101 protein-coding genes and 10 pseudogenes (2 of these 111 cut by a window edge) are annotated in these 112378 nt (G+C 71.3%); 59 read left to right on the forward strand and 52 right to left on the reverse strand.

Features of this window, described 5'->3' with window-relative positions; all coding sequences use genetic code 11:
* Both ACIP84_RS14640 and ACIP84_RS14645 read right to left on the reverse strand, forming a co-directional pair.
* Positions 1 to 684, reverse strand: the 5' portion of a protein-coding gene (locus tag ACIP84_RS14640; protein WP_401798357.1) for an ABC transporter permease. Its footprint begins 273 nt before the window's first position; only the first 684 of its 957 coding nucleotides appear in the window; the start codon lies at positions 682 to 684; its stop codon lies off the left edge, out of view.
* 32 nt (positions 685 to 716) lie between these two features.
* Positions 717 to 2459, reverse strand: coding sequence for an ABC transporter substrate-binding protein (locus ACIP84_RS14645; protein WP_401798098.1), 1743 nt, complete (start codon positions 2457 to 2459; stop codon positions 717 to 719).
* Between the two features lie 214 nt (positions 2460 to 2673).
* On the opposite strand from ACIP84_RS14645, the gene ACIP84_RS14650 reads away from it, so the two are divergent.
* From ACIP84_RS14650 to ACIP84_RS14690, 9 genes are all read left to right on the forward strand, one after another.
* Positions 2674 to 3831, forward strand: coding sequence for an NAD(P)/FAD-dependent oxidoreductase (locus ACIP84_RS14650; protein ID WP_401798099.1), 1158 nt, complete (start codon positions 2674 to 2676; stop codon positions 3829 to 3831).
* Positions 3832 to 3863: 32 nt separating this feature from the next.
* Positions 3864 to 4178: a (2Fe-2S)-binding protein gene (locus tag ACIP84_RS14655; RefSeq protein WP_401798100.1), complete on the forward strand. Its 315-nt coding sequence runs from the start codon at positions 3864 to 3866 to the stop codon at positions 4176 to 4178.
* Entirely contained in the window at positions 4159 to 5673 is a 1515-nt protein-coding gene (locus ACIP84_RS14660; RefSeq protein ID WP_401798101.1) for an NAD(P)/FAD-dependent oxidoreductase, read from the forward strand. Before ACIP84_RS14655 ends, ACIP84_RS14660 begins: the two co-directional genes overlap by 20 nt.
* A 57-nt stretch (positions 5674 to 5730) precedes the next feature.
* Entirely contained in the window at positions 5731 to 6639 is a 909-nt protein-coding gene (locus tag ACIP84_RS14665; RefSeq protein ID WP_401798102.1) for a dihydrodipicolinate synthase family protein, read from the forward strand.
* Positions 6640 to 6750: 111 nt separating this feature from the next.
* Positions 6751 to 7755: a proline racemase family protein gene (locus tag ACIP84_RS14670; protein ID WP_401798103.1), complete on the forward strand. Its 1005-nt coding sequence runs from the start codon at positions 6751 to 6753 to the stop codon at positions 7753 to 7755.
* Positions 7752 to 9137, forward strand: a complete 1386-nt coding sequence (locus ACIP84_RS14675) for an aldehyde dehydrogenase family protein (protein ID WP_401798104.1) — start codon at positions 7752 to 7754, stop codon at positions 9135 to 9137. Before ACIP84_RS14670 ends, ACIP84_RS14675 begins: the two co-directional genes overlap by 4 nt.
* 47 nt (positions 9138 to 9184) lie before the next feature.
* The gene (locus tag ACIP84_RS14680) at positions 9185 to 9868 is read left to right on the forward strand and encodes a GntR family transcriptional regulator (RefSeq protein WP_401798105.1); all 684 of its coding nucleotides are present in this window, start codon (positions 9185 to 9187) and stop codon (positions 9866 to 9868) included.
* Positions 9869 to 10643: 775 nt separating this feature from the next.
* Positions 10644 to 15431 carry a ricin-type beta-trefoil lectin domain protein gene (locus ACIP84_RS14685; protein WP_401798358.1) on the forward strand — a complete coding sequence of 1596 codons (4788 nt, stop codon included), beginning with the start codon at positions 10644 to 10646 and terminating at the stop codon, positions 15429 to 15431.
* A complete protein-coding gene (locus ACIP84_RS14690; RefSeq protein ID WP_401798106.1) occupies positions 15428 to 16747 on the forward strand; it encodes a hypothetical protein in 1320 nt (439 codons plus the stop codon). Before ACIP84_RS14685 ends, ACIP84_RS14690 begins: the two co-directional genes overlap by 4 nt.
* Positions 16748 to 16884: 137 nt before the next feature.
* On the opposite strand, the gene ACIP84_RS14695 is transcribed toward ACIP84_RS14690, so the two are convergent.
* The 9 genes and pseudogenes from ACIP84_RS14695 to ACIP84_RS14735 all read right to left on the reverse strand — a co-directional run bounded on the left by ACIP84_RS14695 (position 16885) and on the right by ACIP84_RS14735 (position 26174).
* Positions 16885 to 17133: a hypothetical protein gene (locus tag ACIP84_RS14695; protein WP_401798377.1), complete on the reverse strand. Its 249-nt coding sequence runs from the start codon at positions 17131 to 17133 to the stop codon at positions 16885 to 16887.
* Positions 17134 to 17144: 11 nt separating this feature from the next.
* Positions 17145 to 17800 (reverse strand): annotated as a pseudogene (locus ACIP84_RS14700) (IS5 family transposase); the annotation flags it as partial.
* A 112-nt stretch (positions 17801 to 17912) separates the two neighbouring features.
* Entirely contained in the window at positions 17913 to 18941 is a 1029-nt protein-coding gene (locus ACIP84_RS14705) for a LacI family DNA-binding transcriptional regulator (RefSeq protein ID WP_401798107.1), read from the reverse strand.
* 67 nt (positions 18942 to 19008) lie between these two features.
* Positions 19009 to 20958 (reverse strand): glycoside hydrolase family 36 protein, encoded by a 1950-nt coding sequence (locus tag ACIP84_RS14710; protein WP_401798108.1) that lies wholly within the window; start codon positions 20956 to 20958, stop codon positions 19009 to 19011.
* A 5-nt stretch (positions 20959 to 20963) separates the two neighbouring features.
* Positions 20964 to 21779, reverse strand: coding sequence for a carbohydrate ABC transporter permease (locus ACIP84_RS14715; RefSeq protein WP_401798109.1), 816 nt, complete (start codon positions 21777 to 21779; stop codon positions 20964 to 20966).
* Positions 21776 to 22777 carry a carbohydrate ABC transporter permease gene (locus ACIP84_RS14720; RefSeq protein ID WP_401798110.1) on the reverse strand — a complete coding sequence of 334 codons (1002 nt, stop codon included), beginning with the start codon at positions 22775 to 22777 and terminating at the stop codon, positions 21776 to 21778. The genes ACIP84_RS14715 and ACIP84_RS14720 overlap by 4 nt, the downstream gene beginning before the upstream one ends.
* A gap of 2 nt (positions 22778 to 22779) precedes the next feature.
* Positions 22780 to 24114, reverse strand: a complete 1335-nt coding sequence (locus ACIP84_RS14725) for an extracellular solute-binding protein (protein ID WP_401798111.1) — start codon at positions 24112 to 24114, stop codon at positions 22780 to 22782.
* Complete coding sequence (locus tag ACIP84_RS14730) at positions 24099 to 25265, reverse strand: aminotransferase class V-fold PLP-dependent enzyme (protein WP_401798112.1); 1167 nt, start codon at positions 25263 to 25265, stop codon at positions 24099 to 24101. Before ACIP84_RS14730 ends, ACIP84_RS14725 begins: the two co-directional genes overlap by 16 nt.
* A 252-nt stretch (positions 25266 to 25517) precedes the next feature.
* The gene (locus ACIP84_RS14735) at positions 25518 to 26174 is read right to left on the reverse strand and encodes a TetR/AcrR family transcriptional regulator (protein WP_401798113.1); all 657 of its coding nucleotides are present in this window, start codon (positions 26172 to 26174) and stop codon (positions 25518 to 25520) included.
* A gap of 53 nt (positions 26175 to 26227) precedes the next feature.
* Between ACIP84_RS14735 and ACIP84_RS14740 the strand changes: the two genes are divergently transcribed.
* Positions 26228 to 27205 carry a GNAT family N-acetyltransferase gene (locus ACIP84_RS14740; protein ID WP_401798114.1) on the forward strand — a complete coding sequence of 326 codons (978 nt, stop codon included), beginning with the start codon at positions 26228 to 26230 and terminating at the stop codon, positions 27203 to 27205.
* 103 nt (positions 27206 to 27308) lie between these two features.
* Here the strand turns inward: ACIP84_RS14740 and ACIP84_RS14745 are convergent, their stop codons facing one another.
* Positions 27309 to 27698, reverse strand: a complete 390-nt coding sequence (locus tag ACIP84_RS14745) for a VOC family protein (RefSeq protein WP_401798115.1) — start codon at positions 27696 to 27698, stop codon at positions 27309 to 27311.
* A gap of 201 nt (positions 27699 to 27899) precedes the next feature.
* Here ACIP84_RS14745 and ACIP84_RS14750 point away from each other — a divergent pair, with 201 nt between their 5' ends.
* The 4 genes and pseudogenes from ACIP84_RS14750 to ACIP84_RS14765 form a co-directional block, all read left to right on the forward strand.
* Positions 27900 to 28391, forward strand: coding sequence for a DUF2975 domain-containing protein (locus ACIP84_RS14750; protein WP_355963353.1), 492 nt, complete (start codon positions 27900 to 27902; stop codon positions 28389 to 28391).
* On the forward strand, positions 28391 to 28624 hold the full coding sequence (locus ACIP84_RS14755) for a helix-turn-helix domain-containing protein (RefSeq protein ID WP_401798116.1): 234 nt from the start codon (positions 28391 to 28393) through the stop codon (positions 28622 to 28624). Before ACIP84_RS14750 ends, ACIP84_RS14755 begins: the two co-directional genes overlap by 1 nt.
* Positions 28625 to 29158: 534 nt before the next feature.
* Positions 29159 to 30202, forward strand: coding sequence for a PP2C family protein-serine/threonine phosphatase (locus ACIP84_RS14760; RefSeq protein WP_355963356.1), 1044 nt, complete (start codon positions 29159 to 29161; stop codon positions 30200 to 30202).
* A gap of 128 nt (positions 30203 to 30330) precedes the next feature.
* Positions 30331 to 30770 (forward strand): annotated as a pseudogene (locus tag ACIP84_RS14765) (lipase); the annotation flags it as partial.
* Between the two features lie 78 nt (positions 30771 to 30848).
* Here the strand turns inward: ACIP84_RS14765 and ACIP84_RS14770 are convergent.
* The 4 genes from ACIP84_RS14770 to ACIP84_RS14785 all read right to left on the reverse strand — a co-directional run bounded on the left by ACIP84_RS14770 (position 30849) and on the right by ACIP84_RS14785 (position 37099).
* The gene (locus tag ACIP84_RS14770) at positions 30849 to 32099 is read right to left on the reverse strand and encodes a homoserine O-acetyltransferase (RefSeq protein WP_401798359.1); all 1251 of its coding nucleotides are present in this window, start codon (positions 32097 to 32099) and stop codon (positions 30849 to 30851) included.
* On the reverse strand, positions 32096 to 33457 hold the full coding sequence (locus tag ACIP84_RS14775; protein WP_401798117.1) for a bifunctional o-acetylhomoserine/o-acetylserine sulfhydrylase: 1362 nt from the start codon (positions 33455 to 33457) through the stop codon (positions 32096 to 32098). Before ACIP84_RS14775 ends, ACIP84_RS14770 begins: the two co-directional genes overlap by 4 nt.
* 522 nt (positions 33458 to 33979) lie before the next feature.
* Positions 33980 to 35443, reverse strand: coding sequence for a hypothetical protein (locus ACIP84_RS14780; protein WP_401798118.1), 1464 nt, complete (start codon positions 35441 to 35443; stop codon positions 33980 to 33982).
* Between the two features lie 528 nt (positions 35444 to 35971).
* Positions 35972 to 37099: an NADH:flavin oxidoreductase gene (locus ACIP84_RS14785; RefSeq protein ID WP_401798119.1), complete on the reverse strand. Its 1128-nt coding sequence runs from the start codon at positions 37097 to 37099 to the stop codon at positions 35972 to 35974.
* A gap of 117 nt (positions 37100 to 37216) precedes the next feature.
* Between ACIP84_RS14785 and ACIP84_RS14790 the strand changes: the two genes are divergently transcribed.
* The gene (locus ACIP84_RS14790; protein ID WP_355963364.1) at positions 37217 to 37651 is read left to right on the forward strand and encodes a MarR family transcriptional regulator; all 435 of its coding nucleotides are present in this window, start codon (positions 37217 to 37219) and stop codon (positions 37649 to 37651) included.
* Between the two features lie 274 nt (positions 37652 to 37925).
* Positions 37926 to 39425: a DHA2 family efflux MFS transporter permease subunit gene (locus ACIP84_RS14795; protein ID WP_401798120.1), complete on the forward strand. Its 1500-nt coding sequence runs from the start codon at positions 37926 to 37928 to the stop codon at positions 39423 to 39425.
* A 229-nt stretch (positions 39426 to 39654) separates the two neighbouring features.
* Here ACIP84_RS14795 and ACIP84_RS14800 read toward each other — a convergent pair whose 3' ends face one another.
* The 3 genes from ACIP84_RS14800 to ACIP84_RS14810 all read right to left on the reverse strand — a co-directional run bounded on the left by ACIP84_RS14800 (position 39655) and on the right by ACIP84_RS14810 (position 41285).
* Positions 39655 to 40083: an STAS domain-containing protein gene (locus ACIP84_RS14800; RefSeq protein WP_401798121.1), complete on the reverse strand. Its 429-nt coding sequence runs from the start codon at positions 40081 to 40083 to the stop codon at positions 39655 to 39657.
* A 272-nt stretch (positions 40084 to 40355) separates the two neighbouring features.
* The gene (locus ACIP84_RS14805; protein ID WP_401798122.1) at positions 40356 to 40796 is read right to left on the reverse strand and encodes a VOC family protein; all 441 of its coding nucleotides are present in this window, start codon (positions 40794 to 40796) and stop codon (positions 40356 to 40358) included.
* Between the two features lie 231 nt (positions 40797 to 41027).
* Positions 41028 to 41285, reverse strand: a complete 258-nt coding sequence (locus ACIP84_RS14810) for a WhiB family transcriptional regulator (protein WP_401798123.1) — start codon at positions 41283 to 41285, stop codon at positions 41028 to 41030.
* Positions 41286 to 41484: 199 nt separating this feature from the next.
* Between ACIP84_RS14810 and ACIP84_RS14815 the strand changes: the two genes are divergently transcribed.
* The 8 genes from ACIP84_RS14815 to ACIP84_RS14850 all read left to right on the forward strand — a co-directional run bounded on the left by ACIP84_RS14815 (position 41485) and on the right by ACIP84_RS14850 (position 48680).
* On the forward strand, positions 41485 to 42294 hold the full coding sequence (locus ACIP84_RS14815) for a DUF1206 domain-containing protein (protein WP_401798124.1): 810 nt from the start codon (positions 41485 to 41487) through the stop codon (positions 42292 to 42294).
* A gap of 211 nt (positions 42295 to 42505) precedes the next feature.
* The gene (locus tag ACIP84_RS14820; RefSeq protein WP_401798360.1) at positions 42506 to 43171 is read left to right on the forward strand and encodes a HemK2/MTQ2 family protein methyltransferase; all 666 of its coding nucleotides are present in this window, start codon (positions 42506 to 42508) and stop codon (positions 43169 to 43171) included.
* Positions 43161 to 43490 carry a CDGSH iron-sulfur domain-containing protein gene (locus ACIP84_RS14825; protein ID WP_401798125.1) on the forward strand — a complete coding sequence of 110 codons (330 nt, stop codon included), beginning with the start codon at positions 43161 to 43163 and terminating at the stop codon, positions 43488 to 43490. Before ACIP84_RS14820 ends, ACIP84_RS14825 begins: the two co-directional genes overlap by 11 nt.
* Positions 43487 to 44557, forward strand: coding sequence for an iron-containing redox enzyme family protein (locus ACIP84_RS14830; protein ID WP_401798126.1), 1071 nt, complete (start codon positions 43487 to 43489; stop codon positions 44555 to 44557). Before ACIP84_RS14825 ends, ACIP84_RS14830 begins: the two co-directional genes overlap by 4 nt.
* Positions 44558 to 44622: 65 nt before the next feature.
* Entirely contained in the window at positions 44623 to 45990 is a 1368-nt protein-coding gene (locus tag ACIP84_RS14835; RefSeq protein WP_401798127.1) for a mycothione reductase, read from the forward strand.
* Positions 45991 to 46058: 68 nt separating this feature from the next.
* On the forward strand, positions 46059 to 46547 hold the full coding sequence (locus ACIP84_RS14840) for a flavin reductase family protein (RefSeq protein ID WP_401798128.1): 489 nt from the start codon (positions 46059 to 46061) through the stop codon (positions 46545 to 46547).
* 158 nt (positions 46548 to 46705) lie between these two features.
* Positions 46706 to 47671 carry an LLM class F420-dependent oxidoreductase gene (locus ACIP84_RS14845; RefSeq protein ID WP_401798129.1) on the forward strand — a complete coding sequence of 322 codons (966 nt, stop codon included), beginning with the start codon at positions 46706 to 46708 and terminating at the stop codon, positions 47669 to 47671.
* Positions 47672 to 47840: 169 nt separating this feature from the next.
* Complete coding sequence (locus ACIP84_RS14850) at positions 47841 to 48680, forward strand: class II glutamine amidotransferase (RefSeq protein WP_355963391.1); 840 nt, start codon at positions 47841 to 47843, stop codon at positions 48678 to 48680.
* A gap of 371 nt (positions 48681 to 49051) precedes the next feature.
* Here the strand turns inward: ACIP84_RS14850 and ACIP84_RS14855 are convergent, their stop codons facing one another.
* Positions 49052 to 49198 carry a hypothetical protein gene (locus ACIP84_RS14855; protein WP_355963394.1) on the reverse strand — a complete coding sequence of 49 codons (147 nt, stop codon included), beginning with the start codon at positions 49196 to 49198 and terminating at the stop codon, positions 49052 to 49054.
* A 49-nt stretch (positions 49199 to 49247) separates the two neighbouring features.
* Positions 49248 to 49607 (reverse strand): PRC-barrel domain containing protein, encoded by a 360-nt coding sequence (locus ACIP84_RS14860; protein ID WP_401798130.1) that lies wholly within the window; start codon positions 49605 to 49607, stop codon positions 49248 to 49250.
* 191 nt (positions 49608 to 49798) lie between these two features.
* On the opposite strand from ACIP84_RS14860, the gene ACIP84_RS14865 reads away from it, so the two are divergent.
* From ACIP84_RS14865 to ACIP84_RS14900, 8 genes are all read left to right on the forward strand, one after another.
* Positions 49799 to 50020 carry a DUF6458 family protein gene (locus tag ACIP84_RS14865; RefSeq protein ID WP_355963397.1) on the forward strand — a complete coding sequence of 74 codons (222 nt, stop codon included), beginning with the start codon at positions 49799 to 49801 and terminating at the stop codon, positions 50018 to 50020.
* A gap of 61 nt (positions 50021 to 50081) precedes the next feature.
* A complete protein-coding gene (locus ACIP84_RS14870; RefSeq protein ID WP_355963399.1) occupies positions 50082 to 50456 on the forward strand; it encodes a PRC-barrel domain containing protein in 375 nt (124 codons plus the stop codon).
* Positions 50457 to 50556: 100 nt separating this feature from the next.
* On the forward strand, positions 50557 to 50943 hold the full coding sequence (locus tag ACIP84_RS14875; RefSeq protein WP_401798131.1) for a hypothetical protein: 387 nt from the start codon (positions 50557 to 50559) through the stop codon (positions 50941 to 50943).
* A gap of 90 nt (positions 50944 to 51033) precedes the next feature.
* Positions 51034 to 51174 (forward strand): hydrophobic protein, encoded by a 141-nt coding sequence (locus ACIP84_RS14880; protein ID WP_401798361.1) that lies wholly within the window; start codon positions 51034 to 51036, stop codon positions 51172 to 51174.
* A gap of 344 nt (positions 51175 to 51518) precedes the next feature.
* Positions 51519 to 55553 (forward strand): HAMP domain-containing protein, encoded by a 4035-nt coding sequence (locus ACIP84_RS14885; protein WP_401798132.1) that lies wholly within the window; start codon positions 51519 to 51521, stop codon positions 55551 to 55553.
* Between the two features lie 321 nt (positions 55554 to 55874).
* The gene (locus ACIP84_RS14890) at positions 55875 to 58220 is read left to right on the forward strand and encodes a SpoIIE family protein phosphatase (protein WP_401798133.1); all 2346 of its coding nucleotides are present in this window, start codon (positions 55875 to 55877) and stop codon (positions 58218 to 58220) included.
* A gap of 185 nt (positions 58221 to 58405) precedes the next feature.
* Positions 58406 to 58774 (forward strand): STAS domain-containing protein, encoded by a 369-nt coding sequence (locus ACIP84_RS14895; protein WP_355963410.1) that lies wholly within the window; start codon positions 58406 to 58408, stop codon positions 58772 to 58774.
* 61 nt (positions 58775 to 58835) lie between these two features.
* Positions 58836 to 60011: a PP2C family protein-serine/threonine phosphatase gene (locus ACIP84_RS14900; RefSeq protein ID WP_401798134.1), complete on the forward strand. Its 1176-nt coding sequence runs from the start codon at positions 58836 to 58838 to the stop codon at positions 60009 to 60011.
* Between the two features lie 116 nt (positions 60012 to 60127).
* On the opposite strand, the gene ACIP84_RS14905 is transcribed toward ACIP84_RS14900, so the two are convergent.
* Complete coding sequence (locus ACIP84_RS14905) at positions 60128 to 60640, reverse strand: MarR family transcriptional regulator (protein ID WP_355963415.1); 513 nt, start codon at positions 60638 to 60640, stop codon at positions 60128 to 60130.
* A gap of 543 nt (positions 60641 to 61183) precedes the next feature.
* Between ACIP84_RS14905 and ACIP84_RS14910 the strand changes: the two genes are divergently transcribed.
* Both ACIP84_RS14910 and ACIP84_RS14915 read left to right on the forward strand, forming a co-directional pair.
* On the forward strand, positions 61184 to 61669 hold the full coding sequence (locus tag ACIP84_RS14910; RefSeq protein ID WP_401798135.1) for an ATP-binding protein: 486 nt from the start codon (positions 61184 to 61186) through the stop codon (positions 61667 to 61669).
* 235 nt (positions 61670 to 61904) lie between these two features.
* A complete protein-coding gene (locus ACIP84_RS14915; RefSeq protein ID WP_355963420.1) occupies positions 61905 to 62330 on the forward strand; it encodes an SsgA family sporulation/cell division regulator in 426 nt (141 codons plus the stop codon).
* A 51-nt stretch (positions 62331 to 62381) separates the two neighbouring features.
* Here the strand turns inward: ACIP84_RS14915 and ACIP84_RS14920 are convergent, their stop codons facing one another.
* On the reverse strand, positions 62382 to 62804 hold the full coding sequence (locus tag ACIP84_RS14920; RefSeq protein ID WP_355963422.1) for an ATP-binding protein: 423 nt from the start codon (positions 62802 to 62804) through the stop codon (positions 62382 to 62384).
* A 302-nt stretch (positions 62805 to 63106) separates the two neighbouring features.
* On the opposite strand from ACIP84_RS14920, the gene ACIP84_RS14925 reads away from it, so the two are divergent.
* A complete protein-coding gene (locus ACIP84_RS14925; protein WP_401798362.1) occupies positions 63107 to 63943 on the forward strand; it encodes an RNA polymerase sigma factor SigF in 837 nt (278 codons plus the stop codon).
* A 276-nt stretch (positions 63944 to 64219) separates the two neighbouring features.
* Here ACIP84_RS14925 and ACIP84_RS14930 read toward each other — a convergent pair whose 3' ends face one another.
* The 3 genes and pseudogenes from ACIP84_RS14930 to ACIP84_RS14940 all read right to left on the reverse strand — a co-directional run.
* Positions 64220 to 65950: a thiamine pyrophosphate-dependent enzyme gene (locus ACIP84_RS14930; protein ID WP_401798136.1), complete on the reverse strand. Its 1731-nt coding sequence runs from the start codon at positions 65948 to 65950 to the stop codon at positions 64220 to 64222.
* 32 nt (positions 65951 to 65982) lie between these two features.
* Positions 65983 to 67575 (reverse strand): FMN-binding glutamate synthase family protein, encoded by a 1593-nt coding sequence (locus ACIP84_RS14935; RefSeq protein ID WP_401798137.1) that lies wholly within the window; start codon positions 67573 to 67575, stop codon positions 65983 to 65985.
* A 141-nt stretch (positions 67576 to 67716) separates the two neighbouring features.
* Positions 67717 to 67884: pseudogene (locus ACIP84_RS14940) on the reverse strand (MerR family transcriptional regulator); the annotation flags it as partial.
* Between the two features lie 30 nt (positions 67885 to 67914).
* On the opposite strand from ACIP84_RS14940, the pseudogene ACIP84_RS14945 reads away from it, so the two are divergent.
* The 3 genes and pseudogenes from ACIP84_RS14945 to ACIP84_RS14955 form a co-directional block, all read left to right on the forward strand.
* A pseudogene (locus ACIP84_RS14945) lies at positions 67915 to 68157 on the forward strand (oxidoreductase); the annotation flags it as partial.
* A gap of 303 nt (positions 68158 to 68460) precedes the next feature.
* Positions 68461 to 68832, forward strand: a complete 372-nt coding sequence (locus tag ACIP84_RS14950; protein WP_401798138.1) for a hypothetical protein — start codon at positions 68461 to 68463, stop codon at positions 68830 to 68832.
* A gap of 351 nt (positions 68833 to 69183) precedes the next feature.
* Positions 69184 to 69450 carry a hypothetical protein gene (locus ACIP84_RS14955; RefSeq protein WP_401798139.1) on the forward strand — a complete coding sequence of 89 codons (267 nt, stop codon included), beginning with the start codon at positions 69184 to 69186 and terminating at the stop codon, positions 69448 to 69450.
* An 84-nt stretch (positions 69451 to 69534) separates the two neighbouring features.
* On the opposite strand, the gene ACIP84_RS14960 is transcribed toward ACIP84_RS14955, so the two are convergent.
* Positions 69535 to 70374, reverse strand: coding sequence for a LysR family transcriptional regulator (locus ACIP84_RS14960; protein ID WP_401798140.1), 840 nt, complete (start codon positions 70372 to 70374; stop codon positions 69535 to 69537).
* A gap of 105 nt (positions 70375 to 70479) precedes the next feature.
* Between ACIP84_RS14960 and ACIP84_RS14965 the strand changes: the two genes are divergently transcribed.
* Positions 70480 to 71205 carry an SDR family NAD(P)-dependent oxidoreductase gene (locus ACIP84_RS14965; RefSeq protein WP_401798141.1) on the forward strand — a complete coding sequence of 242 codons (726 nt, stop codon included), beginning with the start codon at positions 70480 to 70482 and terminating at the stop codon, positions 71203 to 71205.
* 185 nt (positions 71206 to 71390) lie between these two features.
* Here the strand turns inward: ACIP84_RS14965 and ACIP84_RS14970 are convergent, their stop codons facing one another.
* The 3 genes from ACIP84_RS14970 to ACIP84_RS14980 form a co-directional block, all read right to left on the reverse strand.
* A complete protein-coding gene (locus ACIP84_RS14970; protein ID WP_355963441.1) occupies positions 71391 to 72200 on the reverse strand; it encodes a polysaccharide deacetylase family protein in 810 nt (269 codons plus the stop codon).
* Between the two features lie 162 nt (positions 72201 to 72362).
* Complete coding sequence (locus ACIP84_RS14975) at positions 72363 to 73211, reverse strand: pyridoxamine 5'-phosphate oxidase family protein (RefSeq protein ID WP_355963443.1); 849 nt, start codon at positions 73209 to 73211, stop codon at positions 72363 to 72365.
* Positions 73208 to 74557: a globin domain-containing protein gene (locus ACIP84_RS14980; protein WP_401798142.1), complete on the reverse strand. Its 1350-nt coding sequence runs from the start codon at positions 74555 to 74557 to the stop codon at positions 73208 to 73210. Before ACIP84_RS14980 ends, ACIP84_RS14975 begins: the two co-directional genes overlap by 4 nt.
* Before the next feature lie 443 nt (positions 74558 to 75000).
* On the opposite strand from ACIP84_RS14980, the gene ACIP84_RS14985 reads away from it, so the two are divergent.
* On the forward strand, positions 75001 to 75585 hold the full coding sequence (locus ACIP84_RS14985; RefSeq protein ID WP_355963447.1) for a DinB family protein: 585 nt from the start codon (positions 75001 to 75003) through the stop codon (positions 75583 to 75585).
* 78 nt (positions 75586 to 75663) lie between these two features.
* Here the strand turns inward: ACIP84_RS14985 and ACIP84_RS14990 are convergent.
* The 3 genes and pseudogenes from ACIP84_RS14990 to ACIP84_RS15000 all read right to left on the reverse strand — a co-directional run.
* Positions 75664 to 75759 (reverse strand): annotated as a pseudogene (locus tag ACIP84_RS14990) (2'-phosphotransferase); the annotation flags it as partial.
* 400 nt (positions 75760 to 76159) lie between these two features.
* Positions 76160 to 78865: a class III lanthionine synthetase LanKC gene (lanKC, locus tag ACIP84_RS14995; RefSeq protein WP_401798143.1), complete on the reverse strand. Its 2706-nt coding sequence runs from the start codon at positions 78863 to 78865 to the stop codon at positions 76160 to 76162.
* A gap of 599 nt (positions 78866 to 79464) precedes the next feature.
* Positions 79465 to 80238, reverse strand: a complete 774-nt coding sequence (locus ACIP84_RS15000; RefSeq protein ID WP_401798144.1) for a glycosyltransferase family 2 protein — start codon at positions 80236 to 80238, stop codon at positions 79465 to 79467.
* A gap of 913 nt (positions 80239 to 81151) precedes the next feature.
* Here ACIP84_RS15000 and ACIP84_RS15005 point away from each other — a divergent pair.
* Complete coding sequence (locus ACIP84_RS15005) at positions 81152 to 82210, forward strand: phosphotransferase (RefSeq protein ID WP_401798145.1); 1059 nt, start codon at positions 81152 to 81154, stop codon at positions 82208 to 82210.
* A gap of 77 nt (positions 82211 to 82287) precedes the next feature.
* Here the strand turns inward: ACIP84_RS15005 and ACIP84_RS15010 are convergent, their stop codons facing one another.
* Entirely contained in the window at positions 82288 to 83013 is a 726-nt protein-coding gene (locus ACIP84_RS15010) for an IS5 family transposase (protein WP_401798146.1), read from the reverse strand.
* A gap of 114 nt (positions 83014 to 83127) precedes the next feature.
* On the opposite strand from ACIP84_RS15010, the gene ACIP84_RS15015 reads away from it, so the two are divergent.
* From ACIP84_RS15015 to ACIP84_RS15025, 3 genes and pseudogenes are all read left to right on the forward strand, one after another.
* The gene (locus ACIP84_RS15015; RefSeq protein WP_401798147.1) at positions 83128 to 83724 is read left to right on the forward strand and encodes a hypothetical protein; all 597 of its coding nucleotides are present in this window, start codon (positions 83128 to 83130) and stop codon (positions 83722 to 83724) included.
* 39 nt (positions 83725 to 83763) lie between these two features.
* A pseudogene (locus tag ACIP84_RS15020) lies at positions 83764 to 84484 on the forward strand (transposase).
* Positions 84485 to 84605: 121 nt separating this feature from the next.
* Positions 84606 to 85486, forward strand: a pseudogene (locus ACIP84_RS15025) (IS5 family transposase).
* Positions 85487 to 85528: 42 nt separating this feature from the next.
* On the opposite strand, the gene ACIP84_RS15030 reads toward ACIP84_RS15025, so the two are convergent.
* From ACIP84_RS15030 to ACIP84_RS15050, 5 genes and pseudogenes are all read right to left on the reverse strand, one after another.
* On the reverse strand, positions 85529 to 85933 hold the full coding sequence (locus ACIP84_RS15030; RefSeq protein ID WP_401798148.1) for a hypothetical protein: 405 nt from the start codon (positions 85931 to 85933) through the stop codon (positions 85529 to 85531).
* Positions 85934 to 86225: 292 nt separating this feature from the next.
* Positions 86226 to 86420 (reverse strand): hypothetical protein, encoded by a 195-nt coding sequence (locus ACIP84_RS15035; RefSeq protein ID WP_401798149.1) that lies wholly within the window; start codon positions 86418 to 86420, stop codon positions 86226 to 86228.
* A gap of 30 nt (positions 86421 to 86450) precedes the next feature.
* Positions 86451 to 86810 (reverse strand): hypothetical protein, encoded by a 360-nt coding sequence (locus ACIP84_RS15040; protein WP_401798150.1) that lies wholly within the window; start codon positions 86808 to 86810, stop codon positions 86451 to 86453.
* A gap of 582 nt (positions 86811 to 87392) precedes the next feature.
* The gene (locus ACIP84_RS15045) at positions 87393 to 88124 is read right to left on the reverse strand and encodes an ATP-grasp domain-containing protein (protein ID WP_401798363.1); all 732 of its coding nucleotides are present in this window, start codon (positions 88122 to 88124) and stop codon (positions 87393 to 87395) included.
* 288 nt (positions 88125 to 88412) lie between these two features.
* Positions 88413 to 88529, reverse strand: a pseudogene (locus ACIP84_RS15050) (IS5/IS1182 family transposase); the annotation flags it as partial.
* A gap of 101 nt (positions 88530 to 88630) precedes the next feature.
* Here ACIP84_RS15050 and ACIP84_RS15055 point away from each other — a divergent pair.
* Both ACIP84_RS15055 and ACIP84_RS15060 read left to right on the forward strand, forming a co-directional pair.
* Positions 88631 to 88933, forward strand: coding sequence for a hypothetical protein (locus ACIP84_RS15055; protein ID WP_401798151.1), 303 nt, complete (start codon positions 88631 to 88633; stop codon positions 88931 to 88933).
* A 577-nt stretch (positions 88934 to 89510) separates the two neighbouring features.
* Positions 89511 to 89990, forward strand: coding sequence for a hypothetical protein (locus ACIP84_RS15060; RefSeq protein ID WP_401798152.1), 480 nt, complete (start codon positions 89511 to 89513; stop codon positions 89988 to 89990).
* Here the strand turns inward: ACIP84_RS15060 and ACIP84_RS15065 are convergent.
* Positions 89972 to 90864, reverse strand: a pseudogene (locus tag ACIP84_RS15065) (alpha/beta fold hydrolase). The gene ACIP84_RS15060 and the pseudogene ACIP84_RS15065 overlap by 19 nt on opposite strands.
* A 115-nt stretch (positions 90865 to 90979) precedes the next feature.
* Positions 90980 to 91630, reverse strand: a complete 651-nt coding sequence (locus tag ACIP84_RS15070) for a hypothetical protein (protein WP_401798153.1) — start codon at positions 91628 to 91630, stop codon at positions 90980 to 90982.
* A 769-nt stretch (positions 91631 to 92399) separates the two neighbouring features.
* Between ACIP84_RS15070 and ACIP84_RS15075 the strand changes: the two genes are divergently transcribed.
* Together ACIP84_RS15075 and ACIP84_RS15080 are read left to right on the forward strand one after the other, a co-directional pair.
* Positions 92400 to 93200 carry a MerR family transcriptional regulator gene (locus ACIP84_RS15075; RefSeq protein WP_401798154.1) on the forward strand — a complete coding sequence of 267 codons (801 nt, stop codon included), beginning with the start codon at positions 92400 to 92402 and terminating at the stop codon, positions 93198 to 93200.
* Positions 93197 to 94411: a glycosyltransferase gene (locus ACIP84_RS15080; RefSeq protein WP_401798155.1), complete on the forward strand. Its 1215-nt coding sequence runs from the start codon at positions 93197 to 93199 to the stop codon at positions 94409 to 94411. The genes ACIP84_RS15075 and ACIP84_RS15080 overlap by 4 nt, the downstream gene beginning before the upstream one ends.
* Before the next feature lie 170 nt (positions 94412 to 94581).
* Here ACIP84_RS15080 and ACIP84_RS15085 read toward each other — a convergent pair.
* Both ACIP84_RS15085 and ACIP84_RS15090 read right to left on the reverse strand, forming a co-directional pair.
* Positions 94582 to 94743 (reverse strand): annotated as a pseudogene (locus tag ACIP84_RS15085) (transposase family protein); the annotation flags it as partial.
* A 115-nt stretch (positions 94744 to 94858) separates the two neighbouring features.
* Complete coding sequence (locus tag ACIP84_RS15090) at positions 94859 to 95716, reverse strand: LysR family transcriptional regulator (RefSeq protein WP_401798156.1); 858 nt, start codon at positions 95714 to 95716, stop codon at positions 94859 to 94861.
* A gap of 80 nt (positions 95717 to 95796) precedes the next feature.
* Here ACIP84_RS15090 and ACIP84_RS15095 point away from each other — a divergent pair, with 80 nt between their 5' ends.
* The 3 genes from ACIP84_RS15095 to ACIP84_RS15105 all read left to right on the forward strand — a co-directional run bounded on the left by ACIP84_RS15095 (position 95797) and on the right by ACIP84_RS15105 (position 97333).
* Positions 95797 to 96291 carry a cupin domain-containing protein gene (locus ACIP84_RS15095; protein WP_401798157.1) on the forward strand — a complete coding sequence of 165 codons (495 nt, stop codon included), beginning with the start codon at positions 95797 to 95799 and terminating at the stop codon, positions 96289 to 96291.
* 163 nt (positions 96292 to 96454) lie between these two features.
* A complete protein-coding gene (locus ACIP84_RS15100) occupies positions 96455 to 96817 on the forward strand; it encodes a DoxX family protein (RefSeq protein ID WP_401798158.1) in 363 nt (120 codons plus the stop codon).
* A 327-nt stretch (positions 96818 to 97144) separates the two neighbouring features.
* Positions 97145 to 97333 (forward strand): hypothetical protein, encoded by a 189-nt coding sequence (locus tag ACIP84_RS15105; protein ID WP_401798159.1) that lies wholly within the window; start codon positions 97145 to 97147, stop codon positions 97331 to 97333.
* 336 nt (positions 97334 to 97669) lie between these two features.
* Here ACIP84_RS15105 and ACIP84_RS15110 read toward each other — a convergent pair whose 3' ends face one another.
* Entirely contained in the window at positions 97670 to 98350 is a 681-nt protein-coding gene (locus ACIP84_RS15110; protein WP_401798160.1) for a DUF4230 domain-containing protein, read from the reverse strand.
* Positions 98351 to 98864: 514 nt separating this feature from the next.
* Here ACIP84_RS15110 and ACIP84_RS15115 point away from each other — a divergent pair.
* Complete coding sequence (locus tag ACIP84_RS15115; protein WP_401798161.1) at positions 98865 to 99341, forward strand: VanZ family protein; 477 nt, start codon at positions 98865 to 98867, stop codon at positions 99339 to 99341.
* 75 nt (positions 99342 to 99416) lie between these two features.
* On the opposite strand, the gene ACIP84_RS15120 is transcribed toward ACIP84_RS15115, so the two are convergent.
* Complete coding sequence (locus ACIP84_RS15120; RefSeq protein ID WP_401798162.1) at positions 99417 to 100361, reverse strand: LysR substrate-binding domain-containing protein; 945 nt, start codon at positions 100359 to 100361, stop codon at positions 99417 to 99419.
* A gap of 199 nt (positions 100362 to 100560) precedes the next feature.
* On the opposite strand from ACIP84_RS15120, the gene ACIP84_RS15125 reads away from it, so the two are divergent.
* Positions 100561 to 101052: a cupin domain-containing protein gene (locus ACIP84_RS15125; RefSeq protein ID WP_355963486.1), complete on the forward strand. Its 492-nt coding sequence runs from the start codon at positions 100561 to 100563 to the stop codon at positions 101050 to 101052.
* 152 nt (positions 101053 to 101204) lie between these two features.
* Here the strand turns inward: ACIP84_RS15125 and ACIP84_RS15130 are convergent, their stop codons facing one another.
* Positions 101205 to 101612, reverse strand: coding sequence for a hypothetical protein (locus ACIP84_RS15130; protein ID WP_401798163.1), 408 nt, complete (start codon positions 101610 to 101612; stop codon positions 101205 to 101207).
* A 294-nt stretch (positions 101613 to 101906) separates the two neighbouring features.
* Between ACIP84_RS15130 and ACIP84_RS15135 the strand changes: the two genes are divergently transcribed.
* The 3 genes from ACIP84_RS15135 (at position 101907) to ACIP84_RS15145 (ending at position 103600) form a co-directional block, all read left to right on the forward strand.
* Positions 101907 to 102263 (forward strand): PRC-barrel domain-containing protein, encoded by a 357-nt coding sequence (locus tag ACIP84_RS15135; protein WP_355963490.1) that lies wholly within the window; start codon positions 101907 to 101909, stop codon positions 102261 to 102263.
* A gap of 181 nt (positions 102264 to 102444) precedes the next feature.
* Positions 102445 to 102882 carry a glutaredoxin domain-containing protein gene (locus ACIP84_RS15140; protein WP_401798164.1) on the forward strand — a complete coding sequence of 146 codons (438 nt, stop codon included), beginning with the start codon at positions 102445 to 102447 and terminating at the stop codon, positions 102880 to 102882.
* 109 nt (positions 102883 to 102991) lie between these two features.
* The gene (locus ACIP84_RS15145; protein WP_401798165.1) at positions 102992 to 103600 is read left to right on the forward strand and encodes an endonuclease; all 609 of its coding nucleotides are present in this window, start codon (positions 102992 to 102994) and stop codon (positions 103598 to 103600) included.
* A 76-nt stretch (positions 103601 to 103676) separates the two neighbouring features.
* Here the strand turns inward: ACIP84_RS15145 and ACIP84_RS15150 are convergent, their stop codons facing one another.
* The 4 genes from ACIP84_RS15150 to ACIP84_RS15165 form a co-directional block, all read right to left on the reverse strand.
* Positions 103677 to 104180, reverse strand: a complete 504-nt coding sequence (locus ACIP84_RS15150) for a hemerythrin domain-containing protein (protein ID WP_401798166.1) — start codon at positions 104178 to 104180, stop codon at positions 103677 to 103679.
* A gap of 181 nt (positions 104181 to 104361) precedes the next feature.
* A complete protein-coding gene (locus tag ACIP84_RS15155; protein ID WP_401798364.1) occupies positions 104362 to 105177 on the reverse strand; it encodes a metallophosphoesterase in 816 nt (271 codons plus the stop codon).
* A gap of 86 nt (positions 105178 to 105263) precedes the next feature.
* The gene (locus tag ACIP84_RS15160) at positions 105264 to 105524 is read right to left on the reverse strand and encodes a BON domain-containing protein (RefSeq protein ID WP_355963496.1); all 261 of its coding nucleotides are present in this window, start codon (positions 105522 to 105524) and stop codon (positions 105264 to 105266) included.
* On the reverse strand, positions 105521 to 106150 hold the full coding sequence (locus ACIP84_RS15165; protein ID WP_401798167.1) for a nucleotidyltransferase family protein: 630 nt from the start codon (positions 106148 to 106150) through the stop codon (positions 105521 to 105523). The genes ACIP84_RS15160 and ACIP84_RS15165 overlap by 4 nt, the downstream gene beginning before the upstream one ends.
* Before the next feature lie 547 nt (positions 106151 to 106697).
* Here ACIP84_RS15165 and ACIP84_RS15170 point away from each other — a divergent pair.
* Positions 106698 to 107057, forward strand: coding sequence for a hypothetical protein (locus tag ACIP84_RS15170; protein ID WP_401798168.1), 360 nt, complete (start codon positions 106698 to 106700; stop codon positions 107055 to 107057).
* Between the two features lie 161 nt (positions 107058 to 107218).
* Here the strand turns inward: ACIP84_RS15170 and ACIP84_RS15175 are convergent, their stop codons facing one another.
* Complete coding sequence (locus tag ACIP84_RS15175) at positions 107219 to 107431, reverse strand: hypothetical protein (RefSeq protein ID WP_355963505.1); 213 nt, start codon at positions 107429 to 107431, stop codon at positions 107219 to 107221.
* A 302-nt stretch (positions 107432 to 107733) separates the two neighbouring features.
* Positions 107734 to 108738, reverse strand: coding sequence for a GAF domain-containing protein (locus ACIP84_RS15180; RefSeq protein WP_401798169.1), 1005 nt, complete (start codon positions 108736 to 108738; stop codon positions 107734 to 107736).
* A gap of 564 nt (positions 108739 to 109302) precedes the next feature.
* Between ACIP84_RS15180 and ACIP84_RS15185 the strand changes: the two genes are divergently transcribed.
* On the forward strand, positions 109303 to 111267 hold the full coding sequence (locus ACIP84_RS15185; RefSeq protein WP_401798170.1) for a beta-ketoacyl synthase N-terminal-like domain-containing protein: 1965 nt from the start codon (positions 109303 to 109305) through the stop codon (positions 111265 to 111267).
* Positions 111264 to 112378: the 5' portion of an amino acid adenylation domain-containing protein gene (locus ACIP84_RS15190; RefSeq protein WP_401798171.1), read on the forward strand. It continues 544 nt past the right edge of the window; 1115 of the gene's 1659 nt are visible here — the first part of the coding sequence; its start codon is at positions 111264 to 111266; its stop codon lies off the right edge, out of view. The genes ACIP84_RS15185 and ACIP84_RS15190 overlap by 4 nt, the downstream gene beginning before the upstream one ends.

Raw genomic sequence — 112378 nt, forward strand, 5'->3', positions numbered from 1 at the left:
GATGTCGCGGACGAGGATGCGCAGGGGGCCGGAGCCGCCGACGCGGGCGGCGTCGACGTACTCGCGGTGCTTGAGCGACAGGGTCTGGCCGCGGACGATCCGGGCGATGCCCGGCCAGCCGAAGAGGCCGATGACGGCGGTCATGAGGACGATCCGGTCGACGTCCCGGGCCACCGACATCATCGCGATCATGAAGACGAGGGAGGGGAAGGACATCGTGAGGTCCATCAGCCGGGAGAGCGTGGTGTCGGTGCGGCCGCCGAAGTAGCCGGCGGCGACGCCGGCCGCCGTCCCCGCGACGACGACGATGGCCGTCGCGGAGAAGGCGATGAGCAGCGAGACCTGGGCTCCGTGCACGACCCGGGCGAACAGGTCGCGGCCGGTGACGGGTTCGACGCCGAGCCAGTGCTCGGCCGAGACGCCGCCGAGCGGCCCGATGGGGAGCCCGCCGAGGTACGGGTCGACGGCGGTCTTGTCGAACTCGTCCGGGCCCCAGCCGCCGAGCGCGCCGACCAGGGGGGCGGCCGCGGCGAGCAGCGCGAAGAAGGCGACCACGCCGAGGGAGAGGCGGGCGGCGGGGCGGCGGCGCAGTTCGGCACGGACGAGCCGCCAGGGGCCGTGGGCCGTGCGGGCGGGGGACGGCGGGGCGGTGGGTTCGGAGGACGGCGGCGGTGCGGTGGCCATCGGAGAGGGCGGGGTGGTGGTCACGGCCGGCCTCAGTTCCCGCTCTTCGAGGGGTCCTTGAGGCCGACGGTGGCGTAGTCGAGCTGGCCGCCGAAGGAGGTGTGGCCGAAGGCGCCGGCGATGTTGGTGCCGATGAGGAGGGGTTTGCGCTCGACGACGACGGGCGCCGTGGGCGCCTTGGCGAGGATCGCCGCGTCGAGCTCCCGCCAGGCCTTGGCGGCCTGGGTGGCGTCGGCCATCGCCGCGATCTCGTCCATGCGCTTCATCGTGGCGTCGTCGCGGAAGAGCGAGTGGTTGCCGGAGTTGCCCTTCTCCTTGATGAAGCGGCCGTCGAAGACGAACGGCAGGAACGTGGAGCCGGAGGGGTAGTCGGGGCACCAGCCGGTGTAGACGAGGTCGGTGCGGTTCTTGGTGTCGCCGATCGTGTCGTAGAAGGCGGAGGGGTCGACGGTCTCGATGATGACCTTGATCCCGGCCCGGCCGAGGGACTGCTGGACGGCCTCGCCGACGGCCTTGTCGCCGTTGGAGACGGTGATGCGGGTGGTGAAGCCGTCCGCCCGGCCCGCCTCCTTGAGCAGCTCCTTCGCCTTGGGGACGTCGCCCGTGAGGGGGATCCCGAGGGTGTCGGGCTGCTTGCCGCCGAACAGGACGCCCGGCATGAGCGCGGTGGCCGGGTCGTTGAGGGCGGGGCCGCCGGAGGCGGTGAGGACGGCCTCGCGGTCCAGGGCGTACTGCACGGCCTGCCGGACCTTGACGTCGTCGAAGGGAGCACGCCCGGTGTGCATCTGCACCATCTCGGTACAGCTGGTCGACTCGGCGAGGAGACGGGCCCTGATGTCCGGCTTGGTGAGCACCTTGGGGGTGGACTCCGGGCGGAGCTTGTCCCATGGGACGGCGGAGGCGTCCGGGCCGGTGGCGGCGATGAGCCGGTCGTCGATCTGGTTGGCCTTGAGGCCCATGGTGACGACGATCCGGTCCGGGTACGCCTTGCGCACCTGGTCGGTCTTCGGGTCCCAGTGGGTGTTGCGGACGAGGACGAGCTGCTTGTCGCGGGCGTAGGAGTCGACCTTGTACGGGCCCGAGGAGAAGGGCCGGTTGTCGTACTGGGGCCCCCTGTCCTGGGACGGCGGCACGGGCGCGAAGGTGGGCAGTGTGGCCGCGAAGGGGAACTCGGCGAAGGGTGTGCGGAGTTCGAAGACGATCGTGCGGCTGTCGGGGGTCTTCACGGAGGCGAGGTGCCTGCCGCCGGCCGGGCCCTGGTAGCCCTCGGCGCCGGCGAGGTAGCGGGCCGCGTAGTCGGGGCCGCCGGGCAGGTCGGGGGAGAAGGACCGCTCCACGTTGTGCTTGATGTCCTGCGAGGTGATCGGCGTGCCGTCCTCGTACTTCAGTCCCGGCTTGAGCGTGAAGGTCCAGGTTCTGGCGCCGTTGGAGGAGACGCCGAGGTTCTCCGCGAGGTCGGGGACCAGGTCGCCGCCCTTGGTGCCGGGTTCCGCCTTGTAGGTGACGAGGGCGCGGTAGAGCAGGCGGGTGCCGAAGTCCATGTCGCCCATCACCCAGTTGCGGGCCGGGTCGAGATGGGTGAAGTCCTGGTTGGAGAGGACGGTGAGGGTGCCGCCCTTCTGCGGGGTGCCGCCGAGGACCGCTCCGGTGTGGGTGGTCGCGGGGTTCCGGCCGGTCCGGTCGCCCCCGGAGGTGCCTCCGCCGGAGCAGCCGGTGGCGGCGAGAGTCAGGGTCGTCACCAGGGCCGTGGCCAGGGTGCGCGTGCGCATGTTCATGACGGGTCACTCCGGGGGAGCAGTCGGACAGCCTGAGCGGCTGGAATGTGACCGGTAACATAGTAATGTGAAATTGTACTGACAAGGTGTCGGGGAGGCCGTTACTCATCCGTGTCCGGAAGGGGGTCAGGGAGCGGGGGTGTGGGGGAGAGGGTTTGGCGGCTGTCGCGGTAGAGGTCTTGGCAGCCACTGTGCAATGTGAAATATTACTGCCGTGCTCACGAGACAAACCTCGGACGTCATCGTCATCGGCGCCGGCGTGGTCGGCGCGGCCTGCGCCCACTACGCGGCCCTCGCCGGCCTCTCCGTCACCGTCGTCGACCGAGGTTACGTCGCCGGCGGCACGACCGGAGCGGGCGAGGGCAACCTCCTGGTCTCCGACAAGGAACCCGGCCCCGAACTCGAACTCGCCCTCCTCTCCACCGCGCTGTGGACCGAACTCGCCGACAGGCTCCCACCCGCCGTCGAGTACGAGGCCAAGGGCGGCCTGGTCGTCGCCTCCGGCGAGACGGGACTGCGCGCCCTGCGGGAGTTCGCGGCCCGCCAGGAGAAAGCGGGTGTCGTCGCACACGAGGTGCCCGGTGAGCGGCTCCACGACCTGGAGCCCCACCTCGCACCGGGCCTCGCCGGAGGCGTCCACTATCCCCAGGACGCCCAGGTGATGCCCGCCCACGCCGCCGCGCAGCTCCTGCGAGCCGCCGGCGACCGGGTCCGCCTCGCGCTGGGCGAGGAGGTCACCGGCCTCCTCACCGGCGCGGGCGGAGCGGTCCGCGGAGTGCGGACCGCCACCCGTGAACTCCACGCCCCGTACGTCGTCAACGCCGCGGGTACCTGGGGCGGCACCCTCGCCGACCTCGCCGGCGCCCACCTGCCCGTCCTGCCCCGCCGAGGCTTCGTCCTCGTCACCGAACCCCTGCCGCGCGTCGTCCGCCACAAGGTGTACGCCGCCGACTACGTGGCCGACGTCGCCAGCGGCTCCGCCGCGCTCCAGACCTCGGCCGTCGTCGAGGGCACCCCCGCAGGACCCGTCCTCATCGGCGCCAGCCGCGAGCGCGTCGGCTTCGACCGCACCCTCTCCACGGAGGTCCTGCGCCGACTCGCCGCCGGGGCCACCGGGCTGTTCCCCGTCCTCGGCACCGTACGCGCGATCCGCACCTACCTCGGCTTCCGCCCCTACCTGCCCGACCATCTGCCCGCCATCGGGCCCGACCCGCGCGTCCCCGGCCTTCTGCACGCCTGCGGCCACGAGGGCGCGGGAATCGGCCTGGCGCCGGTGACGGGACAGATCGTCGCCGCCTGCATGAGCGGCGCCGAACCTCCCCTCGATCTGCACCCGTTCCGCCCCGAGCGCTTCGACACCGCCGCACCCTGAGGCGCTCACCCGCCGTCACGAGAGGAGGGCCCGTGGCCCGCACCCCCATCGACCTCGCCGGGGCACAACCCGATCCGCCGTTCGAGATCACCTTCGACGGCCGCCCCGTCCCCGCCCTGCCGGGCCAGACCCTCGCCGCCGCCCTGTGGGGCGCGGGCATCCTGGCCTGGCGCACCACGCGGGACGGAGGCCGCCCGCGCGGCGCGTTCTGCGGCATCGGCCAGTGCTACGACTGCCTCGCCACCGTCAACGGCGAACCCAACCGCCGCGCCTGCCTCGTCCAGGCCCGCCCCGGCGACGCCATCACCACGCAGGAAGGGCACGGCCATGACCGCCTCGGCGTCTGAACCCGACGACACGGCCCACACGGGCCGGACGTCGGGCGCGGCGTACGACCTGGTCGTCGTCGGCGCGGGCTCCGCAGGGCTCGCAGGGGCCGTCGCCGCCGCCGAACTCGGTCTCTCCGTCGCACTGTTGGACTCCTCGACCCAGCCCGGCGGACAGTTCTACCGGCACCCGGCACCCGCTTTGGGGGCGCAACGGCCCGAGGCCCTCCACCACGACTGGTCCGCCTTCGCCGACCTGCGCCGGCGCCTGGACGCGAGCGGTGTCGACCACCTGACCGGACACCACGTGTGGTCCGTCGTCAAGGAGACCGACGGCACGTGGACGACGCATGCCCTCACCGGCGCGGACGCAAGCGCGGACGCGCCCGTCCGGATCCTGGGCCGTGCCCTGCTCCTCGCCACCGGCGCCTACGAGCGCCAACTGCCCTTCCCCGGCTGGACCCTGCCCGGAGTCGTCGGCGCCGGGGGAGCACAGGCCATGCTCAAGTCCGGGCTCGTACTGCCCGGCCGGAGCGTCGTCGTGGCCGGCAGCGGCCCGCTGCTCCTCGCCGTCGCCTCGTCCCTGGCCGCGGCCGGTGCGAGGGTGCCGGCGGTGGTCGAAGCGGCGGGGTACCTGCGGTACGGGCGCACTCCCCGGGCGCTCGTCACCAACCCGCGCAAGGCGGTCGAAGCCCTCGTCCACACGGCCGCGCTGGTCCGTCACCGGGTGCCCGTGCGGCTCCGCAGCGCGGTGACCGAGGTGCACGGTACCGACCGGGTCGAGGCCGTCACGGTGAGCCGTCTCGACCGCACATGGCGGCCCGTACGGGGGACGGGCCGCCGGATCGCCTGCGACGCCCTCGCCGTCGGGCACGGCCTCGTGCCCCAGATCGAACTGGCCGTGGCGGTCGGCTGCGCCACCCGGGCGCTGCCCGACGGCACCCTGGGCCTGGCCCTGGACGACCTCCAGGAGAGCTCGGTGCCCGGTCTGTGGGCCGCGGGCGAGACCGGAGGCATCGGCGGTGCACAACTCGCCAGGATTGAGGGCGAGTTGGCAGGCAGGGCGATCGCCGCACGTCTCCTCGGCCACCCTGCCCGAGCCGGTGAGACCACCGGACTCCGGCGGCGCCGGGACCGCATGCGCGCCTTCGCCGACGTCATGTCCGCCGCGCACGCCCCCGGCCCCGGCTGGACCGCGTGGCTGACCGACGACACGGACGTGTGCCGCTGCGAGGAGGTGCCCGCGGGCAGGGTCCGCGAGGCGGTCGCCGAGTGCGGCGCCCGCGACGCCCGGACCGTCAAACTCCTCACCCGGGCCGGCATGGGGTGGTGTCAGGGCCGGATGTGCGGAACGGCCGTGGCCTGCCTCGCGGCCTCCGGAGCCGCCCCCGAACCGCCCGCCGAGCGGCGCCCGTTCGCCGTCCCCGTCCCGCTGGCCACGCTGGCCACGCTCGACGGGCCGCCGTCGGACCCGACTCCCGGGTCCGACGGCCCGACAGACCCAGACCCCTCCTGAGCCGTCGCATCCCTTGCACCGGCTACACCCGTCACACCTCACCGAAAGGTCGCCGAGATGAACACCACCGCCTGGACCACCGACCGCCCCTGGCGCGGCATCATGGTCGCCACCACCCTGCCGTTCAAGGACGACCTCTCCGTCGACTACGACGCCTACGCCGAGCACGTGGCCTGGCTGATCGCCAACGGCTGCGACGGCGTCGTCCCGAACGGCTCCCTCGGCGAGTACCAGACCCTCACCGCCGACGAGCGCGCCCGGGTCGTCCGTACCGCCGTCGAGGCCGCGGGCGACGGGGCCAGGGTCATGCCGGGCGTCGCCGCCTACGGCAGCGCCGAGTCCCGCCGCTGGGCCGAACAGGCCGCCGAGGCCGGCTGCGGGTCGGTCCTGCTGCTGCCGCCCAACGCGTACCGCGCCGACGAGCGCTCCGTCATCGCCCACTACGCGGACGTGGCCGGGGTCGGCATCCCGGTCGTCGCGTACAACAACCCGATCGACACCAAGGTCGACCTCGTCCCGAGCCTGCTGGCGAAGCTGCACGCCGACGGCAGCATCGTCGCCGTGAAGGAGTTCAGCGGAGACGTCCGCAGGGGATACGAGATCGCCGAACTCGCCCCGGAACTCGACCTGCTGATCGGCGCGGACGACGTCCTCCTGGAGCTGGCCCTGGCCGGTGCGGTCGGCTGGATCGCCGGCTACCCCAACACCCTGCCCGCGAGCTGCGTCGAGCTGTACCGGGCCGCTGTGGCGGGCGACCTGGCGACCGCCCGGCCGCTCTACTCCTCGCTGCACTCCCTGCTGCGCTGGGACTCCAAGGTCGAGTTCGTGCAGTGCATCAAGCTGTCCATGGACATCGCCGGCCGCCCCGGCGGCCCCACCCGCCCCCCGCGCCTCCCGCTCACCGGCGCCACCGAGACCGCCGTGCGTACCGCCACCGAGAAGGCCGTCGCCGACGGTCACCGCTGACCGGACCCGCTGACCGGACCCGCTGACCGGACCCGCTGACCGGATCCACCGACCGGACCCGCTGACCGGACCGCTGAAGGATCCCACCGACCGGACCGAAAGGAACTCCGCGTGCGTACGCGTCATGTCTTCCACGCAGTCGACTCCCACACCGAGGGAATGCCCACCCGGGTCATCACCGGAGGCGTCGGTGTGATCCCCGGGGCCACCATGGCCGAGCGCAGGCTCCACTTCATCGAGCACCTCGACCACCTCAGGACGCTCCTCATGCTCGAGCCGCGCGGGCACGCGGCCATGAGCGGCGCCATCCTCCAGCCGCCCACCCGCCCCGACGCCGACTACGGCGTCCTCTACATCGAGGTGTCGGGCCTCCTGCCGATGTGCGGCCACGGCACCATCGGCGTCGCCACCGTCCTCGTCGAGACCGGCATGGTGCCGGTCGTCGAACCGGTCACCACGGTCCGCCTGGACACCCCGGCGGGTCTCGTCTCCGTCGACGTCCACGTGCAGGACGGCGCGGCGAGATCCGCCACCTTCACCAACGTGCCCGCCTTCTGCGTGGGCCTGGACCGCGCGGTGGACGTCCCCGGATTCGGCAAGGTCACCTACGACCTCGCCTTCGGCGGCAACTTCTACGCCTTCGTGCCCCTCGACGACCTCGGGCTGCCCTTCGACCGCGACCGCAAGGACGACCTGCTCGCCGCCGGACTGGCGATCATGGAAGCGATCAACGCCTCCCCTGACCGCCCCGTACACCCCACCCGGCCCGAGATCGCCGGACTCAAGCACGTCTACCTCACGGCACCCGGCTCCGACGCCACGCACTCGCGCCACGCGATGGCCATCCACCCGGGCTGGTTCGACCGTTCCCCGTGCGGCACCGGCACCAGCGCGCGCATGGCCCAGCTCCACGCACGGGGCGAACTCCCGCTCGACCGCGACTTCGTCAACGAGTCCTTCATCGGCACCCGGTTCACCGGCCGGCTCACCGCCGGGACGGAGGTCGGCGGCCTGCCCGCCGTCGTCCCCACCGTCACCGGCCGCGCCTGGATCACCGGCACCGCCCAGTACTTCCTCGACCCGGACGACCCCTTCCCCGGAGGCTTCCTCCTGTGATCACCGACGTGACCACCCTCGTCTCGCACAACCCGGCCGACCCGGCCGACGTGCTCGTCAGCCTCCCGGCCCCCGGCGCCTTCGCGGCCGCCGACGCCGTCGAGCGCGCCCGCGCCGCCCAGCCCGGCTGGCTGCGCGCCGGAGCCGCCGCCCGCTCGGCCGCGCTCGGCTCCGTCGCCACGGCCCTGGAGGCCGCGTCCGACGAACTCGCCGCCCTCGCCGTACGCGAGGTCGGCAAGCCGCTCACCGAGGCCAATGCCGAGATCGCGCGCACCGTCGCGATCTGGCGCTACTACGCCCAGGCACCCTTCGAGCCCACCGGCTCCGTGCACGAGACCGCGACAGGCCCCGGACTGCTCCTCAACCGGCGCCGCCCCCACGGCGTGGCCGGCCTCGTCACGCCCTGGAACTTCCCCTTCGCCATCCCGAGCTGGAAGGCCGCCCCGGCCCTCGCGGTCGGCAACACGGTCGTCCTCAAACCGGCCCCCGAAGCCACCGCGTGCGCCCAGCGGCTCGCCGAGATCGTCCGACAGGCCCTGCCGGACCACGTGTTCACCGTCCTGCCGGGCGGCCCCACCGAGGGCAACGCACTCGTCTCCGCGGCCGACGTCGTCTCCTTCACCGGCTCCACCCCCGTGGGCCGGGCCGTCGTCCGCGCGGCGACGGCCCGGGGCATCCCCGTCCAGGCCGAGATGGGCGGCCTGAACGCCGCGATCGTCCTGCCCGACGCGGACATCGGGCAGGCGGCGGCCCACATCGCCGCCGCCGTCGCCGGGTTCGCGGGCCAGAAGTGCACCGCCACCAGCCGGATCATCGCGGTCGGCGACGCCCTGGCCCCCCTGCGCGAAGCCCTCGCCGAGGCCTTCCGGGCCGTCCGGGTCGGCGACCCCGCCGATCCCGGGACCGTGTGCGGACCGCTCGTCCACGAGAGCGCGCGCGAGCGGGTGATCGAGGCCTGGCAGGGGCTCCCCGTCCTCGCCGGCGCCACCGTACCGACGACACCCGGCTGGTACGCGGCCCCGACCCTGGTCGAGAAGGTCCCGCCAGGGCACCGACTGCTCAACGAGGAGGTCTTCGGACCCGTCGCCGCGCTGCTCCCCGCCGACGACCTCGCCCACGCGGTACGGATCACCAACGCCGTGCCGTACGGCCTCGTCACCTCGGTCCACACGGCCGACCTCGACGCGGCCCTGTACGGTCTCGACCTCGTCGACACCGGCATGATCCGGATCAACGCCCCGTCCACCGGCGTCGACTTCCACCTGCCGTTCGGCGGGGCCAAGCAGTCCGGTCACGGCCCGCGCGAGCAGGGCAGGGCGGCCCTCGACTTCTACACGTCCTCCCGGACGTACACCCTGGCTCCCGCGGGCGCGGCGACGTGACATCGTACGGTGGTGACGCAGAACGAACCGAAGGGATCACCACCTCCATGGGGCACCTGACCCAGCGCGACCTGAACGCCTCCCGGGAGCGGCTGCGCGACCAGGTCGCCCATGCCCTGCGTGCCGCGCTGATCTCCGGCGAGCTGCGGCCGGGCGTGGTGTACTCGGCCCCCACCCTGGCCGAGGACTTCGGGATCTCCGCCACCCCCGTGCGCGAGGCGATGCTCGACCTGGCCCGTGAGGGACTGGTCGAGCCCGTCCGCAACAAGGGGTTCCGGGTCACCGAGGTCGACGAACGCGACCTCGACCAGTACACCGAGATCCGCGCGCTCATCGAGATCCCGACGGTCGGCCGCGTCACCCGGTCCGCCACGCGCGAGGAGCTGGAGGCGCTGCGGCCGGTGGCCGTGGAGATCGTGCGCGCCGCACGGGAGCACGACCTCATCGGCTACCTGGAGGCCGACCGGCTCTTCCACCTCACGCTGCTCGGCCTCGCGGGCAACGAGCGCCTCGTCGAGACCGTCGGCGATCTGCGCAAGCGGTCGCGCCTGTACGGGCTCACCGCCCTCGACGAGAGCGGCGACCTCGTTCCGTCGGCCGAGGAGCACCTGGAACTCCTCGACCTGATGCTGGCAGGGGACGCCGAGGGCGCGGAGGCGTGCATGACCCGGCACCTGGGCCACGTCCGTTCCCTCTGGGCCAAGCGCGAGGGACCGGCCGAAGGCGCGTGAAGGTTCTGAGCCGTCCGAATGCGACGAAGGGCGCCGCGGAGTCGCCGGCCTTCGTCGGTGTCGGGGACCTTGACCCACTCGGGGTCCATGGCGGCGAGCCTGGCGAGGAACTCGTCTGGAGCGTGGTCACGCAGATGCGCGACGTGTACGCGGTATAGCAGTGTGGTCTCGGCCGTTGAGGGCCCGTCCGGTCGAGCGACCGGACGGGCCCTCGTCGCCGCCAACGGCAAGTGGCTGCGACCGCACACGTGCACCGCGGACCATCGACCTTCGCGCAGGTGATCGAGAACCATGTGACACATGCTGTTACCGCCGGGTACCGTGATCATCACGTGAAACGGCGGCCATGACCTGGCCGTCTTCGCACACGTTCACGGCGGCCGGGGGTACCAGCGCCGCTACGGGGGATACACGATGCCGCGGGCCGGTACACCGGACCGCGCCGAACGGGCTTCGCCAGCCGCACCTGCGTGCTGCCGGTCGGACCCGCGCGTCACCTCGCAGCGAGCGTCCCCGTCTGCCTTCGCTTGCTACGAGGGAAGACAGCACTTTGCACACAACACCAGGCCGTAGCCTCCGCAGATCGCGCAGACCCGCCTTCCTGAGATCCGCCTTCCTCACCCCCGCGGTGTCGGCCGCGGTCGCCGTTGCCGTGATCGCCGTCGGCGGCCCGCAGTCCCCGCCGGTCCCCCTCGACCGTACGGAACTCGCGAGCAACTCGTACAACTGGTTCACGGACACCGACGCCGAGCGGCTGCGGCAGGACCAGTGCCTGATGGCCGAAGTGCTGCGCCTGGGCGGGCCGGGCATGGCGGCGACCGCGCAGGACGGGCTGAACCAGACCGCGGACAAGCTGCGCCTGCTGGCCGACCGGCAGCACTGGCAGGACACCCCGCTGTCCCAGGCGTACGCCGCGGACCGAGCCGCCGCCGACAAGGAACTGGCGGACATCAACACCCGCCGGGAGACCTGGGTGAAGCCCCTCGCGGGGCTGACCACCCCGGCCGGCATCAACGACTGGACGTTCCACAAGCCGCCCGGCATCAGCGAGGGCGTGGACTTCCACACGCAGACCGGCCTGACCCCGTGGATCTCGGACCGGTACTGGAAGAACGAGAGCGACTTCTACGCGGACTCCACCCCGAAGGCCGATGAGACGACCCGTCAGGCCGTCCTCGCCCTGGGCACCCCGCTCTACGGCAAGGACCCCCTGCCGTCGAGCCCCGACTGGAACCGGGAGATCGCCGAGCGGGACGGGTTCTCGTGGCTGAAGGGGACCGTCTCGGCGGCCATGGGCGCGGACGACTCCCGGCTGTTCCTCGGCTCCGGCGGCTTCGCCCGCAGCGCGCCCGCGCCGGGCACGGCGGAGTACCGGATCGCGGTCGAGGACATGAAGACCCGGTACTCGAGCTGTGCCTGGCGTGACGCCGTCGACCCGAACGAGGTCCTGGGCGGTGTCTCCGCGACGGCCACCGTCGAGTGGCAGCGGGAGATCACCTCCCAGGCGGTGCAGCGCAACCAGGTCGTGAACGCCGGCAAGGACGCCACCAAGGCGCTCGCCGCGGGCGCCGAGGCGCTGGGCCAGATGCTGGGCCACTCCTGGGTCGCCGACCACGTCGTCCGCTGGCAGGACCACTGGTCCGCGGGCGGGATCGGCTGGATCGGTGATGCGGGCTCCAACATCGAACTCACCGGAGCCAGGGGCAAGTGCCTCGACTCCCAGGGCGGTGCGCGGGCCGGCAACAACCCGGTCCAGGTGAACCTCTGCAACCGCACCGCGTCGCAGAGTTGGCAGATGCAGGGCGACGACCACGGTCTGCACCTGCGCAACGCGGACTCGTTCAAGTGCCTGGAGGTGTCCACCACCAGCGGCGACTTCGGCACCGAGATCAAGGCAGCCGCCTGCAACAGCGGGCCGGCCCAGACCTGGGCCTACTCCCCTCGCGCCACCACCGCGCTGAAGCACGTCGCCTCGGGCCAGTGCCTGCACATCCCGACGCTCGTCCCCGGAATGGGAGCGGTGCTGCGCAGGTGCGACGGCACCACGCGGCAGCAGGTGGACATCAAGCCCTCCGGTCACACCGGTGAGGTCCAGCCCGCGGCGCACTTCGACCAGGCCGCGAAGGGCCTCGCGGACGCCCAGGCCGGTGCGAAGCAGCAGCTCGCCGTCCTGAAGGCGCAGGCCGCGGCGGCGAAGACGGCTGCCGCCGCCTCCGACGCGGCCGTGCAGGCCGCGTACAGCATCGCCGACGGCATCGGCGCGCCGCGGGGCCGCGGCATGCTGGTGGGTCTTCAGAAGGCGCAGGTCACCAAGGGTGCGGTCGCCGCGCTGGACGCGATGGTGAAGGCCGGCGAGACCGCCGAGGCCGCCACCCGGGCGGCCGGGGGCGACAGCGAGACGATCGCGGCGCGGGCGCTCGCCCAGGCCGCGCAGTCGAAGGCGGAGTTCCGCAAGGAGGCCGCCCGGACCGCCGAGCTCCAGGCGAAGGCCGCGGCCGATTCGGCCAGGCTGCACCGCGACAACGCCAAAACGGAAGCGGACACCGCGAAGGCGAAGCTCGGTGAGGCACTGAAGGCGGAGGCGGACGCGGAGGCGGCCGCCGCCGGCGCCCGTGCCAAGCGGCTCGCGGCCGAGGCCGAGGAAGCCAAGGCGAAGGCGGAGAAGGAGACCGCGGCGGTCAAGCAGACCGAGGCCGCCCAGCACAGGAAGAACGCGGAAGCTGAGGCGACCAAGGCCGGGAACGCCAGGACCAGGGCCGAAGCCGCCGAGGCGACCGCGGTCGAGCACCGCAACGGTGCCGTCAGGGCCCGCGACACCGCCAAGGCCAAGCGTGATGACGCCTGGGACGCGGAGCAGAAGGCCGACGCCGCGCGCGCGAAGGCGGACGCCAAGGCCGCCTACGCCGCCTCCCTCGACGCTGCACCCGAGGCCACGGCGGCCCGCGCGGCAGCCGACGAGGCGGACAAGTACGCCACTGAAGCAGAGGCGGCGGCCGGCAGGGCGCGCGGCGAGGCCGACGCGGCGACGAAGGCCGCCTCAGAGGCCGACGCGGCCGCGACCCGCGCTGAGGCGGCGGCCAAGCGCTCGCGCGCCGACGCCGACGCCGCGCAGGCCGAGAAGCTGAAGGCGGACGCCGCCGTGCGCACCGCGACGAGCGCGGCCGCCGATGCGATCGCGGCTTCCGCACGCGCCGCGTTCGACGCGCGGGCGGCCGTCGCGGCGGCCGACGAGGCCGACAGTCAGGCCAAGGCCGCCAAGACCCTGGCGGACCAGGCGAGCGCGGAGGCCGGCAAGGCCCGGGCCGCCGCAGCGAACGCAGCGGGCTACGCCCACGTGACCGCCCAGGCCGCGGTGGACGCGGGGAAGTCGGCCGCGCAGGTCGCCAAGCCCGCGAACGACGCGGTCCAGCTCGGCTCGCCCTACGTCACCACCGACTCGGCCGCCGGACTGGTCGTGCTGACCGGGCAGGCGTCCAAGAGCATCGCCGAACAGCAGAAAGCCATCGCCGACGCGCATGCCAAGAACGCGCTGGAGGAGGCCGCCTCGGCCAAGGCCATCGCCGACCAGGCCCAGGGCGATGCGAAGGCCGCATACGAACACGCGGCGAACGCCGCGAAGTACGCCTCGGAAGCCCGTGGCTACGCCAAGGAGGCCCTCGACTACTCGGCCGACGCCGCGAAGTCGGCCTCCCTGGCCTCCGCTTCGCTGGCCCGCAGCACCGAATTCGCGCGCCAGGCCGCGGCGGACGCCGTGGCCGCGGACCAGGCGGCCGACCGCTCCGAGGGCTACGCCAAGTCGGCCCGCGACTCCGCCGACCAGGCCGCGCTCGACGCCGACGCGGCACGCGCAGCGGCGTCACGTGCCGAACAGGAGGCACGTGACGCCCGGGCCGCCGCCGACCGCGCCGCCGTCGCCGCGACCGAGGCCGAACAGGCCGCGAAGGACGCCGACCGGTACGCCAAGGAGGCCCAGGAAGCGGCCGACAGGGCCGAGAAGGCCGCCCAGGCGAAGACGATCGACACCGGAACCGTCCCCGACGGCATCGGCGGCTCCATCGGCCGCATGTTCTACCTGGTTAACCGCACCGAGCAGATCGGCGAGCCGCAGACCCTGAAGAAGACGGCCGGTTGCGAAGGCTGGATCGACGCCCTCTTCTACAAGGGCGACTGCACGATGACCATCAGGATCCGGTACCTGGCCTACCTCGACCTGTACCTGTGCTCGGCCGACGCACCGGACCCGTCGACCGGCAGGTGCCCCGCCAACCAGACCAAGTACTTGGGCGAGTACCCGACGGACGAGCTGACCCAGGACATCACGCACACCATCTCGATCGGCGAGTACCAGTCGGGCGTCGACCCGGTCGACATCCTCTTCGGGCACTGGATCAAGTGCGCGAAGCTGTGGCCCGGTGGCGAGGGCGGCAGCTGGGGCGGATGCGCCTGGGCGGCCCTGGACGTCGCCCTGCTGTTCTCGGGGAAGATCCTCAGGCCTATCGCCGAGGGCATCATGGCCGTCGACGCCGCCATGCGAACCGGCATCGGCATCGCGGACGCCCTGCGGGCCCTGCGTAACCTCCGGCTCAACCCGGAGGCCCTGGCAGCCATCGAGTACGAGGCCGGCCTCGCCGAATCGATCTTCATCAAGTGTGAGAAGAACAGCTTCCCGGCCACCACACCCGTACTGATGGCGGACGGATCACGCCGCCCGATCAGCACGCTCCAGGTGGGCGACGCGGTCCTGGCCGGCGACCCGGCCACCGGAGTCGTCCGCCCCGAACCGGTCACCGACACCTTCCGGCACGCCTCCGACGACCTGGTCACCATCGGCCTCGCCGACGGCACCACCCTGGACACCACCCCCGGCCACAAGATCTACGCCGAGGAGCGTGGCTGGATCCTGGCCTCGGACCTGCGCCCCGGAGACCTGCTGCTCCGCCCGGACGGGCAGCCGCTCGCGGTGACGGGTGTACGCGGCGCCGCCGACACGGCGTCCCGTCAGGTATACGACCTCACGGTCGGCGGCACGCACACCTTCTACGTCGGCACCGAAGGAGCACGCGCGTCGGACGTGCTCGTGCACAACTGCCTCGACCTCGACGACGAACTCCTGCCGGCGCTCAAGCAGTACGCCGATTCGGGTGAGATGCACGCACTCAAGGAGCACGTGCTCCTGACTCCGACCCAGGCGTTCGCGCTGGCGCAGGAGAAGAACATTCCGAAGACGGTGTGGACCAGCCAGGAGGTTGCCCAGAAGGCCATCGAGCATGTCTTCGAGGACTATTTCTCCGTCATGAAGGACGGCAAAAGAGTCCTGGACGAAGCGAAGTTCGCCGGTTTCACGCGGAGGGTCGCCAAAGCGAAAAGCGGAGAGGTCGTCCTGGACATCTCGCGGCCCTACCCCGCCCTCCAGTCCCTGGGCAAGACGTACTACCCGGACGGTGTGACGGTGAAGAACGCAGGCAACCAGGTCACGCTCAAGCTGCTGAAGGTCGACAACCACGCCAAGGGACGCGGCGGATACGCCATCATGACCGCCTTCCCCACAGGAGTGGCGCCATGACCGATCAACGTCCCGCGTACTACGAACTCGGCTACGGCGAGGACTTCGGCCTGACCGGCCTGACCGAACGCCTCAGCCGTCCCGGCACGGCCGTCGACCCGGCCGCCGCGCTCGCCCTCGCGCAGGAGGCGGCCGACCGGTATGAGGGCGACGAGGCGGTCGAGCTGGGGGAGGACGCCCGCCGCCTGCTGTCGTCCGAGCTCCCGGAGCGGGTCCTGTACACGGTGTGGCTGGCCGCCACCGCCAACGCCTTCGACCCGGCCAGCCACGGCATGACCTGCCGTGGCTGGCTGGAGCAGGTCTCGGAGGTGGCCGCGGCCCGGCTCCGGCAGGCCGAGGCGTCCTTCACCCCGCCGCCGGTGCGCCCGGTACGGGACCCCCGGCTGTGCCGGGCGGTGGTGGCGGAACTCCGCGTCGCGGCCCCGGCCCTCGCGGACGCCTCCGCGCTGCCGGAGCTCGTCGCCTGCCTGGAGCACGTGGTCACCGGCGCCGACGCCGACCTCGGCATGCGCCTGCTGCTCCGCGCGCTCAAGGCACACGCCGTGCCCGTACCGTACGGGCAGTACCGCCGCCTGGTGGCCCTCGGCTGGGAGTTCGGCCTCCCCCCGGGTGCCGTCCACGACGGCCTCGTGATCACGTGGCCGCCGGTCGGCGACGCCTCCCGGCGGGGTATCGACGGGGACTTCGGGCTCTCGCTGCTCGCCCGGCAGTTCACGGCGGGCTGGCATCACCGCACACCCCGCCAGGCGGTCGAGTTCGCTGTGCAGGCCGACGGCTACGAGCGCCCTCCGGGCTCCGAGGCGGCGGCACTCCTGGAGGACGTCCGCGGGGTGCTCGGCCGCGGCTTGTCCGAAGAAGCGATCACCGTGCTGTGGCTGGCGGCAACGGAGGGCGGCTACCGCATCGACCGGTTCGGCGTCGGCGGCCGGGAGTGGCTGGAGCAGGTCGCCGAAGTGTGCGAGGAGCGACTGGCCGAGGTCGCACCTGGCTACTTTCCGGCGGCCCGGACGCCGGACACCGGCGCCACCGACGAGGTTTTGCGCGAGATCCGGGACGTGTCCCCCCTCGCCGCGGCCACGGCGGTTAGCCCCGGGTTCCACCCCGTGGCGGGCGCCGCGGTGATGGAAGCCCTGGAACAGGTCGTCACCCGGGTCGACCCCGACCTCGGGTTCCGCCTGCTCCTGCGCGCGGTGGAGGTCCTCCAACTTCCGATCACCGAGGCGCAGTACACCCGCTACAAGGCCCTCGCCGGACGTTTCCACTACGGCGAGGACCACCTCCTGTTCTCGGTCGACCACCTGGTACGGCGCGCCTGACCCACCGGCCGAACCGGCACCCACCACCAGAGCGCCCCTCCCCCGCCGGAGGGGCGCTCTGCGTCATCCGAGCCCCGGCGGACGGCCTCGACAGCTGCTGCGCCCGCTCCTCCAGATCCTGGGGGGGCTGCGGCTCGTCATGGCCCTCGCCCTCCTGGTCTTCTTCCGCTCCCCGTCCCGGCATCGAGGGGCCGCCAGCGGACGCGGATTCGTTTCCCGGCTCCTGCAGATTCGCCGCGCTGCTGCTGGAGGGTGGTGTAGCCGGCGACGGAGACGGTGATCGCGAAGAAGCCCAGGAGGATGGCGAGGCAGCTGAACAGGGCCCTGTGCCACAGCAGCAGCGCGAGGACCGCGTGCACGACGAGCAGCACGACGGCGAACGCCAAGAAGTGGATGCGATTCGGTGGGTGGCCTGGTCGGCGGGCTGCGGGATCACCGCCCGGATGCCGCGTCGGCGGAGATGACTGCGGAACGCGCGGGACGAATACGCCTTGTCCGCCGGCACCACCTCCGGAGTGGTTCTGGGCCGGCCGATGGGCCGGGGCACTCGTAAGCGGGCCATGACCTGGGCGAACGCGGGTGCGTCACCTGCCTGGCCGGGCGTGAGGACGAACGCGAGCGGGCGGCAGCGGCTGTCCGCGGCGAGGTGGATCTTCGTGGTCAGTCCGCCGCGGGACCGTCCGAGGGCATGATCGTGCGGCTCGCCGGCCGGGGCCCCTTGTGACGGGCACCGGCAGCGTGCTGATGAGCCCGGGCGACGGTGGAGTCGATCGCGACGATCCAGTCGAGGTCGCCTTCGGCATCGGCCTGGGCGAGCAAGGCGGTGAAGACCTTCTCCCAGGTGCCGTCGGCAGCCCACTTCCGCAAGCGGTTGTGGGCGCCCTTCCACGAGCCGAAGTGCTCGGGCAGGTCCATCCACGGCGTGCCGGTGCGGTACTTGAAGGCGATCGCATCGATCACCTGCCGGTGATCCCGCCACCGCCCGCCTCGCCTCGGAGCGCGGTCCGGTAGTAACGGCTCGATCCTCGCCCACTGGGCATCAGTCAACGACACACATCAACCAACGATCAGATGATCCGAAGGAAACGCCCTAGGTCGCGTCCGTCCGGACCACGGCCGGGCGGCGCTGTATCGCGTCCGTCCGGATCGTGTCCGGTCGGCACGGCTACCGCGCCGGAGTGCTGCCCCGTACGACCGGCTCCGCCGGGAGCAGCAGCCCGCTCGTGGGAGCGGCGCCGGGATCCTCGACGGCGGTGATCAGCCGCGTGACGAGGGCGTGGGCGATGGTCGACAACGGCAGACGCACGCTGGTGAGGGCCGGCTGGATCAGTGTGCAGTGCGGCATGTCGTTGAAGCCGGCGACGGCGACGTCGACCCCGACGGTGAGGCCGGCCGCCCGGACCGCGTGGTAGGCGGCGAGGGCGAGCCAGTCGTTCGCGCACACCAGGGCGGTCGGGCGGTCGGAGCCGACCAGCAGGCGCTGCAGGGCCCGGGAGAGCGCGGCCGGATCGTCGTCGGGTACGCCGACCTCGAAGGCGCCGTCGGGTGCCGCGGCCGCGGCCTGCTGGAGCCCGGCCCGCCGGTCGGCGAGCCAGGGCAGCGAGGCCGCGGAGTTCACGTAACAGATCCTGCGGTGGCCCTGCTCGATGAGGAGGTCCACCAGGGCGGCCGTGGCGGCCGCGGAGTCGATGTCCACCCAGTTCTGCGGGCGGCCGGGAGCCGTGCGGCCGAAGGCGGCGAACGGGAAGCCGGCCTCGGCGAGCACGTCGACGCGGGGGTCGTCGTGCACCACGTCCGAGAGGACGAACCCGTCGACCTGCCGGGCCGCGATCAGGCCGTTGAACGACTTGGCGACCGCCGTGACGCCCTGCTGGGGGTCGCAGCGGAACAGCAGGATGCGGTGGCCCACGGCGTCGGCGGCGCTCACCAGCGCCTGGAGGAAGCCGCCCATCAGGGGGTTGGGGTCGGCGGGGTTGTCGGCGGGGGCGGGATAGCCGATGACCTTGCGGGTGCCGGTGCGCAGACTGCGGGCGGACTGATCGGGCTGGTAGCCGAGTTCGTCGATGGCGGCGGTGACCCGGGCGAGGGTGGTGTCGCGCAGCCGGTGGGGGGCGTTGAGGGCGTTCGAGACGGTCTGGCGGGAGACTCCCGCCGCGCGTGCGACGTCCTCGATGGTCACCTGTCGAGCGGTCATCGTTCCTCTGGAGGCGGTGGTCGGAGGGGCGGGGACGGCGGACGGCCGTCACCCGCCCCCTCGTCGTTCAGTGCTCTCGGGTCAGGGTGAGCAGGCCGCCGGTCGGCACCGTCACCGGGTTCACCCCGGGGACGAGGTCGAGCACGGTCTCGGACAGGATCTCACCACGGCAGTCCTGTACGAGGGCGAGGGCCCGTTCCCGCCGGGTGGCCACGAGCAGCACCACGGGGTCGCGGTCCGCGTTGGCGACGAGCAGGGTCCGCGGGCCGTCCGTGCCGTCCCGGTCCGGGACGGGGACGGGCAGCGGCGCGTAGCGCGCGACCACCGTGGTGCGGTCGTCGTGGGCGCTGACCAGGGGGTAGCCGAGGTCCGGGCGGGAGGGCTCCAGGTCGCCCAGCTGGAGGACGTCGGCGTGCCGGCGGAAGACACCGAGCCAGAAGCGCAGGGCGGCGAGCCGGCCGGGGCTCTCCGCGGCGAGGTCGACGGAGATCTGCGGTACCGAGAACAGCGCGTTGATCAGGTGGACGGCCACGGACTCGGGCGTCTCGGCGGCGTTCCACATGATCATGTCGGCGTGGACGGCGAGCGGTCCCGCGGTGAGCCGGCAGTCGACGGTGCGCTGGCGGTTCTCGGCGGGGCTGAGCGGGCAGTCGGTGGCGCGGACCATGGTGGCGTACGGCCACAGGCTCGGGCTCACGTACGGCTGGCGGTGTTCGACGATCACGTCGGGACGGGTGCGGCGCAGGCGGGCGTCGAGTTCGGTGAGGAGCCGGAGCAGGCCTTCGTGGACGGTGGCGTGGTCGGCGCCGGCCGGTGCGGGCGGCGGGTCGGCGACGGCGAAACTGTCGATGAAGTCGAGCTTCACCCCGTCCATGCCCCACTCCTCGACGGCGCGGCAGACCTTGTCGATCAGATAGGCGCGGACCTCGGGGTGACGGGGGTCGAGGACGGCCGCCTCCAGACGGGGCTCCTCGCGCAGGACCTTGTCCCTGAAGCGGTCCCAGGCGTCGTTGTGCCGGCCGATGAACGGCAGCGCGTACCAGAGGAGGTAGGCGAGGCCGCGCCGGTGGACCTCGGCCACGTGGGTCTCGAGGTCGGGGAACGCCTTCGGGTTGGGCTCCCAGTCGCCGCAGTGGCCGTAGCCGCGGCTGCGGTCGGCGGTCTGCCAGCCGTCGTCGACGATGATGCTCTCGCAGCCGAGGCCGGCGGCGAGGGCCGCCTGCTGCTCGACGGCGGCGGTGTCGACGTTCTGGTGAAGGCTGTACCAGGTGGAGTAGGCGGGCATCCGGGCGGCGGGGGCCACGCCGGGGTGGTCCACGCCCTCGGCCCACCAGTCGGTGACGGACCGCAGGGTGTGGGCGAAATGCCGGCCGCTGAGGTCGATCCGCAGCCGCATCGGTGGCCCGTCCGGGGTGAGGTCCTGCTCGACGGTGAACGCGAACTCCCCGCTCTCCTCCACGACACCGGCGCCGACGCGTACGGGTGCGGCGGTCTCGCCGGCGGCGACCGTGCACAGGGCGCGGTCATGGGCGCCGACGAGACTGGCGACGGGCGCGCCGAAGGCGAGGGAGACCGTCCGCGGAGTGATCCATGACGGCGGCAGCCAGCGGGAGGCGTCGGTGTCCGGGGTCCAGTAGGCGGTGGCCCCGACGCAGGGGACGCGCCATTCGGCGCGGAGGGTGACGGCCTCCGTGGCCGAGACCTCGATCAGGACCACGCCGTCCTCGACCGGGGCGACGGTGGCATCCCACCGGTCGCCGCCGATCCCGGTGAGGTGGAGGACGAGCGCGTCTCCGGTGGAGTGGATCAGGCCCGTGGCGAGCCGGCGGTGGACGACGGTGCCGGGGTTCTCCGCGGCCGACGCGTCAGGTCGCCAGGCGGGGACGGGCTGTTGGGAGACGGGCTGCTGGGAGTCGGGCTGCTGGGGGTCGGGCTGCCGGGAGTCGGCGTCATGACGAGGGACGGCGTCACGGGAGGAAGTGCCCTGAGGAGAGGGGGACTTCGGATCGGTGGTCACGGTGGTCACTCCTTCGTGGCCCCGGCGAGCAGGCCGGAGATGAACTGGCGTTGCAGGACGAGGAAGAGGGCCATCACGGGGATGGCGGCGATGGCACCGGCGAGCAGCACCTGCGCGTAGTTCGTGGTCGACAGGCCCTGCAGGGTGGCGGTGGCGACGGGCAGCGTGTACATCTCGGGGCTGCGCAGCGCGATCAGCGGCCAGACGAACTGGTTCCAGCCGCCGAGGAAGACGAACAGCGCGAGCGCCGCGATGATCGGCCGGTTGACCGGGATGACGATCCGCCACAGCACGCGCAGTTCGCCCGCGCCGTCGACACGGGCCGCGTCCAGGAGCTCGTCGGGCATCGAGCGCAGCGCCTGCCGCATCAGGAAGATGCCGAACGGGGTCACCAGGCCAGGCAGGACGACGGACTCGTACGAGTCGATCAGCCCCAGGTCCATCATCATCTGGAAGATCGGGATCAGCATCACCGCGTCGGGGATGACCAGGGTGCTGAGCAGCAGGACGAAGAACAGGTTGCGCCCGCGGAAGTCGAACTTGGCGAAGGCGTAGCCGGCGAGGACCGAGACGACGACCGCGCCGACGGTCTGGAGGCCCGCCACCACGAGGGTGTTGACGAGGACGCGGGTGAGGCCGATGGACTCCTGGAGGCCCTGGAGGTTCTCCAGGAGGTGGCCGCCGGGCAGCAGCTTCGGCGGCCAGGAGAACACGTCCTTGTCGTCCTGGGTGGCGGCCATGGCGAGCCACCAGAACGGGCCGACGCAGAGCCCGAAGGCACCCGCGAGCAGCACGGTGAGCAGGGGGCCGCGGAGCTTCACCGGCGCTCTCCCATCAGGCGGACCTGCAGGACGCCGAGGACGGACACGATCAGCGCGAGCGCGTAGGCGAGCGCCGAGGCGTAGCCGAAGTCGAAGTACTTGAAGCCGTTGTTGTAGAGGTACATGGTGACCGTGAGGGTGGCGTTGTCGGGGCCGCCGCCGGTGAGGACGTACGGCTCGTCGAAGAGCTGCAGGGTGCCGATGGTGGAGAGCACCACCGTGAGCAGGAGGATCGGCCGCAGCTGGGGCAGGGTGATGGCGAGGAAGCGGCGGACCGGCCCCGCGCCGTCGACCATCGCGGCCTCGTACAGCTCCTTGGGGATGCCCTGGAGGCCGGCGAGGTACATCACGGCGTTGTAGCCGATGTAGTGCCAGGTGATGACGAGGACGACGCCGACGCGGGCCCAGAAGGGGCTGCCGAGCCAGTTCACCCGGTCGATGCCGAACAGGGAGAGAACCCAGTTCAGCAGCCCCGCGTCGTGGTTCAGGATCACGGAGAACATGACGCCGGCCGCGACCAGGCCGGTCAGCGAGGGCACGAAGACGCCGAGTCGCCACAGCGGTCGCAGCCAGACCCTGGTGGAGTTGAGCCCGAGGGCGACGAGCAGCGCGAGGCCGAGCATCAGCGGCACCTGGACGACCAGGATCAGCGCGGTGTTCTGCAACGCGGTCCAGAACAGCGGATCGTCCAAAAGGCGCCGGTAGTTGGCGAGCCCGGAGAACTGCCGGGCGTCGCCGTTGCCGGTCGTGAGGCTGATCCAGAACGAGGCCGCGATGGGGTACGCCTTGAAGACCGCGAAGCCCAGGACGGCGGGCATGATCAGCAGGTACGGGACGGAGGCGCGGGTCAGCAGCCGGCGCCGGCCGGCGCGGGCGCGGGCGGGGCGGCCGGGGCGGGCCGCCCTGCCCGGGCGGCGGTGGCCACGGCGACCGGCGGGCGGGCCGGCCGAGGCGGCGGGCGCCCCGGCGGGGGCGCTTTCGGAGGGGGCGAGGGACATGGTCAGGCCGCCTGCCGCCGACCGGTCTGCTGGGCGAGCTGCCTGGCCGCGGCCTTCAGCGCCTCTGCCGGGTCGGCGCCCTTGATCAGCACCTGGCTCTGGGCGTCGGCGGCGAGCTTGAGCGCTCGGCTGTAGTCACCGGTGAAGTTGGTGGCGTCCGCACCGGAGTCGAGCGAGGTGACGAAGGACCGCAGCACCTGCTGGCCTCCGTAGAAGGGGTGGGGCGCGCTGAACTTCGGGTCGGCGTAAGCCCCCTTGAGGGCGGGGAAGACGCCCCCGGACGCGAACATCCGGTTGATCTCGGCGGGCTTGGTCAGCGCGTACTCGATGAAGCGCCAGGCGGCTTTGCGGCGCTTGCCGGTGGCGGAGACGGCCAGATAGGTGGAGTTGACGATGGCGCTGCGCCCACCCCCGGGGACGGCGGCCGGCGGCTGCATGACGCGCCACCTGCCGCTCTGGGCGGGGAACTTGGTGGCCAGGTACTCGATGGCCCAGGCCGGGTACGGTGCGGTGGCGAGCTTCCCCTGGCCGACGAGGCGCTTCCAGGTGCCCTGGCCGGCGGTGTCGGCGAGCAGGCCGCCGTCGTTGAGCCGCTTGATGACGGTGAGGGCCTGCACCGCCTCCGGGGAGCCGAGCGTGACCCTGCCCTCGGCGTCGAAGTAGAAAGCGTCCTGGAGCTGCATCAGGTTCTGGAAGAAGTCCATGTCCTGGGTGGTGCCGGGCTTGTCGAGCCCGAGCAGCTGGGCGCCGGTAGCGGCCCGGATCTTCGGCCCGGCGGCTATCAGGTCGTCCCAGCTGGTGAGCGAGGCGGGGTCGACCCCGGCCTTCTCGAAGTAGTCGTGCCGGTAGAACAGGCCGAGCGGGTTGACCTCCCACGGGAGGGCGTGGGCGGCTCCGTCCTTGCCCGTGACGGTCGGCCACAGGCCCTCGACGAAGGCGTCCTTGTGCCGGTCGGCGCCGAGTCTCGACAGGTCGGCGAGGCCCTCGGGGAACTTCTCCAGGTAGCCGGGCAGATAGTCGACCCCGATGTGCAGGACGTCGGCGATCCCCCTGCCTCCCGAGGCGAGACCGACGGTGATCTTGTCCCAGATGGCGGGGTTGCCCACGTCCTGGACGTCGACCTCGATGCCGGGGTTGTCCCGTTCGAAGGAGGGGACGACGCCGCGCAGGGCCTCGGCCGCGGTGGTCCAGCTCCAGACGGTGACCTTCCCGGTGTCGCCGTCGGCACCGGCGGTGTCACCGCCCGAGCCGCCACCGCCGCAGGCGGCCAGGCCGAGCCCGGCGGCGGAGGCGGTGGCGAGGTGAAGGACCTGTCGGCGGGTCAGCTGGTGGGACATGTCGGCTCCTGGACGTCGGTACGGGCGCGGGTGCTGCTTTCGGTGGTGCTGGTGGTGCCGGTCGTGCCGTGGGTGAGGGCGCGCAGTGCCTCCGCGAACAGGTCCGCCACGGCGGGCGGGGTGGAGGCATGAGGAGAGAGCCGGATCCACTCGTCCCGGCGCGTGGCGATCAGCCCGGCCGCTTCGAGGGTGCGATGGACGGTGGAGGGGTCATGACCGGGGAGGCGGAAGGAGCCGATCCCGGCGCGCTCCCGGTGACCGAGCCCGTCCGACAGGACCTCGGCGCCCGCCCGACGCGCCCGGTCGAGCAGCTCCGCGAGGGTGGCCCGTATCCGGGCACCGACGACGGCCGGGCCGCCCTGGTCGAGCAGGTCGTCCACGGCCGCGCCGATGGCCGCGGCGGCCGGGAAGTCCGGATTGGTGGCCAGGTGGGCGGCGGCGCCGGGCAGGGAGGGCGCCGGATGCCGTGCGGCGAAGGGCTCCGTGACACCGGCCCAGCCACCGAGACCCGGAGCGAGACGCTCGCCGCAACGGTCGCGGATGAGGAGCAGTGCGGCCCCCCAGCCGGCCCGCAGCCACTTCTGGCCGCCGCTGACGAGGACGTCGGCGGCGTCGGCTTCGAGGGGGACGGCACCGAGCCCCTGGACGGCGTCGACGATCAGGAGCCGGTCGGGTCCGAGGACCTCCTTGAGAGCGGCGAGCGGGGCCACATGTCCGGTGAGCGAATCGACGGCGCTGACGGTGAGGGCGGTGACGTCGGGCGTGAGATGTCGGCGCAGGAGATCGGCGGTGATGTGCCTCTGCCCGTCCGGGTCGAGGAGGCGGACGTCGGGCCCGCCGCGGCCGGCGAAGCGGAGCCAGGGGTAGACGTTGGCGGGGAACTCGCCGCGGGGCACGAGCACGGTGCCGGGACCCCGGAGGGCGGCGGCCACGGTGAACAGGCCGTTGCTGGTGGACGGGGCGAGGGCGATCTCGTGGGGCCGGGCTTCGAGGAGCCGTGCGGCAGAGGTCCGGGCGGCGTCGCCGAGGGCGAACAGCCGGTCGAGGTCGGCGGGGTCCGCTCGGCCGGCCAGCGCGGTCGCGGCGGCGGTCGCGGCGGCGGCCCCGCGGGAGAGCGGCCCGATCCTGGCGTGGTCGAGGTAGCCCGGCATCGGACCGCGATCGAGGGCGGCCCGGCCGGGAGCCGCACGGGTGGCGGCATCGGCTGGGCAGGAGATTTGAGCGTTCAAATTCAGTCCCTCAAAGTGACCACTACATGACGATCCCGGGATTTGAAGGTTCACATTAGAGAGGCGGAGTCGCCTCGGCAAGAGTTCTGTCGAGGTGAACTGCCGCAGCCGGGCCTACGGTTGGCCTGCCGCCTGCCGCCTGCCGCCTGCCGCCTGCCGCCTGCCGCCTGCCGCCTACCGGGGTCTGATGCTCGTCGCCGGTGCCGGTGCCGGTGCCGGCGAAGGCTCCGGTGAGGGCCGGGGCGGCGCGATCGTCGCGAGGAAGTCGTCGAGCATCGCGCTCTGCACCTCCTCCGGGAAGCGGGCGGGGTCGAACAGGGCCTGGACGACGAGACCGTGCGTGAAGGCGACGGCGGTGGCGGCGAGTTGCTCCAGATCGGTGTCTGCCGGGAGTTCGCCGAGGTCGCGTGCGGCCTCCAGGTGGGGGAGGAGGGACGAGCGCAGCCGCGTGTAGCGGTCGGCCTGCTCCGAGGCGAGGCCGTCGTCCGCGAGGGAGAGGTCCCAGGAGCTGACCCAGACGCGGTTGCGGGCGGTGTCGTCCGGAGTCAGCGGCAAGATGTCCAGCAGCAGCACGCGCACCGTGGCGAGGCCCGCGCCGGGACGGGCCCGGCGGGGACGCTCCGCCGTGCGCTTCTCCAGCAGGTCCAGGGCGTGGGTGATCAGCGCCCGCTTGGTCGGGAAGTAATGCATGAGCATCCCGGTCGAGACGCCCATCGCGGTGGCGACGGCGCGCAGGGTCAGCCCGCCGAACCCCTTGTCGGCGAGCACCTGCCACACCGTCTCGGATACGTCCTCACGGCGGGCGTCACGGTCTCCTGGTGCAGGCGGCATGCTGCTAGCTTACGTACCGAACGCTTGTTACGCACCGAGGGAGCGATGCTCACATGTTCACTATCCCCATCGGCGATCATGCCCGGCTCCGCCCCCTGGAGCCCTGGCGGGCGCCGGAGTTCCTCGCCCACATCGACCGTGCGCGGGACACCGTCGACCCGTGGATCCCGTGGGCGACGTTCAGCACCGACCTGCCCTCCGCCAGAGCGACCCTCCAGCGCTACGCCGACCGGCTGGCCACGGACGACGGCGGGATCTTCGGCATCTGGCTGGACGGCACGCTGGTCGGCGGTGTCATGTTCACCCGCTTCGACAGCACCTCCGGCGTGTGTGAGATCGGCTGCTGGCTCGAGAAGGCGGGGGAGGGGCGGGGCCTGGTGAACCGGGCCTGCCGGACCCTGATCGACTGGGCCTTCACCGTGCGGGGGATGAGCCGGGTCGAGTGGTGGGTCGCGGCGCACAACTCCCGCAGCATCGCGGCCGCCCGCAGGCTCGGCATGACGCGCGACGGTGTGCTGCGGCGGCATTCTCCGTACCGAGGTGTGCGGCACGACATGGAGGTCTGGTCGGTCCTCGCCGAGGAGTGGCCGTCTGCCGGGGCGGGTTCCGCTTCCGGCGTCCAGGCCGAACTCGACCGGTTGATGGGCGTGTTCATCGGTGCCTTCACCAACACCGGTGGGAGGCGTCCCGAACTCGATGTCCTCCGCGACGTGTTCATCCCGCAGGGAAGGATCATCGCCAACGTCGGGGGCGAGCCGGTGATCTACGACCTCGACGCCTTCATCGAAGCGCGTCAGCGGATGCTCACCGACGGGACCCTGACGGAGTTCTCCGAGGAGGAGGTCTCGGCGCGCACCGAGATCTTCGGATCGATCGCCCACCGGTTCAGTGAGTACCGCAAGTCCGGCTACCGCGACGGTGCGTGGTTCGAGGGTTCCGGCCACAAGACCACTCAGTACCTCCTGACCCCGGCGGGCTGGAGGATGTCCTCGCTGGCCTGGGACGACGTGCCCGCCGCCGTCACCGGATGACCGTGCGGACGCGGCCGGGAGCGAGGCGGGGGCCGAGTACGGCGTCGATGGGGCGGTCGAGTGCGGGGGCGAGGGCCGCGCCGGGCGCGTCCCTCGCTGTGACCTACGAGGGCCGGCCGCCGTACGGCACGGTGATCAGCTCCATGAGGTGACCCGCAGGGTCGACGAAGTACACGCCGTGTCCGCCGTCATGGCGGTTGATCGCACCGGGCCGCTTCCTGTGCGGGTCGGCGTAGTGCTCGACCCCGTGCTGCCTGATGCGTGCGTACGCCGCGTCGAACTCCCCCTCGGAGACCAGGAAGGCGTAGTGCTGGGGCGTGATCGTGTCCGCGGGGATCGTGGCGAAGTCCAGAGTGACGCGATTGCTCAGATCGACCGCGACGAACGGCCCCCACTCGCCGGTGATCTCGAGTCCCAGCAGGTCCGCGAAGAACTCCGCGGACTCCCAGTTGTCCCGGGCGTGGACGATCGTGTGGTTCAGCTCGACAGACAAGGAATGCCTCCGAGGGCATCTCCCGACACCTCCATGCCTCACCCGGTCGGTGACCGGCACGCGATGTCGCCATACATCCTACTGATAGCGCCCGGATGTCACCTGTTGTGACTGAAGCGTGCACGCCCCGCGGGTCCACCCCCTTGCTCGACCTATCGAGATTCGATAGCTTTCGGTCGTAAGTCGATGCAAGGAGGGGTCATGGGAAAGCTGGCAGTGGGTGCGTTGCGCGCCGTACTCGCAGTGGTGCTCGCCGGCACCGTGTCGGTGCAGGTGCTGATGGTGTGGATGCTGGTCAGTGGGAGTGATCCGGAGGACGGCTCGCTCCCCCTGACCCCGCTGCGCGTGATCGTGGTCCTGGGAATGCTGACGGCGCAGGTCGCCCTGGTCTGCGTGTGGCGGCTGGTGGCGATGGTGCGGCGGGGAACGGTGTTCTCCCTCGCCGCCTTCCGGTACGTGGACGGTGTGATCGGCGCGATCGTCGCGGCGGCTGTCCTGTGGTTCGCGGTCACGGCCATCAACGCGCCGGACCAGCGGGACGACCCCGGCGTCACCGTCATCATGGGCGGGATCGGCGTGGCCGTCCTGGGGGTCGCGCTCATCGTGCTCGTGCTGCGGATGCTGCTCGTCCAGGCCGTCGACCGCGATGTCGAAGCCGCGCGGATGCAGGCCGAGCTGGACGAGGTCATCTGATGCCGATCGTCGTCGACATCGATGTGATGCTGGCCAGGCGGAAGATGTCCGTGGGCGAGCTCGCCGGGCGGGTGGGGATCACGCCCGCCAACCTCGCCGTACTCAAGAACGGCAGGGCCAAGGCGGTGCGGTTCGCGACGCTCGCCGCGCTCTGCGAGGTGCTGGAATGCCAGCCGGGCGACCTGCTGCGCTGGCAGGCCGAGGACGCCGCTGAGGAGCCGGCGCCTTCGTAGGCCGCGGCCCTGTCCTGTGCCGACTCGTCCTGGCCCCCGGACGGGGCGCTCCCTGACCGGTTCGAGATGCCGGATCAGGGCCGTGTCGGCGGCTTCGGCCGACGGGCCGCCACGGCCAGGTCGGGGCCAAGGTCGAAGCCAGGCTCGGCAGCAGCAGGCGGCCCCGCGGTCCACAAGCGGGTCGCCGACGGTCGGCAGGCGCCGATCCGCGCGAGCAGGGCCACCGAGCAGACCCGCGGCCGTCCCCGTCGTCAGGTCGGCATGGAGCCGGGGCGCTGACGCGCAGCGGGCAAGGTGGTGCGGGCAGGCATTCTCGGCCGGCTCGTCCACCCCGCCTGGCCGGAGCGTGTGATCTGCGGTGATGCAGACCGTGACCGGTGCCTGACGCGCACCGGGCCCGTGCTGGAGCTCCGCCACCCCCTGTGACCGCCCCTGCTCTCTGGGGCGCTTTGTCTGTCTTATGTGGATATTCTGTCCGGTGTGATCGAGTCTGGACAGCTACGGCTACGGTTTCGCCGGCGCTATGGCCCAGGGATGTTCGTGCGGCTCTCGCCGGTCTTTCTGACCGTCGTGATCGCCGCACTGGCCTACAACACTCCGCCGGAGATGGCCTTCAGCCGACTCCTGCCGGCCGCACCGGCCCTGGCCGCCGCCATGTGGCCGGTGCTCCCCACTGTCCTGCTCGGCACGGTCTGCCTGGTGCTGATGATCGGCCTCAGCCTCGTCTTCCCCGACCTCGGAACGTGGTGGACGGCCGCGGGGATCATCGCCGTCACGGTCGCCGCGGCGTACGGAAGCCATGTGCGGCTCCAACGGGAACGAACCCTCCTGCAGGTACGGCTCGTCGCCGATGCGGCGCAGCAAGTGGTGCTCAGTCCGATGCCGCGCCGCTTCGGAAACGTCGAGATCGAGTCGCTGTACCTCGCGGCCGCCGCCGAGGCGCGTATCGGCGGGGACTTCTACGAGGCCGTCGACACCCCGTACGGCGTCAGGCTGCTCATCGGTGACGTACGGGGCAAGGGACTGCCGGCCGTGGGAGCGGCCGCAGCCATCGTCAACGCCTTCCGGGAGGCCGCCTACAGCGAGACGGACATGGTCGACATCGCCCGCAGGCTCGACGCCACCTGCACCCGGTACAACGGAGCCTTTCCGCCCGAAGGGACGATGGAGCGCTTCGCCACCGCGCTGCTCGTCCAGATCCCGGACGCGGGCGGGCGGATCGACGTCCTCAACTGCGGACACCCGCCCCCGCTGATCGTGAACCGCGCGACACTGCGCGTCGTCGAATCGCGCGCCCCGTCGCCCCTGCTCAGCCTCGCCGACCTGCTGGGCGACCACTACAGCGTCGACACCTGCCCCTTCGCCCCGGGTGACCTGCTGCTCCTCTACACCGACGGGATCGCCGAGGCCCGTGACCGGCGCGGCGAGTTCTTCCCCCTCGCGGCCTGGACGCGCCGGCAGTCCCTGACGCCGCCCCGCGAGCTCCTCAAAGCGCTTCACCGCGACCTCCTTCGCTACACCCAAGGGCGTCTCGACGACGACATCGCCGCCCTCGCCGTACGCCTGAGCGACGGCTGAGCGCCGCCCCGGCGAGCGACTCGCTGTCGTCCCGGTGCTCGCTGTCGCCCCGGGAGCCCCGGCACGAGAGCCGCGCCCGGGAACCGGGTCGCCGGGACCCGGGCGGCGCCTTCTGAAGGGTCGGGCGGCTCGGGTTCGCCGCCATCATTCAGACCTGCGTGCTCAACAGCGAGGCCACCTGCCTCGCGGCCGTCGACGCCGCCGTCGTGAAGATGAACAGCACCCTGCCCGGTGGCCTCTCCGCCCTCTACGGGGACATCCGCAGCCGCGCACCGCAGGCCCGCGTGGTGGTTCTCGGGTACCCCCGGTTCTACAAGCTGTCCGGGAGCTGCATCGCCGGACTCAGCGAGACCGAGCGAGCGGCCGTCAACCGGGGCTCCGACACCCTCAACGGCGTTCTGGCGAAGCAGGCGGCGAACGCGGGCTTCACCTTCTCCAGCGTCGTCGACGAGTTCACGGCCACGAGATCTGCTCCGCGGACTCCTGGCTGCACAGCCTGTCCGTTCCGGTGTACAACTCCTACCACCCGAAGGCCGCCGGGCAGTCGGGCGGCTACCTACCGCGCTTTCCGTTCGGCCGTCTGCCCCCGCCCGGCCTCGCACGAGGGGATCGGACCGGCCGGCCGGCGGCTCGGTCCGGTCCCGCCTCACCTCCGCCCAGCCTCTCGGCGACGCAGCTCCTCCGACTCCGGTTCCGGCGACACACGCGGAACGCGGCCCACCTCATCGGGCGGCGCGTCGAGGAGTTCCCGTACCAGTGCGCCGACCTGGTCCGTCTCCAGCAGGAACCCGTCGTGCCCGTAGGGGGACCGGATGACCCGGACCCCGTCCGCGGACGGAATCCCGTCCGCCAGCTCCTCCTGCTGGGAGAGGGGGTAGAGGCGGTCGGAGTCCACACCGGCCACCACCGTCCGGGCCTGTACCCGGCCGAGGGCCGCGCGCCGACCGCCGCGGCCCCGTCCGACGTCGTGGGTGTTCATGGCCTCGACCAGGGTGACGTAGCTGGCCGCGTCGAACCGCCGGAGGAGCTTGACGGCCTGGTGGTCGAGGTACGACTCGACGCGGTACCGGCCACCGTGCCAGGGCTGCTCCCCCTCCTGGGCCTCATGACCGAAGCGGCTCTGCAGTTCGGCGGCCGACCGGTAGGTGATGTGTGCGATACGGCGGGCGATGCCCAGCCCCGCGTGCGGTCCCTGCCCGGGGCCGGCGTCGTGATAGTCGCCGCCCTGCCAGTGGGGGTCGGCGCGGATGGCGTGCAGTTGCGCGACGGCCCAGGCGATCTGGTCCGCGCTCGCCGCCGGCGGGCATGCCAGCAGCAACAGCGAGGCCACACGGTGCGGTTCTCCGACCGCCCACTCCAACGCCCGCATTCCGCCCATGGAACCCCCGATCACCAGGGCCCAGCGCCCGATGCCGAGCGCGTCGGCGAGCCCGGTCTCGGCACGCACCTGGTCGCGTTGGGTCAGACGAGGAAAGGCGCCGCCCCAGGGGCGCCCCCCGGGCCCCGTGGAGGCGGGCCCGGTGCTTCCCTGGCAGCCGCCCAGTACGTTCGGCGCCACCACGAACCACCGGTCGGTGTCGAGTGCCCGGCCCGGGCCGACCAGCGCGTCCCACCAGCCGGAGGTCTGGTGCCCGGGGGCGGCGTCGCCCGCGACATGGCTGTCACCGGTCAGCGCGTGCAGCACGAGCACCGCGTTCGAACGGTCGGGCGCGAGGCGCCCCCAGGTCTCGTACGCCAGCCGTACCCGCGGAAGCTCGCCGCCGGCCTCCAACGCCAGTGGCTGCGCGCGCTGGTGCCACTGGCGTCGGCCGGGCGGATCCCCCTCCCGCCACGCCCCGGTGGCGGGCAGGGGGACCCCGGCGGCCGGTGTCGCGGGGGAGGCTGAGGCGGGGTTCAGGACGCTTCCTTCGCAGCGCGGAAGCCGGCCTCCAGGTCGGCCTTCAGGTCGGCCGGGTTCTCGATGCCCACCGAAAGCCGCACCAGCCCCGGCGTGGTGCCGGTCGCGGCGAGCTGTGTCGCGTCGAGCTGGCTGTGCGTGGTGGAGGCGGGGTGGATGACGAGGCTGCGTACGTCGCCGATGTTCGCGAGGTGGCTGAACAGTTCCAGTCCGTCCACGAACCGTCGGCCCGCCTCGATGCCGCCCCGCAACTCGAACGCGAGCACGGCACCGGCGCCGCGCGGCAGGTAGCGGCGCCCCGCCTCGTACCAGCGGTTGGACGGCAGACCGGGGTAGTGCACCGCCGAGACCTCGTCGCGCTGCTCGAGCCACTCGGCCAGAGCCTGGGCGTTCGCCGAGTGCCGCTCCAGGCGCAGGCTCAGCGTCTCCACGCCCTGCAGGAGCAGGAACGCCGAGTGCGGCGCGATGGCGGGGCCGAGGTCGCGCAGCAGCTGCACGCGCAGCTTGACCGCGTACGCCCCCGCTCCGAGGTCGGACCAGTAGCGCAGGCCGTGGTAACTGGGGTCGGGCTCGTTGAAGTCGGGGAAGCGCTCGGGGTGCGCGCCGAAGTCGAAGGTGCCCGCGTCGACGACCACACCGCCGAGCGTGGTGCCGTGCCCGCCGAGGAACTTGGTGGCCGAGTGCACGACGACGTCCGCCCCGTGCTCGATGGGACGCAGCAGGTACGGCGTGGGCACGGTGTTGTCGACGATGAGCGGAAGTCCCGCCGCGTGCGCGACGTCGGCCACGCCCCGGACGTCGAGGACGTTGCCGCGCGGGTTGCCGAGGGTCTCCGCGAACAGGGCCTTGGTGTGCGGCCGTACGGCGGCACGCCAGGCGTCGAGGTCGTCGGGGTCCTCGACGAACGACACCTCGATGCCGAACTTCGGCAGGGTGTGGTGGAACAGGTTGTACGTGCCGCCGTAGAGGGAGGCACTGGAGACGATGTGGTCGCCGGCCGAGGCCAGGTTCAGGATCGCGAGTGTCTCCGCGGCCTGCCCGGACGCGACGGCGACGGCGGCGACGCCGCCTTCGAGGGCGGCGATCCGCTGTTCGAAGGCGTCCTGGGTGGGGTTGTGGATGCGGGTGTAGATGTTCCCCGGTTCGGCGAGGGAGAAGAGGTCGGAAGCGTGCTGGGTGTCGCGGAAGACGAAGGAGGTCGTCTGGTAGATCGGGACCGCGCGGGCGCCTGTCGCCGGATCGGGGGCCGTACCGGCGTGGAGCTGCTTGGTCTCGAAGGACCATGCGGGCGTCTCGGCTCCGGCGGGCTCGCGCTCGGGGGTGTGACCTGCGGTGAGGGCGTCGACGGGCTGGCTCATGGGTCTCCTCTGAGGTGAGCTGCGCTGAGGTGAGGTGAGGGTGGGGCGGCGGGTGGCCACACGTACGTATCGGGAGGGGAGTCGTGGTGCCTCAAGGGCCCGGCGGGGATGGCGAGTCGGGGCATTCACCCTGGAGCCGAGATCCGGCAGGGGAGGGTTCTGCGCTTCGCCCGACGGCGACGGCGACCGGCGGCGACGGCGACCGGCGGCGACGGCGACAACGCTCCGCAGCGACCGGCAGGGACGACGGCGGCGACCGGCAGGGGCGCGAGCCGAGGCGGGTCGGGCGCGACGGGGTCGCGTACGACGGGTGCCCGGGAAGCGCGAAGGGGAGCGCGAAGGGAAGCGCGGGGCGATGCCGCGCGGCGTCGCGTCAGCCTGTGACGCGACACCCCGTGGTCGTGACACGCACGTAGTCGACGTGGCGACGGGTCACGAGTACGGTCATGGCCCCAGGTAACCACAGGCGGGTCGAGGCGCACCAGACCTTCCGGTCACAACCACCCTCCGCGAGAGCCCCGTTCAGCGCTTGGAGATGCGGACCACGCCGGTCTCGGTGCCCTGGTAGAGGGTGCCGTCGGGGGCGGCCGTCCCCCGCATCTGGAGCGGGTTGTAGACCAGCCCGATCCCCAGGTAGGAACTGGCGAGTCGGACACCGGTGGCCGGGTCGAGGACGGCGTGGTGGTACTGGGCGAAGGTGTTCAGGCCGGCACTGCCGGTAGGACCGGTCACGGAAACGGTGTAGATCTTCCCGTCGGCGAGGGAGAGCCGGGGCAGCGCGGCGGACTTCACCGGGCTGTTCCACACCACCTCGCAGCCCGTTCCCTGGGCGTTGACGTCGATCCGGCTCAGACCACCGTCGAAGTTCGCGGAGGACGGCTCGCTTGCGGGAGCGCCCTCGGGCAGGGCCGGGTAGGGATAGCCGTAGGTGTTGGTGACGAAGACGCTGCGGCCGGAGGCGATGACGGCGTCCTCGGTGCCGCTGCGGGCGTACCCGGTGAGCACGGGGACGCGGCAGATCGGCTCGGGTCCGCCGGCCGCCCGGTAGACGAGCAGGTTCCCGTGGGGGGCGGCGTTGTCGACGATGGTGACGTACTCGGTGCCGTTGCCCGGTCCGAAGAAGCTCGGGGTGGTCCCGGTGCCCCAGCTGAGCTGTCCGGGCTTGCGGGCCGGGCCGCGGTCGTAGGGAGCCCGCCAGTCCACCACGGGTGTGCCGTCGGGGGCGGACGACAGGAGGTAGAGGGCGTGGTCGGTGGCGACGGCGGTGCGGCCGGGAACCGTGGAGATGCTGTTCTGGACGCCTTCGCCGGTGCTGATGGTGCGTACGGCGCCGGTGCCGGTGTCGACGGTCCCGATCACACCGCCGCTGGTGGCGAACCAGACTCTGCCGTCCCAGGCGGGGGTGAGTCCGACGATGTTGTCCCCGGCGGGTACGGCATCGCCCAGGGGGGTCCTCTGGTCGATCCGGAGGGTCCATGCGGAGCCGGTGCGCTGGTGGCCGATGCGGACGAGATCGTTTTCGCCGTCGACGACGACCAGGCGGTCCGTGTTGTCGAGGTAGGCGTAGACGCCGCCGAACAGACTGCCCTTGGGCAGGGCGAGCGAGGCGAGGTCGGCTCCGGTCGCGGGGTCGAGCAGATGGACCGTCGGGGTCTGGCCGAAGATGGTGGTGCAGAGGGTGACCACGTAGCCGTCGCTTCCCACGAGCACCGTGGGGCAGGCGGAAGCGAGTGCCGTGCGGGAGTACGTGACGGCGGCCGTGCCGGGCCCCGGGTAGGGCGTGGTGCCGCTGGAGGCGCTGTCGCCGTGCATCGTCGCGGCGCCGTTGGCCGCCGTGACGGGGTTCTGCGGTGGCTGGGGACCGAACGGAGTCGCCGGGTCGGCGGCGGAGGCGGGGGCGCCGGTGAGACCGGCGGCGCTGAGGGCCACGGCGAGGGCGGAGGCAAGCACGGCGAGACGCCCGCCGGCAGGCAGGGAGAACGGCATCAGGAGTCCTCGGGACGGAGAGGGAGGAGGCAGCTGCGGAACGCTGCGGACCGAGCGGCGTGCTGTGCGGCACCGACGAGCGCCGCGGATGCGCCGGGCGCTGCGGGACGTTCCGGCGGGGTGGGATCGGCCGTCGGTGCGGAACGAGCCGGCGGGGGTGGGGTCGGCCGGCGAGGTGAACCAGCCGATGCGGTGCCGGCCGATGGTGCGGCCCGGCCCCTGGTTCCGTGGGCGGTGGCTCCTCGGAACGGCTCTGGCACGGACGCTAGCCGCTGCCCGGGCGATCCGGCTCTCTCCGTGGCCGCCGGTCACAGCTTGTTCATCCAGTTCATGCTCCCGCAGTCCCCGGGCAACACAAGGAGCTGCTGTGAGGCTCTGGTTCAGTGCGAACTGCCCCCTGCTTCCTGCCTCCTGTCGCCCGCAGCCGGCCGCCTGCCGCCGACGGCCGCCGCCCCGGGCCGGATGTGGCACGGGGCGGCGGCTGAATCGGTGAGCGGCTGCGTCGGCGAGCCGTCACGTGGTTCGGGGCTAGCTGAGCGTCTTCACCGCGGCCGCGTCGTACGGCTTGAGCTCGTCGGTCCGCCCCGCGAGGACCTTCGCCGCCCACTCCGGGTCCTGGAGCAGGGCGCGGCCGACGGCGACCATGTCGAACTCGTCCCGCTCCAGGCGGTCGAGAAGGTCGTCGATGCCCTGCACCGGGGCGCCTTCGCCCGCGAAGGCGTGGATGAAGTCGCCGTCGAGGCCGACCGAGCCGACGGTGATGGTGGGCCTGCCGGTGAGCTTCTTGGTCCAGCCCGCCAGGTTCAGGTCCGAGTCCTCGAACTCGGGAATCCAGTGGCGGCGGGTGGAGGCGTGGAAGGCGTCGACGCCGGCCGCGGCGAGCGGGGCCAGGATCGCCTCCAGCTCCTGCGGGGTCTCGGCGAGCCGCGCGTCGTAGGCGTCCTGCTTCCACTGCGAGAAGCGGAAGATCACCGGGAAGTCGGGCGAGACGCTCGCGCGGACCGCGGCCACGACCTCGGCCGCGAACTTCGTACGGGCCACGGGGTCGCCGCCGTAGGCGTCGGTACGGCGGTTCGTCCCCGCCCACAGGAACTGGTCCAGGAGGTAGCCGTGGGCGCCGTGGAGTTCGACGCCGTCGAAGCCGATGCGCTCGGCGGCCGCGGCGGCCTCGGCGAAGGCGCCGACGACATCGTCCAGGTCGCTCTGGGTCATCGCCTTCCCCGTGCCCTCGGTGCCGTCGGGGCGGATGCCGGAGGGGCCCATCGCGGGGGCGTCGGCGTAGGGGGCCTGGCCCTGCTTGCGCACCATGCCGATGTGCCACAGCTGCGGGACGATCGTGCCGCCCGCCGCGTGCACGGCCTCGGCGACCTTCGCCCACCCCGCCAGCTGCTCCTCGCCGTGGAAGCGCGGCACACGGTCGCTCTGCCCGGCCGACTCGTGGCCGACGTAGGTCCCCTCGGTGACGATCAGGCCCACGCCGGCGGCGGCGCGACGGGCGTAGTAGGAGAGCACGTCCTCACCGGGAACTCCGCCGGGGGAGAACATGCGCGTCATCGGCGCCATCGCGATGCGGTTCGGGACGGTCAGGCCGTTCAGCGAGACGGGCCGGGACAGGATCTCGGCGGCGCGGGAGGTGGGGGACGCGGTGACGGTCACAGGGACGCTCCTCGTGGCACTTACTTGACAACCTTGATGCTTGATAACTTCATGCAACGAGGCGACGGTAGAGGCCGATGCTTGAGACAGTCAAGTATCTGCGGTTAGAGTGAGCTCATGACAGAAGCTCTCCGCGCCGACACGGCCCAGCTCATGGAGCTGCTCTCCGTGTCGCTCGGCGTCTACTACGGCGATTTCACCGTCGCGGCGGCGAGCGAGAACCTCACGGCGAGCCAGGGCAAGGCTCTGACCGTGCTGCGCCGGGGACCCGCCGCGATGCGCTCCCTGGCCGAGACCATGACCTGCGACGCCTCCAACATGACCGGGATCATCGACCGGCTGGAGAAGCGAGGCCTGGTGCGCCGCGAGGCCGACGCCTCCGACCGGCGCGTCAAGAACGTCATCCTCACGGCCGAGGGCGAGCGCGTCACCGACGCGATCCGCGCGAAGATGCGCAGCACGCAGGAGGGCCTGGACAGGCTCAGCGACCAGGACCGGGACTCCCTGTACACCCTGCTCGAACGCGTCTTCGGCTCGAAGCCCGCCACGTGACGCCTGGCGCCTGGCGCCTGATGTCTGGCCTTTTGACGCCTGACGCCTGACGCCTGACGCCTGACGCCTGACATCTGACGCCTGACGTCTGACGCCTGGCCGCCCCGATGTGCCGTCGACGACGACGCTCCCCGGGTGCGCACGGGTCGGGAAATCGGATTGTGCTCGTGCGGCGCCACCGACAGGATCGGGAACACCATGAGTTCTTCCCGGCGCCACGATCCATCGGTGTGAGCTGCCACGCGCGGAGGACGCTCACACGACGGAAGGCACCATGCCCGCATCCCCCGCGACGCCCACCCTCGCGCCCGCCCACATCACCGCCGTACTGCGGATCCTCGTACTGTCCACGTTCGTCGTGCTCCTCAACGAGACGATCATGGTCAACGCGATCCCGCGGCTCATGCGCGAGTTCGAGGTCACCGCGGCAGCCGCAGGATGGCTGTCCACGTCCTTCATGCTCACCATGGCCGTCGTCATCCCGGTGACGGGATGGTTCCTGCAGCGCGTGACGACCCGGACCGCCTTCAGCCTGGCCATGGCGCTGTTCCTCGCCGGCACGGCTCTGGCCGCGGCCGCGCCCGCCTTCCCCGTGCTGCTGGCCGCCCGCGTCATCCAGGCCGGCGGCACCGCCGTCATGATGCCGCTGCTCATGACGACGCTGATGACCCTCGTACCCCCGCACGACCGCGGTCGGGTCATGGGCAACATCACCCTCGTCATCTCCGTCGCACCCGCGCTCGGCCCCGCGGTCTCCGGTGTGCTGCTGCAGCTGGGGTCATGGCGCCTGCTGTTCCTGGCCGTGCTGCCCATCGCCGGAGCGATGGCCGTCTTCGGACGGAGCAGACTGGTCAACATCGGCGAACCGCAGGCCGTCCCGATCGACTGGGTGTCCGTCCCCCTGGCGGCAGCGGGCTTCGGCTCCCTGGTCTACGGACTGAGCGGGCTCGGCGCCGGAGACGCGGCGCATGCCGTCCTGTCCCCGCCGGCCATGACGCTGGCCGGCGCCGTGCTGGTGGGCCTGTTCGTCTGGCGCCAGCTGGCACTCCAGCGCTCGTCCACGCCGCTCCTCGACCTGCGCGCCCTGACGTTTCGTCACTTCTCCGTGGCCCTCGCCCTGATGTGCCTGTCCTTCATGGCGCTCATGGGCGCGTTCGTGCTGCTGCCGATCTATCTGCAGGAGGTGCTCGGCCTGACCTCGTTGCAGACCGGGCTGCTCCTCATCCCGGGCGGCCTGACCATGGGCCTGCTCGGACCGCAGGTCGGCAAGCTCTACGACCGATTCGGCGCACCGCGTCTCGTCGTACCCGGCGCCGTACTCACCGCGCTCTGCCTCGCGCTGTTCGCTCTCACGGGCGAACAGACCTCGCCGTGGCTGGTGCTCGCCCTGCACGTGGTCCTGAGCGCGGGGATGGCGTTCGTCTTCACCCCCGTCTTCACCTCCGGTCTGTCCGTGCTGCCGCCGCACCTCTACCCCCACGGCTCCGCCATCCTCGGCTCGCTCCAGCAGGTCGCCGCCGCTGCCGGCACCGCCCTGGTGATCAGCGTCATGACGGGACACGCCGCCACGGCGGCGGCCGACGGCGCCGGCGCCACCGGCGCCCTGGCCACGGGCGTCCGCTGGGGATTCGGCATCGGGGCCGTACTCGGCACCGCGGCCGTGCTGATCGCGCTGCTGGTCCGCACGCCGCCCGCTCCGCAACAGCCCGCTGAGCCGGAGGCCCAGGACGAGGACGGCACCACGACGAACAAGACCGCCCCCACACCCGGCTGAGGAGCGGGTCGTCGGGGCCCGCAGCTCGGTGCGGGCCCCGACGTCCTTTCCCGGCTACGGATCTACGGAGTGGAGCAGGAGATCGACAGTGCGCCGCGGCAGTACAGCAGGGTTCTGCGGGGCGTGGGCCGGGCGGATCCGGCGCGGCGGCCGTGGCGAGGGGCGCGGGGTTCCCAATGAACCATGAGAACCGCTGCCAGCATCGGGCCGCACGTCATGAGTATGAACGTCATGACGTGGCCGCCGCCATCAGCGGGTCGGCCTGGGCCGCCGGCCGTCCTGAGATGTCGACCGCGGCCGCCGCCAGGAGGCGTCGAACGGCCCGGGAGCGGTTCGCGAGGGTGAGACGGCGTCCGCGCCGGGGCCACCAGTCGAGGACGGCGAGGAAGCTGGAGTCGCAGAACGCGACCCTCGCGGTGTCCAGTACGAGCCCGGTGTAGCCGTCGGCCGCCGCCGAGGCCAACAACGCCCGCAACGGCGCGACGCTGTAGCAGTCGATCTCCCCGACGAGGCGGACGACCAGGGTGGTGCCGAGCGTGGTGCAGGAGTCGACGACTATGACGCCGGGCGCGGCGTCCGCGCCCGAGTCGTGCACGACGGGAAGGGCGGGGGCGGCGAGCGAGGCGGGCAGTATCGGGGCTGTGCTTGAGGTACTCACAGACCCATCAACGCCTCGCATACGGTCCTGGGATTCGAGGCACGCGGCTCTTTCACCCCATCTGAGCAGCATCGATACCCAGCATGAGCGAAAGATGCCACCCGTACGGGTCAGACGGGGGAGCCTGTTCACCCGCTTCGCCGTGGTGGCAGCGGGAACGACTCAGGGGCCCCGGGTCGTGGGTCACACGGTGAGACCGCGGCCCTGGCGCGGACACCGCCGAAGACGTCGCACCTCACCTCGGGAGACCGGTGATCCTCCTCCGCGGCCTCTCAGCTCAGCTGCTCGGCCAGTCCGACGATGATGCCCTCGGGGCCACGGACGTAGCAGAGGAGAAAGCTGTCCTCGAACCGCGCGATCTCGCCGACGAGCGTGGCGCCGTGAGGGCGCAGGCGGGCGACGGTGTCCTCGATGTCGTCGACGGCGAACATGACGCGGTGTGTGCCCAGGACGTTGTGCGGCCGGTCACGCGGCCCGCCGTCGGTCGCCGCGGGGCTGCGGTACTTCGCCAGCTCGAGCCGGCTGAGGCCGTCGGGGGTCCGGACCATGGCGATCTCGCAGTGGACGCCTTCGAGTCCGGTGCACTGGTCGGCGAAGCGGCCCGTGACCTCACCTCTGCCCTCCAGCTCCATACCGAGTTCCACGAAGAACGCGACGGCGGCATCCATGTCGTCGACGACGATGCCGACGTTGTCCATCCGCTGGATCGCCATGCTGGTCTCTCCTTCTTCCTCGCGCGACCGGTGGTGGCCGCCGCCGATGCCCCGGGGACGGAGCCGGTGTCACGTTCTCGACATCCGTCCGTCCGCCCGCAGCCGCAGCCGCCGGCCAGTGGTCATGCGGCGGGGGAGAGAGGTCGATGCGCCACTCACTCACCATGGGCCACGGGGTGCGGCCCGGCCACCGGGTGCCCCGCCGAGACGGAGAACCGCTCGGGCGGTTCCTCACCGCGCCTTGACCGCCCGGTTGCGCAACCGCCGCTTCAGGGCACGGCGTTCGTTCTCGTCGAGACCGCCCCACACTCCTGTCACCTGGCGGGAGTCGTCCATGGCCCAGTCGAGACAGGCCTCTCGAACGGGGCAGCCACGGCAGATCCCCTTGGCCTCCTCGACCTGGACCAGAGCAGGTGCGCCGGTCCCCACCGGGAAGAAGAGGTCGGGGTCGACGTTCTGGCAGGCAGCGGATGCGCGCCAGCTGTCCATGTCATTCCTCCTGTCTGTGGGTGTCATGCTCTTCGGCTGACCGATCGGCGGCGCTTGAAACACTGTCAGCCCCGCGAGTACGCCCCCGTTGCGGCGCGACGACGTGTGGCGGTCCGGCCTGGTTCGGATCGGCGGGACGGGGCACGCGAAGGTTCCAACCCGAGGGGAGTGACCGGTGATGACCACAGGAGATTCGTCCATGAGCGCGGCGAGAAGAGCGGGCCGCGGGGAGGTCGTACGGGCAGGCGCGAGGGCGGGCTTCGTGGCGCGAGGGGTGCTCTACCTTCTCGTCGGCGCCCTGGCCGTACGTATCGGACTGACGGGCACGAGCGAGCAGGCCGACCGGGGCGGAGCCCTCGCGCAGGTCGTCTCGACCCCGTTCGGCTTCGTCCTGCTCTGGGCCCTCGGCATCGGCCTCGCCGGCATGGCGTTGTGGCGGCTCTCGGAGGCGGTCTTCGGGGCCGCCGGGCCCAAGGGCGACCGCCCTGGCAAGCGCGCTCTGTCCGGTGGCCGGTTCGTGTTCTACGCGGTCTCCTCCTTCTTCGTCCTGTCCTTCGCGACGGGGGACCGGGGCAGCGGCGCGGGGTCGACCGACCGGCAGAGCCACGACATCACGAGCCGTCTCCTGGCACTGCCCGGCGGTCCGTGGTGGGTGGGGGCGGTGGCCGCGGGCATCCTGGGCGCGGGGCTGTGGATCGGTGGCCGGGCCGTGCTGCGCAAGTACCGCAAGCATCTGGAACGGCACCGGATGTCCACGCTGCAGCGCCGCTTCATGGATGTGACGGGCACCGCGGGGGGCGTCGCGCGCGGGCTCGTGTTCGCCGCCGTCGGCTTCTTCGGTCTGAAGGCGTCGAGTCAGTCCGACCCGGGTGAGGCCAAGGGCATGGACGACGCGATCCGCTCGTTCGCACAGACCCCGGCGGGCCCGTGGCTCCTGGTCGCCGTCGCCGTCGGTCTCGCGCTCTTCGGCGCGTTCTCCTTCGGCCAGTCCAAGTGGCGCGAGGTCTGATCCGTCGTCCCCGCACAGGCAGGCGTAGTCGGCCCGTGCCCCATGCCCGTCGTCACTCCCCGTGTCCGTCGCCTTCCTGCGCGTCGAAAGATCGCCGCAGTGTGGATGAGCGGCCCCGCGCGGGGCAGTCGCAGCAGGGAACGCCGGTCGGCGCCGTCACGCCCACGATCGGTCCCGTCGATCATGGAGGTATCCCGTGTCCGGTACCACTCTGACCCTGGGCGCACGGCCAAGCGGGCTCATCGCCCTGCCGGGCGTCTACCAGCCGCAGGCGGACACACGTCTGCTCGCCCACGCCCTGGCCCAGGAGGACCTCGGGCCGGGAACCGAGGTGCTGGAGATCGGTACGGGCACCGGCGCACTCGCCCTCGATGCGGCTCGGCGACGGGCCCGGGTCACGGCGGTCGACGTCTCGTGGCCCGCCGTCGTCACAGCCCGTCTGAACGCCCTGCGCCAGAGACTGCCCCTGCGCGTCGTTCACGGCGACTTCGCGGCGCGCAGCGCGGGCCGCCGCTTCGACCTCGTCGTCTCCAATCCGCCCTATGTGCCGGCGCCGGACGTCCTGCTGCCCTCGCGAGGGCCGGAACGGGCCTGGGACGCCGGACCGGACGGGCGGGCAGTCGTCGATCGCATCTGCGCGAACGCTCCGGCGCTGCTCCGGCCCGGTGGGGTCCTGCTCCTGGTGCATTCACAGATGTGCGGGGCCCAGGAGACCGTGGACCGACTGACCGGGGCCGGCATGACCGCGGAAGTCACGGCCCGGGCCTCGGTGCCCTGGGGTCCGGTCCTGCGCTCGCGCCGGACCTGGCTGGCCCGGGTGGGCCTGGCGACCGAGGCCGAGGAGCGGGAAGAGCTGGTGGTCATCCGTGCACGCTGACTCCGACTCCCCGAAGACCCCCGGCGACGCCCGGAACACGCCCGGCGACGCCCCGAGCACCCCCGACGACGCCCGGAAAACCCCCCGCCCGGCCTGCGCGAAGGCGCCGGCCCACCGGGCGGCCAAGGACCCGAAGGGCCCCGCCCTGGTCGAGGGCCCGGTCGAGATGGTCCTCGACGACGGAACGGTCGCCCGCTCCGAGCGTTTCGTGGTGGCCCTCTGCACCTGCCGCCGCAGCCGCATCTACCCGTGGTGCGACACCAGCCACCGCCCCCGGGAGCGCGCCGTCCCGCCCTCCGAGGACAGGAATCCCTCATGACGCCCTCGATCACGAGCACCACGCCCACCGGAACCGATGCGAGCACTGCGGCCCCCGTCGGCTCCCGTCTGGTCGAACCGCGCGGCCCGCTGTCGGCCGCCGTCACCGAGGCCCTCCGGTCGCACGGCACCCCGGAGTACCGCCCGGGCGCCGTGCTGGCAGCCGACCCCTGGGGCGAGGACCTCCAGCTCGGCCTCTACCTCCTCTACGAGCTCCACTACCGCGGCTTCGACGGGGTGGACGACGACCGCGAATGGGACCCGGAGCTCCTCCGGCTGCGCCAGGCCATGGAAGCCCGCTTCCTGCACGCCCTGAGCACCGAACTGTCCGCCGCCCCCCGATCGGTCGAGGAGGCCTTCGCCCCGCTGCTCGTCGAGCCGCTGGACTCCGCCGGCAGTCTCAGCCGCCACTTGGAACGGAAGGGCGAGCTGTGGCAGTTGCGGGAGTACGCGGCGCTGCGCTCGCTCTACCACCTCAAGGAGGCCGACCCGCACGTCTGGGTGATCCCCCGCCTGCGGGGCCGGGCCAAGGCCGCGATGGCCGCCATCGAGTTCGACGAGTTCGGCGCCGGCCACCCCGACCGGATCCACGCCCGGCTCTTCGCCGACCTCATGGTGGACCTCGGCCTCGACCCCACGTACGGCCGCTACCTGGACCAGGCCCCCGCCCCGCTGCTCGCCACCGTCAACCTGATGTCCCTCTTCGGGCTCCACCGGTCCCACCGGGGTTTCCTCGTCGGGCACTTCGCCTGCGTCGAGGTGACCTCCTCGCCCGGCTCCAGGCGCCTCGCCAAGGCGATGCGGCGCTGTGGGGCAGGACCGGCAGCCGAGCGCTTCTACGACGAGCACGTCGAGGCGGACGCCGTGCACGAGCAGGTCGTGCGCCATGAGGTCATCGGCGGACTGCTCGCGGACGAGCCGGACCTGGAGGCCGACATCGCCTTCGGCTGCGCGGCCACCGTCCATCTGGAGGACCGCCTCGCGGAGCACATCGGCGCCGCCTGGGCCGAGGGACGCAGCGCGTTGCGCACGCCTCTGAGCACACGGACCCGGGAGCGTGCCGAGTGAACGATTCCGACGTAGGCCGGTGCGTCAGCGCACCGGCCCGGGAACGAGCCTCGTACGCTGGCCGGATGCGTCACCACGATCTTGTCGTCATCGGTGCGGGATCCGGCAACGCGGTGGTCGACGACTCGTTCGCCGATCTGGACGTGGCGATCGTCGAGGAACGCTGGTTCGGCGGCACCTGTCTCAACTTCGGGTGCATCCCGAGCAAGATGCTCGCGTACACCGCGCAGGTCGCCCGGACCGTACGGGAGGCCGGGGCGTACGACGTGGACGCCGAGCTGCGGGCGGTGCGCTGGCGCCAGGTGCGCGACCGGGTCTTCGGGCGGCTGGACGCCGAACGGGACAGCGGCCGTCGGGGGCGCGTGGAGCAGGACTCGGTCACCGTGTACGAGGGCAGCGCCCGGTTCACCGGGCCCAGGAGCCTGCGGATCGAGGGTGAACACGGGACCGTCGACGTCAGCGCCGGGCAGATCGTCGTCGCGGCGGGCAGCAGACCCGTGGTCCCCGGGCCCGTCGCGGAGGCGGGCCTGCCGTACGAGACGTCCGACACCATCATGCGCGTCGACGCTCCGCCGCGGCGCCTGGCCATCCTCGGCGGCGGATACATCGCCGCGGAGTTGGCCGAGGTGTTCGCACAGACGGGTTGCTCCGTCACCGTCGTTGAGAAGGAGAAGCGCCTGCTCGGCCCCCAGGACGAGACCGTCGCGGAGCGCTTCACGGACCTGGTCCGCTCGCGCTACGACCTCAGGCTCGGCCGGGAGCTCACAGCGGTCGGCGGCCGGCCGGGCGCGCTGCGGCTGAGCCTGGACGACGGATCGACGGTCGACGCGGACATGCTGCTCGTCGCCGTGGGCCGGGCCCCGAACAGCGACCGGCTGAACGTGGAAGCGGCCGGCATCGCCACCCACGACGACGGCCGGGTGCGCGTCGACCGACATCAGCGCACCACCGCCGAAGGCGTCTTCGCCCTGGGGGACATCTGCTCTCCGGTGCCCCTCAAGCACGTCGCCAATCGTGAGGCCAAGGTCGTCGCCCACAACCTCCGCCACCCCGACGACCTCATCGCCGTCGACCACGACCTGGTACCCGCGGCGGTCTTCACCCAGCCCCAGATCGCCTCGCTCGGCGCCACCGAGCAGGACTGCCGCGACAGGGGCCTGGACTACGTCGTGGGCCTGGCCGGCTACGGCGACGTCGCCTACGGCTGGGCGATGGAGGACACCACCGGATTCTGCAAGGTGCTGGCCGAGCCCGGCACGGGCCGTCTGCTCGGCGCCCATCTGATGGGCGCCGAGGCCTCGACACTCATCCAGCCCCTCGTACTGGCGGCGACACTCGGAATCGACGCCACCACCCTCGCCGAGTCCCCGTACTGGATCCACCCCGCGCTCACCGAGGTCGTGGAGAACGCCCTGCTCGACCTCGGTCTGTGAGACCCGCGGCGCCGGAGGAGACCCCGGCCGCCCCCAGGACCATGCCACGCGGAAGCACAGGAGGCGCCATGACGGACGCGGATCCCTTCACCGACGCACTCGACGGCCCGATGTACGTCGTCACTGCCGCGTCCGGCGGAGAGCGGGCGGGCTGCCTGGTGGGTTTCGCCTCGCAGTGCTCCATCGACCCTCCGAGGTTCGCGGTGTGGCTGTCGGTGGCCAACCACACGTACCGCGTCGCGTGCGAGGCCGAGTACCTCACCGTGCATCTGCTCCACCGGGACGAGCGGGCGCTCGCGGCCCTCTTCGGAGAGGAGACGGGCGACCGGGTCGACAAGTTCGCCGAGGTCGGGTGGCGGCCCGGGGAGGGTGGCAGCCCGGTCCTGGAGGAGCCGACCACCTGGTTCACCGGCCGGATCGAGGGGCGTATCGAGGGCGGCGACCACGTGGGATTCCTCCTGGCGCCCGTGGCGGTGTGCCCGCCGACCGTGGGCCCACCGCCCGTGCTGCTCCGCTTCCGGGAGGTACGGGACCTGGATGCGGGCCACCCGGCCTGAGGCCACGGACGGCGCGGGGGACCGGTACGGCGTGATCCGCCCGGTCGACGCGAACCGCGGCCCACCCCTGCCCCACCCGTCCGCCCCGCCCCACCTGGTCCGCCCCGAAGGGAACGGCCGACACGTTTCAGGGGGACCGAAGCGGAAAGCCGCCCGGTATGGTGCGAATCGGATACACGATGATGACCGAGCAGGCCGGCCCCCGGGAGCTGGTCGACCATGTGGTGAAGGCGGAGCGGGCGGGATTCGACTTCTCCGTCATCTCCGACCACTCCTTCCCCTGGCTGGAGGCCCAAGGACACGCGCCGTACGCGTGGAGCGTGCTGGGCGCCGCCGCGCAGGCGACCTCCCGGATCCCGCTCATGACGTACGTGACCTGCCCGACGTTCCGCTACCACCCCGCGGTGGTCGCCCAGAAGGCGGCCACGATGCAGCTCCTGTCCCAGGGCCGCTTCCGGCTGGGCCTCGGGTCGGGCGAGAACCTCAACGAACACATCGTCGGCGCGGGCTGGCCCGCCGCCTCTGTCCGCCTGGAGATGCTCGAAGAGGCCGTGGAGATCATCCGTTCCCTGTTCGCCGGCGGGTACGTCAGCCACCACGGCCCCCACTACGACGTGGAGAACGCCAGAATCTGGGACCTCCCCGACGAGCCGCCCCCGATCGGGATCGCCGCCTCCGGAGACCGCTCCTGCGAGATCGCCGGCCTCCACGGCGACCTGCTCATCGCCACCGAGCCGAAGCAGGAGCTGCCGACCGCGTTCGGCGCGTACGGAGGCGCGGGCAAACCGTGCGTGGGCCAGCTCCCGGTGTCGTACGACCCCGACCGGGATGCGGCGGTGGCCCGGGCCCACGACCAGTTCCGCTGGGCACTCGGTGGCTGGAAGGTCAACGCCGAACTCCCCGGCCCCGCAAGCTTCGACCAGGCCTCGCAGCACACCAGGCCCGAGGACGTCGCGGACGCCGTCCCCTGCGGCGACGACGTGGATGTCTTCGTCGACGCGGTACGCCCCTACGTCGACGCCGGTTTCACCGAGATCGCCCTGGTCCAGGTAGGCGGCGACCGACAGGAACCCTTCCTGGACTGGGCTGAGACGAAGCTCCTGCCGGCCTTGCGGGAGCTGTGAGCGGTATGTCCGGCACAGCCGCCGGGCCAGGCCCCGCGGGGCCTGGCCCGACGGCTGTGGCTCGGTGCACGTTCCGTCACCGGGCTCACGCGAGGCGGAACGACCCGAAGCCCGTGACAGCAGTGACCGGCGTAGGCTCGGAACAGCCCTCGAAGGAGATGTGGTCCGTATGTGCCGCTGGCTGGCGTACTCCGGTTCGCCCCTCCTGCTCGACGCCGTGCTCTACCGGCCGGAACACTCCCTGATCAACCAGAGCCTCCATGCCCGGATGGGGGTCGAGTCGACCAACGGTGACGGGTTCGGAGTCGGTTGGTACGGCTCTGACGGCGACGGGACGCCCGCGATCTTCCGCGACGTCGGACCGGCCTGGAACAACCGCAACCTGCAAGAACTCGCGTCGCATGTCCGATCCTCCCTGTTCTTCGCCCACGTCCGTGCTTCCACGGGCTCCGCGGTCCAGCAGACGAACTGCCATCCTTTCCGGCACGGTCGCTGGCTGTGGATGCACAACGGGGCCATCGGGGACTTCCCCCGGCTGCAGAGGGACCTGTGCATGGCCGTCGACCCGGTGCTCTTCCCCTTCATGGAAGGTTCGACGGACTCCGAGGTGATGTTCTACCTGGCCGTCACCTTCGGCCTCGATCAGGACGTCCCGGGAGCGGTCGCCCGCATGGCCGGCCTGGTCGAGAGCCTCGGCGAGAGACACGGCGTGGCGGAACCCCTGCAGATGACGGTCGCGGTGAGCGACGGAGAGCGCGTATGGGCCTTTCGCTATTCCAGTCAGGGAAAGGCCCGCTCGCTCTTCTACAGCAGCAGGGCCGAGACCGTACGGCGTCTTCACCCTGAGCTGGACTACCTGAGGGAGATCTCCGACGAGACCCGCATCGTCGTCTCCGAGCCCCTGGGGGACCTGCCGGGTGTGTGGAACGAACTGCCGGAGGCGAGCTACACCGTCGTTCCGTCGGGCTCGGCCGCGGACTACGTTCCGTTCTCGCCGAGACCGTTGTGACACCGGTGCGCCGGGCGGGGACCCGGCGCGTGTCCGGGGAGGCGTGTGGCGCACCGCCAGGCTCGTGCCGCCGCCTGCCGGGCAACGCGCCCCCCGCCTGTCCCGCCTCCTCCGCAGGTGTACATCCCGTCTGACAGGGCAGCCGCCCGTTGGGGCGCGCGCGCTCCGAAAGCCGCCGCCCGGTCCTTCCCCCCTTCCGGGCGGCGGCGCGGTGCCACGGGCGGCTTCAGCCGGCTTCCCCTCGGGCTGAGCAGCCGAATGCCCCCATCCCCACCCCTGACCCCGGCGGGCGCCGGACGCGGCGACGCCCCGCGCAGTAGCAGCGCGGGGCGTCGCCGTTCCACCGGCCTGCCGTGCCGGGCGTGCGGCCGTCAGTGGCGGCCGCGGAGCTTGGTGAGAAGGCGCTGCACCTGGGTACGCCTGCGGGGGTCGGCGGCGGCCCGGCGGACGGACGCCGCCGCGCTGCGGCCCTGCGGGCTGTGGGCGAATCGCTTGATACGGGTCAGTATTGCGCTCACGGGAATCTCCTTGGTTCGCACGTGCGGGGCGTGCCCGCGGGGGGATCGCCTATCGGAAGAACGCCAGGTAGTAGTCGACCAGCCCCATCCGGTGGGGCTCGTCGTCGTCCCGGTCGCGGTCGGGCCCCAGTTCGAACTGCGGGGCGTCCTCGATCTGCTGCTTGGAGCAGGCGATGGCGAGCCTCTCCCCATCGGGGTCGACCGCGGTCACGACCCCCGCAGGAACGATGACGCGTCTGCCGGGGATCCAGGGGGCCGTGTCCAGCACCACATGGGCGCGCCCGGCCGTGGGCTCGTACGTGTCGACCGTGCCCGCGAACCCGTCCGTGGCCTCGACCCTGTACCCGGTCAGGTCGAGACGCGCCGCATGGGCCGCGGTCGCCCCATAGGTCCAGATGTCGTGCGCCATGGCTGTCTTCCTTCCGTCGAGGGCGAGTGCCGCCGGGCTTCGTGTTCTGTCACTCCGTGTTGCCCGCCGTCGCCGTTCCACACCCACCGGATCCGCCGGACCGCGAACCTGGCTGTGCCCGGCACGAGCTGCATGATCCCGGGAGAGCCGGGTACGCGGACGCTGTCCACCCCTTCTGGGAGGTAGCAATCATGGGTCTGGGACTGTTCATCATCATGATCGCCGTCGGCGCCATCCTCACCTTCGCGTCCGACTGGGAGCTCGAAGCCGTCGACCTCGACCTGGTCGGGCTGATCCTCATGGCGGTCGGCTTCCTCGGAACCGCCGTGTACACGAGCGTGCTGCGCCGCCGCCGGATGGTGGTTCCGCCCGTGGCGCCCACGGTCACCGACGACCGGCGTGACCTGCTCTGACGCGGCCCGCGCGTTCGATGCCGTGACAGACACGACGTACAACGACAGAGGAGTGACAGTGATGACCGATCGCATCTGGTCCTACGGCACGGAGTCCGGCCACCTGGCGGGCGTCGACCTCGTCGGGTGGCGGGTCGAAGCGTCGGACGGACACATCGGCAAGGTCGACAAGCACTCCGACGAGGTGGACGACGCCTATCTGGTCGTCGACACGGGCGTCTGGATCTTCGGCAAGGAGGCCCTGATCCCGGCGAGCGCGGTGGCCCGCGTGGACCTGGAGGACTACACGATCCACCTCGCGCTGTCCAAGGAACAGGTGAAGGACGCACCCGAGTTCGTCTCCGACAAGCACCTCGCGGACCGGCAGTACCGCGAGGAGATCACCCAGTACTACCGCACCGGTGGACCCTTCTCGGGTGGCACCGGTGCCCTCTGACAAACCCGGGTTCGTACCTGGTCACACGGCGGCGGCACGAGGACCCCGCCCGGTACGACGCGTCAGGTTTGCCCCCGGCATATCCGGTGAGACGGGTCTCATGAATGCTTCGGAGAAGAGCGGACAGAACACGATCCCCTGGACCAGGCTGTACGCCGTGCCGGACTACCCCGACGTCACGGAGACGTACGACCCCGATACGGCGGAGACGTACGACCCCGACGCGGCGGACATCCACGTGGCCCTGGGGGAGCTGTCCGCCCTTCCCGCCCCGTTCCCCGAGAAGGCCCGCACGGCCGCCCAGGCCGCCCGCGGCACCGGGAACACCCTGTGGACCACCGTCCGCGCGCACAAGGCGATGACGGCGGGTGCCGCCGCTGGCACGGTGGCCGCGCTCACCCTCGCGTACGCGCTGGGACGGCGATCGCGGCGAGCGCGGCGACGTGGCCTCGGGCCGGTGGTCCTGCTCCTCGAACGCCGCTCCTGAGGGGCGAGACCCCTCCTTCCCGGCGGCGGGTACACCTCGTACCCCCTCAGGACGGCCCCTTCGCCACCGTCCTTCCCGCTTCTCGTTCTCCTGCTCGCCCCGCTGCTCCCCGGCCTCGGCTTCGCGGTCAAGGCGCTCTGGTGGATCGCCGTCCTCGTCCTGTGGCTGCTGGGCTTCGTGGCCCGGCCCAAGGGCGGCACGGGCCGCTGGTACCGCTGGTACCGCTGGTAGGCGACCCCGGTCGTCCACCGGAGGTGTGGACCCGTCCCCCGGTACGAACGAGCCCGGCACGCTCCGAACGGAGTGTGCCGGGCTCGTCCGCGTGCTCGGGCGGCCGGTGCCGACGCGTCCTCACGGAACCCTCCCGCAGCCCCGGGGGACCCGTGCGGACGGCGTGTTCCAGCCGCGTGACGTGGCACCGCCCTCCACTCGTCGATCACGGAGAGGTAGTGTCGTCATCATTGCCGTACGGCAACGATCACGGCCGGAGTCGTCTTGGGGGAGCGGGCGTCCGGCTCTGTGACCGGGACCGAACGGTCCGTAAGCGCAGGCTTGTTGCGGAACGAGGATGGGGCATGTCTGAGACGACGACCGAAGGCTCCTCGACCTGGGTGGAGCCCGGGCCGGCCGCGGTGGGCGAGCCCGAGCTGCGACAGCTCCTCGCCGGACTCACGGCGGTGCGGGACGGTGATTTCGGCACCCGTCTGCCCGACGAGGCGGACGGCCTGATGGGCGAGATCTCCATGGTCTTCAACGGGATGGTCGACCAGCTCTCCCTGTTCACCTCCGAGGTGACGAGGGTCGCACGCGAGGTCGGAACGGAGGGGACGCTGGGCGGGCAGGCCGCGGTGCCCGGAGTCTCCGGGACCTGGGCCGACCTCACCGACTCGGTGAACGCGATGGCCGGCAACCTCACCACCCAGGTCCGGGACATCGCCCAGGTGGCCACCGCGGTCGCCAGGGGAGACCTCTCCCAGAAGATCGACGTGGACGCGCGCGGCGAGATCCTGGAGCTCAAGAACACCATCAACACGATGGTCGACCAGCTCTCCTCCTTCGCCGACGAGGTCACGCGGATGGCCCGTGACGTGGGCACGGAGGGCATCCTCGGCGGACAGGCGGACGTGAAGGGTGCTTCCGGCACCTGGCGCGACCTGACCGACTCCGTCAACTCCATGGCGGGCAACCTCACCGCTCAGGTGAGGGCGATCGCCCATGTCGCCACCGCGGTCGCCACCGGCGACCTGTCGAAGAAGGTCGACGTCGACGCCCGCGGCGAGATCCTGGAGCTGAAGACGACCATCAACACGATGGTCGACCAGCTCTCGGCCTTCGCCGACGAGGTGACCCGCGTCGCCCGCGAGGTGGGCACCGAGGGCAACCTCGGCGGGCAGGCCACCGTCCGGGGCGCCTCGGGCACCTGGAAGGACCTGACGGACAACGTCAACGTGATGGCGTCCAACCTCACCGGGCAGGTGCGTTCGATCGCCCAGGTCGCCACCTCCGTGGCCCGCGGTGACCTCTCCCGCCGGATCACCGTGGAGGCCAAGGGCGAGGTCGCCGCGCTCGCCGACACCATCAACACCATGGTGGACACGCTGTCGGCGTTCGCCGACGAGGTGACCCGCGTCGCCCGCGAGGTGGGCACCGAGGGCCGGCTCGGCGGCCAGGCCCGGGTGCCGAACGTGGCCGGTACCTGGAAGGACCTCACCGACAACGTCAACTCCATGGCGAACAACCTGACCGGCCAGGTCCGGAACATCGCCCAGGTCACCACCGCCGTCGCCAACGGCGACCTCTCCAAGAAGATCGACGTCGACGCCCGCGGCGAGATCCTCGAACTCAAGACGACCATCAACACGATGGTCGACCAGCTGTCCGCCTTCGCCGCCGAGGTCACCCGCGTCGCCCGTGAGGTCGGCAGCGAGGGACGGCTCGGGGGACAGGCCGAGGTCGAGGGCGTCTCCGGGACCTGGAAGCGGCTGACCGAGAACGTCAACGAGCTGGCCGGCAACCTCACCCGGCAGGTTCGCGCCATCGCCGAGGTCGCGAGCGCCGTCGCCGAGGGCGACCTCACCCGCTCGATCACCGTCGAGGCCTCGGGCGAGGTGGCCGAGCTCAAGGACAACATCAACGCGATGGTCGGCTCGCTGCGCGAGACGACGCGGGCCAACCAGGAACAGGACTGGCTGAAGTCCAGCCTGGCCCGGATCTCCGCCCTGATGCAGGGCCACCGGGACCTGGCCGTCGTCGCCGACCTCGTCATGGACGAGCTGACCCCGCTCGTCGCCGCCCAGTACGGCGCCTTCTACCTGGCAGAGGAGGGATCGGCCGGCGTCGAACTCGGCCTCGTCGGCTCCTACGGCCGACCCGCCGGAAACCAGGACCGCGACCGCTTCCGGCTGGGCGAGTCGCTCGTGGGACAGGCCGCCCGCAGCCGCCGCACCATCGCCGCCGAGAAAGTCCCCGCCGACTACGTCCACGCCGACCACGTCACGATCTCCTCGGGACTCGGCAGCACGGCCCGGGGCAGCCTCGTGGTGCTGCCGGTCGTCGTCGAGGACCAGGTGCTGGGCGTCATCGAGCTCATGTCCTTCAGCCCCTTCACCTCCGTGCACCGGGACTTCCTCGAGCAGCTCATGGAGACGGTGGGAGTCAATCTCAGCACCATCGTCGCCAACGCCCGCACCGACGAACTGCTCGACGAGTCCCAGCGGCTGGCGGGCGAACTCCGCTCGCGCACCGAGGAACTCCAGGTGCGGCAGGAGGAGCTCCAGCGCTCCAACGCCGAACTGGAGGAGAAGGCGGCCCTGCTCGTCACCCAGAACCGCGACATCGAGGCCAAGAACCTGCAGATCGAGCAGGCCCGGCAGGAGCTCGAGGACCGCGCACAGCAGCTCGCGCTGGCCTCCACGTACAAGTCCGAGTTCCTGGCGAACATGAGCCACGAACTGCGCACCCCGCTCAACAGCCTGCTGATCCTGGCCCAGTTGCTGGCCCAGAACCCGACCCGCAACCTGACGGCCAAGCAGGTCGAGTACGCCGGCATCATCCACTCCGCCGGGTCCGACCTGCTGCAGCTGATCAACGACATCCTCGACCTGTCCAAGGTCGAGGCCGGGAAGATGGACCTCAACCCGGAGCGCGTGCCCCTGCGCAGGCTCCTCGACTACGTCGAGGCCACCTTCCGTCCCCTCACCACGCAGAAGAGCCTCGCCTTCTCGGTCGCCACGGCCGCCGGTGTCCCCGTCGACCTGGTCACCGACGACTCCCGGCTCCGGCAGGTGCTGCGGAACCTGCTCTCGAACGCCGTCAAGTTCACCGAGCACGGCAGCGTCGAGCTCCGCATCGAACCGGCGGCGGACAACGAGCTTCCCGTGTCGGTCCACCGGGGCGGCCCCGTCGTCGCCTTCCGCGTGACGGACACCGGCATCGGCATCGCCCCCGAGAACCTGGAGGCCATCTTCGGCGCCTTCCAGCAGGCAGACGGGACGACCAACCGGAAGTACGGGGGCACCGGACTGGGCCTCTCCATCAGCCGCGAGATCGCGTATCTGCTCGGCGGTGCCCTCACGGTCACCAGCGTGGCCGGCGAGGGGAGCACCTTCAGCTTCTACCTGCCCGTCACCCGTACCGACTTCCAGGAGAAGCCCGACCCCGCCGTCCGTCCGGCGGAGGCCGCCGAGGTCCCGGCACCGGCCCGGGGCACCTCTCCCGCGCTGCCCGCCGGGCCCGGCGCGGCTGCGGGCGTGCCGACGCGGCGGCTCCTCGTGATCGAGGAGCGCCCGCGCGGACTCCTCGCCGTCGTCGCCGAGAACGCGGTCGCCCAACTCTCCGCCGACGGGGGGCACGCCGAGCGGACGGACATCGAACTGATCGCGGTCGTCGGCCCTCAGGAGGCCGCCACCGCGCTCGCCACCCAGCCGTTCCACTGCGTCGTGCTCGACGTCGACATGGCGGACGGCGACGCCCTGCGCTTCCTGGACGCCATGGACGGCGACGAGGCCTTGCGCACCGTTCCCGTCCTCGCCCACAACAACCGCCGGCTTCCCGCCGACGAGGAGGGCGCCCTGCAGGACCTGGCCCGCCGCCGTCCGCTGGAACTCCTCTCCAGCCTCGACGAACTGCGCGAGCGGATCGCCCTGCACCTGTCGGCCGAGCAGCCCGGTGACGTCGTGCCCCTGGTCCGCGGGGACCACTGGGCCCCGGCACCCCAGGCCATCGACACCACGCTGCACGGCAGGACCGTCCTGGTGGTCGACGACGACGCCCGCAACCTCTACGCCCTCACCGGCATCCTGGAGCTGCACGGCGTCACGGTGCTGCACGCCGAGAACGGCCGGAAGGGCATCGAGACGCTCCTGGCGAACCCGGCCGTCTCCCTCGTCCTGATGGACGTGATGATGCCCGAGATGGACGGCTACACGGCGACGGCACAGATCAGGCAGCTGCCGCAGTACGCGGAACTGCCCGTGATCGCGGTCACCGCCAAGGCCATGCCGGGCGACCGCGAGAAGAGCCTCGCGTCGGGCGCCAGCGATTACGTGACCAAGCCCGTCGACGCCGACGAGCTCATCGCCTGCGTCGGCCGCTGGCTGAACGATGGCTAGTCCCGCGACCGTCCCCGTCGGGCCGTCCCGCACGCCGCGACGCGCCCCGCGCCGCTCCGGCGCACCAAGTCCCCGTCCGCGCGACGGCCGCGCGGCCGTCCTGACCGAGGAGTCGCTTACGTGAGTGGCCCCCGCTTCCGCGACGGAGACCCGTCTGCCGAGCTCCGTGGGGAGGGTGTTCCGGTCCCTGAGGCACGTCAAGCACGTGAGGCACGTGAGGCACTTGAGCTGCCTGAGGCACGTGAGCTGCCTGAGGTGTCCGACGTCTCGGGTTTCCCTCCCGCCGACGGTTCCCCTCCCTCCCCCGCTGGGCGCCCGCCGGTGCGTGACGAGTTCACCGACGGCCGGCTGGCCGCCACGGTGGAGCGGCTGCGCGGCGAGGTACGCGCAGCGCACGCGGCGACCGAGGGGCGCGCCCTGATCGAACTCGCCAAGGGTGTCCTCGTCGAGCGCCTGGGCTGCGGCCCGGCCCAGGCGGCTCGGCAGCTCACCGAGCTCGCCGACCGGGCCGGGCTCTCCCGGCTGGAGCTGGCCGCGGACATCATCAACGAGGCGGCCCGGGACCGGGTCGCCGAGGTCGCCGGCGACTTCGTGAGGACGACCATCGGCGAGCCCGGCACCGGCGGGCCCGCCGCCTCGGTCGCCGTGCGTCTGCGCACGGCGGAGAGCGCGGCGCTCAGTGCCGACGACACCCAGGCCGTCGCCGATTCCCTGCTCGCGCACGCCCTCGAACCCCTCGGCGCCGTCGCCGTGGCGATCTGGACCACCGGTCCGGACGCGTCGCTGAGCCTGCGCGGCCACGCCGGGTTCGGCGCCGACGAGGCGGCCCGCTGGCACTACGTCCCTCCCGGCGTGACCACAGCGGCCCGGCAGGCGCTGACCGGCCGCCGCACCGTCTGGTACCCCTCCCTGGCCGCCGCGGGCATCCCCTCGATCGGCCACGCGCGCCACCCCGACGGAGGCCGGGTCGTCGTCCCCGCCGGGACAGGCGGCCGTATCCACGGCGTCCTGGAGATCTGCTGGGCCCGCCCGCTGGAACCCCAGCCGCAGGCCGTGGAACGTCAGATCGAGGCACTCGCGGAACTCTGTGCCCACACTCTGGAGTCGCTGCCCGAACAGGCGGCCCCGGCGCCCTCCCTCCTTCCCGCCGGGGACGGCTCACGGGAGTTGGCCGAACTCTCCGACGGGCTCTACGACGCCGCCCTCGTCCTCACCCCGCACCTGGACGAGGCGGGGAGGCTCGCCGACTTCCGCATCCGGCACGCCAACGCGCACTTCCAGGACCCGGCGGGCCGCCCACGCAGCGCCGTCGACGGGGTGCTGCTCCTGGAGGCGTACCCCGCGACGGCCGACGAGAGTGAACTCTTCGAACGGATCGAGCGGGTCTACGCCACCGGCGAGCCCTTCCGCGCCCGCCGCACCCGGCTCACCGCCCTGGTGGACCAGGTGCCGCTCACCACGCTCGCCGACGTCAGCATCAGCCGGCACGGCGGGAGCGTCCTCCTCATCTGGCGCGTCGAGGACGAGTCCGCGCGCCTGGCCAGCCTGTTGCAGCACGCCCAGCGTCTCGGCCGGGTCGGTGCCTTCGAGGAGGACGCCCTCACCGGAGACATCACCTGGCACGGCCAGCTCTTCGAGCTCTTCGGCCGTCGGCCGACGGAGGCACCGGTCGCCCTGCGCGACCTGGCCGACCACGCCCACCCCGACGACTCCGGCACCATCCGGCAGTTCCTCCAGACGGTGCTGCAGCAGAGGCAGGTGGGCTCCGCGGCCTTCCGTATGCTGCGGCGCGACGGGGTCACCCGTCACATCAGGGTGACCGCCGAGCCCGCCCAGGGCGTCGACGGCGGCCTCGAGACCATCCGAGGCGCCTACCAGGACATCTCGGCGCAGCACTGGACCGAGGTCGCCCTCACGGCCACCCACGACCGGCTGGTCGCCACGGAGGAGGCCGCCGAGGAACGCAACCGGCTCACCCTCCAGCTCCAGCACGCCATCATGCCGCCGGTCAAACCGCCGCTCGACGCTCCGTCCCTGGACGTCGCCGTGCGCTACCGCCCGGCCGAATCCGAGTCCCTGGTCGGCGGCGACTGGTACGACGCCGTCGTGCTGCCCTCCAAGAAGGTGCTCCTGTGCGTCGGGGACGTCGCGGGCCACGGAGTGGAGGCCGCCACCGGAATGGTGGTCCTCCGCAACGCCCTCCGCGGCCTCGCCGTCACGGGCGCCGGGCCCGGACAGCTCCTGTCCTGGCTCAACAACGTCGCCCACCACCTCACCGCCCACGTCACGGCCACCGCCGTCTGCGGGATCTTCGACCCCGGCACCCGCACCCTGCGATGGGCCAGGGCCGGGCACCTGCCACCGGTGCTCGTCCGGGGGAACGAGGCGGTCGACCTGCCGCTCCTGCGAGGACTGCTGCTGGGGGCGCTCGCCGAAGCCGAGTTCGAGGAGTCGGAGCTCCGGCTCGAACCCGACGACATCGTGCTGATGTACACGGACGGTCTCGTCGAACGACGGGACACCCCCGTCCAGGACTCCGTCGCCCAGCTGCTCGCCGTCGCCCAGTTGCCGTCCGACAGCCTCGAACAGCGGCTGGACCAGCTGCTGGCACGCAGCAAGTCGGACACGGACGACGACACGTGTGTGGTGGGTGTGCAGGTGTACTGAGCGTCCGGGCGCCCCGATCCCGGACGTCCGCCGACGACCGCCCGCCTCACGCCCCCGGACCGTCCCCTTGGACCGGCCCCCCCGGACCCCCGGACCGTCCCCCTGGCCCCCCCGACTGTCCGCGCATGACCGTCCCCCAGACCGTGTGCCCAACGACCTACCCCCCACCCCGGAAAGCAGGGAACATGCTCGAGCGAGAACCGAACCTGGATGTCGACGTCGAGATCCGCGACGCCCGCACCGCCGTGCTGTCCGTAGGAGGTGAGCTGGACATGGAGACCGCCGGGCGGCTCGACGACCACCTGGCGGAACAGTTCGGCCAAGGACGGCACCATCTCGTCCTCGACCTGTCCGCACTCGACTTCATGGACTCGTCGGGCCTGAACGTTCTCATCAGATCGGTGCACAGAGCACGGGAGGCCGGCGGAGACCTGTATCTCGCCGCGCCGAACCCCGCGGTGCGACGCATCCTGGAGATCACCGGGCTGACGACGACGCTCCCGCCGCACGACCGCGTGTCGGAGGCGTTGGCCGCGGCCGGCGCCGGGAGATAGCGGAAGGGACCGGGGTCGCCGGGCCCCGGACCGAGTCCACGCAGGAAGGAAGAGAAAGACCGTGCACGAGATCGCCGACGTCGAGCAGGCGCTCCGCAGGGCGGCTCCGCACCAGCTGGTGAGCGTCGTCGAGGACGCCCTGCGGAAGCAATGCGACGCCCTGCGGGTGGAACTCCGCCTCGCCGACTACAGCGTGCGGACGCTCCAGCTCGTCGGGCGTGGCCCCGGAGCGGAACCGTCGGTCCCGATCCACGACAGCCCCCAGGGACGCGCGTTCGGCGCCCAGGAGCCGTACGCCGTCGAGGGTCCCTCGTCGGTCCTGCTCCACCTGCCCGTCACCGTCCGCGGGGACCGGCTGGGCGTCCTCACCGCCGAACTGTCCCCGGAGACCGACCTCCGACCCCTGCTCCCCGGACTCGCCCAGGTCTGCGATGCGCTCGGCCACGAGATCCTGGTCGCCGAACGTGACACGGACCTGTACGTCCTGGCCCGGAGGGCGAAGCGGCTCACGCTCGCGGCGGAGATGCAGTGGCAGCTCCTGCCGGGCCGCTCGTGCGCCCGCCCGGAGTTCGCCCTCGCAGCCCATCTCGAACCCGCCTACGCCATCTTCGGGGACAACTACGACTGGTCGGTCTCCGACGGCCGGCTGAGCCTCACCGTCACCAACGGCATGGGCGAGGGCATCGAGGCGGCCCTGCTGACGAACCTCGCGATCAACGCGCTCCGCAACGCCCGCCGGGCCGGCCTCTCCCTCGCCGACCAGGCCGCGCTGGCCGACCAGGCCGTGTACGCGCAGTACCGGGGCGGCGCCTTCGTGTCGGTGCTCCTCCTGTCATTCGACCTGGCCACGGGCGAGGTGGAGGCCGTGGACGCGGGTTCGCCCCGCCTCTGGCGGCTGCGGGGCCAGTCCGTCGAGTCCATCGGCTTCGAGGCGCAGTTGCCCCTCGGCATGTTCGAGGACACCGTGTACGTCCCCGAGCGGTTCACCGTGCGGCCGGGGGACCGCCTGCTCCTTGGCAGCGACGGCGTGTACGCCGCCGTCTCGCCGGCCGGGGAGAGCTACGGCGACCGTGCGCTGGCCCGCGCGTTCAGGGGGACGCGTCTGCTGCCGCCCACGCACGTCCCGCAGGCGATGCTCCGGGAGCTGACCACCCACCACGGCGCCAGCTCGTTGGAGGACGACGCCCTCGTCGTCTGTCTCGACTGGAACGGCGCCGAGTCGTCGGCTGCCGGGTGACGGCTGTATCCGCCGACGTCGGCTCCGGACCCCGCTCCGGTGCTCCGAGTCCCGCTCCGGTGCTCCCGCTCCCGCCCCGGCTCCGGACGGGCGTACACCTCGGCGGCGCGCGGAGATCAGGCCGAGCTGACGTCCTTCAACGGCGTGCGCGGGCGGGACGCGGCAGTCGGCCCGCTCCGCTCCAGGGCCTGGTGGAATCCCGTGAGCCCGCGCAGCAGGGCCTTGCGGCTCGGCGGCGACATGTCGGCGATGACCGCGAGCAGGGCCTTCTCCCGCTGGGCCCGGAGCTCCCGCAGGTACGCCTTGCCCTGCACGGTCAGATGCAGCTCCAGCTGCCTCCGGCTCACGGGGCTGGGCAGGCGCTGGACGAAGCCCAGCGCCTCCAGCCGGTCGCACATGCGGCTCACCGAGGGCGGCGCGGAACCGAGCAGGTCGCCGAGGGTGCGCAGGCTGATGCCCTCCTCGCGGTCCAGGCTGTACAGCACGCGCAGCTGACTCGCCGAGACCGGTGTCGCCGACACCATGTCCCTGCCGCGCTCCCACAGCACCTCCAGCAGCTCGATGAGCTCGCGGGCGGCTTCGGCCGCCTGCTGCGGCTCCCGCGCGGACGGGGCGGCGTTGGTGTTCATGCCTGCCGACACTCCTCGGGAGTCCGGGACCGAGGACATCGGCCTTGCGACGGACCGGTCATCTCCACATCACTCCAGAAGGCGGTACGGATCCGGTGGATCGACACGTGACAGCGGAAGGCGCACTGCGCGCGGCGACACCACACCTCCTTCCCGGCCCCCTCCGTACCAGTCTCACGCAGCTGTACGCCGCCGTCTCCTCCGCCGACCTACGGCTCATCGACTGCGGATTCCACTGCCCTGCGTCCCGTGTCGCCGGTCCGGGCACCCGCCGGATACCGTACGTACCCGTGGACGCGAGCCCCGCCGGTCGCGTCCTGCGCACGCAGCAACCATATCCGTCCGTGATGTCGGGCCTACGGCGGCCGTTCACCCGCCCGTCACGGCCACGTCCACGGCCGGCGTTCGACCTCCGGACCCATGGGCCCGGATGCGTTACCAAGGTGTGATCCGTGTTGAAACCGGTGTGGAAACCATGAAGAGGGGAAAGGCGGGGTACGAGGTGCCCAGCGCACCCCACCGAACGAGGGGAGTACCAGCGTCATGACGGACGCGATGACCGCGGAGCCTGCGGCGCGGGACCCCCTGCTCTCTGCGAGTGTCGTCTACGACGACGCCGCCGGCGGTGGTGCGATCGCCTCCGCCCGGGCCTTCACGGCAGACTTCCTCGCGGCAGCCCCGTCCGTGCGGCGAGCACCGGTGACCAGCGAGCGCGTCGAGCTGGCGCAGCTGGTGGTGAGCGAGCTCGTGACCAACGCGCTCCGGCACACGGTCGGCCCCTGCCGCCTGCTCCTGGAACTGCGTGAGGACACCCTGGAGATCTCGGTGTTCGACCGTGAGGCCGCCGCTCCCGTACCCCGCGGACACGATCCCCGCCGGATCGGACAGCACGGCGTGGAGATCGTCATCGCCGTCTGCGAGAGCCTGAGCGTGGAGCCGCACCCGGAGGGGAAGCAGGTCCGGGCCTGCCTCTCGCTCCTGCCGCAGTACGCCGACACGGCGGCCCCGGCGGACCGGCACCCGCACTGACAAACGCCGAACCGCCGGCGGACGGACCCCGGCTCGCCGACCCCTGACGGACGTTTGCTCCTGCGGCTCCTGCGGCTCCTGCGGCTCCTGCGGCTCCTGACGGGCCCTGCTCCCGCGACCTTCACGAGATCGCGACGCCATCGGCGCATCCGTCTCGTACGCATGAGGTGTAGCAGGGACGGGACGGGTCAAGCGGACACCGCACCCTCGTCACGTCCCTCAGCCGGAGGACCTCATGCCCCAGCCCCCCGTCGCGCCCCTTCCCTCGCCGCGCGTCCTCACGCAGCCCATGTCCATGGAGCTGCTGACCCCGGACGCCGCGGTCCCGATCGACACCACCGTCACTTACACCTCCCGCGACCCTCACGCACTGAGCATCGTCTTCCACCTCCCGGGCGATGAGCCCGTCGTGTGGCGCGTCGACCGTGAGATGGTCCTCGCCGGATCGCTGACGGCCACCGGCGCGGGAGAAGTCCACCTGCGCCCCGCTCCCGACGGCCGGCTCCTCCTGCGGCTCGGCCCCGCCGGTCACTGCGCCATGGTCAGGTGCGACCAGGAGGGCATCGCCCGCCTCGTACGCGACACCTTCGCCCTCGTGCCGCAGGGTACGGAGGAGAAGCACATCGACTGGCAGCCCCTGCTCGCCTCTCTCAGGCGCTGAGGTGAGGCGCGCCGACAGCCGCCGTACGCGGACGCGTGCAACGCGCGTTCCTCATTCGGGCCGGGCGGGCGGGGGCGGGCCGAAGCAGGCGGTGACGTCCTTGCCCCGCGGGCAGGAGCGGATCCGCACATCGTCGGCGAGCGCGCCGATCAGGAGCATGCCGCGGCCGCCCAGGGCGTCGTCATCGGGGTGGCGCTGCTCGGGGACACGGGACGACGCGTCGTGTGCGGTCACGTGCAGGCACTCCTCGTCCCACGTCAGGATGAGCTGCGCGTCGCTTCGGGCGTGGACGTGGGCGTTGGTGACCATCTCGGAGACGGCGAGCACCACGGAGTCCAGCAGGTCCGGTGCGGTACGGTCCCAGCCCAGGGTCGCCAGATGCTCACGTGTCCAGTCGCGTGCCGTCTTCACGCTGCTGCCGATAGGGAGCGATCGGGCCCAACCGACGGCTCGCATCGAGGGATCGCGTTCCATGTCTCTCCTTAGGACGACCGTTACAGGACCTCTTTCCTGTCCCTTCCTTCTGCCCAGCGACCTGCGGAAGAAGCGGGCTCCGACGCCCTGCGGCCCCGACGGACATTGTGGGACAGACTGCTGAGTTCCCCTCATATCCGGTACGCGCGACCCGGCGAGCTCACCCCGGTTCCGCGCCTCGGGAAATCTCTCGATAAATTTGTTGGTGTGGACCTCGCGGCTCCGGGTAGGCGAGCTGACACGGGGCCACGACTCCCGGTTCGGGACACACGTGAAAGGGGAAAGGCGTGACGCTCACCATGATGTCGGCCAAGGGAATCGAGGCCGGAACGGGATCGCTCCCGGTGATCCCGGATGCGTTGGCAGTCGCGCCGAAGGACGCACGCGCCCTGTCGAAGGTCTTCTTCCAGGAGCTCACGGTGCTGGAGGAGGGAACGCACGAGTACCAGTACGCGCGTAACACCCTCATCGAGATGAACATGAGTCTGGTCCGCTACGCGGCCGGGCGGTTCCGTCATCGCGGCGACGAGATGGAGGACATCGTCCAGGTCGGCATGATCGGACTGATCAAGGCGATCGACCGCTTCGAGCTCTCGCGGGAGGTCGAGTTCACCACGTTCGCCGTGCCCTACATCGTCGGGGAGATCAAGAGGTTCTTCCGGGACACGTCCTGGGCGGTGCACGTGCCCCGCCGCCTGCAGGAGGCCCGGGTGGAACTGGCCAAGGCGACGGAGGAGCTGAGCACGCGCCTGGGCCGGACGCCGACGGTCAAGGAGCTCGCCGAGCTGATGAGCCTCACCGAGGAGGAGGTCACCGAGGCCCGGCTGGCCTCCAACGGTTACAACTCCTCGTCGCTCGACGCCGCGCTGAGCGGCGAGAGCGAGGACAGTGAGGCCTCCCTGGCCGACTTCATCGGCAGCGAGGACCCCGCCATGGAGCTGGTGGAGGACTTCCATGCCCTGGCCCCGCTGATCGCGGAACTCGACGAGCGCGACCGGCAGATCCTCCACATGAGGTTCGTCGAAGAGCTCACCCAGTCCCAGATCGGGGAACAGCTGGGCTGCTCCCAGATGCATGTCTCCCGCCTGCTCTCACGTACCGTGCAGCGCCTGCGCCGGGGTCTGCTCGAGACCGGCTGATCCCGCCGCCTCCTGCGCGGATCGACGCGCGCAAGCAGGGCGTCTGCCAGGCGAAAGCCTCGGGGCAGGCGCCCTGTTGCATGCCCAGGCGCGAACCGGGGGCGCATCGTGGGCACCATCGCGTGGACCCTCATGGACCCTCATGGACTCTCATGGGCCAGCCAGCCAGCCAGCCGGCCGGTTCGGCGAGGTGGACCTCGGTGTCGGCGCCATGCATGTGAAGGAGGGCCCGAACACACGGTGTTCGGGCCCTCACTCATGCCGGGAACGCGCCGCTCAGCTGCTGCCCGAAGACAGGTTCTCCTTGATCTTGGCGATGGCGAAGCCCCAGCCCTGGGACACGGTCGGCTTGCCGGGTACGGCCACCTCGGCGGGGTTCGTCAGGACGTCCAGGAGCACCGGGCCGGGAACGGCGAGAGCGCGGCGTACGGCCTCGTCCAGTTCGCCGGGCTCGGTGACACGGATTCCGGTCAGCCCGAGCGCTTCCGCCACGGCGGCGAAGTCGGGGTTGTCGAGAACGGTCCCGAACTCGGGAAGTCCGGCCTGTTCCTGTTCGAGTTTCACCATGCCGAGCCGGCGGTTGTCGAAGACCACGAGCTTGACCGGAAGCCGCTCGGACCGGATCGTCATCAGGTCACCCAGCAGCATGCTCAGACCGCCGTCCCCGCAGAAGGCCACGACCTGGCGGTCGGGTGCCCACAGCTGGGCGCCGATGGCCTGGGGCATGGCGTTGGCCATGGAGCCGAGGTTGTACGAGCCGATCAGCCGGCGGCTGCCGCGCATCCGGACGTGACGCGACAGCCACACCGTGGCCATGCCGGTGTCGGAGGTGAAGATCGCGTCGTCGGCGGCGTGACGGTCCACCGCCGCCGCCAGCGCCTCCGGGCGGATCTCCTCGTCCCGGTTGTCCAACAACGCCCGCATCCGCCCGAGAAGACGCTTGTCGTGCGCGGGGTCGGCAAGGCCCGCCTGGCCCTCCTGCCAGTGCAGGAAGCGCTCGCGGGCCTCGTCGAGGTGGGTCCGGGAACCTATCGGGGTGAGCAGTGGCAACAGGGCCCGCAGCGTCGCACCGACGTCCCCGGCCAGCCCCACGTCCACGGGGACCCGGCGGCCCAGGTGCTCCTCCCGGACGTCGATCTGCACGACCCGGCAGTCCGCCGGGTACCAGTCGCGGTAGGGGAAGTCGGTGCCCAGCAGGATCAGCGTGTCGCAGGTGTCCAGAGCGTGGGCCGCGGCCGGGTTGCCGATGAGGCCGGTCTGACCGACCTCGTACGGGTTGTCCTCCTCGTACCCCTCCTTGGCCTTGAGCGTGAGCACCATCGGCGCCGCGAGGAGCTCCGCGGTGCGCAGCACCTCCGCACGGGAGTCCCGGGCGCCGCGCCCCACGAGGAGGGTGACCCGGGAGCCGGCGGCGATCGCCTCCGCCGCCTCTGCCAGCGCCGGGTCGTCGGGACGGGTCACGGCCGGGCGCGGCAGCGCGAACCTCGGCGGCCGGTCGTCCTCGACCTTCTGGTCGCCGAGGTCCCCGGGGACGGTCAACACCGCCACGCCCCGGCGGGTCACGGCCGCTCGTACGGCGGACTCCAGCAGCCTCGGCATCTGGGTGGGGGAGGTCACCGTGGCCCGGTACACGGCCACGTCCCGGAACAGCAGGTCGTTGTCCACCTCCTGGAAGTAGTCGCCCCCCACCTCCGACAACGGCACCTGGCCGCAGATCGCCAGGACCGGGGCCCCGCTCTTGGCGGCGTCGTACAAGCCGTTCAGGAGGTGGACCGAGCCGGGCCCCACGGTGCCCATGCAGACGCCGAGCTCGCCGGACAGCTGGGCGCGGGCGCCGGCCGCGAAGGCCGCGGCCTCCTCGTGGCGGAAGCCGGTCCACTCGATGCCGTCCGTGGTCCGGATGGCGTCGGTGAGGGGATTGAGGGCGTCGCCGACCACGCCGAAGACATGGCCGACGCCAAGGTCGGCGAGCCCGTCGACGATCACCTGGGCAACGGTACGAGTCATGGGGTCACCTTTCACGAAGGACGACGACCGGGTCACCGGGGGGTGAACCGGTCGGGATGAGCCGCGTTCCAGTCGCCTGCCCACGAAGGCGGAACCGATGCAGAAGAGAGGAGCTGCCCCGCTTCGAGCGGTACGTACAGGTCGGCGTGGGACCGTACGGTGTCCGGTCCGACCCGGCGCAGCAGCATCCCGGGCGCCAGGCCGCCCGGCTCGTCGACGCCCATGGCGGCCATGATCTGCAGGGCGCTCTTGACCGTCGCCTCCTGGAAGCGCTGGACGCGGCGCGCCTTGTCGCCGACGTCGAGGGCCCGGGCGCGCCGGGGGTCCTGGGTGGCGACGCCGACCGGGCAGGTGTTGGTGTGGCAGCGCTGGGCCTGGACGCACCCGAGGGCGAACATCATGGCCCGGGCCGAATTGGTGTAGTCGGCCCCCTGGATCAGCCGCTTGACGATGTCGCCGCCGGTGGCGATCTTGCCGGAGGCGCCGATCCGGATCCGGTCGCGCAGTCCCGCGCCGACGAGGGACCGGTGGACCGTCGTCAGTCCCTGGGTGAGGGGGAGCCCGACGGTGTCCGCGAACTCCAACGGAGCGGCCCCGGTGCCGCCTTCGGCTCCGTCGACGACGATGAAGTCGGGGGTCACGTCCTCCTCGAGCATCGCCTTGCAGACGGCGAGGAACTCGCGGCGCGATCCGACGCACAGCTTGAACCCGACCGGCTTGCCTCCGGCCAGCTCCCGCATCCGGCCCACGAAGCGCACGAGCTCCCTCGGGGTCCGGTAGACGCGGTGGTACGGCGGGGAGATCACGGTGCGGCCCTCGGGGACGCCGCGGGTCGTGGCGATCTCCCGGCTGACCTTGGACCCGGGCAGCACGCCCCCGATGCCGGGCTTGGCGCCCTGGCTGATCTTCAGCAGGACGCAGGCGACCTGGTCGAGGGCCGCCTTCTCGGCGAACTGGCGTGGATCGAAGTCGCCGTCCTCCGTGCGGCAGCCGAAGTACCCCGTGCCGATCTCCCAGACGAGGTCCCCACCGGCGGCCAGGTGGTGTTCCGATATCCCGCCCTCGCCGGTGTCGTGGGCGAAGCCACCGCGCCGGGCGCCCTCGTTGAGGGCGCGGACCGCCCGGCCCGACAGGGAGCCGAAGCTCATCGCGGACACGTTGAGCAGGGCCATGCCGTAGGGCCTGCTGCAGTCGGGGCCGCCAATCCGCACCCGGGGCGGTTCCTGGGACACGGGGCGCGGGGCCATGGAGGGGACGAGGTAGTCGGTGCCCGGCCGGTACAGCTCCAGCTCCGTGCCGAAGGGGTCCTCCGCGTCGGTTCCCTTGGCCCGTTCGTAGACGATGGAACGCGTGTCCCGGTCGAAGGGCGAGCCGTCGACGTTCCGTTCCACGAAGTACTGCTGCACCTCGGGACGGATCTTCTCCATCGCGAACCTCAGGTGCCCCAGGAGCGGGTAGTTGCGCAGGATCGAGTGGCGTCGCTGGACGATGTCGTACGACGAGACGGCGGCGAGCAGGAGCGCGGGGCCGGCCGCACACCACCACCAGGGGGACGACAGGACGGCGAGGAGGCCGGTGGCGAGGGCGGCGACGGCCGGCAGGACCACGAGAAGAAGCGTCAGCATGCGGGCCGTCTGTCCCGGATCGACCGCGCCAAGCCCGCTGGGACAACGGCGCCCCACGCGGGAGCCCGGCAGACCCGGCGGTCCGCGCCGCCCGGGTCCTCCACCGGCACGGCGCGCACGGCGCGGCCGGTCACACCTGCCTCAGGCAGTGGGATCCCAGAGTCCGCCGGCTTCGTCACGGGCGAGGTGCTCGGCGTAGACGCCGACCTTCCAGGCGATCACGGCCCGGCACTCCTCCAGCGCCCGGATCTGCGCGTCGACGCGCTGTTGATGGGTGTCGAGCAGTCCCAGGCGCTCCGCCTCGTTGCCCGCATCAGCGCCCTCACCGACCGGCTCGACCTCGGCGACGACTTCAAGACCCCCTCCCAGGGCGCTGCCACCGGCCTGTGGGCCGCCACGTCCCCGCTCCTCGACGGGCGCGGCGGGCTCTACCTGGAGGACTGCGACATCGCCCGCGTCTCCACCTCCGACCAGCCCATGGACGACGGCGGCGTCCGTGCGTACGCCATCGACCCCGACGAGGCGGCACGCCTCTGGGACCTCTCCGTCGCCGCGACGGGGGCCAGGCCGATCCTCCCGTGAACCGGCGCCCCGCGTGGAGTCCGGGAGCCCAGAGGAGTGGACGAGGCCGACACGGTCGGTGTCCGCGGGGGAGGGCTTGTGGTTAGGCTGATCTCCTGGTCCGCCAGTCGGGGCCGGTCCCGACTGGTGCGACGGCGCAGAGGCGACCTGGACGCGCTGTTCCCGGGCTTGCTCGACTCCGTACCGGGCGGGGCTCGACCCACCCACGAGACCACAGGAGCCTGACGTCGTGAACAGCCCCTTCGGCACCTCGGTGCCCCGGCGTTCCTCGCCACCGTCACCGCGGCGATCGCGGGAATCGTCATGAGCAACGGCGGGATCACGGACGCATCTCGTGGACGGACGCGCGCCGAGCGGGTGACCGAAGGGCTGACTGTCGTCATGGCGTCGGCCCTCGCGTTCGCCCTGCTGGCCGGTCCGGCCCTGGTCTTCGGCACGGCCACCTGGCATCTGGTGACGGACACCGGTACCACTGCGTTCAGCCGGGCCGCCGTACCGGTCATCTTTCTCGCGCTGACAACGGCTCCGTTCGCCCTGGCCCGGTTGGTGTTCCGCTCGGGTCGGCGCAGAGGCAGGGACCGCTTGACGGCGGCGACCCCGGCGGCGCTGACCCTGCTCGCGGGGTCCGTCGTACCGCTCGCGGCTCTGTGGCTGATCTTCGCGTACGCGGACTGACCTGCCCGGCCTCCCCACCGGCCAACGGATGCCCGCCGTACCAGGGTGAGCGCTCGGGCATCGGACCGCATCGGGCCTGGGGCGCAGTCGGGCAGTTCAGCCCGCACCTTCCCCAGGCGCCGGCATCCACGCACCTTGGTCGGCTCGGTGAGGCGTACGCATCACAGGCGGTCCGTATGACGGCCGCCTTCAGGGGGTGGACGCTGCGGTGCCGCCGACGAGCGGGGTTACTCGAACGGCACCGACTGCACGGGCACGTAGACCCCGCGTACGGCCGGCGAGCCCTCACGGCGGGTCACGCCGGACAAGGCTGCCACGACCCACAAGCCCGGCAGCACCGTGGAGGTGCGGATGGCGAGGGGCGGAGCTCATGAGCTGTCGGGCTACGCGCTGGGCACGTGGATCACCGTCACCGGGCTCATCCTCGGCACGTTCCCGGCCCTGTCGCTGTCCTTCCGCGCCAGCCCGCGGGACCGCACAGGGAGCCACAACGGCGACTACGTCCTGGTCTTCATCGTCGCCGAGGTCGTCGCGCTCGTCCTCGGATGGGCCGCACCTCACGACGGTGGGAGCCCTTCGTCGGCCGCACGACCGAACTGGGGCTGCCCGACACGGTGATCGACCGGCTGGGCCGTCCCCGGTGCTCGTCGGCGGACTTCCACGCGCGAAGTGTTCGGCCAGGTCGCGCCCTCCTGCCGCTGGTCAGAGGCGTGTAGCGGTGCGGACGAGGTCGGCGACGGCTTTGGATCTGCTGTGTGGTGGCCAGGCGATGACGGTTGTGACAGCCGGTGCGTCCGGCACCGGCACCGTCGCGTGATCGTCACGCAAGTGGGCTCGGAGGGACTCGGGCACGACCGCGCAGGCCCGGCCGAGCGCGATCAGCTGGAACAGCTGGGTGTGGTCGCGCACCTGCGGGCCGGGTCCGTCCGGATAGCCCCCGTCCCGTCGAGGCCAGCGCGGCAGGGGCAGGTCCGTCAGGGCGGTGACCTCGGCCATCGACGTACGGGGTCGGTTGGCCATGGGGTGACCCGCGGGCAGGACCACGATCTGCTGTTCGGTGTGCAGGTCCTCGGTGTCGAGTCCGGCCGTCGTGTCGAAGGGCCGCTGGAGCAGAGCAACGTCGGCACGCCCGTCGCGCAGCAGCCTTTCCTGCTCGCCGGGCCCGCACAGCATCACCTCGACGGTGGCCGCGCCGGGCTCGGCCGCGTACGCGGCCAGCAGCTTCGACAACAGTTCGCTGGACGCTCCGGCTTTCGTGGCCAGCACCACACCCGGCGTTCCGGCAGCTGCGCGGCGGGTGCGGCGCTCGGCTGCTGCGACCGCGTCGAGTGCGGCCCGGGCCTCGCGGAGAAGCACCGACCCGGCCTCGGTCAAGGCGACTGCGCGAGCAGTGCGGTGCAGCAGAACCACTCCGAGCCGCCGTTCGAGCTGCTGGATCGCCCGCGACAGCGGTGGTTGCGCCATGGCGAGCCGCTGCGCCGCCCGCCCGAAGTGCAACTCCTCCGCGACGGCGACGAAGTACCGTAGCTCCCGCGTCTCCATTGCGTCAGCGTATCCGGCGCTCACCTCGGCTGATATCCGTGCGGTATCACCGCCCACCCAGTCGGTCTTGGACGTCCTCCCCGGGTCCGCACCACGCTTCGTGACATGAGTGAACAGACGATCGCGCTGGTGACCGGTGCGAACAAGGGAATCGGATGCGAGATCGCGGCGGGCCTGGGCACCCTCGGCTGGCGCATCGGCGTGGGCGCGCGGGATCGACTGCGCCGCGACACCGCGGTGGAGAAGCTGTGCGCGGCCGGGGCCGACGCGTTCGGCGTGCCGCTCGACGTGACAGACGACGCGAGTGCCGCCGCCGCGGCCGAGCTGATCGCCGACCGCGCCGGGGGGCTCGACGTCCTGGTCAACAACGCCGCGATCACCGGGGGTATGCCACAGACGCCCACCAACGTCGATCCCGCGACCGTTCGAGCCGTCGTGGAAACCAACGTGATCGGGGTCATCCGCGTCACCAACGCGATGCTGCCCTTGCTGCGCCGCTCGGCATCGCCGCGGATCGTGAACATGTCCAGCAGCGTCGGCTCGCTCATTCTGCAGACCACGCCCGGCATCGACATGGGCCCGATTCCCCCTGCGTACGTGGCGTCCAAGACCTTCCTCAACGCCGTCACCGTCCAATACGCCAGGGAACTCGGCGACACCGACATCCTGATCAACTCCGGCTGCCCCGGCTTCACCGCCACCGACCTGAACGGCTTCCAAGGCGTCCGCACTCCCCATCAGGGCGCGGCGATCGCGATTCACCTCGCGACCCTGCCCGACGGCGGACCGACCGGCGGATTCTTCGACGACGGCGGATCAGTGCCCTGGTGACAGACGTACTGCTGGACGATCGCTGAGGAGGGCCGGGGACGTTTCCCCGGCGCTGATCCAGTCGTCCTTGGAAAGCTCTCGGCCCACGGTCCGCTGCGGGGGCGACGTGACCGGCCGTAGGCCATCGGGGGACGGCGCCCCGGTGGCCGAGGCGCCGGTCACGTACCCGCCGAGCCGATGGCCCCTCAGGGAGCGGTTCGTACAGGGAAGCTGAAGGTGCGTCCCTGTTCCTTGAGCCACGGCAGAATCTGCTTGAGGGCCTCGACGGTCTGACCGCGGTCGCCGCCGCCGTCGTGGAAGAGGATCGTCGGTCCGTTGGACAGCTCGTGCTTGACCGTGCCGACGATGGCGCTCGTGCCGGGCTTCTCGAAGTCCTTGGTGTCCACGTTCCACCCCAGCGGCCGCATCCCCGCCTCGGCGGCGATGCGCCGGCTGTCGGGGGTGAACGCGCCGCCCGGCGCCCGGTAGTACTCCACCTTCGCGCCCCCGGCGGCTTCCTCGATCATCCGCTTGGCGTCCAGGATCTGCTGCTTCTGATACGCGACGGACTTCTTGTCCATCGCGGTGTCGTGGGACGTGGTGTGGTCGCACAGGCGGTGCCCGTCCGCGACGACCCTCTTGACCAGGTGGGGAAACTCCTTTGCCCGCGGTCCGACCATGCAGAACACCGCCTTGACGTTGTGCTGCTTGAGGACCTCGAGCACCTTGGGCGTCCACTGCGGGTCGGGACCGTCGTCGATGGTGATGTTCACGGCTTTCCCGCCTGCCTCGGCGGCATGGGCGATGCCCTGGGGCATCCGCACCTTCGACACCGGCGGCGGACCGGATGCCGGCTCCTTCGTCCGTTCCTCGGGTCCGGACCCCTGCGAGCCCGCCCCCGTCCGCGCGGCGGCCTCGGTGTCCGTCAGCGCGGTGGCCCCCCACGCCGCCAGGCTGATCGCGACCGCCGAAGCCGCCACGGCTATGTGCGCGGTGTACTTGCCCTTCAGCCCCATGTCCTGCCACTCCTCGCCTGTTCTCTACGCTCTCCCGGATAAGGGGACGGTAGAGACGGCTGGAAGGTTTCACCCGACCGGGCCCCAAGAACGGAAACCTGCAGCGTGAGGGGCTCGGGCAGAACCTCAGGCAGGGGCCTCAGGCAAGGCTCAGGCAGGCTCTCAGACCGAGGTGCTTCTGCGGAACCAGCCGCTGAACGGCGCCGCCCCCGCCGTGGATTCCACCTCCGCGCCGCTGCCGGAGACCGCGCCGTCGCCGAGGCCGTACCGCTCGGCTCTCGCCAGTACCCTCTCCGCCTCCGCCCGCCAGGTCGCCGCATCCGCGTCCGGGCGGGGTGGCGGCAGGAAGGGACCGCGCTCCGTTGCCTCGGAGGCCGCTCCGAAGAAGTCGCCGCCCTTGCGCTTGAAGTCGTCCGTTCCCCACGGGCGGCCGTGGCCGCGCGCCGGAACCTTCTGGAGGTGGGGGATGTGCTTGGCGCAGTGGATGTACGCCTCCTCGACGGTGATCACCACCCACACCAGCGCCCGTCGGCCGGGCACTTGGTCGGCCGGGAGCCAGGGGTGGGCGCGGCGCATCTCGTCGTCGGCCACGCTCGTGGCCCGGCCGTTGACGTGGAGCCCGATGCGGTCCCGGAGGAAGTCGACCATGAGGATGCCGACCTGCGGGTTCTCCTCGATGTTGCCCAGGCTGGCGTGGACGCCGTTCCCTCGGTACTCGGGGTAGGCGAGCGTCTCGTCGTCCAGGACGTGGAGGAATCCGGGCGGCCCGGCGCGGAAGGTGTTGTCGCACGCGCCGTGTCGGTCGGCGGTGGCCAGGAAGAACATCTCCTGCCGGTTCACGAACTCGCGCATCCGGGAGTTCAGCCGGTCCAGGACCTGGTCGGCGTAGAAGCGGTCCGCCCGCTCCGTGGTGCCCATGCGCTGCTGGACCAGGTGTTCGCCGTCACTGCCCGGGCGGATGGTACGCAGGGTCGTCGTCCCCTGCTGCCCGGCGTGTTCGAAAGTACTCACGTCGTTGCCCCGACCAGTTCCTCGATGGAGTCGTGCCGTATGCGGTGGGTGGGGATGCCGATGCCCACGAGGGTGTCGAGGCTGCTCCGGATCATTCCGGGCGGGCCGGACAGATACGCGTCGTGGGTGTGCCACGGGCCGAACTCGCGTATGGCCTGCGGGATACCGCCGGACAGCAGGCCGACGGGACCGTCGTCCAAGACCGGGCGCACCGAGAGCCAGGGGTGCGACTGCTGCAGGCGGAGCATCGTGTCGATGTCGTAGAGGCCGTTGTTCCGGCGAGCGCCGTAGAACACGTCGACGGAGCGCCGCCGGCCGTGCCGGGCGACATCCTCCACCAGCGCCTTGATGGGCGCGATGCCGGTGCCGCCACCGAGGCACAGGAGCCCGCTGTCACTGGTGTGGTCCACGGTCATGGAACCTGCGGGAGGACCGAGCCGGATGACGTCTCCGGTACGGGCGCGGTGGACGAGGGAGTTGGAGACCCAGCCCGCCGGTACGGCCTTGACGTGGAAGGAGAGGAGCCCGTCGGAACGGGGCGCCGAGGCGAAGGAGTAGTGCCGCCAGACCCGAGGCCACCAGGGGGTCTCCAGGGTCGTGTACTGCCCGGCGAGGAAGGGATACGGCCCGTCGGGCCGGACCGTGACGACCGCGACGTCCTTCGTACGCATGACATGGGCGACCACCTCCGCCTGCCACCAGGCCGGGGCACGGAGCTCGTCCTCGGTCGCCGCGTCGATCATGATCTGGGAGATCGTGGTGTAGGCGCCCACCCAGGCGGCCTCGGTCCGTGGCCCCCAGGTCTCCGGGGCGTGGCGGGCGAGGGCCCCGATCAGGGCCTCGCCGACGGCCGGATAGTGCTCGGGGAGGGTGCCGTACTTCCGGTGCCCGCGACCGAGGTGGGTCAGATACGTGGTCAGGGTGACGGGGTCGTCCGCGTGGGTCGCGGCGGTGAGCAGGGCCTTGAACAGCCGGTCGCGCTGGGTGTCCATCGCGGCGGGGAAGAGGTCCCGCAGGGCGGGGTGGCGAAGGAAGAGCAGCGCGTAGAAGTACGAGGTGACCCGGTCCGCGATCGGCTCGATCTCGGCCATCGTGCGGCGCAGCAGCTCCGTGGCGGAGGGGACCTCTGCGGCTGCCGCTCTCGGTGGAGGGGCCGAGGCCGGGGCCGCGGCTGGTCGGTGTGCTGCGGGCTGCGCGGACTGCGGGGCCGACCGGTCGGTCGCCGGGTGCCCGGACGGCTGGGGCCCGGGCGTTCCCATCGGACCCTGCCCGAACCAGCCCCCGCCCTGACCGCCGGCGGCACCGGAACCGTAGCCGTCGGCCGACGGGGTGGTCGGAGCTTCCATCGGTCTGCCTCGCCTCGAACGTCTTTGGTCGGTCTTCGTCCCGGGGTCTGCATGTGCCCCGTTTTCTTGTCGCCACGTACTCGACGAGTACTCGGACAGGTGAGCGGGCCCGACCATACCCCGCCCGTCGGAATTCCGCGGATTCCCCCGACTGCCCCCTCAGGGAAGGTGTTTCGGCTGGTCAGAGGCTGGTTACTGTTGAGTTGGAAGGGTCCGAGAGCGGTTCCGGTGAGGCAAGGGTGAGGAATTCACCGACCGAAAACTCACGCCGTGACCCGAACTTCTCCACATCTCCACCGACCGGATCGGCGGCGGGCCGGCGGTGTTCGTGCCGGTGAAACCGGCCCATCCCCATGGCGGCCCCGGCCGGCGGCTCTCCCGGTCGTCGCGGACCACGTAGGGGATCTTGAGACTGCGATCAGCCCATGGCAGGCTCAAGCCGCATGATCGTGGAATTCGCGAAAGACACCCTGCACGGGAGACTGCGGAGGGACCGCACGTCGCTGCTCTGGAAGCTCGACGGCCTGTCGGAATACGACGCCCGTCGGCCTCTGACGGCGACGGGGACCAACCTCCTCGGCCTGGTCAAGCACGTGGCCACCGTCGAGGCCAGGTACTTCGGCGAGGTCTTCGACCGCCCCTCCCCGGAACCGCTGTCCCGGTGGCAGGACTCCGACGGCAGCGATCTGTGGGCGACCGAGGACGAGACCCGCGACCAGATCGTCGGGTTCTACCGGCGGACGTGGGAACACTCGGACGCGACGATCGACGAGCTCCCCCTCGACGCCCCCGGCCACGTGCCGTGGTGGCCGGAGCCTCATGCCGACACGAACCTGTTCGCCATCCTGGTCCATGTCCTCGGTGAGTCCGTCCGGCATGCCGGCCACGCCGACATCCTGCGCGAGGGCCTCGACGGCCGGACCGGGATGCGTCCCGAACTCGAAAGGCCGATCGACGAGGAAGCACGTGCGGCCTACTGCGCGACGATCGAGCAGGCCGCCAGGTCGGCCGCATCGATCAAGGCGTAGAGGGTGTCCCACACGACGTGATGTACGTGCGGCACGACGGGCTCGCGCCTTCTCGCCCTCCTCTGCCTGGCCGCCGCGTGTCAGATCGACGCGGCCCCGTTCACGCCACGGGACAGCGACCCTCTCCGCGTCGGGAGCGAAACCCAGTGCGTCCAGCTGCCGCCAGGGGTCGTGCCGTCTTCGGGGCTTGACGAAGGACCGCAGGACAGGGGAGCGCCGACCGCCCGGACCGGAGAGATCCGCGCGGATGTCCTCGGCTCCCTCACCCCGCCCCATGGACGCAGGCTGACCGGGCGCGGGCCCGGGGGTCAGTGCCGCCGGGCCCGGCCATCCAGGGTGCCGGCTGGTTACATCGGCTCGGGGAAGATGTCGCTGATGCTCCATGCGACGCTGAAGCAGGGCGGGAGGGAATGGGCTTCCGGCTCGGTGTCCAGGGCCTGGAGCGCGAGGATCTGGCTCATGGGTGCTCTTCACCTTCTTCTCGGGTTGTGTCGGTCGGTGACTGCGTACCTCGGCACCTACGGAGTTGCTCCCCGCAGTGCCCAGGTGTTCATGGAACGCCCGCCCGGAGCTGTCAGGGGACTGCGAGGCTCCGGGGACGCGCGTGGTGAGGCTCCGTCAGGAGTGGTCCGGCCAGCAGACGGCGGAGGGCCAGCAGGACACCGGCTCCGCCACTGGACAGGTCGGCGGTGAACCGCTGCGAACCCGCACCGAGGAAACGGACACCACGCCGGTACGGGACCGCGTACTTCACCAGACCGGTCGCGGCGCGCACCGCGTCCTCGCGGGCGCCGTCCGAGCCGGTGAGCTCGGCGTGTTCGGTCAGGCACCAGCTCAGTCCGGCCAGCCCCCGGTACAGGCCCGCCTCCTTCGTCGCACAGGAGACCCGGATGCCGGCCAGCAGCTTCGGCAGTGCGGCGGCGCAGCGTTCGTCCGGCGCGGTGGCCACGTAACGGGTCAGCACTGCCGCGACGCCGGCCGCGCCCGTGGCCAGGTACGGCATCGCGCGGGTGAGCTGCGTGTTGTCGGAGACGGACAGGGAGCCGTCGTCCAGCGGAAACGTGCGGTCCAGCTCCTGGTGGAGCAGCACGCGGCCCGCCTCCAGGTAGCGGGCCTCGCCCGTGTCGCGGGCCAGGCGGTGGAGGAAGAGGGCGAGCCCCGAGCGGCCGTGCAGCAGGCCGCGGGCGTCGTGCTCGCCGAGGGTGGCCTGCAGGTCGGGGGTGCGCAGCAGGAGCTCCCCGGCTACTGCGGCCCGCTCCAGGTGGCAGTTCTCCCCGGTCAGCCGGTGCAGGGCGAGCCAGCCCAGGCCGACCCCGGCCCGCCCGCCGGCCAGCGTGCTGCAGGAGCCGGTGAGTGAGTGGTCGTCGGCGCCCCGGAGCAGGTCGACGGCCTCGTCCAGGAGGCCGAGGTCGGCCAGCACCCGGGCGATGCCGGCCGAGCCGACGAGCAGACCCGGGGGCAGCGCGTCGCGCTGCGCCAACGTGTCGCGGCGCAGCCGTGCGCGGATCTCCTCCGGCACCGCAGTCCCGGCGCGGTGCAGGGCGTGCACCACCCCGGCCGTGCCGTAGGCCAGACACACGTTGTTGGTACGGAACGCTTCGGGCGAGGGCGGGAAGGCCCACTCCGGCCGGTCGGCGTCAGCCATCTCCAGCAGCCCCGCGGCCACCTCCGCGGACAGCCGGGTGAGGCAGCCGCGCGGGTCGGCGTCCAGCTCGGCGGCGGAGGGCAGACGGTCGGGACCACATGGGTCCTGCGCCTGGCCGTGTGCGACGTACTGTGTCTGGTCCTGCGCCTGGCCGTGTGCGACGTATGGCACCTGGCTCCGCGCCTGGCCGCGTGCAAGGTACTGAGCCTGGTCCTGCTTCTGGTTCTCGGCCAGGAGGAAGGCGGTGGCCCGCTGCCACAGATCCTGCGGTGGAGCCACGTCCGCCAGGTCGCGGCGCAGCAGCGCGAGGTGGGCGGGCGCGTGTTCGGCTGTCTCGTTGAACGGTGCCAGGAGGGCGAAAGCGACCGCCGACATGCCGTACCGGTCCTGGAACAGCGGATCGGACGCGGCCCGGAGCAGGCCCGGCGGCGGCGTGAACCCCGGGGTGCCCATCCCGGACGGTGCCGCGGACAGGGCAGAGGCCGCCTCGAAGTCCACCAGCCGGACCCCGCCCGACGGCGTGACCATGACATTGCCCAGGTTGAGGTCACCGAACCGGTAGCCGGCGGCGTGCAGCCGCTTCAGCGAGCCGTCCAACGCGGTCAGCAGGCGTCGGCACACCTCGTAGTACACGGCGACGGACTCGGTCGTACGGTCGGCGCGGGCCAGCGGGGAAGACCGGCTCAGCCAGCCCACCAGAGGCTGCCCTGCGACGTACTCGGTGACGAGGAAGTCGTGCTCCCACTCCGTGAAGTGGTCCAGCGGCTCCGGGCCCACCCCGGGGGCGGCCGCATGCAGCTCGCGCAGCACGCCGTACTCGTGCCGAAGCCGCTGCTGCGCGTCGGTCCCGTCGAAGACCAGGCCGTTGTGAGCGCGGGCCTCCTTGAGGAAGACGGTGCGGCCGGTACGCCGATCCCGGGCCTGGTACGTGCCGCCGGCGTTGCTCAGGCGCACCGCGCGGGTCACCTCGTAGTCGCGGATCAGGATCGGGCCCTCATGCGGCTTCTCCTCCCCCTCGACGAAGGGGTCCGTGATGCCCGCGGGCAGTCGGAAGGCGGGCAGTCGCAGATCGACGACCTCACGGCCGGAGCCGTCGAGGACCAGCCCCTCGCGGGTGCCGTCGGCCCGCAGCCGGCTGCGGGCACCGAACGAGCCGTAGCGATAGTGGACCGTCCGCGAGTCGCGAAAGCGCCGGTCGGTGAGGACGTACGGTCCCTCCTCGCCGTCGAGCGCGTCGCGCAGGCGTTCCATCAGCCGACGGGCGGTCGCCGTGTCCGGCGGGTAGAGGGCACAGAACTTGCCCGCCTGGGCGCGTGAGGCGTGTTTGTGATGGAGGAACAGGAAGAAGAGCCGGGCACTCAGGTGCTTGAACGGCACACCTTCGGAGAAGCAGATCCCGGCGACCGTGTCGAGCACGTGCTGCGCCCGGTCCAGCCGCGCCGACACGTGGATCTTCCATCCCTGATCGGCGAGTCCGGTCCGCAGACTGCCCCAGGCCGTCCAGAGGCCCTGGGCGGTGCCGTGCAGACCCGGCGGCACCTTGCCGGGAGCGAAGCGCGGCCCGGGGTCGGCCACGCTGGGCAATGGCAGGTAGTATTCCCGGTCCGCGAGCGCTTCGCCGAAGCCTTCGAGCACGGAATCTCCTCGCAGGGTGGTGAGGGGCGGCCATGACGGCTGTGCCAGACGCTAGGGCGGGCGGGTATGGAACCGGTTGGCGGGCGGCATGCGACCGGTATCAGGCAGGGAGGCTCGGGCTCGAATGTGCGATGGGGTGTCGTGGCCGCGGCGCTGCCGCGCACCATGGTCGAAGTCGTGAAGCACTCGTGAAGCACTGCGGTGCCGGCGAGCGGACCGGCATCACCGACAGCACGGAGATCCGGGCCGACGGCCTGTCGCAGGACGGAAGAACCGGGACCGAGACATCTCTCTGGCTACTCGTACAAGGAGATGTACGAGCACCACACAGGGCGCGCTGCTCGCGACGCGCTCCGGATCGAGCAGCACGACATGGTGCCCCTGAGGAACTGGCGTCCCATGAGCCGCTACCTCGGCCACCGCGAGCAATGAGCGACGTGGCCCGGCCACGGGTGGCCTCCAGCCCCCTCAGCAGACCGCGAACCTGCTCCCCGCAAGGCAGAGGTGAGTATCGCCCCTCGCAGCCGTCCTCGACGTCCCGCCGCCTTCAGCGCACGTGCGGGATTCCGGGTACGGGTACGGGTACGAGTACATACACCTTAGATCCGGGAGTTGCGCAGCGACTGCCACACAGCACCGGCCAGCGCCCGCGTCGCCCGGGGGACCGACAGCCCTTCGTGCTGTCGGTACAGCTCCCAGTTGTACGGGACCAGGGACAGCTTGTTGGAGGACAGCGAACCCGCCTGATGGGCCCGGTACACCGCAAGCGGCTCCGTGAGGCCCCGGGCCTCAGCGCCGTCCCGCATGATCGACAGCCACAGGGCGTAGTCCTGCCGCTTCCGCATCTCCGGCATCAGGCGCGTGCCGAGGGCGTTGCGGTCGTACATGGCGGTCAGCGCGCCGATGTAGTCACGTACCAGCATGGCGCGGTAGTCCACGTGCTCCCGCGCGCGGACGATCCGTCCGTTCGGCGTGAAGTCGACGCTCTCGCCGTCGTAGTCGGCGTCCATCTTGTAGTACGAGGTGAACGTCAGGGGCGCATCGCCCGCCGCGGCGAACTCGATCTGCCGCTCCGTCTTCTCCGGAAGCCACAGGTCGTCGCTGTCGAGAAACGCGACGTAGTCTCCCTGGGCCCGCTCGATGGCGAGGTTACGCGCCCGGCCGGCACCGCCCTGGACCGCTGCCGACTCCGGCTTGACGCGCTCGTCCTGCCGGGCGAACTCCATGAGCAGGTCGAAGGAGTCATCGGAAGACTTGTCGTCGGTGACCAGCAGCTCCAGGTCGGTGTGGGTCTGCGAGAGCACCGACCGAACCGATGCGCCGAGCGTCGCCGCCGAGTTGTACACGGGCATGACGACGGACACCAAAGGCACAGCGCTTCTCCTTGCTCGGTCAATGACGACTTCCATTCAAGCACTGGAATGGTAGTGGAAGCTGCCATGCGTGTTGTTCTCGCTGGTCAGGGGCACGTGGGGCGGCCGCAGGCGCCTTGAGGGACGAAAGCGGAGGACAGCCCGAGGCCGAGCGTGACCTCATCCCGATCCAGCACGACCGGGTTCGCGCTGCGGCAGCTCGTTCCGCGGCCGACGAGACGCTGAGTGCTTCGTTTCGGCGGCCCGCAACCACCTCGGGCGCTACCGGGGCCATGAGGCGGTCTCAGCCTTCGTGCGCCCCGGTGCTCCTACAGGCAGGAGGCGTGCGCCCGCACCGCTCGCATGCGCCTTCCGTAGAACGAGGGGGACTGGGCACACTCGGCTGGTCTGTCCGTCCGATGGCACCAGGGGGAGTAGTGGCTCGAACGCAATCGAAGTGCGGAGCGCTCACGCAGAAAGGGACTCGGTGTCAGCGCCTCGCCATGATCGGAGCGTCCAGGTGCGACCGTCACCGTGGCGAGTGGTCCTCCTACGAGGTTCAGAAGCGCAAGGCGAAGAGGACGTAGAACCAAGGAGCAGCCGGTCGCCGGCCCGTTGGAGGACCGTCGAGGGCGAAACGGTGACAGGTCATGACGACTGAGCTGCGGGACAGAGACCACCAGTCGGATGTCGGTCCAGGCCGGATCAAGGACCAGGAAGGCAGTGGCGCTGACTGACGAAAGGGCCTCCTAGCTGCGGATTCTCCGCCGGGTAGGAGGCCTCTTCATAGCCTGGGGCCGGTGCGGCCAGGTGCCTACCCCGCCCCTCGGGCGAACGACGCTACTTCCCGCACCAGACCAAGCAGGACCTGGGCGCGGCGCGGGCGCTCGCTTCGCTCGCTCGCGCAGGCGAAGCGAAGGCTACGCTCGTCGGCATGCTGAACCGTCTTCCGTTGAGTGAATCGCTGCTCTCCACCGTGGGCTCCCCCGAACAGGCCGAACTCCTGGACAGCAGCCCGCGGTCACGGGTGTGGCGGGTGCGGCTGACCGACCGGCGGCTGGTGATCGTCAAGCAGATCACCGACGACGGGGACACGGGCGCCGACGCGAGCACGCGCTTCGCGCGTGAGGTCGCGGGGCTGCGCCTGGCGGGGCGGACTTCCGGGCTCGCTGTGGCCCCCGCGGTGCTGGCCACGGACCTGCCTTCGCGGGTGATGGTCCTTGAGCACGTGAACGACCTCGGCAGGACGGACGACTGGATGCCGGGGTACGCCGAGTCGCTCGCCCGGCTGCACGCCCTGACCGGGCCGGCCGACGCGGGCGCACTGCCGGTCTGGTCGGGGCCCACGGCCGCCGACGCGGAGTCCTTCCTCGCCCTGGCCAGGGCACTCGACGTACCCGTCCCGTCTACGGTTCCCGCTGAACTCGCCGATCTCCTGGAGCGGTTGGACCCCACGCCGCACCATGCGCTGCTGCATGGCGACCCATGTCCTGGGAATGATCTGCGCACTGCCGAGGGCGTCCGCTTCGTCGACTTCGAGCGGGCCTCGCTCGGCAACGGCCTGGTCGAACTCGCGTATTTCCGCGTCGGCTTCCCCACCTGCTGGTGTGCCATGTCGGTCACCGCGGCCCCGCTCACGGAGGTCGAGGACGTATACCGAACGACCTGGCGCGGCCTCACCGGGAAGGACGTTCCGGGTGACCTCGCCGACGCGTGCGCAGGCTGGCTCATCCAGGGCGACGCGCTCGTCGAGCGGGCCCACCGCGGGACGGTCGACCAGCTTGCCCGGGTGCCCGCCGAGGACTTCGAGTGGGGTTACGTCTCCGCTCGTGAGCGGCTCGTCCACCGCCTGGGCGTAGTTGCCGACATGACCCGCGACCACGATCACCTGCACGCCATCGGCCGACTCAGCTCCGCCCTGGCCGACCGCATGCTCGAACGCTGGTCGAAACTGCGCCCCCTGCCCACGGCCGACGCCCGCCCTTGGTACTAGGTTCTGTCGTCAAATGTCACGCCCACATCAGGACTGATGCGAGGGGGAGGGCTGCCGTAGGACTCGGTGGTCTTGTCCTATCGGGTGGCGATGCCACGCCATTGCTTCAGTCGGTTGAAGCAGCGTTCCACGACGGTGCGGTGCTTGTAGGCCTCGCGGTCGAAGGTAGGCGGGCGGCCTCCGCGGCTGCCCCGCCGGGCCAGGTTGCGGGCCTGGTCGGCCGTCTCGGGAATCGTGTGCGGTATGCCGCGGCGGCGGAGCCAGGCGCGGATCGCTTTCGAGCTGTAGCCCTTGTCGCCCAGGACGTGATCGGGCCGGACCCGGGGCCGTCCCGGTCCGATCCGGGGCACTCGGATCGCTTCCATCACGGCGGTGGACTGGGTGCAGTCGTTGGTGTTGCCACCCGTCACCATGAAGGAGAGCGGCCGGCCCCGCCCGTCGCAGGCCAGGTGGATCTTGCTGGTCAGACCGCCTCTGGACCGCCCGAGACCCGGGTCGCGGAGCCCCCTTTTTGAGCCCCCGCCGCATGTTGATGGGCACGGACGACCGGCCCGCAGCATCCGGTCGAACGTGCCGTCCGCCGCCCACCTGCGGAAACGTGTATGCAGCGTGGCCCACGGCCCGTAACGCTCGGGCACGTCCCGCCAGGCCGTCCCGGTCCGGAACTTCCACACGATCCCGTTCAGGACCCTGCGGTCTTCCGGCCGCTTCCGCCCCCGCAACGACTCGGGCAGCAACGGCCGAACGAACTCCCACTCGGCATCAGACAGTTCATGACGACGTATCACGACCCCATGATCCACCAGCCGTGATCATTTTGAGGACACGGGCCAAGGGCTGTCCCGCATGACCGGGAGGCCCGAGTCGAGGCTCGAAAAGATGTGATGCCGTGCACGCAGCGTGTGTACGGTGCCGGAGTGATCGACTTTGATGGCGCTCGGTTGGGCGCGGAGGCTGCGCGGCGGTTGGCGGAGGCGGACTGCTGTGAGATAGCTCCAGGGCTCACGGAGGAAGAGTTCAGCCGGATCGAGGCGACCTATGAGCTCCAGTTCTCCCCGGAGCATCGTGCTTTTCTAGGGGCAGGGCTGCCGGTCGCTTCACCTCCCGAGGAAGGCGCGACGTGGCAGCAGCCCTGGCCCGACTGGCGTCACGCTGATGCAGACGACCTGCGCGATCGGCTGGAGTGGCCGGTACGAGAAGTGCTGGACGACGTTGCTCATGGCAGCTGGCATCCTGCCCTGGGAGCGCGTCCCACCTCCAAGGAAGAGGCCCTGGAGGTAGCCCGAGCGGTACTTGCACGAGCGCCACGACTCGTTCCCGTCTACGCGCACCGCTTCATACCCGCAGGTCGTGACACTCCGGGACATCCGGTCCTGTCGGTGTGGGGAACCGACATCATCTGCTACGGCCAAGATCTGGCCGACTACATCGACCGTGAGTTCGGCGAGATCGACGAGGACGCGCCCTTGAATCCGCAGGCATCCGTCCCGCTCTGGAAGGACTTCCTCGTCTGAGATTGCCCCCGGCTGATGCCGATATGAATGATCTCTGTCGTGTCTGGTGTGATCACGGCCTCGGAGCCGTCCTGGATGGTCCCGTTCACCGGTGTGGCTCCGCGCCAGTTCAACCGGGTGATGCGTGCGCTGCAACGCGAAGGGGCCGACATCGCTCGGCGCGGCCGGCCGTGGGGGATTCCGCTGGAAGACCGGCTGCTCCTGGTGGCCGCGTACTGGCGCACCAACCTGACACTGCGCCAGCTCGCACCGCTCTTCGGCGTCTCGAAGTCCGCGGCCGGCCGCATCATCGGCCACCTCGGCCCCCGGCTCGCGCTCAAGCCCCGCAGGCGGTTCCGCAAGGACACCGTGCTCATCGTGGACGGAACTCTGGTCCCCACCCGCGACCACACGGTGGCCGAGCGGTCCAAGAACTACAGGTACTCCACCAATCACCAGGTCGTCATCGACGCCGACACCCGGCGCGTCGTCGTGGTCGGCCGGCCGTTGCCCGGCAACCGCAACGACTGCAAGGCGTGGGCACTGTCCGGAGCCGAGGAGGCTGTCGGCCGCACCACCGTCATCGGCGACGGCGGCTACCGGGCCACCGGCCTGGAAGGAAGAACACAACACTTCTCACCGTCAGGTCCGCGCCCGTGTCGAGCACGCCTTCGCCCGCATGAAGGACTGGAAGATCCGAGACTGCCGGTTGAAGGGTGACGGCGTCCATCATGCGATGAGCGGTATCGCCCGCCTGCACAACCTCGCACTCGGCCGATAAGCGAGCCGAGCGGACAGCAGCCAATCACGACCCTGCTGACTCGAAGATCTTTACGGGACAGCCCTTAGGCCCTGTCCGGCGGATCATGTGACTGTCGGACCTTTGGCTCGTTGCTCCCGGCATGGGGTGGGGTGATCTGACGAATGCCGAGTGGGTCCCGGTTGGAGCCGCATCTGCCGTCGTCCGGCCTTCGGGGCGGACGTTGGAACGGTCACCGTAAGGTGATCAACGGGATCCTGTTTCGTGCCCGAACAGGCATACCGTGGCGGGACCTTCCTGAGCGTTTCGGCGGATGGAAGACCGTCTATGAACGGCACCGCCGTTGGTCGGCGGACGGCACGTGGGACCGGATCCTGCGTGCCGTCCAGGCCGACGCCGACCTCGCGGACCGGATCGACTGGAGCATGGTCAGCGTCGACTCGACGTCCTGCCGTGCCCATCAGCACGCGGCCGGGGCCCGCAAGAAGAAGCCACGCGTCCCGAAAAAGGACGACGCCCCGGCACCACCGCCCCGACGAGGGGCTCGGACGGTCCCGGGGCCGCCTGACCTGCAAGATCCACCTTGCCGGCGAAGGGGGATGCCGCCCGCTGGCCTTCCTGGTCACGCCGGGCCAGTGGGGCGACGCACCGCAGATGGTCGACGTCCTGGAGCGAATCCGGGTGCCGCGCCCGCAGGGCGGTCACCCGCGAACACGGCCCGACCACCTCGGCGGCGACAAGGCATACAGCTCACGCCGCAATCGCCGCTACCTGCGAAGGCGCCAGATCAAGCACACCATTCCCGAACCAAAGGACCAGCGGTCCAACCGCAAACGGCGTGGCAGCAAGGGCGGCCGGCCCACCGGCTTCGACAGCGAGACCTACAAACGCCGCAACGAGGTCGAGCGGACAATCAACCGGCTCAAGAACGCGCGGGCCGTCGCGACCCGTTACGACAAGCGGGCCTATGTCTTCCACGGGACCGTCACCGCAGCAACCATCCGCCTATGGCTTCGCCCATGATCCGGAGGACGGGATTGGCGCCCTGATCCGAGGCGGAAACGCTCAGGGCGCGTCGAATGCCGCCTGCAACGCGTCCTCCGTGGGAGCTATGACAACCGCGTTTCCCTGAAGCTCCGCAGGAAGATGACGACGCTCCTTCTCGTCGAAGATCAGTGCCCCACCATCCTGGGGGACGATTGAGGCTCCGAGGGCTTCCGCCAGGCCGGCGAGCACGCCGAGCATCGCGCCACGGGCAAAGTGTGTCGCCGTCACGCACGGCATCCCGCTTTCGCCGTGGGACCCGTGGTACAGGTCGGCTTCACCCCCGTCCTTTGCGCGGAGCTGGGAGAAGCCCTCCGCCGGGCCACCCGCCACCACGTACGGCTCCGTCACATGCCGAAACTGTTCGGCATCCAACGCGACAACCTCGCCGTCTACGAACCGGAGAAGGAAGATGCTGTAGCTCACAGACACACTCTGCCATCGTCATGATCCGCCGGACAGTGCCTAGGGGTGTTCTTGTCCTTCCGACCGTTCACCCTCCAGGCGTCGGAGACCCAGAACGCGCCGGCCATCCGGCCACCGAGCCGCCGTAGTCGCACGTCGGCGCAGTCGCGCGCATGGCACGTGAGCAGTTGCTTCCACCCGCGGTGATGGTGAAGCGAGCGTGGCATCACCCACCACATCGCGCGCAAGGGTGTCGAGTTCTCTGCGCCCCCATCTGGTTCCGCAGGCGCGTGACCACCGAGGGCGACCAGGCTCAGGTGTTCGCGGCGCCGTATTGCAGGGCGTCGCCTTGTGGAAGCAGGTAGCCGATGTCACGTCTCTTCGGCAGCTCTCCGGCCAGCGTCGATGCGTCGGTGCAGCCGGAGACCTCGAAGCCGATGACCCCCAGCCTGTAGGAGGCGCTCTTGAAGGTTGCGGTCCCGATGGCAGCCAGCCATGCGTCCAGCACGTCCGACCTGAAGAACGGTCGATCGTCCCCCTAAGCGAGTCCCGCCTGATCCAGCGCACCGACCGGGACGTAGAAGTCCAGCCAGTCGCTGCTTTCATCGCCGCCACGGATCGCCACACAACCGCAGACGACCAGGTGGCCCGTCGGCAGCCTGACCTGGCCGTGGAGGTGGCCGAACTCGGTCAGCGATCCAACGGTGCAGGGCACGGGATCCTGCTCCTCGGGTTCACGATCCGTCCGGCCGAAGCACCCGTGAATGTCTGCGGCGGACCACAGGGCACTCAGTACGGCTTGAATCCGGGCATCATCACTCGACCCGATCTCCATGGCCAGCTCGTAGTAGCCGCCGAACCAGTTGGTCTGGTCCCGGAAGTCGGCAGGACTCGTCATGACGTGATCATGCGGCAGGGACGTCCCTCGCTGCCACCCGCATTCAAGCGCGTGGCTGCGCCGATTGAGACGCGCGCGACCCAGCAGGATGGCTGGCGCGACGCCCGGCGTGCGCTGCGGGCCCCCTTGACGGACGATGAGACCAGAGCCCGCCCGGGAAGCCGTCGCACGTTGCACCGGGCGGGCGCATCCGCTCAGCGAGGTCGGCGGCGGCTCCTGCCTCCAGGAAGGGTCGCTCCTCCTGTTTCCCAGGAAGGGTCTCCCCTCTTCCCAGGAGCGGGATCCCTCCTCAGGAAACTGACGGCGGTCACGACGGCTGTCCCGATGGCCGCCCCTACACGTCGTCGATGGTGCGGGGCGCCACGCCGAGCACCAAGTTCTCCATGGCCTGCGGGATGGGTCCGACGTCGGCAGTCCATCCCTCGACGAGATGGATCACGCCGGCTTCGCAGCCGAGGAGTCCGTCCCCAGATGAGCAGCTGATCCAGTCCGGCCGGCCGTCGGCCTGAACCCCGGGGGAGCCGGCTCGCGCCGGCCGCACCGGACACCGAGCGAGCGGGATCTCGTAAGAGTCGGAGACGTTCAGGGCCGCACGAACGGCAGATCCGACGGCTTCACGTCCTCACGCGGCCCCGCTGCCTGCAGCACGACGTCCAGCACCCGCGCCGGGTCAGCGGCGTACGCGTGGGAGAACCAGGCCATATTGGCTTCCACTATGGCCCACCGGTAGCCAGGACGGTAGGTGTCGAGCAGCTGCCCGACGTCCACGACGACAGCGCTCGGCAGGGTGGGCCCGATCGCAGCGACCAGCCGGTCGACGAACTCGGCGATCTCCGCGGCGATGGGCCCGTGCCTGTCGAGCGGGTGGGGGTCGAGCCGGCCGAACACCGCGTATCGACTGCCCGCGGCGATCTGTCCGTCGAGCAGGAACAGCCGGTACTCGGCAGCGAAGGTCACCACATCGGAGAGCAGCACCGGCGTCGCCGGGTCCAGGTCGGAGGACAGCCCAGAGCCATCCGCGTATACGTCCGCAGGGAAGGACTTGTCCCGCGGCGGCTTGACGAACGTCGGCCGATCGATCGCCCAAGCGTCCAGGACGGTAGCCGTACGGACCTGCCGCCCGGTGAACTCCTCCGGCAGCTCGGCAAGCCAGTCATCCGCCGCTTCGAGCAGCGCGAAGCCGAGGCGTCCTGCCAACCGTGCGCCTGCTACCGGCCCGCCGTACCAGTACGCGGGTCCCGCCGCCGCGGACACCTCCTCCGCGGCCTGGACCACCATTCCTCGTCCCGCCGCCTCCGCGCCCAACAGCTCCATCGTCGACGTCCGCCGCCCGGGCATCACCAGCACCGCAATCCTCCTTCGCGACGTACAAAGTCGCCAGGCTAGGCCCGCCCCCTTCCGGCCGCCTTCGATTTACCGCGGCAGGACAGGTCGGGGGTGGGCAGGGGGTGGGTAGGCCCGCACCGCTCGCACCGCGCACGGCTCGCACCGCCGCACGGGTCTGGGCTCGTAGCATTGGAGCAGCTTCCCGCTGACCGGTTCTGCGCGTCTGCCCGGACGAGTTGGCGGTGGCAGATAAGGGCCGCGGACATATCCGCGAAGGCGCTTGCGGAGCCATTGCCGCAGGTGGTCGTGGTCGTAGCCCTTGTCGCCGTGCAGCTTGGCCGGGCGACGCCGACGCGGTCCGCGGCGCGAGCGGATCGGTGTGATGCCGCGAACCGGTCGGCGTTCAGGGCCTGTTCGGCGGATCAGGGGGCCGACGGTTGCTGGTTCGGCCACGATGGTGCGGACAGCATGTGCCCATGGAGAGGACCTGTGCGGTGCCCATCAGCGTGAGACTCGAGCGACGCATCCGACGCGACTTCGTCGAGCCCGGTTCTGCGGTGGAGATCATGCGGAGGCTTGATGAGCTCCCAAGTGCTGCGGGCTATGACACGGACCAGTTCGCAGGTGAGCGTCTGCAGGCTGCGATCGTGCTGCTTGCCGAGGGGAGCGTCCGTCAGTTCGACGACGCTGTCCGGCTTGCCTTGAGGGACTGGCGCGATCTCCTGGTCGCGGCCGAGTTGGCGGAGGAAGGGTGGCCGGACCGCTTGCAGGCCGAATTGGGTCCTGCGGTGCCGTGAGCAGGTTGCGTGGATCACGGCTGGAGTCATTGGCGGATCGCCGCGGTGGTGACGGCGCCGTGGGAGACGCAACCGGCCAGGCGTGGGCGCGGCCGGACTGCCCCGGTGCCGGCACGTACGGCTCCAGCCGCACCCACTCGGCACGCGTCAGATCACCCCGCCCGAGGCCGGCGTCAGATCACCCCCGCCCATGCCGGCGGCAACGAGTCGCCAGTCCGACAGTCCCGTCATCCGCCGCACGCTCCCTAGTCGGCCACGCCCGGGTTCAGGCACCATGAGCCGGTTGAAGGCCGCTGATCGTACGCGCGGCCGGGGGATCGTTGTTCGGGAACCGGGGGAGTGGCCGTGGGCAGGTTCAGGCGGGGTGGGCCGACCATCGAGGTGGACGCTCAACGGCGGGTGCGGCGAAGTCCGTTGCTCTTCACAGTGCCGATCGTGCTGCTCGTCCTGCTGACGGCGGTGCTCGGCTGGGAGGCCGTCCGGGCCAACATGACGGCGGCGGCCCGGGCCGAATGGCCGTGGCGGCTGCAGCTGCTCGACATGGAGCCGCTCGGCAGCCTGCTCGCGGTCGCGGCCGGTGCGGTCCTCGCCCGGGCCCAGTACGCCCGTACCGTACGGGCCGGCCCTGGGCTGGCGTGCCGACTGGACGACCGGGCATCTGCGGGGCGGCGTACCCGAATGGCAGGTCGGACTGCTCAACGGAGGCTCCCACACCGTCGTGGTCGAGGCCTACGAGTGTAGGGCCGTGCTGCGGGGTGAGGACCCGCAACAGGCCGCCCCGTGGACCGACGTCCAGGGCCTCGCGGAGGTGCTTACCGGGGCCGGGCTCACCGTCGGGGAGGACTTTCAGCTGGTCACCATGGGGAGGTTCCCCCTGGTGGGGACCGGTTCCTACGAGACGACGATGCTCGGAGCGTTCTCCCAACGCTTCGTCGACGAGGTTGAGGCGCTCTACATCAGGGTCCGCGTCAGCGACGTCGTCGGGGACAGCCACGAGCGGATCCTCGACGCCTTGAGGGGCGCCCGCTCCACCGCGTATCAGCGCCCGGCGCCCTGACCGTCCAGCCACCGCAGCACGTCCGGGAGCGCCAACTGGGCGGCGAAGTGACCGGCGTCCGGTACGAGGGCGGGCTCGGCACGGGGGATCCGTTCCGCCAGCCAACGGGTGTGTGACACGGGCGAGAACGCGTCGTCGAGGCCGTGCCACAGCAGCACGGGCGTAGGGACGGAGGAGACGTCGAAGCCCCACGGGCGGACGAAGGCCAGGCAGTCGTCGAGCCAGCCGTGGCGCGAGACCCGCAGGGCCTCCTGGTAGGTGCGCAGCAGCACCGCCCGTACCCGGAAGTCCTCGACGACCGGCAGGTCATGGGGGGAGAGATCGGCCCGCAGGTCGTCGAGGAGCCGCACCGGGTCCCGCCGGATGGCGACGGCCCGGCGGCCAGGTCCCGTTCGAGCCCACCGGGATCCCGCCCGTCCAGATGGGCGTGGGCCAGACCGTACTCGCGCACGTTGAACGGGGTCATGCCCGCGTACCAGTCGAGACCGGCCGCGTCCGGAGGAGCGAGCCCGACCAGCACGGCGGCGGCCCGGACCCGATCCGGTAGCAGAGCCGCGCACGCGAGCGCATGCGGCCCCCCGCCGGAACGGCCGACCACCGCGAATCTCTCGATGCCGAAAGCATCGGCGACGGCCGCCGCATCGCGGGCCGCATCGGCGACCCGGCGGCCCGGGGAGCGCCGGGACTCCCCGTAGCCGGGACGGTCGTAGGCGAGGAACCGGAAGCCGGGGTGCTGCGCGGCGAACCCGGGCAGCAGCGTGCCGAGCCGACTACCGGGCGTCCCGTGATGGAGTAGTACCGGGGTCCCCGAAGGGCTGCCCCATTCCTCGGCCACCAGGAGTCGGCCGTCGTCGGTGCGCACAGGGTGTGCCATGGGAGGGAGCCTAGGTCGGGACGACGACGGTGCGCCGACGGGGCGATCTACGGCTTGCGGCCGGGGCGTCGCGGTGCTCGCGTCGGCGTGCTCCTTCGTCCAGCAAGCCCTGGTGTCAGCTGGCGGGAGCCTGGTAAAGGCCGCGGCCGGCGCGGTCGGCCCGAGAGGTGGCGACGAGCCGGTCCAGTGTGCTGCGGACGGTGTTGATGGCGCCCGGGGAGGAATCGCGACCGAGCGCCTTCGCGACGTCACGCGCACGCATCGGGCTGTCCGGCGATTGTGTCAGGACAGCGGCCACCTGCTCGGTGAGGCCACCGGATGCCTGCGTCGCAGAAGGAGTCTCCTGTGGTGCGGCAGTGACGCGAGGCCTCTTGGCCGAGGGGCGCTCCTTGCGCCCGCGAGCGCGGGGCGGGGGCTTGCGCTCACGCGTGGAGCGCGACGTGGTGGCCTTACGGGGTGCGGGGACCGAACCGGATTCGTCGGGCGTCACCGTTGCAGAAGCCTCGACTGCGGCTGCGCTCTCCGCCGTAACCGGTTCCGGTTCCGGTTCGGCTTCCGGCTTCGCTTCCTGTACGGCACGCGGTGCCGGTGTGTCGGCGAGGGCCAGCAGAGCCGTCAGCGCGGCGCGGACCGAGAGCACCCGCTCGGAAACCGCGGCCAGTTCCTTCTCGAGATCCTGCTGGAGCTGCTCCAGCTGAGGAAGTTCTTCCTGGAGCGCCGCAGTTGTGGCATCGATGGTGTGAATGCCGGTACTTGCCGAAGGCATGAATGGCTCCTACGTGATGTGGGCTGGCCAAACAGGGCCAGGATCGCTTGCTGTGCAGGGTACGTCCTTCGGAGGTGTGCAGATGCTGAGACGTCACATCACAACCCGTTGGAGCAAGAAGTCTCACCGTGTCCCCTCAATGGCGTGGCAAATGCGCGGAGACAGCGCACAATCCGCCTGCGGTCTGCTATTCGTAGACGGGGTGTGCAATCCGAGCAGATCCGTCCCCGCAGGTCTGCTCCGTGAGTGGAGGCCATGCGGGCGCGCGGGAGGTCGGGTTCGGGCACGCGAAGGGGAGGAGCGAAAAGCGCTTCGGGAGATGCGGCCCCACCAGCACGAGCACCAGCACTGCGTTCTGCCAGGCCGCCGCCCTTCGAGCGGTGTCCGGCTGCAATCGGCGACACCCGAAAGCCACACGGAGGGCGAACAGAGGTGACTCAGGGCCGTGATCACCCACGGCCTTGATCGAGCGTGAACTCCGACGTCTGCGAAGAGCACGTCACCGCATGAAATTGCTGAAGAGGGTGACGCTCGGCCGGGCGGCTCACTCTCCTACGCGGAGAGTCCGTTTCGCTCACCGAGGTTCTTCAGCGGCGCCGCTCCGGGATGAGTACGGCTTTGGCAATTGACGTCACGTGGTTGCAGAGGTCGGGACGGAAGTTCCTCCAGGACTTGAGGTGGGCAAGGCCGCGCTCCGACGCCCGCGAGCGGGAGTTGACCCTCCCCTTACGTCAGGCTTGAGGCTGTAAGCCGACGAAAGGGCAGGTGGATGAGCTACTCCGTGGGACAGGTCTCGGCCTTCGCCGGGGTGACGGTGCGGACACTGCATCACTACGACAAGGCGGGGCTGCTCTCGCCCAGTGACCGCAGCCACGCCGGATACCGGCTCTACAGTGAGGCTGACCTGGTCCGTCTCCAGCAGATCCTCTTCTACCGTGAGCTCGGCTTCCCTCTCGACGAGATCGCCGCGATCTTCACGGATCCGCAGGTGAACCCCTTGGAGCGGCTCCGGGCCCGGCAACGGCAGTTGAGTGAGGAGATCGCCAGGCTGCAGCGGCTGACCGAGGTGGCGGAACGGGCGATGGAGGTCCAGAGGACCGGGGTGTCCCTGACTCCTCAAGAACGCTTCGAGGTCTTCGGTGAGATCACCTTCGACCTGAGCTATGCCACCGAGGCAGAACTGAAGTGGGCGCATTCTGATGGGCAGCGCGAGGCGATGGCGCGCGCGGCTGCTCACACCAAGGAGGACTGGCGTCAGCTCATGGGCGAGGCCGCCGCCTGGCGCGCGGAGCTGCTCGCGGCCTTCGACGAGGGGGAGCTGAGCAACGGCGAGCGGGCCATGGACCTCGCAGAGGAGCACCGCTTGCACATCTCACGATGGTTCACAGCGTGCCCGCCCGACATGCACCGGCGCATCGCGGACGACTTCATCGCCGATCCGCGCGCGTTCGCTCTGGTCATTCCGCCGTCGCAGCAGCGCCCGGGCCTGGCCGCCTATACGGGTAAGGCAGTCCACGCCAACGCGGACCGCCACGCAGGTGGCCGTATCGATTCCCAGGAGGACCGATGAGGATCCTGATCGCCGCAGCCGGATCGCGCGGCGACGTCGCGCCCTACACCGGTCTGGGCGCCGAACTATGCCGGGCCGGATACGACGTTACCCTCGCCACCACAGACACCTTCGCACCCCTCGTACGCGATGCAGGGCTGGAGTTTCGCAGCCTGCCCGCCGACACACGGGTGCGTGGCAGCGTCACAGGCAAACGTGAACTCATGCGCACTGCTGCCGCGTTCATCACCGAACTGGGCCAGGGCTTCGCCGACGTGATGGACGATGGCACGGACATGCTCCTGCTGTCGACCACCACGGCTCCGCTCGGCTGGCACCTCACCGAGGCCACGGGCACACCGAGCCTCGGTGTGTACCTCCAACCCACCGCACCGACTGGCGACTTCCCGCCCGTCATCACAGGCTCCCGCTCACTGGGCCGTCTCGCCAACCGGGCCACCGGACGCTTCGCACTGCGCATGGCCGATCGTGTCTACGAACAGGCTGTCGCAAAGCTGCGCCGCCGCCTCCAACTGCCCCCCGCCTCGGCATCCGAGATGCGTCGACGGCAGGAACAGGCGAATTGGCCCATCTTGCATGGTTTCAGCACGGTCCTGGCGCCTCGCCCCTCCGACTGGCGCTCTGGCCTGGAGGTCGTGGGCAACTGGTGGCCCCATCATCAGGAGGCCGAACGGCTGCCCGCTGATCTGGAGGACTTCCTGGGTGCCGGACCCCGGCCCGTCCTCATCGGCTTCGGAAGCATGGCGGCCGGTGAGGGGGAGCGGCTGAGCGAGATCGCAGTGCAAGCGATGCGCCGCGCCGGGCTGCGCGGCATCCTCCAAGCCGGCAGCGCCGGGCTTGCCGCTGACGGGGACGACGTGCTCACGATCGGGGACGTACCGCACGCCTTGCTGTTCCCACGGCTGGCTGCGGTGGTCCACCACGGCGGGGCCGGCACTTCGGCCGCCGCGTTGCATGCTGGAGTGCCAGCGGTCACCGTACCGGTGACCGCGGACCAGCCGTTCTGGGCGGGGCGACTTGCCGCAATCGGTGCCGCCACCGACCCGATCCCCTTCCGATCCCTCACCGCCGAACGGCTCGCCGACTCACTTCACCAGGTAGCGACGCAGCAGGCACACAGTCGAGCCGCCGCAGAAGCGGCGCAACATCTGAGGACCGAGAACGGAGCGGGTCGGGCGCTCAAGGCCATCCGACAGCTGACCGATGGATGACGCCGATCCGTTCCTCGTCCTCGCTTACTGCGCCTCTCCAGTCTGGGCACGGATCGGCTGGCGGCTGACGGCGCGCAACAGGCCAGGCCTCACCAGCAGCCCTGGAGACCTCATTGGTCATCGACCCAGCCGCCTCGACGTGCCGCACGCGCTCGTGGAGTGGGCCAGTATGCGAGCAGGTCGGTGACTGCGGTGGTGGAGGCGTGGACGGTGGCCTCGCTGATGCCGAAACCTGCGGCGATCTGCGCCAACGTGATGTGCTCACGTACGTGCACGAGCCTCACCATCGCGCGTTGAGACGGGCCCCCGAGCGCACCCCGGGTCTGCTCACGACACTGGGTGAAGCCGGCCCGGACTTCGTCCTGCTGGACGGCGCTCTCGCCAGATGCCCGCGCTGCCGAGTCGCGCTCCGAGCTACGCTGCGCCGCAGCGCCTTTCGCCAGGTATTCAGGGGTGGTCGCGGTACGCGGCGGCCGCCATCTCGATGAACGACCGGATCAGTGGGTTGGTGTCACCCTCGTTCCACACCACCACGACTCGGCTCGGCGGCATGTCGATCAGCGGCAACACGGCCAGCTCTGTGGGCAGATCGTGCCCGAGCGGGGCCAGGCCGACCGTGCCGTTCCACAACGCGGCCTGCAGGCACTCATGGACGACGCGTACCACTGGCCCTTCGCGCCGCTCGCCTCCGTTCCAGTACGCCTGCCAGAGCGAGTCGGTTCCCTCCGGGAACTGGAACCAACGGCGGTCGCCCAGGTCGGCCAGCCGCAGCCGGCCGCGGTCGGCCAGCGGATCGTCGGCGCGCAGAACCACGCCCACCGGATCGGTACGCAGCTCCCGCACCATCAACGCCGTCCCGTCGAACGGCGCCCGAGTCAGGGCGACGTCGACCAGACCGGCGCGCAGCCCGCAGGTCGGGTCGGTGAGGTCGGTGTCGCGGATGCGGATGTCGACGGAGGGGTGGGTGCGACGGTAGGCGGCGGCAAGCCTGGTCACTCCCGGGTCGGTGCTGTCGCCCAGGATGCCGACGGTGATGGCGGCGACGCCGGCCGCCGCGCTCACCCGTACGCGGACGCGATCAGCCTGGTCGAGCAGGGCCCGCGCCTCGTCGAGCAGCACCGCGCCCGCCGGGGTGAGCGTGACACCGACAGGCGAGCGGGCGAACAGCAGAGCCCCGACCTCGGTCTCCAGCCGCTTGATCGCCCGGCTCAGCGGCGGCTGGCTCATGTGCAGCCGGGTGGCGGCCCGGCCGAAGTGAAGTTCCTCGGCGACCGCCACGAAGTAGCGCAGGGTGCGTAGCTCCACGCTGCGACGATACCCAAGCGGTATCGGCAGTGCGCAACGGGTCTTGGACAGCCGCAGGGTTCTGGCGGTGCACTCGCAGCATGACCGGAGAGACGAAGACCAGCGCACCGCAGCCCGCCCCTGCCGTCTCGGTGGTCGGTCCCGACGACGGCGAAACGATCGTCCTCGGCACCACGCACATGCGCGTCCTCGAAGACGGCAGCCATACCGCACACCGCCTCGGAATCGCCGAGTCCGTCCTCGCCCCGCACACCCCCGGGCCGCCGCAACACCGCCACTCCCAGCACGACGAGGGCTTCTACATCGTCTCCGGCACGGTGCGGTTCACCGTCGGGAACAAGGACTACGACGCCACGACGGGCACGCTCGTGATGGTCCCGCCCGGCATTCCACACACTTTCGCCAATGTCACCGACCAACCCGCCGTCATGCTCAGCACGTTCACCCCGGCCCTGTACGTGCAGTACTTCCGCGACCTCCAGAAGGTGATGGCCGGCGGCCGGGCGCTGACGCCAGAAGCCGGCGCTCACGTGATGAGCCGGTACGCGACCGAGCCCGCCGCCGACCTCACCTGAAGCCGGCGGGACGCCACCGCCCGGCCGTCCTCCAGGTGACCGGCGCAGCCGGGGTGCTCCCACCTATCCGCTTTCGGACCATTCGGACCAAGGCCCGGGCCTACTCCCAAGGCCGGCCTGAGAATCGACGGTCATCTGCCTCAGATGACCGTGGAGGGAAACCATGAACATCGCGTATGGCATCGTCGCCGGACTGCTCGCCCTCTTCTACCTCTACGCAGGCGTGGCGAAGGTCTTCCGGAGCCCAGATCAGCTCCGCCCGATGATGGCCTGGGTCGACCGCGTCCCCCTCCCTGTCGTCAGGACGCTGGGGACGGTCGAGATACTCGGCGCGATCGGTCTGATCCTGCCGCCTCTGACCGGCGTCGCGCCCTGGCTGGGACTGGCCGCGGCCGTGGGGTTCGTACTCCTGCAGGTCGGTGCGATCACCGTGCATCTGACCGGCGAAGACCGCCAGATCGCACTCAATGTGGCACTCGTCGCCGCCGCCGGCGTGAATGTCTGGCTGGCCACCACCTGGCTGTGAACGAGCCCGGATCACGGCCGGTGGATACGCCTCGCCGACGCGGGGTTCAGCGAGCTGGCCCCCTGGGGCCGCTCACCGCCGGCCATGTGGGTGCGCTTTGGTACGGCGGTCGGGCTGACGGCTGCGCGCCGTCGTGTTCTCGCACGGCGCGCACAGCCTCCCGGGCAGGCCCCACCATCATGGTCCAGGCGCTCGCCGACCACGGATACGCGGGTGTGACAGTGGCTCGCCAGTACGACACGTACACCGAGTTTTCCGACGGTCGGGTCGCCGTCCCGCTCCGCGACGGGCAGGCGGCCGACGCTGCCCGGGGGCTTCGCCGCCGACGTGCGCTTCGTCCTCGACCGCGTCGAGCAGCTCGCCGCCGGATGCCATCCCGACGTCGACCGCAGGGAGCTGCCGGTCGGACGCTTCGGCGCCCTCGGCCCCCGGCGCATCGGCGCGTTCGGCTGGTCGAAGGCGGGACGGCCACCGCCTGCGCCATACTCGCTGACGAGCGCATCCGGGCCGGGCTGAGCCCTGACGGCCCGATGCAGATCAACCCGCCACTGACGGGCGACATGGGCCGGCCGTTCATGATGATGTCCGCCGAGTCCACCCGCGCCACAGCTCCCGAGGCCGCCGCATTCCGGCCGCACCTGCGGGGCCGCGCCTGAACATCCAGTGTCGTTCCTCCCTTGAGCGCTCGGACCACACCACCGCTGCTCCCTCACCGCGCCACCGGAATCGCTTCCCTGCTGCCCGGGGTGCCCATGCCGCTGACTCCGGCGACTCGTGCGGGGAAGGCGGCCGAGGCCTAGCCGCCCGTACCCGACGGCGCAGACGGCTTGGCGTGGCCCGCGTACCGTCCGCTCACGCGTAGGTGACCGTCACCCGCTCGAAGCCCAGACCGCGCAGGAGTTTCTGAAGCATCTCGGTCGTGTTCCGCTCCGCCCGCGACGTCAGGCCCGACTCACGGGCGGCTTCGCTGATGCGCTGGGCGGCGAGGACGTTGACAGCCTGCTCGCTCGCGGGGTTGTCCGAGAAGAGATCACCCAGCCGGTCCAGCAGACCGCGCTGCTTGGACACGGCATACGAGCGCTCGGGATCCAGCGCGGGAGCGGCCAGTTGCGCATGCGGCAGACGCAGGGTGGCCTCGGTCCGGTCCGCGTCGACGGTCACGGCGTCGTTCCCGAGGGCGCCCAGCTCGACGTAGGCGCCGACGCTGCCGTTCGCGACGTAGAGGGTGCGGGTTCCGCGGATCGCGTCCGGCAGGAACCGCGCGTCGCGCTCCAGGTCGACCACGACCTGGTAGGTCCCCGCCGCGCCCTCGTACCGGCTCAAGTCCTGGACGGACTGCAGTACGGCCGGACCCGAGCGGTCCTTCACCTCCGTCCCGAAGACGTCGAGACCGGGGAGCCTGAGGAACTGACCGATCACCATGAGGGCGACGGCGAGCACGAGCAGCGCGCCGATGACGAGACGCCACCTTCCTCGGGAGCGTCTCCACTTCCGGTGGGGCGGCGAAGGCTTGTTCTCCGTGTCTTCTCCCATGGTCGCCTGGTGCCCGCGTCGACGCCGCTCATTCCCAACTCGGCTCAGACTGCGACGGGTTGACGCTCCTGAGGAGGCTGTGTCAGGCGTGAGGTCCTCGATGAACCGCACGGCATGCGACCACCTCCTCGGGGTACGCGGGGTCTGTTCGCACGTGGTGGTTCAGGGGAGGAAAAGGCGCATGATCGACTGGAGAGCGTCGTGGAGACGGGCCGGTTCGACGGCAGGCAGGACGGGGGCGTCCGTCGAGAAGAAGACGGCCGGGCGCCGGCCCGGCGGGAGAGCCGGAGGAGGTGTCGCGTCGGCCGAGGCAGGAGAAAGAGGCGCCGATCCGGCCGGTGCTGAGGCCGGTGGGGCGGAGCTGGGGAGGCGAGCGTCGAAGGTGAAGGCGAAGGCCAGGGCAGAGGAAGACGCAGAGGCGAAGGCGAAGCAGGCAGAGGCTGAGGCACAGGCGAAGCGGGCAGAGGCGGAAGCGAAGGCGGCGCCCCCGGTCCGGCGAGGTCCGGGGCGGTTCGTGCGGGTGCTGGTCACCCTCGTGGCTCTCGTGGGCATGGTGGCGTTCGCCGTGGTCCTGGCCCGACTCACCCTGGAGGCCTCGCCGGCATCCGTACCCCTCACCCACAGCAATCTGACACCGGGCCGATCGATCGAGAACTACCTCAACCAGCCCGGCTTCGTGGACACCGTCAAGCAGCTCGGGGGAAACATCGCCCTCGGTGTCCCCTTCGGGATCCTGCTGCCGCTCCTGTCCCTCAAGGCGCGCGGATTCCTTCGGGTCGCGCTCATCACCGCGGCCACCATGCTCCTGGTGGAACTGGTGCAGGGCGCGCTCATCACGGGACGGGCCTTCGACATCGACGACGTCCTCCTCAACACGACGGGAGCGCTCCTCGGATACGTGCTCCTCGGCCGACGGCTGGGGCGCATCGTCCGCCCTCGCACCCGCCCCCGTTGGTGGCAGCGGCGGCGGCTGAGCGACTCGTCCCACTGACGTCGGGGCGGTGACGCCAGTCAGCCAGCCACCCCCCAGTCAGCCATCCACCCAGCCAGTCACCCAGTCAGTCAGTCAAAGGGCTCCATCCGGAGAAGGGGCCCTGGGTCGACCCCTTCCCGGCGGCTCGTGTCGCCTCCCGTCCGGCTCCTCGTCATGGAGCGCCCGCAGCAGATGACGCAGGGCCGGGCCGGGCGGACCCGGACGCGCGGCCAGGAACGTCGTGACGTCGAGCCCGGCGAGGGGGCGTAGCGCCACCCTGGGGACCAGTGGCAGTCCCCGGACCTCGTAGAAGACGGTCCACGACGCGGTCGGGGCCGTACCGATCGCGGTGAGCGTCGCCTGAAGCCCGGTGAAGGGCGGCCCCGGCGGCGGCACTGCACCGGCCGCCCGGCACGCATCGAGGATCAGGTCGTGGAAGGGGGCGTTGTCCTCGCGCGGGGCGAGCCGCAGCGGCAGGGAGGCCAACTGGCCCAGCCGGAGCCTGGGTTCCGCCGCCAGCGGATGGCTCGCCGGTACGGCCACGTGGAGCGGGTCCCGCCACAGTGGCAGCAGCGTCAGTCCGGGGGCCGACCCCACGGCCCGTACCAGCGCCGCGTCCAGCTCCCCCGAGCGCACCGCGGCCAGCCGGTCGGCCACGGGCAGGCTCCTCAGCCGTACCTGGAGCAGGGGAGCCCAGGAGGCAAGCGCGGCCAGGATGCGGTTGAGCCGCTCTTCAGGACCGTGGACGATGCCCAGACGCAGGACTCCGTCCTCGCCCGCAGCGACGTCGGCCGCCACGCGGGCCGTACGGTCGGCGGCGGCGAGCACGGCGCGTGCCTCCGGCAGCATGCGTTCGCCCGCCGCGGAGAGCAGCACCCGCCGGGTGGTGCGATCGAAGAGCACCACGCCCCAAGCCCGCTCCAGCCTGGCGACCTGCTGACTGACCGCTGACGGCACGATGCTGAGCCGTTCGGCGGCCCGGCCGAAGCCGCCCTCCTCCGCGACGGCCACGAAGTAGCGCAACTGCCTCAGCTCCATGCCACTCTCACCCCTCACGCGCACCCGCACCCCGCACCCCGCACGTCTCACCGTCACGTCTCACCCCTCACCCGCACCTCTCTCCGAGGATTCGTCACGAACAGTGAATTCTCCCTTCGGTAACCGCCGGTGGTTCACGGCTGCTTCCCGGGCTCGAATGGGAACCACCGAACCGACCGTGAGATGAGGAGAGACGGACATGGGCGAGAACCGAGAGGTGCTGATCGTGCACCCGGGAGAGGCCGAGCGGATTCCCCTTCCTCACGGCGGAGGCTTCGTCCTGCTGGCGGACGCGCGGGACACCGGAGGCGCACTGGGGGCGAACCGCCTCACCCTCGGCCCGGGCGCCACCGGCGCCCGCCCCCACTACCACGCCCGGTCGACGGAGCTGTTCCACGTGCTGGAGGGAGTCATGTGGTTCGACGTGGACGGCCGTACGACCACCGTCGCCGCCGGCGGGCTCGTCTCGGTCCCGCCCGGGGTGCGGCACTCGTTCGGCGCGGTCCCTGACTCGACCGCGGACCTGCTGTCCGTTCTGACCCCCGGCGTCGACCGCTTCGAGTACTTCCGAACCCTGGGGCGTGTTCAGCACGGCCAGGAGTCATTCGACGGACTCCTGAAGCACCAGGAACGCTACGACGTCCACTTCCTTCCGGAGCCCCTGCCCGTCGCCCGGCAGACGGACGGCTGACGGAACGCTCCGTCCGGAGCCGCAGACCGCATCACGGTCCCTCACCCGGGGTGTGCCGACGCCGGCGGTGTCCAGATGGGCGACGACGGCCGTCATCAGCCGGTCGGTGAACCAGTCGGCCAGGATCCGGTCGATCGAGGGGACGATGTCGGTCAGGGAGCCGCCGGAGCGGCGGGTCGCGCGGCAGGCGGCGAGCCCGGCGGCGCTGAGCCCGGCGGCGCTGGCCCCGCCGGAGGCGAGGTCGTGCCCATGGAATCGAGGACGGTCAGGTGCAGCCCGTTTCCGTTCCCGTCCAGTGAGTGGTCGAAGGCGTCGCCGGCGATGTCGTACGCGGGCTCGAGGACCGCCGACGAGGTCTCCCCCGCCGTGCCGATCGTCTGCGGCGGCAGGAACGCCCACAAGCGCTCGGCCTGCACCGTCATCGCCCGCCACCGCTCGGATTCGACCAGCAGATCACTGTGGGACGACTTCGACACCATGAGAAGGGCGGCCATGTGCGCCAGGACCTCGCAGCCCCTGAGCAGGGCGGTGTCGAGGGAGGGCGCCATGATCTTGAGCACGCCTCGCCCACGGGCAGCGGTGGGGCGATGAGGCGGAACTGGCGGATCTGCCGCAGATCCGCCACGCGATCCCCCTACGCCTCCGGGACCTGGTTCGGGTGCCTTCAGGCTAGGCAGACGCCGGTCGTGATCGCATCCCCCTCGGGAGGGACGCCGTTCTCGGTGGAAGGTTCGGAGGATGCCGCACGACGGCCGGCCCGCCAGGTGGTGTGCGCGGGTGGCCGGGAGCAGTGTGGAGGTACCAACGGCCGCAGAGGTCCGGCCCCGGTGTTCGGACGACGGAGGACGCCCCCGATGATTCAGTCAGCCGACATCCGTGAGTGGCGCACGCAGGACGTGATCGATCCTGACGGCCACAAGATCGGCACGCTCGAGGCGATCTATGTCGACACGAGTACGGACGAGCCCGCCATGGCGACCGTGGAGGTGGGGCTGCCGACCCGCCGTCGCCTTGTCTTCGTCCCGCTCGACGGCGCAGTCGTGGGGCCCGCCTACGTCCGGGTCGCGTACGGGAAGGCGCTCGTGAAGGACGGTCCCGCGATGGGCACGGACGACGTCCTCCCCGCGGAGGAGGAGCCCGCGGTGTTCCACCACTACGGTCTGGCCTACCAGCCCGGCGTCAACGGCGAGCGCCAGCTCGCACGGCGCTGACGTGCTCCTGGGGGCGGCTCCCGCCGCACGGGGCTCCTGCGCCGGCCCTGACCCGACCGACTCGACCGACCCGACCGTCCCGACTGACTCGACCGACCCGACCGACCCGACCGACCCGACCGAGCGGACCGTTCCGAGGGCTTCCGAAGGCGCTTCCCGGCGGGTCGATAGCCTGCACTGCATGATGCGTTTGTGGGCTGTGCCGATACTGCTCGTGCTCTGCGGCTCGGCCGTCGCGACCGGACTCTTCCGCAAGGAGCGCCCCGGCGAGGCAGCCGCGCTGCTCGTGCTGTTCCTGCTGCTCGCCGTGACGAACTCCCCGCTGATCTTCCCGAAGTCGATCGGCGCACTGGAGGCGCAGCGTCGCAGCGCGGAAGACGGCCGGCCGATCGTCTTCTGGAGGCCGGGCTGCGTGTTCTGCATGCGCCTGCGCATCCGGTTGGGGCGCAGCGCCCGACGGATGTACTGGGTGGACATCTGGCGTGATGCGGAGGGTGCGGCGGTGGTGAGGGAGGCCAATGACGGCAACGAGACGGTGCCGACCGTCCTCATCGGGGGCCGGCCCCACGTCAACCCGGATCCCGCGTGGGTACGGGAGCAGCTCCTCCGTTCCGCGTGAGCGGGCGAGGTGCCCCGCCGTCGCTCCTCACGCGTCCCCGCCGTTCCGGGGGCCCGGTAGCGGCGCCCCTGGCCCGGGCCGGACGAAGGCCTGAGGAGGAAGGCACGCCATGACACCGCGCACCACGGCCCGAGACCTGCTGGACGAGCACGGGCGCACCCACGCCGACGAGGCGGGCATCCGGCTGGGGAACACCCCCGCACCTCTGTACCGGCTCCTGACCTTGTGTGTGCTCTTCTCCGTGCCCATCCAGGCCGGCATCGCGGTGGCCGCGGCCCGCGAACTCCACGCGGCCGGTATGGGCACGCCCCGGGCCATGGCCGCCGCCTCCTGGCAGGACCGGGTGGACGCCCTCGGCCGGGCCCACTACCGGCGCTACGACGAGAGCACCGCCACCGCTCTGGGGGACGGCGCGGAGCTGCTCCTGGACCGCTACCGCGGAGACCTGCGCCGACTGCGCGCCGCCGCCGACGGGGATCCGGACCGGATCCGCGAACTCCTCCAGGACGTGCCGCGGATCGGCCCCGTCGGAGCGGACATCTTCTGTCGCGAGGCCCAGGGCGTGTGGCCCGAACTGCGCCCTGCCTTCGACAACCGCGCCCGTGCGACCGCCGCAAAGCTCGGGCTCCCCACGACGCCCGCGGATCTGGCCCGTCTCGTCCCTGCCGACGATCTGCCGAGGTTCGCGGCCGCGTTGGTACGGGCCGGCCTCTCCTGACGGAGCGCTGAGGACTCCGGAGGACCGGCGGACGGAGCGTGGACCGAACAGCCTGACGGAGCGGGGGACCGCCGACTCACCCGCCGACGATCTTGCGTACGCTCTCCGGGCTCCCGCAATCGGATGCCAGCAGCCTCGCGCGCTCCTTCTGGAACGCCACGGCCAACTCCGCCCTGCGCTCGTCGGGGACGTTCTCCCTGGCTCCGTTGAGGATCGTCCGCTCCTCTTCGTCGACGTGGTGCGAAACCGCCTCCACCAGCTCCTCCAGTCGCTCGTCCCACTCCTCGGAGCCCACGTCCTCGACCTCGAGCAGGGCCAGGAGCGCCTTGTTCCCCTCGGCGTGCTCCTCCGCCCCGTGCTCCACCTCCTCGTTGTCGACGCCCCGGAAGCGCTTGAGCGCGCCGTAGACCTCGGACTCCTCGGCCTCACCGTGCGCGATGAGCAGAGCCGAGAACTCCTTCAACGCGGCGGCGCGGTCGGCTTCGACGCTCCGCATCCGGCGAAAGAGGTCCTCCATGGTGCGGTGGTCCTCGAGAATCACCGCGACGACGTCCTGGTCCACCTTGCTGTCTGCGCTCATATCGCTCTCCTTGCTCGACTGTCTGTACGGACCGCGGGCCGGCCCCGACGAGGTCCACGCGCATCCGCTCCCGGTCCCCGACAGGCCGGGACGCGGCTGCCCGTACGACGCGGCTGCCCACACCACGCGCCCCGAAACGGGGGCACTTGCGCCTTCCAGCCGTCCGGCGGGACGTCCGGGCTCACGTGCCTGACCCACGGTCGTGGACGATGCCCGAGTCCACGTCGTGGGCCGTGCCCGAGCCGCGATCGTGGGCCGTGCCGGAGCCGCGGGTGTGGACGGGCAGTCGGTACAACGCGAAGGCGCGGTCGATGACCGGCTGGGCGACATTGCGTACGCGTACCCCGCCCGCCGTCCTGCCGTGTTCCGTGCCGAGGTGCGCGTGACCGTGTACGGCGAGGTCGGCTCCCACCGTGTCGATGGCCTCGGCGAGCAGATAGCTGCCGAGGAACGGGTAGATCTCCACGGGCTCGCCCGCCAGGGTGTCCGGCACGGGGGAGAAGTGGGTCAGCGCGATCCGGACCTCGCAGCCCTCGGCCGAGAGCTCCTCCAGTGCGGTCGAAAGCCGCTCGGCGCCGATGTGGGCCGTGCGGACCCAGGCCTTCATCTCGGGTTCGCCGAAAGCGCCGGCGCTGCGCCCGGCGAAGCCGCCGCAGAAACCCTTCGCACCGGCGACGCCGACGGTGTGACCGGCCAGGGAGAACGTGGCGGACTGACCCTCCAGGACGCTGACGCCCGCAGCCGCGAGGACCCTCGTGATGGCGGCCTCCTCGTCCGAGTGGTAGTCGTGGTTGCCCAGCACGGCCACCACCGGGACGCCCAGGTCACGGACCTCGTCCGCCACCACCGCCGCCTCGTCGACGGTGCCGTGCCGGGTCAGGTCACCCGCGAGCAGGAGGAGGTCGGCGCACTCCGGAAGCGTCGAGAAGGCGGGGCGCAGCAGTCCGGCGCAGTCGGGGCTGAGGTGGATGTCGCCCACGGCCGCCACGCGGACCACGCCGTCAGGCTGCAGGTCGGTCGGCCCCGGACTCGACTGGCGGCCGGTCGTCACCGAACTCGGCCGCCGGTCGGTCGGCCCCGGACTCATGACAGCTCCTCCATGCGCTCCGGTGCGTCTCTGGAGGCCGACGCGAGGTCGTCGAGCACGGTGAGTCCGGCGAGCTCGGTCCTAGCCAGGCGCAGGATCTCGTCGCGCCGGGCGGCCGTGGCCACGGTGCCGGAGAGCAGCACGGCGTCGCCCCGGAGTTCGACCCGTACACCGAGTTCTGCCACGTCGTCACCGGCCAGCCGGTCCCGCAACCGGGCGAGCCGGTACACGAGCTCGTGGGTGGCGTGGGCACTCATCGGGCCGGCCTCCCGCTGCCCTCATCCGCCTGCTGCCCGCCGTCGCGAGGCGGGATGACGTCGAGCAGCTCGAGCAGGTACAGGAAGGCGGCCGCCATCGGCCGATCCGCAGTGTCACGGCGTACCTGGTCCCAGTCCACTCGCTCACGCAGCCCGCGTGCGACCGGGAGGAGCGGACCGTAGTCGCAGTGGTGCTCCGAGAGCGCCGCCAGTCGTCCGATCATGAGGTCGGTGGGGTCGAGGACCGGCATGTGGACCGAGTCCACGGGCAGAGTCGTGGCACGATCGAGCAGCTCGGTCGTGACGGGCCGACCGGCGAGGGCGAAGATCAGATCGATCTGCTCGCCGTCCTTGCGTGCCTTCACCAGCCAGTCTTCAGGCGGGTCGACGATGTCGAGGCCCCGCTCGCGCAGCAGCCCGGTGACCTTCTCGGCGTCCTCTCTTCGCACGGCGAAGTCGGCGTCGTGCTGCAGCCCGACCGGGATGCCGTACGCGTAGACCGCGACGCTGCCGACCAGGGCGAACGGGCACCCCGACGACTTGAGGACTCCGGCCACCTCCTTGGTGACCTCCAGGATCGCCTGGGTGTGGTCCGGCGGCAGCACCTGGGCCGTCTGACCGTCCACTCCGGCTCGTACCGTAGACGGTGCGAGCGACTGCAGGGGCCGCGAGCCCGTGGTCGGAGTGCCGACGTCGACTGTGCGCCCTTCGGCGAGGTTCATGCGATGCCTCCTGCCGTATGCCTTCGTGCCGTGCGGAGCCGTCGTCGGGTACGAGGCCCGGACACGCGGGTACCCCGTGCGCCCGGAAGCATGCGCGGGTGGGAAGCGGCGTGAGCGCCTTCAAGGCGCGTGGTGTGGCGCGGACCGGATGGGACCGGGGACCGAGCCGAAGCGGCATCACACGGGGTCGGCGTCGGCGTGTACCGCCTCGGGGCCATCACGACACGATCAGGACCAACCCCATGACCGGCAGCATCAGCACGGCAACCGCTATCACGGCCCCGTCTCCTTTCGCCCGACCCCACTTCGTCGCTGTCCCTGCTCTCTGTCCGCGTGCCCGTACGAACGGACGCTTCACGAGGGTGGAGGTGAAGGTTCTCCGACGGCGGGAATCGTCGTACGTCATGCGGCGAACCGCGTTTGTTCCGGCTGAGCCGGGCAGACGGACACCATGAGTGCCAGCGAATCGAGCAACGAAAACCGGTCCCGGCACGGCGGCTCGCACGCCGACCGTCCGAAGGCGGCGGACGCCGAGGCGACGGTGAGCGGAACCCTCACCGCGCTCCCCGCGCCGATGGGCGAGAAGACCCTGGCGGCTATGCAGGCCGTGCGGGGCACCGTCGGCCGGGGCGGCTGGATCTGGAGCGACCCACACGCCCGCCTGGTCCTCGCAGGCGGCGCCACCGCGGGCACGGCGGCCGCGCTCACCGGGGCGTACGCCCTCGGGCTGAGGGTGGGACGTGGTCGTCGCGGTCTCCTGTCCCGGATCACCGGGGGCTCGGAGCCGCGTAGCTGGTGGGCACACCGGTAGGACGAGACACCGAGAGGATAAGGCACCGGCAGGACAGGTCACGGGGAGGACTGGACACCGGTAGGACTGGCACACCGGAAAGTCGGGCCGCGCCCGAGTCGCCCCGACCTCTCCGGCGCGGTCGGACGACGGTGACCGGGCGGCGACGGCTCATGGCCTGTTCAAGCCGCCTCGTACCGGTGGGGGCGGCTGCCTCGCCAGGTGACCCAGGCGGGGTCGTCGAGAAGAGCGTCCGCTTCGGGAAGGCCGGCGCGACGCAGGAACTCGACGACGTCCTCGTCGCGGTGGGCCAGTCCGAGGATCTCGCCCCGGACGGTGACCCGCCGGCCCCCGGTCGGGGAGGGCGGGTGGACGACGATCGGAGCGGTACCCATACCTCCAGGGTGCCTCCGGTCGCTCCGGAACGCCGAGCGGGCCGGGAGGGTGCCTGTCATGGCATCGCCGTTCCGGCGCGGCGGCGGCCTCACACCCGAGCAGGTGGCGGTCCTGAAGGACATTGGCCGGATCTAGTCGATGGAAGGCCCGTTCCGGGCGCGGGGAGCCCCGCACCCGGAACCGCTAGCGGAACGTTCCTGTGCGGCTGCCTCGAACGGCCCCTGTGCGCGAGCCGGGGCGCACCCGGGCCGGCCAGGGCTCACCCGGGCCGGCCGGGGACTCACCCAAGCCGGCCGGGGACTCACCCGGGCTGGCCGGGGAAGGGCGCGGAGCCGCCTCCGGCGCCCAGGCGCTCGAACTGCTGCTGCACGTTGACGGAGAACGCGTGCGGGTCGGAGACCGTCGAGGCGTTCATGGCGACCGTCAGGATGCCGCTGATCGGCGCACCGGGAGAGGTTCGGACAGGAGTGCAGAGGAAGTCGAACTCCTGGTACCCGACGTGGTCGGCGGTCGGCAGGGAAGCCCGGTGCGTGATCGGCTGTCCGCTGTGGAAGGCGGTGTCCATGGCGTCGAAGACGCCGGCGCTCCGCAGACCGGGCAGTTCCGACGGACCGGGCAGGTACTGGCGGCCCATGCCGAAGACGACCGCCTGGCGGCCGTTGGCGTAGCGCATCAGATGGCGGGGGCCTTCGGTGAGCATGATGGGGAACGGAGCCCCGTCGAAGACGGCGAACAGCTCCTGCTGCTGCGCGAGGAGGCTGTCCCGGAGCCTGAACTCCGACACGAGCGTCTGGGCGAGGTCGTGCATCAGCTCCTTGGTCTGCGGGTCCCATGTGCGGGGGGACGTGTCGGCCACACACAAGGTGCCGAGGATCATGCCGGTGTTGTCGCGCAGGGGAGTGCCGAGGTAGGAGCGCACCCCCATGTCGTTGACCAACGGGTTGCCGGCGAAACGGGGATAGTCGAGCACGTCGTCGAGAGCCAGCTGAGCTCCCTGCGCGACGACGTGAGGACAGAACCCGTAGTCGCCGGGTGCCTCCCGGGCGACGGAGTTGCTCAGGTCGAACGTGATGCCGGCATCGGCGCTCGTGACCTCATCGGGGGAGGCGTCAGGGGCCCGGGGGACGTACATGCCCCGGAACATCTGCGTCTGGTCGTTGATGAAGTTGACCATGGCCAGCGGCGCTCCGGTCACGGTCGCCGCCACCTTGGCCACGCGATCGAAGGTGGCTTCCGCGTCTGCCGAGTTGAGGCCAAGGGCCTGCAGGCGCTGCCGCCGGGCCTCGCCACTTGTCTGGGGATCCATGAGATCACATGAAATCAGATCCCCGGACCTGGTGGTCCGTCACCTACCCGGTTTTCGGGCCTGGTTGGGGGACGCTCGGGCGATGAACTGCCGCGGGGACCGTCACGGCGGGGCGATTTAGTGCCTCGCATCACGAAAACCAGCAGTATATCCAGAAAAAGAAGATGTTTCAACGGGTAACGATCAGTTCACGCCAACTGATCGTCGGATGACGAGGAATGGCGGCAAGGCATATGACAATCATGCGGGGTTGATCTAGGACGCGGGAGCGCGTGGGCCGAGGAGACAGGCATGTGAGCGCAGTGACCCAGGGGCGGTCGGCCTGGTGGGGGCTGGTCGACCCCGTGGGGGGCGCACTCGAGGTGCCCGCAAGCGACGGAGCCCCGACGGGGCTTCACCTGCCACCCGTGAACGCCGCTCTGGCGAAGTGCGGGTCGGTCCCCGGACCGGGCCCACTCCCAGAACCGCAGGCCAACGCCTACTGTACTGCCCAGGCGCGGTCCGTTGAATTGAAGCTGCTTCGCACTGTACGTGCTGCGGTGAGGCATTGAGGGAGTTTTCTGAATGAACGGAGCGAACGCGGATGCGCGCTCAGTGGCGGTGGTCGGAATGGCCTGCCGACTTCCGGGAGCCGGAGACATCGACGAATTCTGGCAGTTGTTGTGCAATCGGACGGATGCCACTGCGGATTCCTCGCCCGATCGCTACGACGCCGACTTCCTGGACTCAGCGAAGGCCGAACCCGGCGCCATAGGCAGCCGCCGCGCCGGATACGTGGACGGCCTGGCGGACTTCGACGCCGAGTTCTTCGGCATGTCCAGCAGTGGCGCGGCCGAACTGGATCCACAGCAGCGCCTGTTGCTGATGACCGCCTGGGACGCACTGGAGGAGGCCGGGCTGAGGCCCGATCGCCTGGCGGGAACCAGGACCGGCGTGTTCGTGGGGGCCACGCGAGCGGACTTCGTCGAGCGCGCCTTCCGTCACGGCCCGCAGGCCATGACGGCCGTGCAGTACCTCAACTTCCGGTCGGTCATTCCCGCTCAGGTCTCGTACGCCTTCGACTTCCGCGGCCCGAGCATGCTCATAGACACGGCGTGCGCCTCTTCCCTCTACGCCGTGCACAGTGCCGTGCAGAGCCTGCGCGTGCGGGAGAGCTCCCTCGCGCTCGCCGCGGGAGTGAACCTGGTGCTGCGCCCCGACGAGGGCATCATGATGGGACACGCCGGAACGCTCTCGCCCGACGGCCGCAGCCGCTTCGGCGACGCCCGGGCGGACGGGCACGCCCCGAGCGACGGCGTCGGAGTGGTGGTCCTCAAGCGACTGGCGGACGCCATCGCCGACGGGGACAGGGTGCACGCGATCATCGCCGGCAGTGCGGTGGGCACGGACGGCCGCACCACGGACCAGCTCCTCAACCCGTCCCTCACGGGCCAACTTGACGTACTGCGGTGGGCGTACGAGGACGCGGACGTCGACCCGGGCGAGGTCGACTACGTGGAAGCCCACGGCACCGGCAGCCCCTTGCTCGACCCGCTGGAACTGCGAGCCCTCGGCGAGGTGCTGGGGAAGGGCCGCCCGGACCACAGGCCGCTCCTCGTGGGATCGGCGAAGTCGAACATCGGCCACGCGGAGGCCGCCGGCGGCATGGCCGGCCTGATCAAGACCGTGCTGTGCCTGCGGAACGGCCAGATACCGGCCAGTCTCCACGTCGGCGAGCCGACCCCCGAAGTGGACTGGAAGCGGCTGCCGGTGCGGATCCCGGTCGACCTCCAGGACCTCCCGTCATCGGACCGCCCGGCTCTCGCCGGGGTGTCGAGCCAGGGCGTGTCCGCCCTCAACGCCCATGTGGTGCTGCGCCAGGCGGACCGCACCCTCGGCCGCCCCCCGCGGGAACCCGCCTCGGGCACTCCGTACGTCCTGGCGCTCTCCGCCCGATCCCCCGAGGCCCTGCTCGACCTCGCCGCCGCCTATGTCACCTACCTCGGGGCGGGCGGCCAGGGAGCCGCGTACAGCCTGCGCGACATCTGCTACAGCGCGACCGTCCGCCGCACCCACCACGCGCACCGGCTGGCTGTCGTCGGGGCCGGCCATGAGGAACTGGCGCTCGCCCTGGCCTCCGCGGGGGCGCCGGGTCACGGGCGTACCGGGGTCCCCGCGCCTCTGGCCGCTGCCGTCGAGCACTATCTGGCCGGTGAAGAGGTGGACTGGGACGCCCTGTTCGACGAACCCGGGGCGGTCGTTCCGCTGCCCCGGTACCCCTGGCAGACCCGCAGATACTGGCCCGGCGAAGACCGGGCCACCGGCGCGGAGAGCGCCGCGGACTGGTTGCTGCGCGAGCACGCCCGCACCGATTTCGACGACGCCTCGCGCCTCGCCGACATAGGGATCGACTCCCTGGCCAGACTCCAGCTCATCGTGGAACTGAGCCAGCAGACCGGACGGGAGATCGACCCGGAGGAAGTCGGACGGCTCTGCACCGTGGGGGAGTTGCGCCTCTGGACCGACGCGCTCGTGGTCGGTGCGCGATGACCGACCCGCAGCACGTGTACGGCTGGTTCGCGCGATCCGTCGAACGGTACGGCGACGAGCGCGTCGCGCTGGAAGTGGGCGGGCAGTCCCTGACGTACCGCCGACTCGGCGCCCTGGCCGAGAGCCACGCCGCGCAGATCCTCGCGCGCACCGGACCGGGCCCCCGGCGCGTCGGGCTGCTGGCAGGCCGCACCGTCAGCGCCTACGCCGGCTATCTCGGCGCACTGCGCGCCGGCGCGACCGTCGTCCCGCTCAACCCCGAGCACCCGCCGTCCCGTACCGCCTCCATCGTCGACGCGGCCGGCCTCGACCTCGTGCTCACCGACACCCCCGGTGCCGCCGTCGTACTGGGCGTGACCGAGCTGCTGCTCGAGCCCACGACCCCGCCAGGCCCACCGCCGTCCTCCCCGTCGGACCTCCCCGAACCAGGCCCCGAGGACATCGCGTACATCATCTTCACCTCCGGATCGACCGGCAGCCCCAAAGGCGTTCCGATCCTCCACCGGAATCTCTGCGCCTATCTCACCGCGATGGCCGGCCGCTACGGGATCGGGGCGGACAGCCGCATGTCGGCTGCCTTCGACCTGACCTTCGACGGTTCCGTGCACGACCTCTTCGTCGCCTGGGCGTCCGGTGCGACTCTGGTGGTGCCGAGCGCGGCCCAACTGCTGTCGCCGGTGGCGACGGTCAACAACCTGCGGCTGACACACTGGTTCTCGGTGCCCTCGCTGATCTCCTTCGCGGAGCGCCTCGGCACGCTCAAACCGAACAGCATGCCCACCCTCCGGTGGAGCGTCTTCGGCGGTGAGGCCCTCCCGCTCACCGCCGCCCGGGCCTGGCGCACCGCGGCGCCGCAGAGCGCGATCGAGGTCCTCTACGGGCCGACCGAGCTCACCATCTCCTGCACGGCCCACCGCCTCCCGGACGATCCCTCCGCGTGGCCCACCACACCCAACGGCACCGCGCCGATCGGGCGTTGCCATCCCGGCCTGGAACACCGGATCCTGGACGAGGACGGGCTTCCCGCCGACACCGGTGAGCTGCTGGTCCGCGGGGCACAGCGGTTCCCCGGCTACCTGGACCCGAAGCACGACGCGGGCCGCTTCCACCC

Source organism: Streptomyces sp. NPDC088707 (genome assembly GCF_044752725.1).
Classification (GTDB): domain Bacteria; phylum Actinomycetota; class Actinomycetes; order Streptomycetales; family Streptomycetaceae; genus Streptomyces.

Excerpts from the sequence above, each read along its gene's own strand:
- ACIP84_RS15160 (WP_355963496.1), bottom strand. The coding sequence starts at position 105,524 with ATGAGTGCCCACGCCACCCACGAGCTCGTGTACCGGCTCGCCCGGTTG.
- ACIP84_RS15045 (WP_401798363.1), bottom strand. The coding sequence starts at position 88,124 with ATGGAGCTGTTGGGCGCGGAGGCGGCGGGACGAGGAATGGTGGTCCAG.
- ACIP84_RS14775 (WP_401798117.1), bottom strand. The coding sequence starts at position 33,457 with ATGAGCCAGCCCGTCGACGCCCTCACCGCAGGTCACACCCCCGAGCGC.
- ACIP84_RS14830 (WP_401798126.1), top strand. The coding sequence starts at position 43,487 with ATGACGCCCTCGATCACGAGCACCACGCCCACCGGAACCGATGCGAGC.
- ACIP84_RS14935 (WP_401798137.1), bottom strand. The coding sequence starts at position 67,575 with ATGCTGACGCTTCTTCTCGTGGTCCTGCCGGCCGTCGCCGCCCTCGCC.
- ACIP84_RS15070 (WP_401798153.1), bottom strand. The coding sequence starts at position 91,630 with ATGCCTTCGGCAAGTACCGGCATTCACACCATCGATGCCACAACTGCG.
- ACIP84_RS14950 (WP_401798138.1), top strand. The coding sequence starts at position 68,461 with ATGAGCAACGGCGGGATCACGGACGCATCTCGTGGACGGACGCGCGCC.
- ACIP84_RS14730 (WP_401798112.1), bottom strand. The coding sequence starts at position 25,265 with ATGCCGGGCTACCTCGACCACGCCAGGATCGGGCCGCTCTCCCGCGGG.
- ACIP84_RS14915 (WP_355963420.1), top strand. The coding sequence starts at position 61,905 with ATGCCCCAGCCCCCCGTCGCGCCCCTTCCCTCGCCGCGCGTCCTCACG.
- ACIP84_RS14810 (WP_401798123.1), bottom strand. The coding sequence starts at position 41,285 with ATGGACAGCTGGCGCGCATCCGCTGCCTGCCAGAACGTCGACCCCGAC.
- ACIP84_RS15080 (WP_401798155.1), top strand. The coding sequence starts at position 93,197 with ATGAGGATCCTGATCGCCGCAGCCGGATCGCGCGGCGACGTCGCGCCC.
- ACIP84_RS15075 (WP_401798154.1), top strand. The coding sequence starts at position 92,400 with ATGAGCTACTCCGTGGGACAGGTCTCGGCCTTCGCCGGGGTGACGGTG.
- ACIP84_RS14870 (WP_355963399.1), top strand. The coding sequence starts at position 50,082 with ATGACCGATCGCATCTGGTCCTACGGCACGGAGTCCGGCCACCTGGCG.
- ACIP84_RS14780 (WP_401798118.1), bottom strand. The coding sequence starts at position 35,443 with ATGCCGTTCTCCCTGCCTGCCGGCGGGCGTCTCGCCGTGCTTGCCTCC.
- ACIP84_RS14805 (WP_401798122.1), bottom strand. The coding sequence starts at position 40,796 with ATGGCGATCCAGCGGATGGACAACGTCGGCATCGTCGTCGACGACATG.
- ACIP84_RS15110 (WP_401798160.1), bottom strand. The coding sequence starts at position 98,350 with ATGGGAGAAGACACGGAGAACAAGCCTTCGCCGCCCCACCGGAAGTGG.
- ACIP84_RS14725 (WP_401798111.1), bottom strand. The coding sequence starts at position 24,114 with ATGTCCCACCAGCTGACCCGCCGACAGGTCCTTCACCTCGCCACCGCC.
- ACIP84_RS14905 (WP_355963415.1), bottom strand. The coding sequence starts at position 60,640 with ATGAACACCAACGCCGCCCCGTCCGCGCGGGAGCCGCAGCAGGCGGCC.
- ACIP84_RS14760 (WP_355963356.1), top strand. The coding sequence starts at position 29,159 with ATGTTCGTGCGGCTCTCGCCGGTCTTTCTGACCGTCGTGATCGCCGCA.
- ACIP84_RS14925 (WP_401798362.1), top strand. The coding sequence starts at position 63,107 with ATGTCGGCCAAGGGAATCGAGGCCGGAACGGGATCGCTCCCGGTGATC.
- ACIP84_RS14920 (WP_355963422.1), bottom strand. The coding sequence starts at position 62,804 with ATGGAACGCGATCCCTCGATGCGAGCCGTCGGTTGGGCCCGATCGCTC.
- ACIP84_RS14960 (WP_401798140.1), bottom strand. The coding sequence starts at position 70,374 with ATGGAGACGCGGGAGCTACGGTACTTCGTCGCCGTCGCGGAGGAGTTG.
- ACIP84_RS14895 (WP_355963410.1), top strand. The coding sequence starts at position 58,406 with ATGCTCGAGCGAGAACCGAACCTGGATGTCGACGTCGAGATCCGCGAC.
- ACIP84_RS14965 (WP_401798141.1), top strand. The coding sequence starts at position 70,480 with ATGAGTGAACAGACGATCGCGCTGGTGACCGGTGCGAACAAGGGAATC.
- ACIP84_RS15095 (WP_401798157.1), top strand. The coding sequence starts at position 95,797 with ATGACCGGAGAGACGAAGACCAGCGCACCGCAGCCCGCCCCTGCCGTC.
- ACIP84_RS15170 (WP_401798168.1), top strand. The coding sequence starts at position 106,698 with ATGAGTGCCAGCGAATCGAGCAACGAAAACCGGTCCCGGCACGGCGGC.
- ACIP84_RS15175 (WP_355963505.1), bottom strand. The coding sequence starts at position 107,431 with ATGGGTACCGCTCCGATCGTCGTCCACCCGCCCTCCCCGACCGGGGGC.
- ACIP84_RS14885 (WP_401798132.1), top strand. The coding sequence starts at position 51,519 with ATGTCTGAGACGACGACCGAAGGCTCCTCGACCTGGGTGGAGCCCGGG.
- ACIP84_RS14860 (WP_401798130.1), bottom strand. The coding sequence starts at position 49,607 with ATGGCGCACGACATCTGGACCTATGGGGCGACCGCGGCCCATGCGGCG.
- ACIP84_RS14755 (WP_401798116.1), top strand. The coding sequence starts at position 28,391 with ATGCCGATCGTCGTCGACATCGATGTGATGCTGGCCAGGCGGAAGATG.
- ACIP84_RS14795 (WP_401798120.1), top strand. The coding sequence starts at position 37,926 with ATGCCCGCATCCCCCGCGACGCCCACCCTCGCGCCCGCCCACATCACC.
- ACIP84_RS14705 (WP_401798107.1), bottom strand. The coding sequence starts at position 18,941 with ATGACCGCTCGACAGGTGACCATCGAGGACGTCGCACGCGCGGCGGGA.
- ACIP84_RS14815 (WP_401798124.1), top strand. The coding sequence starts at position 41,485 with ATGAGCGCGGCGAGAAGAGCGGGCCGCGGGGAGGTCGTACGGGCAGGC.
- ACIP84_RS14875 (WP_401798131.1), top strand. The coding sequence starts at position 50,557 with ATGAATGCTTCGGAGAAGAGCGGACAGAACACGATCCCCTGGACCAGG.
- ACIP84_RS14680 (WP_401798105.1), top strand. The coding sequence starts at position 9,185 with ATGGGGCACCTGACCCAGCGCGACCTGAACGCCTCCCGGGAGCGGCTG.
- ACIP84_RS15125 (WP_355963486.1), top strand. The coding sequence starts at position 100,561 with ATGGGCGAGAACCGAGAGGTGCTGATCGTGCACCCGGGAGAGGCCGAG.
- ACIP84_RS15100 (WP_401798158.1), top strand. The coding sequence starts at position 96,455 with ATGAACATCGCGTATGGCATCGTCGCCGGACTGCTCGCCCTCTTCTAC.
- ACIP84_RS15185 (WP_401798170.1), top strand. The coding sequence starts at position 109,303 with ATGAACGGAGCGAACGCGGATGCGCGCTCAGTGGCGGTGGTCGGAATG.
- ACIP84_RS14850 (WP_355963391.1), top strand. The coding sequence starts at position 47,841 with ATGTGCCGCTGGCTGGCGTACTCCGGTTCGCCCCTCCTGCTCGACGCC.
- ACIP84_RS14685 (WP_401798358.1), top strand. The coding sequence starts at position 10,644 with ATGGCCGAAGTGCTGCGCCTGGGCGGGCCGGGCATGGCGGCGACCGCG.
- ACIP84_RS14735 (WP_401798113.1), bottom strand. The coding sequence starts at position 26,174 with ATGCCGCCTGCACCAGGAGACCGTGACGCCCGCCGTGAGGACGTATCC.
- ACIP84_RS14835 (WP_401798127.1), top strand. The coding sequence starts at position 44,623 with ATGCGTCACCACGATCTTGTCGTCATCGGTGCGGGATCCGGCAACGCG.
- ACIP84_RS15040 (WP_401798150.1), bottom strand. The coding sequence starts at position 86,810 with ATGACGAGTCCTGCCGACTTCCGGGACCAGACCAACTGGTTCGGCGGC.
- ACIP84_RS15005 (WP_401798145.1), top strand. The coding sequence starts at position 81,152 with ATGCTGAACCGTCTTCCGTTGAGTGAATCGCTGCTCTCCACCGTGGGC.
- ACIP84_RS14840 (WP_401798128.1), top strand. The coding sequence starts at position 46,059 with ATGACGGACGCGGATCCCTTCACCGACGCACTCGACGGCCCGATGTAC.
- ACIP84_RS14660 (WP_401798101.1), top strand. The coding sequence starts at position 4,159 with ATGACCGCCTCGGCGTCTGAACCCGACGACACGGCCCACACGGGCCGG.
- ACIP84_RS15120 (WP_401798162.1), bottom strand. The coding sequence starts at position 100,361 with ATGGAGCTGAGGCAGTTGCGCTACTTCGTGGCCGTCGCGGAGGAGGGC.
- ACIP84_RS14980 (WP_401798142.1), bottom strand. The coding sequence starts at position 74,557 with ATGGAAGCTCCGACCACCCCGTCGGCCGACGGCTACGGTTCCGGTGCC.
- ACIP84_RS14645 (WP_401798098.1), bottom strand. The coding sequence starts at position 2,459 with ATGAACATGCGCACGCGCACCCTGGCCACGGCCCTGGTGACGACCCTG.
- ACIP84_RS15135 (WP_355963490.1), top strand. The coding sequence starts at position 101,907 with ATGATTCAGTCAGCCGACATCCGTGAGTGGCGCACGCAGGACGTGATC.
- ACIP84_RS15180 (WP_401798169.1), bottom strand. The coding sequence starts at position 108,738 with ATGGATCCCCAGACAAGTGGCGAGGCCCGGCGGCAGCGCCTGCAGGCC.
- ACIP84_RS14845 (WP_401798129.1), top strand. The coding sequence starts at position 46,706 with ATGGTGCGAATCGGATACACGATGATGACCGAGCAGGCCGGCCCCCGG.
- ACIP84_RS14665 (WP_401798102.1), top strand. The coding sequence starts at position 5,731 with ATGAACACCACCGCCTGGACCACCGACCGCCCCTGGCGCGGCATCATG.
- ACIP84_RS14910 (WP_401798135.1), top strand. The coding sequence starts at position 61,184 with ATGACGGACGCGATGACCGCGGAGCCTGCGGCGCGGGACCCCCTGCTC.
- ACIP84_RS14690 (WP_401798106.1), top strand. The coding sequence starts at position 15,428 with ATGACCGATCAACGTCCCGCGTACTACGAACTCGGCTACGGCGAGGAC.
- ACIP84_RS14750 (WP_355963353.1), top strand. The coding sequence starts at position 27,900 with ATGGGAAAGCTGGCAGTGGGTGCGTTGCGCGCCGTACTCGCAGTGGTG.
- ACIP84_RS15140 (WP_401798164.1), top strand. The coding sequence starts at position 102,445 with ATGATGCGTTTGTGGGCTGTGCCGATACTGCTCGTGCTCTGCGGCTCG.
- ACIP84_RS14790 (WP_355963364.1), top strand. The coding sequence starts at position 37,217 with ATGACAGAAGCTCTCCGCGCCGACACGGCCCAGCTCATGGAGCTGCTC.
- ACIP84_RS14865 (WP_355963397.1), top strand. The coding sequence starts at position 49,799 with ATGGGTCTGGGACTGTTCATCATCATGATCGCCGTCGGCGCCATCCTC.
- ACIP84_RS14985 (WP_355963447.1), top strand. The coding sequence starts at position 75,001 with ATGATCGTGGAATTCGCGAAAGACACCCTGCACGGGAGACTGCGGAGG.
- ACIP84_RS14720 (WP_401798110.1), bottom strand. The coding sequence starts at position 22,777 with ATGTCCCTCGCCCCCTCCGAAAGCGCCCCCGCCGGGGCGCCCGCCGCC.
- ACIP84_RS15145 (WP_401798165.1), top strand. The coding sequence starts at position 102,992 with ATGACACCGCGCACCACGGCCCGAGACCTGCTGGACGAGCACGGGCGC.
- ACIP84_RS14955 (WP_401798139.1), top strand. The coding sequence starts at position 69,184 with ATGGCGAGGGGCGGAGCTCATGAGCTGTCGGGCTACGCGCTGGGCACG.
- ACIP84_RS14740 (WP_401798114.1), top strand. The coding sequence starts at position 26,228 with ATGTTCACTATCCCCATCGGCGATCATGCCCGGCTCCGCCCCCTGGAG.
- ACIP84_RS15150 (WP_401798166.1), bottom strand. The coding sequence starts at position 104,180 with ATGAGCGCAGACAGCAAGGTGGACCAGGACGTCGTCGCGGTGATTCTC.
- ACIP84_RS14930 (WP_401798136.1), bottom strand. The coding sequence starts at position 65,950 with ATGACTCGTACCGTTGCCCAGGTGATCGTCGACGGGCTCGCCGACCTT.
- ACIP84_RS14970 (WP_355963441.1), bottom strand. The coding sequence starts at position 72,200 with ATGGGGCTGAAGGGCAAGTACACCGCGCACATAGCCGTGGCGGCTTCG.